A 114,288-nucleotide genomic window follows, 5' to 3' on the forward strand; every position below is an offset into this window, starting at 1 on the left:
AAATCGCTTACGAGAGCTCGAGTTTGGCCGGCGTGTACGACGGTCAGTGCATCCTCAATGCCCGCGCGCTCTCGTTCGCCCAGCCCCACATCCGCGAGCAGGTGCTCCCTGCCCTCATCAGCGGTGACGCCGTCTTCGCCTTCGCGACAACCGAACCCGACGCATCGAGCGATCTGACACCGACTGCACTCAAGACTGTCGCCACCCGAAGCCCAAATGGATTCACAGTCAACGGACGCAAACGCTGGATCACGAATTCCACGGTGGCCGACTGGGTTTGCGTCCTATGCCGTGACGGCGACACCGGCGACGCGACCATGCTGCTGGTCGACATGCACAGCCCGGGCATCCAGGTAGGTGAACCCGATCTGAAAATGGGCCATCGTGGCCAGATCACCGCCGACATCGTTTTCGACGACGTCGCGGTACCGGCAGACCACGCACTCGGAGCAGCCGGCCGGGGCCTGGCCACAGCCTTGGGGTCGCTGGCCGCCGGACGGCTCGGCATCGCGGCGGCCGGTGTCGGTGTCGCGCAGATCGCCCTCGACCTGGCGGTGGCCCGGCTTCGGAGCCGAGAACTGTTCGGCCGCAAGCTCGGTGAGATGCAGTACTGGCAATACAAACTGGCCGAACGCGCCACCGAACTCGAAGCCGCCCGCGCGATGTACCAGAAAGCCGCGGTCCGGCTGGACCGCGGTGATCGGTCTGGCGAGCCCGAAGCGTCAATGGCCAAGTCCTACGCCACTCGCCTCGCCAACGACCTTGCCCGCGACGCTCTCCAAATCCATGGCGGCTACGGGTTCGCCCGACGGGTCTCGGCGACCGGCGAAAGCTTCCGACTCGAAGAGATCTACCGGGACGCCAAGATCCTGGAGATCTTCGAGGGCGCGAACGAAGTTCTGCAATGGGTCATTGCCCGACACCTGATCGGCCGCGACATCACGGGGTAGCCGGAGGTAACTCAGGCCTGGTCCGGCGCCCAGTAGGCCAGCATTTCGGCAAAAGTCTCGAACGCCGGCTTGGACACCCCGTACGCGGCCTCCAGGTGGATGCTCAGCGGGAAGCCGAGTTCGCCGACTCCGTCGATGACGCGCTTGTACAGATCGAGCATCAGCGCCCGCTTGACCGCAGGCTCCTCGCCGGCCAGCCGTGCCACGAACTCCTGCTCAGCGGCGACCAATGGATTTCCGGCGTCCTGGATCAGCCAGTTGATCAGGCCGACCTTTGATTCCATTTTCGGCACGAAGCCGAACGACAGCAGAATCTCGGGGCGATGCTCGGTGGTCTCGGCGAACTTCTTCAGGAAGCCCACGATCGCGTCGGAGTAGAGCAGCTGGGTCATGCCGTACGTGGCGCCCTGGTCGCACTTGAAGTTGAAGCGGCCGTGCTCGCCGTCGCGGGTCGGGATCAGGATGACACCGCGGTTGGTGACCTGGTCGCGGTAGATCGTCAACGCGTCGGTCGGGGCGACGCCGGCGCCCTCGCCATCGCTCATGGTGCGCGGGACGCCGACGAAGGCGATGCCTTCGAATTCCGCATCCTGCAGAATCCTGAGCCGCTTCGAGAGGGCGTCCTCGTCCAGGAACGACGTCACCTGGGTGCACAGTCCGCGCATGCCCGGCAGCTCGGGCTTCATCAACTGCCAGAAGTCGAGGACATCCATCTTCGGCTTCATCTCGATGGGACGGTCGCCGTCTTCCTCGATCATCCCGGGGATCATGACGTGCCGAATGCGACCCTCGAGGCCGACCGCGGCGGCATTGAGCAGCACCTTGTGCGCCTCGTCGACCGCAAACTGGGGACCGCGCTCGATATTGGGCGGGACCAGTTCGAAGGCGATGGTGTTCAGGGTCACGACTCTGCTCCGGATCTCAGGACTACATACGGGGTGCAGGCGTCACTGACCGCTACGACCCGCAGGTCGTGTTTCCCGTGAAACCTCCACCTTACCGATGGCCGCCAGCAAAGAATCGGCCACGTCCGGCTTGCCACACGTGGTAAACCCTTCGCGTGGCTGAACGCGTCAAGTTCCAGAGTTCCACCGGCCCCATGCTCGCCGGCATCATCGACCTCCCCGAAGGCACCCCGCGCGGGTGGGGCGTGTTCTCGCACGGCTTCACGCTCGGCAAGGATTCCCCGGCCGCGGCACGCATCTGCAAGCAGCTGGCCTCCGACGGCATCGGGATGCTCCGCTTCGACGCCATCGGGCTCGGCGACTCGGAGGGCCACTGGGGCGACGGCTCGTTCACTCACAAGACCAATGACGTCATCGAGGCGTGCAAGTTCATGACCGAACGCGGCACGCCCCCGGCGTTGTTGGTGGGCCACTCGTTCGGCGGGGCGTCGGTCCTGGCCGGCGCACGGCAGGCGCCCGGCGTTCGGGCGGTCGTCACCGTCGGTGCACCCATCGATCCGTCGCACGTGGAAAAGCAGTACGACGACATCCTCGACTGCGTGCTGGCGAACGGCAGCGCGCAGTGGATGGTCGGCGGGCGCGAGCTGACCCTCAAGCGCGACTTCGTGGAGGACGTCCGCGCGGCCAAGCTGCACACCAAGATCAAAGAGCTGCACCTGCCGCTGCTCATCCTGCACTCCCCCACCGACAACACGGTGGGCATCGAGAATGCGAGCGAGATCTTCCGGACCGCCCGCCACCCGCGCAGCTTCGTGTCGCTGGAGGGCACCGAACACCTGCTCACCGGGCCTGGGCAGGCCAAGCGGGCGGGACGGATCATCGGCGCCTGGGCCGACGCCTACCTGGGCCCTAAGTAGTTTCGTTAGCCTTGGCGATCGCCGCGGCGAGTTCCTCCAGCAGCGGCGGCACATCCAGTGCGGTCACCACGGCTTCGATGAAGACGAGATCGTCGGGATGCGCTGCAGCGTCGGCCAACGCGGCGTCCAGCTCGCCGCAGGTTGTCACCCGGTGGGACAATGGGTTTCGCACACCGAACGCCGCCGGGATATCGCGCCAGCGCCAGCTCACGATGTCGTTGTAGGTCGCGGTGGGACCGTGGATCGCCCGTTCGACGGTGTAGCCGTCGTTGTTCACCAGGATCACCACCGCGGGCACCCCCTCGCGGCCGAAGTGGCCGAGTTCCTGGATGGTCAACTGCGCGGCACCGTCGCCGATCAGCAATACGGGACGACGGTCTCGCGCCGCCAGGCCCGCGCCGAGCGCAGCCGGCAGCGTATAGCCGATGGACGCCCACAGCGGCTGACCGATGAACGCCACACCGCTGGGCAGCCGGTGCCGGGCCATGCCGTAGTACGACGTGCCCTGCTCGGCCAGGACGACGTTGCCGGGGGTGAGCGCGCCGCAGACCTTGTCCCACAAGCCTTTCTGGGTGAGGAGCTGGTCCGGCGCGAGCTCTGGGTCACGTGCGTCGGGCACGGGCTGGGACACTGCCGGCGACCGGGTGGGCCGGGACTGCAGGATGCCGGTGATCGCCTCGAGTGCCGCCGACATATCCAGTGGCGCAAAGACTTCGCCGGCGACGGTGCTCTGGTTGGGCCCGATGTCGATGGTCCGGGCGGGATCGATCTGTTGCGTGAACGAGGCGCTGACCATGTCGGTGAACTGCACGCCCGCGGTGACGAGTACCGGGGCGTCTTCGATGGCCCGGCGGACCGACTCCTGACTGGAGGTGCCGGCGTAGATCCCGAGGAATTCCGGTGCGGACTCGTCGACCAGGCTCTTGCCCCACATCAGTGTGGCGTGCGGGACGACGTCGGCCGCCAGCAGCGCCTCGAGCTGCGGGACGGCTTCGAGCCGATGCACCAGCAGGTCGGCCAGCACGGTCAGTTGGTGGTCACCGATGAGGCGGGCAGCGGCCGCGGTGAACAGCGACAGGGCTCGCGGGCTGGTGCCGCTGGTGTATCGCGGCAGGGGCCCGGTCGGGGGTTCGACCGGGAACCGGGCGACGTCCGTGGCCAGCATCAGATAGCCGGGCAACTTGCGCTCGTGCACCTCGGACAGGACCCGGTCGATCTCCCGGGTGGCGGTGGCCGGCAGGAGTTTGGCTTGCGCGCACGTGATTTCGCGGGCGATCCGCAGGAAGTGGTCGAAGTCGCCGTCACCGAGCGAGTGGTGGATCACCCGTCGGGAACCTTGGACGTCGATCGAGGGCGTGCCGACGATGTGCACCACCGGCACATGCTCGGCGTAGCTGCCCGCGATCGCGTTGGCCGCCGACAGCTCGCCGACGCCGAACGTGGTGATGAGAGCCGCCATACCCCGCAACCGGCCGTAGCCGTCGGCGGCGTAGCCGGCGTTGAGTTCGTTGGCACTGCCCACCCACCGGATATCCCGGTGCGCGATCACATGATCGAGCAACTCCAGGTTGAAATCGCCTGGTACACCGAAAATCTCGGTGACACCGAGTTCAGCAAGCCGGTCCAGCAGGTAGTCACCGACGGTGTATTCGGGCATGCCGGCCTCCTCGTGTCGCTGGTATGGCGATGGTATCGGCGTTGGCCGCCGATGTCGGCCCGACAAGGCCTCGAGAGATCACTGACACAGTGGACAACGCGCTACAGTTGCGGAACCAGCTGGTTCCACTCATGCGAGGAGCACCCATGCCGGCCAGTCGAACGCCCAAGCGTGCCGCCGGGCGCTGGAATCCGACACTCGAGGGCACCATCCTCGACGCGACGCTGGCAGCCGTCACCGAACTGGGCTACGACCGGATGACGATGGATGATGTCGCCGCCCGTGCCGGCGTCGGCAAGGCGGCCATCTACCGGCGCTGGTCATCGAAAGGCGAGGTGGTCGCGCAGGCCATCGCGCACTGGCGCCGCTCACTCGGCCCGGCGCCGGCGCCCGATACCGGCACGTTGCGCGGCGACCTGGACGCACTGGTAGCAGCAGTTCCGGACTACAACGTCGAGGAAATCAACATGTTTCGCGTGGTGATCGGGGTGGCGACGGCGGCGATGCACGACCCTGGACTGTCGGCCGCTCTCGACGATCTGGTGCTGAGCGTGCCACGCCAAGTGCTGCGCTCAATCCTGGATCGCGCAGTAGCCCGCGGCGAGATCCCAACCACCAATGATCTGACGCTGCTGCCTGATGCGGTCCTCGGCCTCAACATTCTGCGAATGATCTCCGGGCGTCCCATCGATCGCATCTACGTGCGCCGCGTGTTGGACGACGTGGTGTTACCCCTGGCCGCCGCTTCACCGGCCCGACATTCAGGGCTTGCACACGATAGGTAACCGTGCCACTGTTGAATAGAACTGACTAGTTCCATTCAACAGTGGGAGGTCGGATGACACCCCGACACACGCCCGTACTGATCGTCGGCGCCGGGGCGGCCGGACTGGCCACCGCCGCATTACTGGCCAAACACGGCGTCGAATCCCTGGTCGTCGAGAAACGCCGGGAAGTCTTCCGCTATCCGAAAGCGCGGAACCTGAGTTTCCGCACGTTGGAGGTATTGCGTGGGATGGGCCTGGCCGAAGAGGTCCACGCCGTCGGCGCCGCCACCCCCGACATGGTGGTCAAGCCGGCCCTCAACAGTTCCGAGGAACTGCCCGCCATCGACATCAGCGCCATCTTCGCCGGACTCGACGGGCTGAGCCCCGAACCCGTCATCCAGTACTGCCCACAGAGTCGGCTGGAACCAATCCTTGTGCGCCACATCAGAAATTTCGGCAACCAGGTGAGGTACGGAACCGAGTTGGTGGCTTTCTCCCAGCGCGCATCAGGCGTGGATGCGACGTTGCGCGACATCGATACCGGCACCACGACCGCGATCCGTAGCGACTACCTGGTCGCCGCCGACGGGGTGCACAGCCACGTTCGCGACATCCTCGGCATCAGTACATCCGGCCGCGATGCGCTACCCATCTACGTGGTGTTCGTCTACTTCCGAGGCCCCTGGCAACGATTCGTCCCACACCTCGGTGACGGTGCCAGCGTTCAGGTGAAAAACGCTGAAGTGGACGGCATCTTCGTGCCCGCGGACGGCGACCTGTGCGTCTTCATCACCACCTACTTCCCCCACCGCGGGCAGTCGGCCGGCGAGTTCACCGAACAACGCTGCCGGGACCTGATTCTGGCCGCGGCCGGGGAGCCGATCGAGATCGAGATCGTCGACATCGCGCCCTGGCAGCCATACCAACGCGTGGCCGACTCGTTCGCGCGTGGGCGCACTTTCTTCGTCGGCGATGCCGCCCACGCGATGCCACCATTCCGGGCCGGTGGGGCCAACGTCGCGGTCCAGAGCGCCGACAACCTGGCTTGGAAACTGGCTGCGGTGCTACACGGTCAGGCCGGTCCCGAACTGCTCGCCACGTATCACGACGAGCGTCATCCCGTCGGGGCCTTCAGCAGCCGACAATCCTTGACCGGACCCGTACTCGATCTTCTCGACATCGGCTCCTATCCGCGCCTCGAAACCGATGACGAGCAACCGATGTTCGCCCTACTGGTGGGCTACCGGTACCAGTCCGCGGCCGTCGTCTCCGACACCGCCCCGGCCGGCGCATCCCCGGCCCTCGTCACCGAGTTGCGCGGGCAGGCGGGCACCCGGATTCCGCACGTCTGGCTGCAGCGTGGACGTATCTCCACGCTGGATCTCGTCGGCACCGGGTTCACGCTGTTGACCGCCGACAGCAGTGGCACGTGGGCCGCGACGTCCTCGGACACTGTTGTAGTACAAACCATTTCAGCTGATGACCGGACCGCGTGGCTCGCCGCGACCGGCCTGCAACCCTCGGGTGCTCTACTCGTCAGGCCAGACGCCTTCATCGCATGGCGCACCGAGGCCCTGCCTTCTGATCCGGCTGCCGAGCTGTCCCGGGTGTTGCAGACCGTACTGGCCGGCCGGGCAGGGTGATCGCGCCGGCGGCAGCTGATCCTGGGGTGGCAATCACGTTGAACATCAAGGTGATTGCCACCCGGAGCATTATCATGACCACCATGACCGTTCGCCCACATCGGCTCGTGTGGCAGGTCGCGGCAATGTCGCTGCTCGCGGCCTGTAGTTCGAACACGTCAGCGACACCGTCGTCGAGCACACCCACCGCCGCGCCTGTGGAGACCACCACCGCGCTGCCTTCGCCGGTGCCCATTGTGCCGATGAAACCGCATGCGCGGCAGGCCAAGTGGGTCGACCTGCAGGTCGGCGATTGCCTGAACACGCCCCCGCCCACCGACCCGAGCATCGTCGAGGTGACGCTGGTGGACTGCACCGCACCTCACCTCGCCGAGGTCTTCCTCCGGGCCAACGTCGCAGTGAACGACGCGATTGCCGGTGTCGCCGACCAGCGGTGCGCGGCAGGCCTCGCGCAGTACGCCGGCCAGAGCAAGCAGTACACCTCCACCTATCTGATCGACTCGAACATGGACCGCACGGGACACACGCCGCTGCCGAGCACGGTCATCTGCCTGCTGCAGTCGGCGACCGGCCGATCGCTGAACGGATCGGCTAAGGCTTAGCCGTCAACAGGATGTACTGGGCGGCAACCTGTTCGTGGGCGTCCTTCAATTCGGTACCGCGTGCCTCGATGACGTAATTGCCGGCGGGCGCGACACAATAGAACTGCTTGGGGTTGGCCAACAAGATGCAGCGACTGAGTGCCAGCCCGGGCACCGGATCGGCGGTCTCGGTGCCGTCGACCGACACCTCTTTGCCGAAGGCGTTCGCCACGTTCACAGCTGACGCGGGGTCCTTTGCCTGGTACACGCCGGTCTTCCCGCGCGCGAACCCCGTCACGCCGTTGTCCTGGAACACTCTGGCCGAGGAGATCGGGTTGCTCTGGAAGTGCAAGGCCCCGGTACCGGAGTAGACGGCGTTCTGGGAGTTGCGTGGCGAATCGGTCAGCAACGTCAACGCCAGGAGTCCCGTCGGATCGACCGGCACCGACGCCAGCTCGGCCGCCGGTTTGAACGGATCGATCGCACCGATCTGCGCGCCTATGGCCTTGGCCACCAACGCGATGGCGGGATCGGGACCGGCTGTCGATTGGGCCAACTGGATCAGGACGTAGGGGCCGTGCGCGGTGAACGACCGCGCGGTGGTCAACTTCGCACCGTGGGAATCGATGTCGTATGTCGACGCCAGTGCATCCGGATGGTCGGGAATGGCAACGGTTTTCGGCTCCGCGCCGCGAATCTTGAGCTGGAGGGCCGCCGCATTCATCTCACCTGCGGCGGCGCCGGCATCGGCCGGGGAGGCAAAACGCAGTACGCCATTGATCAGTACGGACTTTGTCTCAGACTCCCGCGCAGAAGCGAACCCATCGATGAAGTTGTGCCTGCCGGCGGCGGTCGCGATGCTTTCGGGTCCGAACTGGGCCAGGACGCCGGGCTCGTCGATCACGAAATACGTTGACAGATAAGGATCGGTGAGCGTGCTGTCGACCGCCCACGGTCCCACCACATAACCGGCCAGCTGCTGCGACTCGACTTTCGCGCCGATCGCCGGGGTACCCGCGGCGCCGTAGGGTTCATGCGCCTTGGTCGGGTAAACGCCCGGTTTCAACTGCGCCGGAGCGACGATCGCCGGCGGCGGCGGTGCCGTGGAGGTCGTCGGCTTCGACGACGACGTCGCCGGGCTGGACTGCGTTGACCCGCCGCCGCAGCCGACGGCCAGCACCGCCACCACGACTGCCGCTCCGCAGTTGACCAGACCCCGCATGCGTTCCTCCCGTGCCGACTACAGACCAACCTACCCACAGTCAGGTGCGCGTGGCGCTGAACCGCATCAGATGACCAAACATCTTGGTACCGGTATCGATACGGAGCCCGTTGCGTCGCCCCTCGGCAACCAGTTCATCAGGATTCACCAGGCGGAACGGCGACCGGTCCACCCGGTGGACCGCCGTGGCCACCGGTGTCCTGGTCAGGTCGTAGCCGACGAATACGCCACCGGGTCTCAGCACCCGGGCGATCTCGGCGACCGCAGCTTCCCATTCGATGACGTGGTGCAGCATCAGGCAACTGACCACCGAATCGAACGCTCCGTCGCCGAACGGCAGGCGGGTCGCGTCGGCGCTCTGCACCGTGACCTGCGGTCGGTCCTTCAACCGCTGCGTGGCAGCATCGACCATCACCGGGTCCAGGTCGGTCGCGGTGATCGACAGCCCGGGACGCGCGTTCGAGAGCCCTTCAGCGATTGCGCCACTGCCGGAGCCGATTTCGAGAAGCTGATCCCCCAGCTGATCAGTGGGCAGCATGTCGAGTACGGCGCGGGTGGTGGTTCGCCACATGGCGCCGCAGCAGAAGGCGCGCTCGACTCTGGACATCACCGGCATTGCGGTCTCCTCCTCGTGGTGTCCTTCGAGTATGGAGTCGCTCGTGACGTCACGACTTGGACGGATCCGTCGAATTCCGCAAAGCTCGGGCGATCTCCGATGGCGGGGCTCCGGTCATCTCGCGGCACACCCGGTTGGCATGCGAGCCGTCGGCGAATCCGGCCAGGTGCGCGGCATCGGTGACGTGTTCACCGTCGGCGAGATGCTTCAACCCGGAGAGCAGCCGGACCCAGCGAGTGGCGGCTGAGAAGGACACCCCGGTCTGCTGCCGGCACAGGCGGCCGAGATAGTCGGGAGACACCGCCACCTCGCGCGCGACTGCTGCCAGACCCACGGAATCGGTTGTGCCACTGTAGATCAGCTCCATCGCCTGCCTGAGTTGCGGGTGCAGCTCCGGTTGCTGCTCGGGGTCAGCGCAGAGGCGGTCGATCAGTGCCGCGGCGGCCACTTCGGGGTCCGCGGCGAAAGCGTCCGCCACCGCCCGCGCCAGTACCTGCCCCTCGGCCGGCATCCAGATGCCGTCATCAGACTCGCTCAGGCTCAGGGCGTGCAGCGCCACCCCGGGCCAGGTGTGGGGCGCCAGATAGAGCGCCAGCGTCACATCGTCCGGATCGGCCCGGACGGCGTGGCCGGCACCGCTGGCGATGACCACGACGTGCCCGCTGCGGGGCGCAGCGCCGGCCGTTCGGACCGTCAGCGGACCCGTCATCCCGACACCGACCTGCACCGCGGGATGATGATGAATCTCCAGGTCACCGAAGGTGCCGACGACCATGACCTGCGCCTGACCTATCTCCCAGACGGGCATGCCTCATGCTAGCGCCGGGACTGCCGCCGCTCGATCGCCTCCAGCGCCTCTTGCGCCCACCGCAGGTTCTCCTGTTCGAATGAGATACCGCGCATCAACGTCAGGTAGGGTCCCACCCGGTCCGCGTCGGCCAGGAACGCCGTCTCGCTGCGGCCACCCAGGATTCGGTTGCGGATGCGCTCATAGAGTTCGAGCTGATTGGTGGACCACTGGATTCGGTCCCGCAGGCCCGCACACACCGCTGCGGCGTTACCGCTGTCGACGGTCGACACCTGGACCAGCAAGTCGTCACGCATGGCCAACGGCTTCGGCGTCGCCTCGGTGAAGGCGTGCACCGCGGCCCGCCCGGCGTCGGTCAGCGTGAACATCCGTTTGTTGGGCCGGCGCTCCTGTTCGACGACACGTGCCTCGATCAGCCCGTCGGCCGCGAGTCGGTCCAGTTCCCGGTACAACTGCTGCGGAGTGGCCATCCAGAAGTTGGCGACGGACGCGTCGAAGCCCTTGGCCAGGTCATATCCCGAGGCCTCGCTGTCGAGCAGGGCCGCCAAGACGGCGTCACGCAGAGCCATGCCGGAAAGTGTAGTAGTCAACAAAGTGATTAGTCACATATGGACACGGCGAGCTTGTCCGGCTAGCGTCACCGATACCTAATCAACAAATTGACTATGCGAGGTATGCGATGCAGGCATTCCGCAAGGCCGTCGAGGCTGCCGACAGCGAGGCCATGGCCGCCTGTTTGGCCGATGACGTGGTGTTCACCAGCCCCGTCGCCTTCAAGCCGTACCCCGGCAAGCCCATCACCGCCGCCATCCTGCGCGGCGTAATGCGGGTCTTCGAGGACTTCCGCTACATCCGTGAGATCAACGATCTCGAAACGGGCAGCCACGCACTGGTTTTCGAGACCACGGTCGGCGGCAAGAAGATCACCGGCTGCGACTTCATCCACGTCAACGACGAGGGCCTGATCGACGATTTCATGGTGATGATCCGGCCGCTGTCCGGCGCCATGGCGCTGTCCGAGGCGATGGGCGCCCAGTTCCCCCAGATCCAAGCGGAGGCCGCTGAGGAGATCGCGGCCCTCGCAACGAAGGAGCAGTGAGCATGAAGATCGGTCTGGGCATCAACTACGCCGGCGGCTTCAAGGAGGTCGTGGCGGAGGTCGCTGACCTCGAAAAGGCCGGACTGGACGTCGTTTTCGTCCCGGAGGCGTACTCCTTCGACGCCATCAGCGCGCTTGGCTACCTGGCCGCCGCGACCGAGCGGGTCGAGCTGGCCTCGGGCATCCTGCAGCTCTACACGCGCACCCCGACCCTGACGGCCATGACCGCCGCGGGTCTGGATTACGTGTCCGACGGCCGGTACATCCTGGGTCTCGGCGCCTCCGGCCCGCAGGTGATCGAAGGCTTCCACGGCGTCCCCTATGACAACCCGATCGGGCGTACGCGCGAGGTCGTCGAGATCTGCCGTCAGGTGTGGCGCCGTGAGCGACTCCAGTACCAAGGCAAGCACTACACCATTCCGCTGCCCGAGGGCCAGGGCACCGGGCTGGGCAAGTCGCTCAAGCTCATCAACCACCCTGTGCGCGAACGCATTCCGGTGCTGCTGGCGGCGCTCGGGCCGAAGAATGTCGAGCTGGCCGCAGAGATCGCCGAGGGCTGGCAGCCCATCTTCTACCTGCCGGAGAAGGCCAAGGACGTGTGGGGCGATGCTCTGGAGGCCGGGTACGCCAAGCGCGACGCCGCGCTGCCGCCCATGGACATCTACGCCGGCCCGGCACTCGCCATCGGCGACAACGTCGAGGGCATGCGCGAGTTCATCAAGCCCCATATCGCGCTGTACATCGGTGGCATGGGCGCCAAGGGCAAGAACTTCTACCACAACGTGGCCACCAAATACGGATACGGCGCCGAAGCCGACCGGATCCAGGAGCTGTACCTGGCCGGCGACAAGGATGGTGCGGCGAAAGTTGTTCCCGACGAACTGGTTCGGGACATTTCGCTGATCGGTAGCCGGGAGTTCGTGAAGGAGCGGGTGGCCGCGTTCCGCGAGTCCGGGGTGACCGTACTCAACGTGGTGCCCATGGGCGCGACGACCGCCGACCGCATCAAGCTCATCGAGGAACTGCGCGACCTGGTGTAAATCCGGTGCGAGGTGATGAGACCGCGTGTCGTCTCTCCCTGCGACCTGTGCGGCCTGGACGCGTCAACGCATGCTGACAATGTCAACGCACGCTGACAATGTCAGCCTCGGCTGACAGCTCCGGGCGCGACATGATGAGCAGAGAGTTCCGGCCGGCTGATCAGGTGGACGCAGCCGACCGCGCCCCAACCGGACCTAACCGCGCCTCGCCAGATCGAGGACAAACCACGGGCCACCACGGGAAGATGGGCGAACACTCCTGAGCCGGAGGACGCCTTGACCACCTTTGACCCGCCCGACCGTCTGGTACTGCTGCGCCTCCTGGCGCGGCCATATCAGCTCGGTGGGATCAGGATGCTCCGGCGTACCATCCTGCTCGTCTTCATCGCTGCCTCGCTGGTGTGGGCGGCAGCCGGACCGCAGTTCGTCCGGTTGTTCGCCCCTGGCCTCACCCGCACCGACTTGTTGATTCTCACCTGCCTCGGCGCGACCATCTACCTGATCGACGACGTGGTGACCTTTGCGGCCATCGCACCGCATCTGCGTACACTCCAGCACTGGTTCGACGAGCCGGACTCCGCTGAGGCAACCGATATGTGGCGGACGGCCGCGGAGATTCCGTTGGCGCCTATGCTGCGACCGTTGTCATTGGCCTTCCTCGCGGGTCTCAACCTGGTGTGGATCGTCGTACTGATCCGGCTGCTGCACCTACCAGCCGTCGCATTTCTGCTGTTCATCCCCGGCGCCATGCTGTTCCGGTTCTACTGGCTGGTCTTGCGGTCCATGCTCACCGAGCAGATGATGCGTCCGGTGCTGGCCGACATCAGCCGGCACGTCACGGACTTCGGCGGTCCGGTCCGGGTTCGAATCGGGCTGGCGTACCGGCTCCTCGGCACCATCCCATTGATCGCGGTGCTAGCAGGTACTGGCGTCGCCGGGCTTGTCGGCCCGCACACCATCCGCACCCTGGCCATCGGCGTCGCCCTGTCCGCTGCCATTTCGGTAACCGTCGCTTTCCCGCTCCTCCTGCTGGTCACTCGATCGGTGACCGAACCGCTGCGTGACCTGCGCCGGGCCGCTGACCGGGTCGGCGACGGTGACTTCACCGTCAGGGTGCCCATCACCAGCACCGACGAAATCGGCCTGCTGGCCACGGGATTCAATGCGATGACCGAAGGCCTGGCGGAACGAGAACGCCTTCGGACTGCGTTCGTCACCTACCACGACGCCGCCATCGTCGACCACATTCTGACCGGCGGCGGCCGGCTGGCTGACGGTGAGGAAGCCGAGATCACCGCGCTGTTCATGGACGTCCGCGGATTCACCGGCTACGCGGAACAACACCCCGCCAGGGACGTGGTCGCCATGCTGAACCGGTTGTTCGCAGCGGTGGTACCGATCGTCGGCAAGCACGGCGGCTACGTGGACAAGTTCATCGGCGACGGCCTACTTGCCGTATTCGGTGTGCCACAACGCTGTTCGGACCATGCCGACCGGGCCTTGGCAGCAGCTCGCGACATCGCCGCCGCACTGCATGACCGCGACGGTGATCCCGACGTTGGCATCGGCCTGAACTCCGGCACGGTCGTCGCCGGGAATCTCGGTGGCGCCGGACGGTTCGACTTCACCGTCATCGGTGATCCGGTCAATGTCGCCGCACGCGTGGAATCAGCGACGCGGCAGACCGGAGACACGATCCTGCTGAGCCAGCACACCTGGGAGCTGCTGAGCCCGGCGGCGCGCGCGGATACCGTGGCCAGACCGGCAGTCCCGCTCAAGGGCAAGACGCAGACGGTCAGCCTCTACGCACCCGGCTGACCGTACAACGCCACGACGACCGAGCGGTCCGGGCTGTTCTCTGACCACACCCCCATGACGCTGTTGGCGCAGTTGGACATGATGGCCAAATCGGCGGGGTCGTAGTACCACTGATTGAGCACATCAAGATTGTTGATCGCGATCGACCGGTTGATCGCCACCGTCTGAAACACCTTGCCCCGGAAGCCCGCTGCCTGGGCCCGCGCTTGGGGCGTCGACCCATCGGAACCGAGGTCGCCGTCCAGCTCGCGGTTGTTCAGCACGTCATTCGCGTGCCACTCCGCGGCGAGCCTCAGCTGCGGACTGACCGCGACGTCGTTGGTGCACCCGGCCTGATGTTGAATGGTGAAGACATTGGCGACCACGCTGTTGTTGAGGCGCGAATTGTCGGCCTGCGCAACGGCGGGCAGCACGGCACCACCGCCGAAGACAGCCAGTGTCGCCCAAACGATTCGAGTACTCATCGTGTCCCCAGGCGGCTGTTGCCCGCGGAATTGCGCAGCTGCGAGATGAGTTCAGGGCATAGTTCGTTCAGGGCTTGCCCCACAAGATAGTTGGCTTCATTCAGGTCGCCGCCGGTCACCTCGGCCCCGATGTCACCGATGAGCTGCGCATAGCTTCGTCCCGCAGAGACCTTGTCGCACACACCGCGCCCGTAGGCGATGGCGGCATCGGCACTCGGGAAGTTGAAGCCGGGCCGCGCGTTGACGCTGTTGACGTACGTCACCGGATCGGCCAGTGCCGTTGCCGCACATCCGAACCCGGTAGACAAGACGAGCAGCACCGCGAGTCCGCGAATCACACCGGGTCGAATTGCGAGATCAGCCATCGATCGTGCACCTTGTCGAGAGTCACCCGCACGGTCGACGTCGAGCCCGTGGGCGCGTCCGTGCCGATTGTGGTGGTCTGGTTCACGAAAACCAGTACCACGGCGTGATTTTCGGTCGCCGAGACAGACGCGGCATCAGGCACCATTGCCACGGCCGTGATGTGTTTCTGCTTGGCCCCGGGCGCCACCACGGTGTCGACCAACTTGGTGTAGTCGCCGCGGAACCCTCCGGTCAGCCGGTCGGCGGCAGATTTGAGTTCCGTATCAACGGTTTCCGCGTGATAGGAGAGCATGGCGACAGTGCCGTCGCTGGCTGCCCGCACCGAGTCGTTGGCCGCGCGTTGGGCCAGCCGCACCGAGCCATCCTGCCATTTGAAGTATCCCGCGGCAACGGCAAGGAGCATGGCCGCGACCGCCAGCGTCGCTGTGATCCACTGCACCCGTGACTTGCGCGAATCACTCTGCGCTGGCGCGGGTTCGGTCTCAACGTCCGCTGTCTCGTCGAGCGAGACAATGCGTTCTTCGACATCCACTGTCATGATCTGTCCTTCATGTGGTCCTGGCCGTCCGGTCTGCTCACGACACGAACTGGACGTTGGAAATCCTGGCGGTCGCACCGTCTTTCGCGACGCTGATCCGCATGCGCCAGTTTCGCGGCGGGCCGGCCGGCGCCTCCGCCAGCGACGTCCGCACCGACACCGCGAGAAGCACCTGTGCGACATCGCCGTTCACCGATTCCAGGCCGGCCTCGGTGACCGTGCCCTCGGATTTCGACCGGGCCTGCTTCACCACGGCGACGAACGGCTCCGACCGGCGCTGGAAGTCGTCGCGGAACGCGCCGGTTGTCGAGTCGAGTATCCGCCGGATGTCGGTGTCCGCCTCGGCGTAGCTGATCGTGGTCAGATTCAGCGCTGCCTGGCGGGCGGTCTGGACGTACAGGTTCCTCAGCGCCCGATCCTGCTGAGCCTGATGAGCTCGGAAGCCGAGCCAGCCCACCAGGGCACCGACGGCGACCACCAGCGCCAGCCCCGCCGCAACCACCGGCGCGATGCGTGGCAACCGCTGCCGTAGGGATGGTTTCGGCGCTGGGCCCGCCGTGTCGACGGCGTCAGTGTCGGTGTCAGTGTCAGTGTCGGCGAGATCGGCAATCGCGTCTAGTTGTTCGGGGTCAGCATGCTCTGCCATGTCTTGCCTTTCGTCGTGGCGGCCAGGTCGGAGTCGGTGTACGGCTTGCCGTCCGGCCCTATGTACCCGCCGGTCGCCGGGTCATAGGGCACCACGGCCACCGGGGGTGCCGGTCCGGGCGGAGCACCGGGGCGTTGTCGTGGATCGGTGCCCGGCGCGTATTGGGGCACGCCCTGGCCCGTCAGGGTGGCGTTCGGGTCGCCCTTCCAGACGTACCCGTCGTTGAGAGGTACGTACTGCTCATTGCTCTCGCAGAGTTCAACGGTCGGTGCGCGCTTGGCGGGATTGTTCTCGCACGGAATGTTCCGCACGCCGCGAACATTCAGGTCGGAATCCTGCGGCACGCGGCAGTACAGCTCGCCGGCCGGCCGTTCCGGATAGTCCACCTCCGCGGGTATCCGCTGCTGCTTGATCGGCAGGAAGCCGGTATTGCACGGTGGCGGCAGATTCATGTTGAGTTTGAAGTCCAGATAGATACCCCGATAGGGAGTCTTGAGGTCCGAATCGGCCACCGCGATGGCCGACATCAACGCGGTGCCCTGCGGGAACAGCACCAGCAATTGCTCGATGTCGTGTCGATAGACGACTGCGATTTCGCCAAGGCTCACCATGTTGGCCAGCAGCACCGGTAGAGCGGGGGCGAACCGGTCGAACAGGGCCCGGCCCTCGTCCAGGGCCGGCCCTCCGAGCTGGAGCAACTCGGCGAATGCCGCATTCTGGGCCTTGAACTGACCGGTGATGGAGGCGAGCCGCTGCGCCCACGCCGCGATCGAATCCGCGGTCTGCACTTGGGAGTTCAACACCGCGGGGCTCTGGCCGATCAACTGCGTGATCGGGTCGACGTTCTTGCCGGCCTCGATGGCCAATGACGTGGACCCGTTGACGAGGCGAGACAGCTCGGGTCCGAGTCCACCCACCGCTTTGTCGGCTTCGTCGACGACGGTGCGCAGATTCTCTTGCGGGATGGCTTCCAGCGCCCGGTTGGTGGCATCGAGCAGGTTGCCGATATCGGCCGGAATCTGCACCTTGGACACCGGGATGGTCGCGTCACCGCGCAGGGCCGGACTGGCATCGGATTGTGCTGCCGCCGGGATCAATTCGATGAACTGTTCACCGACGGCCGAACGGCTGTGGACTGCGGCCGACACGTCCGCGGGCACCTTGACCGAGGAGTCGAGGTTCAGCTCCGCCCGTACCCCACTCGGGGTGACGTCGACCGCGCTGACCCTACCGATCTCTGTGCCGCGGTAGGTGACCACCGAGGTCGGGTACAGCCCACCGGACTCGGGCAGTTCGACCGTCACCGTGTAGCGGCCGAACCCGAGCAGGGTCGGCACATGTACGAAGCCGAATGCCATGACGCTGCAGGCGATCACGGTGACGGCACCGAGAATCGCCAGCTGGATCCAGACGGTTCGGGACAAGCGCAGACGCAGCATGTCAGTACCCCCCGAAGTGGTAGGGCGCGATCAGTGGATTGCCCGCGGTGTACGGGCTGGGCATCTGACCGATCGTGCGGCCCCACTGCATCTCCAGTTCGGTGAGGTTGCCCTCCCACCGGGTTCCGGTGAACAGACTGCTGTCGAGCCTGCTCAGCGTCAGGTCGATGACCATCGTGATGTTGGCGAAGTCGCCGCGAAACCAATTGCCGAGATTGCTCTTCACCCACGGATACGTCGACAGAAAGTCGAGGCCCTTGGTCAGTGCGGGCCCCGAATCGGCCAGCGACCGTAGTACGGGCACCATGTTCCGGAGGTTCGCGACGAGGCTCTCCTTGGTCTGGTCCACCGTCGACGACGCGACGGCACTGAATCGTCCGACGGCGTCGATCGCGTCGGCCAGTTTCGTGCGCTGCTCGGCGAGCACAGCCAGCGCCTGCGGGATGGTCGTCAGTGCCTTGTCCACGGTGCGCTGATTCGCGGCGACCTGGCCCGCCAAGGAGTTCAAATGCTCGGTAGCGGAGATGATGTCGTCGGTCTGGGCATTGAGCCGGGAGATGAACGTGTCGAGCTGCGTCAGCAGACTGCGCATGTCGTTCTCGCGGCCGGCAAGTGCCTTCGCGAACGTCTGGTTGATCTCCTGGAGCTGGGCCAACCCACCGCCGTTGAGCAGGATCGACGCCGATGCAAGAGCCTGCTCGGTGGTCGGATACGTGGCAGCGCGCGACAGTGGGATCACCGAGCCATTGGCGAGTTCACCTTGCGGCGCTTCGTTCGTCGGCGGGCTCAGCTCGATGTGCATCGATCCCAGCAGGCTGGTCTGCCCTACCTTGGCGGTGCTGTTGGCGGGCAGGTGGACATCGCCGTTGATCCGCATGGTCACCAGTGCGTGCCAGTCCTGCACCTCGATCTTGGTGACGTTGCCGACGTTGACGTCGCCGACCCGCACCCGGGTGTTCTGCTGGATCACCACCACGTCGGGCAGTTGCGCTTGGATCACATACGAGCCCGGTCCGTCGCCGACCGTGCCGGGCAGGGTCAGCGAATTCAGGCCCCGCCATTGGCATCCCGGTAGCGTCAGGATGCTGACGACGATGAGCGTCGCGGTCACGAGGTGCTTCATGGCTGCGTCCCCTGCGGCGGGACCATGAGGCCGGCCAGGCCCTGGCTCGGGTCGGTCGGCGCGGCCGCCGGTGCCTCTGCCGGCAGCGGATCCGGGTTCGGGGACTCCTGCGCCGGCGCCCCACCCGGCCGAAGTCGCGGCTCACTGTAGGTGACCTCATTGGGCCGCGCGGTCGCGCCGACGAATGGGTTCCCGCCGATCGGCAGGAAGTTGTATTGCCGGTTCTTGATGATCGGTGCGAGGTACTGCACGCACAGCTTGGCGGACTGTGCGAAGTTCTCGCGCGCCGCGGACTGGATTGCACCGCAGAGGAATTGCACGGTATCGGCGAAGTTGACCGGCGCCAGGATGCCCGTGATCGCGCTCTGCGCGGGGTCGTAGATGTTGGTGAAGTTCTGGAACACCGTCGGTGCGATGTGCAGGACCTGTTTGAGGTCCGTGCGGCTGTCGTTGAGTGCCGTCGTGATCGCGTTGAGGTGGTCGAAGGTGACCCCCAGCCCTTCGCGGTTCTCCGCGATGAACCCCCGCAGATCCTTGACCGCGGTATCCAGATTGCGGGTCGCGTCGGCGATGTTGTTCGGTGTGCTCGACAGCGCGGTCGTGATGGCTGCCATGTTGGTGTTGAAGGCGGCAAGCAGGTCGCTGCTCGATGACAACGCCGACACCAGCAGCTGCAGATTCCGGACGGTACTGAAGATGTCGGTGCTGTGGTCGCCGAGAGCCGACATCGCCCGGGACAGCTTGATCACGGTGTCGCGTGCGGTATCGCCCTGGCCGCGCAGGTTGTCCGCGGCGCTGTTGATGAATTCGCCTACCGCACTGGGTCCGCCGGGGCTGCTCGGCTGCAGCGAGTCGGTGAGCTTCTCCAGTTGTTGGCGGAAGTCGTCCCACTCCACCGGCACCACGGTGCGGTCGAGTGCGATGGTGGAGCCGGCCGCGAGCTTCGGACCGGTGGTGTAAGCGGGCACCAACTGAATTGCCCGCGCACTGACCAGCGACGGCGACAGGATCGCGGCGCGGACGTCGGCGGGCAGCGCATACTGCGAGTCCACCGAGAAGGTGACCTTGGCCGCATGCGGTTGCGGCTCGATCTTCTCGACCGTGCCGACGGTGACGCCCAGGATCCGGATGTCGTCGCCGGTGTACAGGCCGTTGGTGTTCGCAAAGTACGCGACGTAGGTGCTGCGCGCGGCGGTGACCCACCAGGAGCGGGTCAGCCCGGTGACCGCGACAACCAGGGTGACCACGAGACTGAGCGCGATGACGATCTGCCAGATGCGGCGGTTGCCGACGCGTTGAGAGGCTGCGGGGGTAGGCATGGTCACCGCCCTCCCACCGGCGAAACCGGATCCGAAACCACGCCCGGTGAACCGCTGGGCGAATTGTTCGACGGCGGTAGCGGCGTCACCGGCGGGACCGTCGGAGCGGGCACCTCACCGGGCGCCGGGCCCAGGGCCGGCGGCCCGGGCGCCGGACCACCCGGCGCAGGTGCGGGCAGCGGCTCCCGATAGGGGTAGCGCGGATCTCCCGGATTTCCGGTAATGGCATCGGGCAGAAACAGATTCGGTGGCCCACCTTGGCCGGTACGGGGATACGGCGTCGGCAGCGGCGGGGTACCGGGCTGACCGGCTCCTGGTTCGGTCAGTTGCGACGGCAGCAGCACGTTCGGGTCCAATCCCAGGTCGGAGAACGCCGCATCGACGAACGGCTGATCGAACTGTCCCGGGAACAGGTTGACGAGTGACGCTTTGAAGAACGGTCCGGCGCCGAGGACTTCACCGAATGACATCGCGTACCGACGCAGCAGGTACAGCGTGCGCTGCAGTTCCTTCTTGCGGTTGTCGAGGATGCCCAGTACTCCGTTGAGCTTGTCGAGGGCGGGTCTGAGCTGGGTCCGGTTGTCGTTGACCAGACCCGACAGCTGCGCAGTGGCGGCGCCGACATTGTCCATCAACGTCTGGACCGAATTATGCTGCGCCAAAATCTCACTCAGCAGCGCATCGGTGTTCACCACCAACCGCGCGATCTGGTCGCTGCGCTTGGCCAGCACTGAGGTCACCTTGTTGGCGTCGGCGAGCAGCTGCCGTAGCTTCGCGTCGCGGGTGCCGAGAGTATCGGAGAACCGCGCCACGCCCTCCAACGCCAACTTCAGATCAGGCGGCGTGTTCTGGAATGTCTGCGCCAGCGTCTTGAGCGCCGAGGACAGCTGGGTGGTGTCGAGGCCGCTGATGGTGGTCGTCAGATCGCCCAAGGCCGCCGGCAGATCGTAGGGCGAGGTGGTGCGCTCAATCGGGATGGGACCGTTCAGATTTCGGTCACCACGCGGCGTCAGCTCCAGCACTTTCGTACCGAGCACCGTTTCGGTCTTGATCGCGGCCTCGGTGCGGTCGCCCAGCTCGACACCGTCGCGCACCGTGAAATCCACCAGAACCTTGGCGCCCTCCAGGTGAATTCCCGACACCCGGCCGACGCCCAGCCCCGAGACCCGCACGTCACTGCCCGTCTTGATGCCGCCGGCGTCGGCGAAATACGCCTGATAGTCCGATGTCCCCTTGATGAACGGGATCTTGTCGTAGCTGAACGCGGCGGCGACGATGGCGACGATCAGCACGATGCCGGTCGCACCCACTGCCACGCGGTTGCGTTCGGCAAGTGGCTTGATGCTCAATCTCTTTCGTGTCATTTCGGCGTGCACCGCCCCGAATCCTGGCCGGCGACCTTGACGTACACGGGTTGGCCACCTTTGCCGTTGAGCTTGAGCAGCGCGTCGCAGAGGTAGAACCCGAAGTAGTCGCCGTACAAACCGTTGCGCGAGAGGATCTGGTACGCATCGGGCAAGGTCTTCACCAGGTCGTCGACATAGTCGTGATCCGCCATGATCTGCCCTGACACCCGATCCGTCTGCTGCACAGCCTGTTTGATCGGCTCGCGGGCTACCGCCAGCAGGTCGGCGACCGACCGCGCCGCGGTATTGATGTTCGCCACCCCGATCGCGATATCGGACTTGCGCTCGGCCAGCCCCTGGACGAGTTGTGACAGCTTGTCCAAGCCGTCGGCGAACTGAGTGTCCCGAGCCGCGAAAGTCCCCAGCACCGTGTTCAGGTTGGTGATGACGTCACCGATGAGCTGGTCCCGACCGGCCAACGTCGTCGTGAGTGCAGAGGTCTGCGCCAGCACCGACGAGATGGTGCTGCCCTGGCCCTGGAACACTCGGAGCAGCTCACCGCTCAGCGCATTGACCTGGTCCGGGTCGAGCGCGCGGAACAACGGACGGAAGCCGCCGATCAGCGCGTCGACATCGAGGGCGGGTGACGTCCTGGACAGCGGGATCGTCTGGCCCGGAAGCAATTTCCGCACTGAGCCGGGGCCTTCGTCGAGCGCCAGATAGCGGTCGCCGATCAGGTTCTCGTAACGGATCGTCGCCGTGGTGCCTTCTGTGAGCGTCAGCTGCCTGTCGATCGCGAAGTCGACGGTAACGGTGCCGTCCTTGTGCAGGTTGAGGCTCTTGACCTTCCCGACCTCCACGCCGGCGATGCGGACGAAGTTCCCGCCCTTCAGCCCCGATACGTTGCTGAACACCGCTTGATAGGAGGCCCGCGAATCGAACCGGAACTGCCCGAACACCGTCAGCAGCCCGAACATGAAGAGCAGGCTGACCACGGTGAAGATCACGACGCGCGTTGCGGTCCCGCGGATCCGGCTTCTCATGGTGTCCCCGGAGCAGGCTGGGGTTCACCCATTTCGACGCCGGGTAGCCCCGGCGCCGGACCACCCGGGTAGCGAATCCGCGGCGGTTCCGGCTGCGGCTTGGTCACCGGGAAATAGTTGGCGAAGCCGGGGAAACCGATGCCCGGGTTGGGCCGCATGTCCAGTCCGTCACCGAAACCGGTGTCGGTCACCAGATACTTGACCGGAAAGTTCTTACTGACATCGGGCAATGAACCACAGCTCGGCTTGCCGCCGGGCCCGCCACTGGCATTGACGACGGGCAGGTTGTCGGGGAACCGGTAGGGGTCGGCACCGGCCAGCAGCGCGGCATCCATGATCACGGATTTGCCGTTGCCGCCCATGGCATATCGACCACCGTGCTCCAAGAACCATTGGGCCCCCTGGAACAGGCAGGTGTACGTCGGCGAATACTTGTCGAGCAGCGCGGTGGTCGGTCTGAGCAGTTCCATCGACCGCACCAGGGCGGTCTGGTTGGCGCCGACGGCATCGATGCCCGCCTGGGAAAAGCCGACGGCAGACAACAGCAGACCGTCGAGTTCTTTCGACTGGCCGGCGATGGTGGTGGCGGTGGTCGAGAACGAATCAAGGGTGGACACGATGTCCTGCGCCGCAGTCGAATACGCCTGAGCGGTCTGGCCGAACAACTGCCAGTCCTTGCGCACCGTGTCCATGCGCGGATTCACCGCGAGCAGCACCTGGTTCGCATCGGTGATGGCCTGCCCGATGACTTCGCCCTTGCCCCGTAGTGATTCGGCCACCGCCGAGAGCACTGAGTTGAGCTTCGTCGGGTCGATGACCTGCACCACCGACTGCAGATTCTCGAACACCGTGTTGACCTCGACCGTCACGTTCCGCGACTGCAGCACCGCACCTGACCGGAGATGGCCTGCGCTGGGGCCGCTCGCAGGCACGTTGAGCTCGACATACTTGGCGCCGAATGCGGTACTGGACCTGATCTGCGCTTCGACATTGCCGGGCAGTTGTGCGAAGGGTCTCGGATACATTCGCAGTTTCAGCGTCGAAAGTACGTGTCCCGCAGTGTCTGTCCGGCTGCCGATCGATTCTACTTCGCCGATCTGTACACCCCGGAGTTTCACCTTCGCGCCATCTTCCATCACCAGGCCGGCACGGTCGGACACCAGAGTCAGTGGCACGAATCCCTTGAGTGATCCGGAGAAGAACAGCCACGTCATCGTGGTCATGGCGACGACCGCCAGCACCAGCACCGGCGCCCACCAGATCGGGTCGATCTGCTCACGCCGAGTTCCGTTGTTTCCCTTTGCCATCGGAGTTCAGCCCGCCAAGTGGAAGTTGCCGGACTGCCCGTAGACGGACAGCGTGATGGTGAGCAGGATGAACACGCCGGCGGTGATCGAGGTACGCACCGCGCGGCCGACGGCCTCACCGACACCGGCCGGCCCGCCCGTCGCGGTGAAGCCGTAGTAGGTGTGCACTGCCATCACCGCGGCGGCCATGGCGAGTGCCTCGAAGAAGGACCAGGCGAGATCGTTCGGGTGCAGAAATGTCGTGAAGTAGTGGTCGTAGACGCCCCGCGACTGGCCGTAGATGATCGTCGTCCCGAACCGGGTGGCCAGGAACGACATCAGCACCGCGACGGTGTAAATCGGGACGACGGCCACCACACCGGCGACGATCCGGGTCGCCGCGAGGTAGGTGACGACGCGGATGCCCATCACTTCCAGGGCGTCGATCTCCTCGTTGATGCGCATGGCGCCGAGTTGCGCTGTCGCACCGGCGCCGATGGTGGCGGCAAGTGCCACGCCCGCTGTCGCCGGTGCGATGAAGCGCACGTTGAGGAAGGCTCCCAGGAAACCCGTCAGGGCTTCGATTCCGACGTTGGACAAGGTGTTGTAGCCCTGCACGGCGATCAATGCGCCGGTGGACAGGGTGAGGAATCCGACGATCACCACCGTCCCGCCGATGACGGCGAGCGCGCCCGTGCCCATACCCATGACGGCGATCAGCCGCAGCACCTCACCCGGATACCGTCGGACGGCGTCCGCCGTGGCAGCCAAAGCGCTGCCGTAGAAGGCCGTCTGCTCCCCCAGGCGGCGGGTCGCCGCCACCGCCTGGTCTGCCAGTTCGCTGAGCAGGGACGGGCGGTCGACATCGACATCTGTTGTCATGGCGCCACTTTCACGCCGAATGCCGTTGCCAGGATGTTGATGAGGAACAGCGCCATGAAGGAGAAGACCACGGTCTCGTTGACGGCGTTGCCGACGGCCGTCGGTCCGCCACCGACCGAAAGTCCCTTGTAGCAAGCGATCAGTCCGGCCGACAGACCGAACAGCAACGCCTTGACCAGAGAGACGATCACCTGCGGCAGACCCGTCAGCAGGGTCATCCCGGCGATGAACGCGCCGGGGGTCACGTGCTGGATGTAGACGACGAAGAAGTAGCTGCCGGCCAGACCAACGACGGCCACCATCGAATAGAGCATCGCGGCGACGAAGGTTGCGGCAAGCACGCGCGGCACGACGAGCGCCGGAATCGGGTTGACGCCAATGACTTTCATGGCGTCGATTTCTTCGCGGATGGTCCGCGCGCCGAGGTCGGCACACATCGCGGTCGAACCGGCACCGGCCACGACGATCGCGGTGACCACCGGACCCACCTGCGTCACCGACGCCAGAGCGGCACCGGCACCGGACAGATCGCCGGCACCGACCTCGATCAACACGATGTTGAGTGTGAAGACGATCAGCACCGTGTAGGGAATCGACAGCACGACAGTGGGTACGACGGAGACCCGGGCGACGAACCAGATCTGCTCGATCAGTTCACGCCAGGCGTACGGCGGACGCAGCATCGCGGCGAACGTCTCGCCGGTGAGGACGATGAAATCGCCGACCGCCACAGCGGGTCGCGCCCACGGCGCGGAGGTGCGCGAAGGCGACTGAAGCGGTTGCGCCACAAGCTGCCTCCCAGTGTCTTCCGTCATCGAGCTTGACCCGGACGTTAGGAAGGCGCCAGTTTGCTGTCAACGCAACAGGATTGGGATACGGCAACGTCAATTATTGAAGATGCAGGTCGACTCAACGCAATTGATTCGGTTCACCCGGATTGAATCGCGTTGAGCCAAACCCACCTGTACGTGCGTGGTTACCGCGTGACGATGTTTGCCGAAACGGGCCGGCCGGACTCAGTTCTGGCCGGACTTGGTTCCCAAGGCGGACGAGCTGTCCGCGGTCGCGCTCGCCGCCGTGTTGGGCTTCGGCTTCGGCTTCGGCTTCGGCTCGGACTTCGGCTTGGGCGCCTTGCCCTGCGCGGTGTCGTCCGAAGTCGTGTTGTTCGATGCCTTGACGTCGTCGGTCTTGTGCTGCCCGGGCTTGGTGCCCTTGTCAGCCTTCGGCGTGTCGGACGCCGAAGGACCCTTCGTCGGCTCGGTCGAATCCTTTTGATTTGCGGGCTTTTTGCCTTCAGACACCACCTTCACAGGGTCCTTGGTGTCCGGCGTCTTCGCCTCAGGCGCAGTGTTCGCCGGGTTCTTCGCGTCCGTGAACTTCACCTCGGGCTCTGTCGCAGTTTCCTTCGACTGCTCCTTGGCCGGTTCCTTCGTCGCCTGCGTCACGTCCTGAGCGGCCGTGTCCTTGACGTCGGCCCCCTTGCCGGGCGCCGCCTTCAGACCGGCCACACTGACCGGGTTTTCCGACTTGGCCACCGCCGCCGTCTTCGGCGAGTCCACCCCCGCCGCAACCTCTTTCATCGCGGCTACCGCCTTCAGTGCAGCCGTCGGGCTCACCGCCGCGGCCCCTGCCGGCGGCCGGATGATGTCGCCGATCTTCTGAATCACATTCGAGATACCGGCGACCACGGCCTTCGTGATGTCGACCGCCGTGTTGGCCACCCATTTCACGCCTTGCACCACGGCGTTGGTCACCCATTTGACCGTTTTGACCACGGCTTGCGTCACCGCCTTCGTGATGTCGACGAACGCATTCCAGGCAGCGGTCGCGACTTTCACGACGGCCTGCCCGACCTTGGCAATGACATCCACGACGGCCCCCACCGCGAGCCGCACGGCAGCGAGTATTCGCTCTGCGATGCCCTCGACACCCCCGACACCGTTGAGCCGCAGGATTTCCTCAGCGAGGACGAAAGCGGCTTCCTTGGGAATCCAGTCCGCGTAGAAGACGCCGAACTTGCCGCTGCCCGGCTGGTCGTCGCGCGTCGTGTAGATGAAGAGCGGCCCGCCGAACGGCATGGTCTGCCAGGTGTCGATGAGGTTCTTGATGAAGTCGGCTTGTGTCTGCTCGCTGACGTTGTTGGTCGGCACCCCGTACTCGGTGATCCAGATCTTCTTGGCGGCGTCACCGTTGGCCACCATGATGTCGTAGATCTTCTGAACCTGGGTGAACGGCGAGAGCGGCACGCCCTCACCGTCGGAGAACTTCAGCGTCTCCTGGTACGGATGGAACGCCAGCGCGTCGAAGTAGCCCTGCGCGCCCGCAGCGTACATCGCATTCACGTAGTCCACCGGATTCATCGTGATTCCGTTGACGGTGAAGACACTGCCGAGCCCCGCCGCGATAACCGTCGCCGACGGGTCCGCCGCCTTGATGGCCGGATAGGCAGCCTTCAGCAAGTCGGCGTAGCTCGACGGCGAGATCGGGTCATAGAAACAGACACAGTTGACTTCGTTCCACACCTCATAGGCCGAGATGGTCTTGCCGTAGCGGGTCGCGACCTGAGTCATGAAGTTCGCGTAGGCAGTCGGGTCGGGTGTCTTTGCGCCCGGGAAGTTTCCGGCGGTACCGGCCCACACCGGCGTGCTGTTGACCATGGCGAGCACGCCCATGTTGCGGGCCTTCGCGGCGTTCATGATCGCGTCGATCGGTGCCCAGTTGTACTGGTTCGGCAGCGGCTGCGTGTAGATCCAGGGGATGTAGACGCGGATGTCCTGAACGCCCATGGACTGCAACACATCCAGGGTGGTGTCGATGTCTTGCTGCGACATTCCGTACAGACTTGAGTCGGCGATGCCGATGGTCGACGGCGCTGAGACGATCTCCGCGGTGGGCGTGACCGCCGTGTGGGTGACCGGCTGCACCAACTGCGCCGCATACGCGCAGACCACCACCAGCGGGATCAACGCGGTCAACGCTCGAAGAGCCACCCGGCGTCCCGGTTTGCCGAAGAGCCCAACCACGACTGCCCCCCTTTGATGCGTCTCCCAGGCAGCGACCAAAGTGTCGTAATCCCAAATTTACGTCCAGGGATGTCAGTCCGTAGTGGATTTGCCGGAACCACCTCACCCGCCGAGCGCTCCGAGGCGAGGAGACGGCCCCTACCGGCGTCGCGTCCCGCCGCAGACCCGCCTCACCGTATTGACGATCATGGCAAAATCCTTTGCCAGGGTGCGTTACCGCGCCCGGCCCGGGCTGATAATTTGCTGTACGCGCAGCGGTTCGACAGCGGCCATCGACCTGCTGACCGACGCCGGCGGTGTCACCGGCACCCCTGCGGTCGCCAATCGCGAGCACCAGCGTCCCGGGATGTACATCAACCAACGGATCGACGGTTTTCGACCTCTAAAGTCGCCCCGCCACCAACTCGTCACTGTTAATTTCCTACCAGTACTGCGCTTCTACCTCGAGCCGACAGGCTCCCGTGCGCTAATTCGGCAACAGTGGTTTGATTTGCCGAGGTCGAACGACCGTGCGGCAAGACGTTGGAGGAACCGAAATGGCTGGCAAACACCGTCGTCCGGAGCGTCGGACATTGGCAGTATCGACTTGGCTGGGCAGCGGAGTAGCGGTCTTCGGAGTGAGCGCGGCACTGCTCGGTGGAGCGGCCGTGGCGAGCGCTGCACCGTCGGCCGATTCGGACTCCTCGACGCACGCCAATGCCTCGCCCACGCACAAGGATTCGAGCAGCAACAAGAACACGAACAGCGCCGCGGCCGGCTCGGACGCGAAAGGGTCATCGACCACCGGTAATGCAGACAAGAAGTCGGCCGACACCGATATCACGGCGAGCGACACCGACACCAAGCCGAAGACGAAGTCCTCCGGCACAGCACAATCGGTGACCAACAAGCAGAAGCATCAAGACACAGCGGCCAAGGACGATGCCGGCTCGGCCAAGCCGGCGGCAGCCATCAAGCCGGTGGCCGCCTCGGTTCCTGCGACCTCGTCACCTGCCGGGAAGGCCGCACCGGTCGCGGCGTCGACTCCCGCGCCGACAACGTCGACGCCATCAACGTCATCAGCGACATCGACTTCCTCTTCGTCACCGACCGCTCCGGCCACCGCTACAGCCGCCCGGACAGTAACCACCGCGGCCTCCGAATCGCCCACATCGTCTACCACCAGCACGACGACGCAGGCCACAAGTCTTGTTGCATCGACGCCCACCAAGACCACCAGTGTGTCGGGAATCCTGTCCGTGTTCGCGGCCATCGGTCAGGCTCTGGGCGCCGCCGCCCAGGGCACCGAACAGACCCTCGCCGCCGCGGCCGTCGGTACCAGCCAGACCCTCAAGGGGTTGCTCGCAACGCCCGGAACTCCAACTCCTGCAACAGCTCTCACGCCGGCTCCCACCACCATCTGGCAGCCGGGCCAGACCGAGACGACGACGCAGTACGTGCAGACCGCGCTGCAGGAAATCTCGGCCGCGCAGGCGCAGCTGAACGCGGACACCTGGGGCAAAGGCAACTGGTGGGCGGGCTTCGCCGCCGCCGGCACGCAGTTCCAGCTGTCCATCGCCAGCTGGGAGCTGAGCTCGTACCTCAACGGCAATCCCGGCGCGATGTCGTTCTACCAGAGCAACGCCAACGGCTGGCTGGGCGGCTTCGCCCTCGCTGCCCTGAACTGGAATGAGGCGCTGCCCGGCTATGCCGTGGGGGCGCTCAACGCCGCGAACTCCGGGACCAGCGATACGGCCGTCAAATCCCTGATTTCCCAGGCCGCCGTCAACGGCCGGGTCTACGGGTCGGTTCCGCTCACCATGTACGCGGGCACCGAGCCCATCGTCTACATCTCGGTGAACGGCGGCCAGAAGGTGCCGGTCTTGGTCGACACCGGCTCGTCGGGCCTGGTCATCGGCGGCAACAACGTCGGGTCGACAGGCCTCGGCAACGCGGTCGGCAGCGGCACCGGCGCCTACAGCGGCGGCCTGACCTACAACTACAGCGAGTACAACACCCCGGTCGACTTCGGGAACGGCATTGTCACCGCGCCCACCACCGTCGACATCATCACCGACCCGACGCAGCAGACGGCCTTCAACGACTTCCTGTCGGCCGACGGCGTCGTGGGTGTCCTCGGTATCGGCACCAACGCGGTCGGTCCGGGGCCGAGCCTGGTGACCACCGCGCTGCCGGGCGACCTGAAGAACGGCATCTACATCGACGAACGCGCCGGAACACTACAGTTCGGCCCCAACCCGCTGCCTGCCCGGGTCACGACGTCGGGCTCGCCGAACGTCATCGGTTCGGTCACCGTGAACGGGACAAACACCCCGATCAACCTGCTCATCGACTCGGGCGGTGTCACCGGCACCCTGCCGTCGACGATCGCGGGTTCCGGGCTGTCCGACGGCACCGTCATCTCGGTGTACGACAGCAGCGGCAACCTGCTCTACACCTACAAGACGACGTCGACGAACACCCCGGTGGCCACCACCGACGCCTACGACGCATCACTGATGAACACCGGAGCACAGCCGTTCCAGACAAACTCGATCTACATCGGGTACGACACAGCAAACGGCACGACGGTCTTCGACTAGTAGCGCCATCGCTCAGTAGCCCACTCGCGGCCGTTGTCATGCGCGAATAACGGTCGCATTGTGGACGATTCTCACGCCGGCATGGCCGGCGTGAGCAAAATACGCGATCGATCGTTGCGAATCTGACGTCCCCGTTAGTCTTCTCGCACGTGTCGCCGGTTAAGGTACTGCCGGCAATCCGTCGAACGCGACTGAGGGGAGAGAGTCCATGAACGATTTCATGGCACATGCGTTCGCCTACCCGTGGTGGGTGTACGTCACCATCCCGTTGGGCGCCGCGTTCGTCGGCTGGATCACCAAGATCATGGCCCTGAAGATGATGTTCTACCCCGTTGAATTCAAGGGCATCCCGCCGTACCTCGGCTGGCAGGGCCAGATTCCCAAGCGCGCACCGAAAATGGCTGCGGTAGCCGTGGATTCGCTGACCTCGGAGATTCTCAAACCCGAGGAGATGTTCGACAAGATCGACCCGAACGAACTGGTCAAAGAGCTCGCCGAACCGCTACGTCAGACCTCCGCGGAAATGGTCGACACCATCATGATGTCGTTCCAGCCGCAGATCTGGCGCGCCACGCCTGACCAGATCAAGGACGTCGTCGTCAAGAACGTCGAGAAGCGCATCCCGGTGGCGATGGCCGCGATGTTCGACAAGCTCCGCGGCCAGGTCGACCAGATCTTCGACATCAAGCACATGGTCGTCACCAACCTGGTGCGCGACAAAGTCACGCTCAACACGGTCTTCCAGGACATCGGCAAGCCGGCGTTCAAGTTCCTCATCATGTCCGGTCTGCTGTTCGGCTTCCTGATCGGTCTGGTCCAGGCCGTCGTGTTCGGCATCACCAACTGGCACTGGTCGCTGCCGCTGTTCGGTCTGCTGACCGGTGGTCTCACGGACTACGTTGCGCTGCAGATGATCTTCCGGCCGCTCGAGCGGAAGAACGTCTTCCTCGGCATCACGTGGCAGGGCGTCTTCCAGCGCGAGCGCGCCCAGGTCGTGGAGGGCTATGCGGCGCTGATGGCCCGGGAGATTTTCACGCCCCAGGCCATCATGGAGAGCATGCTGAACGGTCCGTCGTCGGACCGGTTCTTCGACATGATCTCCACCGAGATCAGCCAGACCATCGACACACAGATGGGCTTCACGGGCAAGATCATCAAGTCCGTCGGTGGCCGCCAGTACGTGGACATGAAGAAGCAGATCACCGATTCGATCATCGCGAAGCTGCCCGAAACGTCGACCTACATCGAGGGGTACATGCGGGACCGCCTCGATCTGGAGAACGTCATGGTCACCAAGATGATGCTGCTGGATTCACTCTCGTTCGAGAATCTGCTGCGCCCGGCGTTCAAGGACGACGAGTGGATCGTCGTCGTGCTCGGCGCCACCCTCGGTTTTCTCTTCGGTGAGCTGCAGGCGCAACTGATCCTCCTGCTGGCGCACTGATCGCACTAGGTCTGGCCGGAGACGCCGGCCAGCTTGCGGACGGTGAGTACCTCGCTGTCCCGGAACGCCCGCCCGTTGGGGTAAAGCAGGTCACTGAACCAGGCCTTCGGTTCCGACGGGTACGGGTGATCCCACGAATCCCAGGGGAAGTAAGTCTGGGTCTTGCCCGCCACGAGTCCCCAGCTGTACGCACCGACGTTGCGCTGCTTGGCAATTGGCAAAATGCCCTCGACGGTGCTGCCCTGGTTCCGGGCCAGGTACTCGGTGCACAGGATGGGCCGGCCCAGCGGAGCCAGCTCGTCGATGCGGGCCGAGAAGTCGGCGGGCTTGGCGTAGCTGTGGAACGAGATGATGTCCGAGTTGTCCAGCTGAATCGACGCGATGGCGCTGCGCTGCGCGGGATTGGCCCAACCGCCTTGCCACACACCACTTGTCAGTGGTTGCACAGGGTCGACGGCCCGGGCCCAGGCGAACACCTGCGGCAGCAGATCCGCGACGAGCTTGATCTTGTCGCTGCGCTCGACCTTGCGATAGACACTGGCCGGGTTATCCGGCTCGTTCCACAGGTCCCAGCCGAGCACGCGGTTGTCGGTGCGGAACAGGTTCAGCACACCGGTGACGTAATTCTGGAGCACGGCGCGATAATTCGCGTCGCCGAGGCGGTCCGCACCCGGGCTCTGCACCCACCCCGAGTTGTGGACGCCCGGCGTCGGGGCCCGCTGCACACCGAGCCGGGGATGCGGATCCCAGCACGAGTCGAAGAAGACGAACAGCGGCTTGATGCCGTGGCCTGACGCGATGCCGACGAACTGCGACAGCCGCTGCGAGAAGCCTTGTGGGTCCTGCGCCCACAGCAGATCGTGCAGGAAGACACGGACGGTGTTGAAGCCGAACCAGCGCGCGGCCCCGAGTTCGGCGTCGATGCGACCGGGGTCGTAGGTACCCGACTGGAACATCTCCAGCTGATTGACCGCGGTGGACGTGATGTAGTTTCCGCCGACCAGCCAGCCCTGCCCCTGGTACCAACTATTGGCTCGTTCGGGCGTCCAGCGCGCGCCGGCGGCAGCCGCCGGGGTCGATCCGGAAAATCCGGCCATGGCAGAACCCGCTGCCAGCAGCAGCGGCACCTTGAGAGCGGTTCTGCGGTCCACCGCACGAGGCTACTGATCTTGATACGGCTATTGGGGCGTGCTTATCGAGTTGCAACAAACACGATGTCGGGTGGTGACGTCAGGCGAATGGGTCAGGCATTGATGCCCGCCGTGAGAATCGCCGCGAGCTCGCGATATGCACTCGCGTCGTCGAGTCCGGTACTCTCGCGCACCCTACGCTGCTGGATCCGCACCATCATGGTCGACGCCACATCGGCGGCGAATGCTGCATGGACATCACGGAATTCGCCACTTTCGACGCCTTCGGCGATCATCTCCTGCACCCGACGAGCCGCGATCTGGGTGTTCTTCTCGTAGACGCTGCGGGCCGGAGTGAAGGCGTCCAGGTCCGCCATGAACTGGTCCGACGCCGCGTCCAGCACCGTCCCCACTGCCGACAGATAGGCAGTGATCCGGGCCCGGGCGCCACCGACTCCGGCGACGAGCTGCTCGACCTCGTCGGTGGCCTGGCGAAAGAAGTGCACGGTCACGGCGCCTACCAGCTGCTCCTTGCTGCCGGCGAGGGTGTACAGCGTCGACTTCGAGCACCGCAGTCGCCCGGCGATGTCATCGAGCGTGAGGTGCGCGAACCCCTCGTCGAGGAACAACGCGATCAGGGCATCGAACAGCTCGGTGCGTCGGCGGGTGCCGAATGCCGGGGACGGGCGCGCGCTCACATCGACATAGTACTGCGGGCCTTTACTCAGTACTACTCAATCAGTACTGTGTTAGATAATTCAGTACTGTCCGACGTATTAGTGGAGTGCCCGGTGCCTGTTGATCGCCTCTTGCCCAACGACGAAGCCCACGCGCTCATCGAACTGACCCGCGACATCGCGGACAAGGTGCTGGACCCGATCGTCGACAAGCACGAGAAGGACGAGACGTACCCGGGCGGGGTGTTCCCCACCCTGGGCGAGGCCGGGCTGCTGAGCCTGCCGTACCCCGAGGAGTGGGGTGGCGGCGGCCAACCCTACGAGGTGTATCTCCAGGTCCTTGAGGAACTCGCCGCCCGGTGGGCTTCGGTCGCCATCGCCGTCAGCGTGCACAGCTTGTCGTGCCACCCGCTGATGACGTTCGGCAGCGACGAGCAGCGGGAGCGTTGGCTGCCAGAGATGCTGAGCGGCAACGTGGTCGGCGCCTACAGCTTGTCCGAACCGCAGGCCGGCTCCGACGCCGCCGCACTGGCGTGCAAAGCCGTGCCGTCCGACGACGGGTACCGCATCACCGGCTCGAAAGCGTGGATCACCCACGGCGGACTTGCCGACTTCTACACTCTGTTCGCCCGCACCGGCGAAGGGTCGCAAGGCATTTCGTGCTTCTTGGTACCCAAGGGCATCGAGGGACTCAGCTTCGGCCGCCCCGAAGAGAAAATGGGCCTGCACGCGGTGCCCACCACCTCGGCGCACTACGACGATGTTTACTTGCCCACCGAGCGTCGCATCGGCGCCGAAGGACAGGGCCTGCCGATCGCCTTCAGCGCGCTCGACGCCGGCCGGCTCGGTGTCGCCGCCGTCGCGGTCGGCCTGGCCCAATCCGCACTGGACCAGGCGGTGGCCTACGCCCAGGAGCGAACGACGTTCGGCCGCAAGATCATCGACCACCAAGGGCTGGGCTTCCTCCTCGCCGACATGGCCGCCGCCGTCGACTCGGCACGGGCCACGTACCTGGATGCCGCGCGCCGGCGCGATGCCGGCCTGCCGTACTCGCGCAACGCCTCGGTGGCCAAACTGGTCGCCACCGACGCCGCCATGAAGGTGACCACCGATGCGGTCCAGGTGTTGGGCGGCGCCGGCTACACCCGCGACTACCGCGTGGAGCGCTTCATGCGGGAAGCCAAGATCATGCAGATCTTCGAGGGCACCAACCAGATTCAGCGCTTGGTGATCAGCCGGAGCCTGGCGGGCCGGTAGCCGTCAGCGTTCAGCCACTGCGGACTTGCGCTTGACCTTGCCGACCGAACGAATCATCAAGGCCGCCAAGACGATGAGCGATCGTCGACCGTTGACATCGGTAATGTCACCTTTCGTCAGGGTAGGTCGTTGCACAATCTGTTCCGCGGCGATCAGCGGGACGCCATGCGACTCACATCACCTACTGCGGCAGCGAATTGTGCGGGTGCCTCCTGCGGCACGTTGTGGCCGATTCCATCGAGAACGCGGTGCTCATATGCCCCGGTGTACATCGAGCGATATCCGGCGCCGTCTTTTGCCGCGCCGTCGAAGTCGCTACCGATCGTGATGGTGGGCACGTGGATCGATGGTTTGGCCTGCAGGCGTTGTTCGTCTGCCTCGTAACGGCTTTCGCCCTCCGCGAGGCTCAGTCGCCACCGGTAGTTGTGGATCACGATGGCGACGTGGTCGGGGTTGTCGAACGAGCCGGCGCTCAGTCCGTAGGTCGCGTCGGTGAACTGCCACAGCGGCGACGCCTTCGACCAGATGAGCCGATTGAATGCCTTGGTGTTCTGGCGATAGCCGAGCTCACCGCGCGGCGTCGCGAAGTAGTACTGGTACCACCACCCCAGCTCGGCCTGCGGGTCCAACGGCTGCAGGTTGACGGCACGATTCACGACGATGTAGCCGCTGACCGCGACCAGACCGGCGACGCGTTGCGGCCATAGTGCCGCAACGGCATTCGCCGAACGACCACCCCAGTCGTAACCGCCGAGGATTGCCTGGGGGATGCTGAGGGCGTCCATCAAGGCCACGACGTCCGCGGCCAGCGCGGCTTGCTGGCCGTTGCGGACCGTCGTGTCGGCCAGGAACCGGGTCGAGCCGAAGCCGCGGAGATACGGCACGATCACCCGGAAGCCCTGACCGGCCAGCAGCGCGGAAACGTCTGCGTAGCTGTGGATGTCGTACGGCCAGCCGTGCAACAGGATGACGGGCTGACCGTCTGCTGGTCCGGCTTCGACGTATCCCACGTTGAGATCTCCGGCACGAACCTGTTTCACCGCATTCAGGTTGTGTTCCGGAGCGGGCGGAGGTGTCGTCTTGGCAACCGGTGGCGGCTCGGACGACGATCCGCACGCCGCCAGCGACGCGGCACCGACCGCTGCTGTCGCCATCAAGCCGAACTGCCTTCTGCTGAAGCCGTTCACGGTTCGTCGTTCCTCTCATGGCGTCTCGGTAGGGTGCCCACGATTCACCACCGCAGCGCACGGCACCTATTTCACCGACTGATCCACATCATGTCCAACGATAGATTTCGATAGGTGGCATCTGTTTTGCAGATGATCCGGCAGCGCTACTCATTGGAGCGGAATGTCGTGCCCCGGGCCGCGTTCCGCCTCGGGACGCACGCCGAACCAGCGCCGCTCCGATTCGACGATCTGCAGATCGTTGATGCTGGCCTCGCGGCGCCGCATGAGCCCGTTGTCATCGAACTCCCACAGCTCGTTGCCGTAGCTGCGCCACCACTGCCCGCCGTGGTCGTGCCACTCGTACTGGAACCGGACGGCCATCCGGTTCCCGCGGAAGCCCCACAAGCTCTTGCGGAGCACGTAGTCGAGCTCGCGTTCCCACTTGGCCGTCAGGAACTCCACGATGGCATCGCGGCCTGTCACGAAGGTGTCGCGGTTACGCCATACCGAGTCCGGGGTGTACGCCGCGGCCACCAGCTCGGGATTGCGGGTGTTCCACGCATCCTCGGCCGCTTGCACCTTCACCAGTGCCGTCACTTCATCAAACGGCGGGAACGGCGGTCGGGACTCTGGGGTGCCGGACATGGGCGAACCTCTCGTCAATGGGATACGGCCGGACAGAACTGCCCGGCCCGGCCGTCCTTCACAACCCTAGGAGGCCCTCTGACATTTCCGCGGGCTCACACAGCGCCGGTAATTGTTAGTTCGCCTACACGTCACCCCAGCTGCGTTGACAGTCGTCAGCGGCGCCGAGAAGGATCGACAATATGTCCGCCAAGACCGAAGAGCAGGTATTCACCGAAATCGAGAGCCGCCTCACGGCCAAGTTTGCGGACCTGCCCCCGGCTCGAGTGACAACCGTCATCGCAGGCGCACGCGACCAGTTCGCCGACAGCACGATTCGGGACTTCGTCCCGCTCCTGGTGGAACGTCGCGCCGAGGAGGAGTTGGCCAGGCTGCTGGCCGGTGAGGCCACCCGCTAGCCCGGCCCACGCGCCTCGTCGCTGAGTTTGCTAGCCTCGCAACGGGTTCCAGCACCACCCGATTGCCCCTCGAGACCTTTCTGTGAGGACTTTGAGGCGATTGACGGCGATTGAAACGGTGCGGTCACGGTCGCGGCTCAGTCCCATGTCGAGCGCGCATCCGATTGAGAACATGTCTTGAACCGGCCTCCCGCGGTGCCCTACGGTTCAGCTGCGCAAATTTTCGGCGCTGTAATTTAAGGGCACATTCAAGGAGACGCCGGTGATGATCAGCTTTGGTCGAATCGCTGTGAAAGTAGTTGCCAGCGCTGGGGTGTGCGCGACCGCCGTGGCCGTGAGCCCGAGCGCCGCGGCAGTCCCACTGAAGACTGGCGGATATTCATGCGACGCGGGAGCCGTGGCACCTGCAGCTGGGGCACCCGCCGCCGCTGCAGCTGCGGCTGCCGCACCCTGCGCAGCACCAGCCGTCGAGTCCTCGGGCATCATCGGCCCCCTGGCGGCCGCCCCGGTCGTCCCGGCCGCGGTCCCGCCGGTTCCCGCCGTCGTCCCACCCGTCCCGGCTGCGGTGCCTCCGGTCGTGCCTCCCATCCCGGCGGGCCTGCCCATCGGTGCACCCATCCCGATTGCCGCGGCGCCCGCAGCGATCCCGATGGACATGGGTGGCATCACGGAAGGCAAGGAAGCCCGGACCCTGCGGCCCGTCGACGCCGGCGGCCCGACCCCCAACCAACCGACCCAGCCGGGCCCACAGAACTGAGTCATCCAGCTGCACAACCGCTTTCACTGAAGCACCCGAGCCCACACGGCTCGGGTGCTTCATGCGTCTGATCGCGTTGAACAGTTTGACCCTGCACTGAAGGTCCGCCGCCCGTTGACCCTGCACTGAGGGCGCAGTCGTGCGAGTGGCGACCACCATGGACTCAGACTCAACCGAACCGCACGGCCACTACCCCATCGACCCTGTACTCACGGCGCAGTCGTGCGAGTGGCAACCACCGAAGGCGCGCAGCGTCCCAAGCGGGAAGCCGAATTAGCCTGCGGTGCAGCCTAAGGCTCGACGATGACGGGGTCGCCGACGTTGACGGTATTGAAGTACCACTCGGCTTCGGCCGGCAGCAGGCTGATACAGCCATGGCTGACATTCTCGAAGCCCATCGACTCCACGGCCCAGGGCGCCGAGTGCACGTACAGGCCGCGGCTCGAGATGCGGACCGCGTACTCGACCTCGGTCAGGTAGCCGTCGGGGTCATTGACAGGAATGCCCACGCTGCTCGAATCCATGGTCACCGTGCGGTCTTTCGCCAACACGGTGTAACGACCGAGAGGGGTTTCGTACGGCGGCCGGCCCATCGAAGCGAGCATCACACCGGGCTCCCCCAGATGCGGAAGATGATGTGGCGCCGGCATATCCGGCGGAGTCTGACCGTCGATTGTCACGGTGAACGTGTGGTCCGCCACGTGGGCGGTCCCGATAACGGCCGGCCCTGTGGTGAAGGCCATCGGCTGACCCCCGACGGTCAGCTTGATGGTGCTGTGTGCGGGCCAGAATCCCTCCGGAACCCATTGCACCACTTTGTTATCCAGCCATTCGAACTTGCCGGACATCGCAGGTGTCGACGTCACGTCAAGAGCCATTTCGGCAGCAGCCCGGTTGGTGATCGGGCGCTTGAATGTCACCACGACGGGATGCGCGACGCCGACCGGAAGCCCCTGCGTCGGCTGCGTCGACTCGATGATCGAGCCCAACGGCAATCGGATGCCTGCCGTCTCGATACCGAGCGCGCCGCCAGTGGTGGTCGTGGCGACCACGACCACGGCAAGGACCCCGTGTACTAACACCCGCATATATCCGACCCCTTTGTCGCTGGCCGCATGGTTGAACACCGTCATGGTATGGGCCTGCGAGCGCCGAAATCCTTACGGCGCGTCAATATTTCGGTCAAAGATTCGTCACGGATTGGACAACCAACATCACGGCGTGTCGCCGGTCGCTGATCCCCGCGATCCGGAGACCGGGGTCGACATCCACGGTTTCGCGACGTCGTCACTTGACGTGCGCGACAATTACACACACCGGGGGCAATAGAAGGGCTGGACGAGCCATGACGACAGACCGCATTGCGCTCCCAACATCGGCCGACGAGGAATGTATCGACTGCGGCTATACCCCGGAACTGAAGCGGACCCTCAGCGGCTTCCAGGTCTTCGCCATTTCGTTCGCCTTCATCTCGGTAGCCGTGGGTATTTTCGGGACCTACGACGACCTTCTGCAGACCTCCGGCCCCGTCGGCATTTGGCTCTGGGTCGTGGCGGCGGTGGGGCAGACGCTCGTCGCGCTCGTGGTCGCGCAGTTCGCGTCGCGCATCGCGCTGAGCGGCTCGTCGTACCAATGGGCGTCGCGGCTGGCCAACCCGAAAGTCGGCTGGCTATTCGGCTGGCTGACGTTCTGGTACCTCGCCATCGCCGTGGTCGCCGTCGACAACGCACTGGCGAGTCAAGCACTTATGCCGTTGCTGGGCCTGTCGAACAGCGAGGACACAGCACGCCTGATCACCGTCGCGGTACTGATCGTCCAGGCGGTGCTCGTCATTGCCTCTACCCGCCTGCTCGGACTGGTCACGTCCGGTGCGGTGGGCTTGGAGATCGGCATCATCGTGCTGCTGGTACTCGGGCTGGGGATCGTCATGGCGGTCACGGGTAGCGGCGACGTCGCCAACCTGACGACCCGCGGAGTCGCTGCGGGCTCCGGCGACTACTACGCGATCGGCGGCGGGCTGATGGCCGGGATGATCATGGGACTCACCACGCTCGTCGGTTTCGACTCTGCCGCCAACCTGGCCGAGGAGGCCGAGGATCCGTTCAAGAGTGTGCCGCGCGCCATCGTGGCGTCGGTGGTCGCCGCCGGCGTTGCCGGGTTGGTGTTTCTGATCGCCCTCACGATGGGAATCAAGGACATCACTGCGGTAAGCCGCAGCGGTTCACCGGTAGCCCTCATCATCCGCGAACAGCTAGGCCCGGTAGCAGAGCGAATTCTGCTGGCCGGCATCGCCTTTGCCATGTTCGGCGCCGGGATGGTGGTGATGGCGGCGTGCTCACGACAAGTGTTCGCCATGTCGCGCGACGGTCGCTTTCCGCTACACCAGATGATGCGGCGCGTCAATTCCCGCACCCAGACGCCGGTACCGGCCACCATTTTGATCCTGGTCGTAGGTGTCGTGCTGATGGCGACCTTGCGCGGGTCCGCGCTCATCCAGCTGATCATCGCATCGACCATTCTGCCGGCATTGATCTACGGCGCCATCGTCGTGCTGTACCTGACGGTCCGGAAACGTTTGGAACACAAGGAAGGTGGCTTCAGCTTGCGCCGCTTTGAAGTCCCGGTCGCGGCCGTGGCACTGGTCTGGGTCGCGTTGGCACTCTTCGTACTCGTGACACCCCAATCCGCGCGGGTGCCGAGCGTCATCGTGCTCGGCCTCATCGCCGCCGGCATCGGATACTTCGTCAAAATGTTGGCCTTCAACCGTGAAGTACTGGACACGGAACCAGGCATCGACGAATTCGCGGCCGACCGATGAGTTCGCTTTCGAGCTGGCCCGGAACCATCACCGGACCGGTCGTGTGCCCGGATGACGCCGACTACCCCGCGGCCTGCGCCGGATTCAACCTGCTCTACACACACCGGCCAGCCGCCATCGTATTTGCCCGGGATACAACGGATGTCGTCAATGCGTTGAGCTGGGCCCGGCAACACGACCTACCGGTGCGGGCTCGCAGCGGACGGCACTGCCTCGAAGGCTGGTCCACCGTCGACGACGGAGTCGTCATCGACGTGAGTCACTTGAAGTCGGCGGCGATCGACACCGAATCACGAACCGCGACAGTCGGCGCTGGCCTCAACCAATCCGAAGCGGTGGCGGCACTCGGCCGAGCGGGCTTCGCGGCGCCGACGGGGACCGAGGGCACCGTCGGGTTAGTCGGCGCGACGCTCGGCGGTGGGTTCGGGCTCCTCACGCGTGCCTTCGGCATGGCGTGCGATAACCTCCTCGCGGCCGAGATAGTCGTTGCACCTGCCGGCGGCGGCGCCGAGGTGCTGGTCGCCGACGCGAAAACCAACACCGACTTGTTGTGGGCATTGCGCGGCGCCGGCAACGGCAATCTCGGCATCGTCACGTCCATGGCGTACTCGATTCATCCACTCGCACAGTGCATTTATGCGGTCGCACGATGGTCAGGACTGGACGACCTTCCGGCAGTTTTCGAGGCTTGGCAACGCTGCGCGCCGTTTCTGGACCATCGCCTCACCAGCCAACTCGAGATCCGTCGCGACGAGATTTCGATGGTCAGCGTCCTTGCCTCCGGTTCGGAGCCCGAGGCGCTGCAGATGCTGACGCCGGTGCTGTCCGCGGGCGAACCCGGTGTCGAATGCACTGACGCCAATTGGCCCGACATCTTCGCCGGCTTCCAGATACCGCTGGACGACGAGCCCGCGAACTGGAAGTTCCTTTCGCAGTTCATGTCTGACCCGTTTCCAGACGAAGCGATACAACTCGTCCGCGACCACATGTCGACGGCGCCGACGCCTGCCTGCAATTACTTCACCAACGCATTGCGCGGCGCAGTCCAGGTGCGCGAACCTTCCGGCGGCGCGGCCTTTGCCCACCGAGATTCTCTCTTCTATGCCGAACCGGGCGCGGGCTGGGGCGTCCGCGGTGGCGAGCCCGCTTCGGACGATCCGTTGACCGAACGCTGCCTCAATTGGATCGCCGCGTTCGGAGACGCATTGCAGCCCTTCGTGACCGGCGCGTATACCAACGTCCCGAATGCCGGCATTCCCGACTGGGAATACGCCTACTGGGGCACAAATGTCGACCGATTGCGCGCCGTCAAAGCCAAATACGATCCCGACAATATATTCCGGTTCGAACAAAGCATCGCGCCGCCGAAATTCGAGTCATGACATGTTTTACGCGTTTTCGCCGGCCGCAGAATAACTGCAACAGTTAACGAAGTAGCCGGACTCGGCCGGCTGGGCTGAACCGGCTCCGAAGAAGGCCACAGTCCCACCGGGTGGGAGCTCGTCCGCCGGAGCGGAAATGGATGTGCTTGCCTTCACACGAGGCCGGACCCGATGGCGATCCGCGCCCTGACGACGTCGAAAGGAAGTGCTGCGATGGCAGATTCGGATAGCTTGTCGGACGTGGTGGCGATCGTCACCGGTGGATGCCGCGGTCTCGGCGCGTCGATGGCGCGGCATATCGTGGCCGGCGGCGGCAAGGTCGTCATCGCCGACGTCCTCGACGACGAGGGCCGGCAGCTGGCGACCGAGCTCGGGGACGCGGCGCGCTACACGCACCTCGACGTCACCGATCGCGCCCAGTGGGACGCGGCCGTCGCATTGACGGTCGCAGAGTTCGGCACGATCACCGGCCTGGTCAACAACGCCGGTATCTCCACCGGGCAGTTCATCGAGCACGAGCCGCTGGAGCACTTCCGCACGGTGCTCGACGTCAACCTGGTCGGTGTCTTCAACGGCATTCAGGCCGTCATCGCGCCGATGCGCGCGGCCGGCGGCGGCTCGATTGTCAACATCTCCTCGGCCGCGGGTCTGATGGGCCTGGCCCTGACCGCCGGTTACGGCGCCTCCAAATGGGCGGTACGCGGCCTGAGCAAAATCGCTGCCGTCGAACTGGGCACCGACCGCATCCGGGTCAACTCCGTGCATCCCGGCATGACGTACACGCCGATGACGGCGCAGGTCGGCATCCAGCAGGGCGAGGGCAATTACCCCAATACCCCGATGGGTCGCGTGGGCGAGGCCGACGAGATCGCCGGCGCGGTCACCTACCTGCTGTCGCGGGCGGCCTCGTACGTCACCGGCGCCGAGATCGCGGTCGACGGCGGCTGGACGACCGGCCCCACCGTCAAATACGTGATGGGCCAATAACTCAGGAGGCGACCAGCCACACGGCGAGCGGAATCAGTGCGCCGCGTTGCGAGCCAGGTCGATGGCGAACGACTTCACGAAGGTGCCCGCACCGGGCTCCCCGCGGCCGCACGACCCGTCGGACTCGCCGACTCGCTTGACCCAGAGGTACGCGTCGGCGTGCGCGCCGGCAGTGTCAGTGGTAGGCGCGACACCCAGTGCGCGGCCATCAGGGTTGCACCAGTACATCGGGTCGCCCTCGGCCGGTCCGGCACCGTTGCGCGAGGTGTCGATGACGTAATGCGCGCCGTTGGTGAGGCCGGAGATCGCCTCGCCGTAGCCGATTTCCTCACCGGTGGTGAAGTAATTCGTCGTGTTGAGGCTGAAGCCCCGCGCCTTCGCGACACCGACGTCGTTCAGACGCGACGCCATGGTCTCGGCACTGACCCAGCGCGAGTGCCCGGCGTCGATGTAGACCGCCGCGGCCGGGTCGCGGGTCAGCGTGTCCACGGCGTAGCGGATCAGGTCGAAGCGCTCCTGGCGCTGACCGCCGGAAAGGCAGTCGGCCATGGCGAGGGCGTCGGGCTCGACGATGATCGCCGCCGGCGAGCCACCCAGGCCCGCCGCGACGCTGTCGATCCACGCCCGGTAGCTGTCGGCCGACCCGAATCCGCCCGCGGCGTAGCTGCCGCAGTCGCGGTGCGGGATGCCATACAGGACCAGCACGGGAGTGGCGCCCGCGGCGTTCGCGGCGCCGGTCAACCCGGCGACCGTGCCGCCGACCGTGGAGGCGGGGAACGCCTGGTCCAGCCAGTAGGCCTGCGGCGTGTTGGCGATCGCGGTGAGCTCGGGGCTGGGCGGGTCGGACTGGGCGGCGGCAGCCTTGGCCTTCGAGATCGGATCGGCGTAGAAGGGCCGGCCGGCCAGCGGGTTGCTGTCGTCGACCAGGCGGATCGCCGGCGCGTCTTCGCGCGGCGCGCGGTCGGTGGACAGGCCCAGACTCGCGACGGCGGCAACAGCCAGAAACGGAGCAGTCCAGCGGGCAACAACGCCAACAGCTGAGGAGATCACCTCAGGAAAATAGTTCGACTTGGTCAATAAGCGCCAATCGGGAGCCAAAGTTGGTGTGCGAGTGATCAATGTGACGATTTGCGAACGCGCCTCACCTGTGAACCGACCTGCACCCTGTCCCCGCGAATACCAGGACCATCTCGGCCTTCTCACCGGCGTCCGACAGTCGCAGTGTGTATGGAGAGCCGCTCGACCGGCGGCTGACTACCACGGCAAACCAGCAGGGGATACAGCATGACACTGCTCGACGAAGTGGTCTCGGCCTACGGAGGCCGCGATCGCTGGGATCAACTCACTTCCATCACCATCCACCAGAACATCGGCGGCACCCTCTGGACGCGCAAAGGCGTCGACGGGATCCTCGACGGCGCGACCGTCGAGATCGAACCGAGGCACCAACGCACGTGGCACCGCCCATTGCCCACGGCGGGCTTTCGATCGTCCTACAGTCCCGAACTCATCAGGCTCGAGACCGACGACGAAACGGCGGCTGTCATCGAGGAGCTGCGCTCGCCGCGAGAATCGTTCGTCGGCCATACCGCTGAGACACCGTGGACCACATTGCAGCTCGCGTACTTCGCAGGCTTTGCGATGTGGACATATCTGTCCGAGCCCTATTCGCTGACGCTGCCGGGCGTGCACACCGAAGAACTCGGACCCTGGCGTGAAGACGGACACACCTGGCGCCGGCTAGGCATCCATTTTCCCGACTACATCGCCACCCAGAGCTCCGAGCAGACCGTCTACATCGACGCCGACGGGCTCATCCAGCGCCGCGATTACACCGCGGAACTGCTCGGAAGTTCCTTGACCGCACACTATTCGACCGGTCACCAGGAGTTCGACGGCATCGTCATCGCCACCAAACGCGCCGCCTATCGCCGCGGCTGTGACAACGCGACCGTCAGCGGTTCCGAACCGATCGTGACCATCGATATCGACAACGTCGTCGTGAAATAACGAGGCAGACCATCTTTTTCAACACCACATCTTTGAAAGGAGCAGCACTGTGACTTCCGTTAAAGCAGCGGCCGTACAAATCAGCCCCGTGCTCTACAGCCGCGAGCGCACCGTCGAGCGCATTGTCGCGAAGATCGACGAATTGGCCACTCTTGGCGTCCAATTCGCCGTCTTCCCGGAAACCGTGATCCCCTACTACCCCTACTTCTCCTTCGTGCAACGGCCGTTCGAAATGAGCGCCGAACAATTGCGGCTGATGGAGGAAGCCGTCACGGTACCGTCACCGGCCACGGACGCCATCGGCGACGCCGCGCGACGCGCCGGCATGGTGGTGTCCATCGGAGTCAACGAGCGCGACGGCGGCTCGATCTACAACACGCAGTTGCTTTTCGACGCCGACGGAGAACTGATCCAGCGCCGCCGCAAGATCACACCGACCTACCACGAACGCATCGTGTGGGGCCAGGGCGACGGCAGCGGCCTTCGAGCCACCGACAGCGCCGTCGGGCGAATCGGCCAGCTGGCGTGTTGGGAGCACTACAACCCGCTCTACCGATACGCACTGATCGCCGACCACGAGCAGATCCACGCGGCCATGTTCCCGGGCTCGATCTTCGGTGAGCAGTTCGCGCAGCAGACTGAGATCCAAGTCCGCAACCACGCGCTGGAATCGGGTGCGTTCGTCGTGGTTTCCACGGCATGGCTGAACCCCGAACAGCAGCAACAGATCATGGCGGACACCGGCACTCCGGTCGGACCGATCTCAGGCGGCTGCTTCACCGCAATCATCAACCCCCAGGGCGAGATCATCGGTGAACCGCTGCGTTCCGGTGAGGGCCACGTGATCGCCGACCTCGATTTTGCGCAGATCGACCGACGCAAAGCATTCATGGACGCCAGCGGACACTACAGCCGGCCTGAACTCCTCAGCTTGAACGTTGATCACACGCCCCGGCCACACCTCCACCGGACCGACGTCGCGGAGGTCGATCGTGTCGACGATTGACGCCCAGGAGATTCCGTTCAGCGGGGTGCGGGTGCGGTTCGGCAGCGACAAGACGTTCGACGAACTGAGTGATTCCCTGTTTTCCGATATCGGCGCAGAGCCCGCACATATAACGGATCTACCTGCGTTGGCAGATCGTGACTGGGCCGCGTTCGCCGCAGACGTCCAGCGCCAAGCCGGGCCGAGCGATTTCATGTTGATGCACCTGATCGACCACACCGTGTGGCTCAGCACCGCGGGAGTAGAGCGCAAGGCCCTGCGCGTCATCCTGGGCAATCCGCTCATCGCGATCACCATGATTCGTCACGACCTCACAGCGGGGCTGTTCGCTCCCGTTGAGATCCTGCTCATGGAAGAGGACGATGACCGCAGCAGCCTGACCTACGTCAAGCCATCGTCGCTCATGGTGATCGAGGACAACGAGGCGCTACGTGCCGCAGCACTGATCCTCGATGACAAACTTGCTGCGCTGGCCACCAAAGTCGTATCGACCGAATAGGGCCCCACACCACCTACGGTCGGGCACTTTTCCGGACGATTTCTAGATCTCCGGGATGCGCTCCGGATGCAGCATCTCGGCGTACCGCAGCTGCTCGGGGATCCCGAACCCGTCGACCAGCACCTCGGCGTACGGCCGGAGCTTGCGGCAGCGGTCATTGATCCCGGCGGTGACGGCCTTGGCCCGGTCCATGGACAGGAAGCGGTGCTCGATGTACCACGCCTTGTCCTCTTCGATCGCCGACAGCGCATACAGATCGCACATGAGGCCGAAGATCTCGCGGGCCTCCGGATCGGCGCACGCGTCGATCCCGGCGGCAAAGGACTCGAACACGATGCGGTCGATGTGCGCCGACGCCGCGTGCAGCACATGGTCCTGCACGGAGTTGAACGCCTCGAACGGGCTCATCTCCTTGGAGTTGGCCTGCAAGCGGCGGGCCACCGTCGACAGCAGGTAGTCGGCCCGGTCCTCGAACATCTTGGCCTGAGTGCCGCGGTTGAAGAGGCTGCCCGCTTCCTCGTTGTCCTGCCGGGTGTCAAGCAGGTTCTGCAGGATGGTCTCGGTGCCGGTGCTCCGGCGAACGCGCTCTCGAGCCGTGCTGGTCGCGAACCGCACCCACTCGAACGGGCTCATGCCCTTGATGTCGTCGGCGTACTCGGTGAGCAGGTGCTTGGCCACCAACTGCGTCAGGACGTGGTTGTCACCTTCGAAGGTGGTGAACACATCGGTGTCGGCCTTCAGCGAAATCAGCCGGTTCTCCGCCAGATACCCGGCACCACCGCAGGCTTCGCGACACTCCTGGATGGCCTTGGTGGCATGCCACGTCGCGGCGGCTTTCAGGCCCGCGGCCCGCGCCTCCAGTTCACGCTGCACCTCACCGTCGGGTTCGGCGATTGCAGTCAGATCGTGCAGGTCCGAGACCAGCTCGTTCTGGGCGAACTGCAGCGCATAGGACTTCGCGATCAACGGCAGCAGCCGACGCTGATGCACCAGGTAGTCCATGATGAGGACTTCTTCGTCGGTCTGTGTCGTACCCCCCGGTCGCTTCGCTCCTGCCCCTGACGGCGCCTCGAACTGCCTGCGCTGCAGCGCGTACCGGGTCGCGATGTCCAATGCGACGCGGGCGGCCGCCGCGGCGCTCCCGCCGACCGTCACCCGGCCGCGGATCAGCGTGCCCAGCATGGTGAAGAACCGCCGGTTGGGGCTCTCGATCGGGGACGAGTACGTTCCGTCCTCGGCGACGTCGCCGTACCGGTTGAGCAGGCTCTCCCGCGGAATCCGCACCTGGTCGAACTGGATGCGGCCGTTGTCCACGCCGGGCAGTCCACCCTTGTAGTGGCAGTCCGACGTCCGGATGCCTGGTAGGTCATTGCCGTATTCGTCACGCAGCGGCACCACGAAGCAGTGCACGCCGTGGTTCTCCCCTTTGGTGATCAGTTGTGCGAAAACCGCTGCCACCTGCGCTGATTCAGCCGCGCCGCCGATGTAGTCCTTACGTGCGGTGGGTGTTGGTGAATCGATGACGAATTCGCCGGTGGCCTGGTCGTAGGTGGCGGTCGTCTCCAGGGACTGCACGTCGCTGCCGTGCCCGGTTTCCGTCATCGCGAAGCAACCGACCAGATCCAGGTCGATCGCCTTGCGCACATACGCCTTGTGGTGTCGCTCGGTACCAAGATTATCGATCGCACCGCCGAACAGGCCCCACTGCACACCGGCCTTGACCATCAACGAAAGGTCGCTCATGGCCAGCATCTCGATGCGGGCGATCGTGGCGCCCGCATCTCCGTTACCGCCGTGGCCCTTCGCGAAGGCGTCCTCGGCGGCACCCCGCGAAGCCATGTACTTCATCTGTTCGGTGACCTTGGCCCGGGCGATCGCGGTGCTCGGGGTGTAGTGCGGCTTGAACAGTTCGGCGGAAAGCTCTTCGCGGATGCGGTCTTTCACCTCGCGCCACCGTCCGTCGAGGACGTAGCGGAGATGTTCGGCGGTCGACGTCACAAGAATCCCCTCCATCGCACGGTCGCGTTGACGACCGAGTGGTCCATCTAGCGTTCGATGCTGATGCCGTACAAATCGATACTGTGCGGCAGTGACTTCTGCGGATTCAGCGTAGCTCCGCGCAGCACCGGAGTGGATCCGGTCAACACGTGCGCCAGGAAGGCCTGCCCCAGGAACACCGACAACCCGGCCCCCGGACAACCCTGCGGGCCGTGGCTGAAAAAGTTGTACGACCAGTCGCTTCCGGCATCCCCGCTGACCCATTCTCCTGGTGAGAAGCGGTCGGCGTACTGGATCCGGTCCCGGTTTCGGTGGTTGAACACGTTGTAGATGAGGACCTGTTTGCCTTCGGGCAGCACTGCACCACTGGGGAATTCGATGTCCCGTGTTGCGACGCGGCCGAACAATCCCGTCGTCGGCCACAGCCGCATGGTGTCGAGCAGGCACCCGCCGAGGTACTTCAGCGAGGCGATGCCCTGCCCCGAATTGATGTCGGCGGAGGCCATCTCCGCCCGGACCTCGTTCAGGTTCTCCGAGTGCGTGGACAGCACCGCGAGCGTCCGGAATGCGTTGGCCGCCAGGGTGTCCCCCATCGCGAACAGCCAGTGGATGACCTGGCTCGCCGGGGACGCATCCGCAGGCGGCGGGGTGTCGGCGATCAGCGCGGCCAGGCTCCCCGGCTCCGGGTTCTGCAGGTAGGACTCGATGTGCGCCAAGAACTCCGGATATCCCGGCGCGGGCTCGCCGGGCATTCCATTGCCGGCGGACATCAGTTCGCTGAGCTGTGAGGTGAGCCGGGTATCGTCGGCGGCTTTGTCACCGAAGACCACACACCGCGTCAGCCGCTGGAATGCGGCGTTCCAGTCCGACCACCGCAGGGCCCCGGCACCCAGACTCTCCACCGTCCGTGCAACCTTCTCGACGAACGCCTGCGCCAGCCGGTGTACCGGGTGTCCGGTGTCCAGCACTGCTTCGGCGAACCGGCGGCGATCCTCCCACGGCTGACCGCGGGAGATGGTCAGTGCGTCCGGCTGGAACGCTGCCATGCCATCCCGCTTGGGCTTCGGGTCGGAGGCGAACGGGTCCGGCGATCCACTCAACACGAACTCCAGGTCGTCGGGGTGATGCACCAGCAATGCCTCGTCGGCGACGACCCGGACATAGAACGGACTGGGGCCGTAACTGCGGACCATGCCTTCGACAAGCTGGTACCCCAAGTAGTCCGAACTCAAACCGGATGCGATGCGCGTGGGAAGTTCTCTCTTGTTGAACAGTCCCAGAAGGACATTCGGCACCCCGATCTGAGCGGTGAACCGAACACCTTCGATGATGGACGCGTGCGGGAAATCCTCGGCCATTGTTCATCAGCCCCAGGGCAGGTAGGCGCGGACGGAGTCGGCCAGTTGCACCACCGGGTTCTTCTTCCCCGGCACCGGCGCACCCAACTTCGGCCATGGCGCGAACACCCGCTCGACGTCGCCGATCACCGGCTCCAGTTCCGGGTAGTGCCGCAGCATGACGTCCTTCATGGTGTTGTTGTTCACCCAGTCGAATCCGACCTGTGTGTACACCTCCGGCTTGAAGTCGTTGGTGAAGAAGCGGTCGCTCTTGAGCCGGCGTGAGGCCATCAGGATGAAGATACGGAAAGCGGTGTCCGAGAAGCCGAATCCCTTCGGCGGCTGCTCGGCCTGCATACCGATCTGGAGGTCGACGGCGTCGACGTCGCCGTTGTAGACCTCGTTGATCTCCCGGGCCCACTGCTTGTTCGGGGTGATGTCGTCGATGGTCTTGCGGCGCGGCATCCGGAGCGCTTCCCGGAAGTCGTTGTAGCGCGGTACACCTCGTTCCCGGTCGCGCACGATGTCGAGGGTGGCGAGGTCGGTGACCTGGCCGTCGACGCGGGTGAGGTTGCGCAGCGCGTTCGGGTAGTTATGCAGGCACACCGCGCCGGCACTGGCCAGACCGAACGAGTACCACATATCGCCCATCTGGATCTTGTCCATGAAGCCCCGGGTATAGCTGCCCTGCAGCTGGGTGAAGTCCGCCTTGACCAGGTGCTCACCGGACTCCAGCGAGAAGAAGTTCCAGTCGTCGGGGATCAGCGGGTGCATCCGGTAAACCGAGACGAACTCCTCGGTCAGCGAGAACGGTGCGCCATGGTGGTCGGTCGATGATCCGACGACGCCCGAGAGGGCCTCGCTGTCTCCGATCCGGCCGATCTTGTCGCGGAACGTTTCACCAAGCGCGCCATACCAGTTCGCGTTCATGCCGATCTGCAGCGCCGGGTGACGCAGCACGCAGGGCGTCCACTCGACGGTATGGATCTTGGCGATCAGCGCCGACACCACAAGCACGCCCAGTTCGAAGAGGCGCTGGTCGTCGAAGCTCGGGTAGGCCTTCTTCAGTGCCTCGCAGACGGCGTTGTGCTCGCGCGCGAACATGGTGTGCAGCAGGCCGGTGCCGACCCAATAGTTCTCTTTCATCCCGGTGAGGTCGATGCCCGGGATGTCGCTCTCGGGCAGTCGGCCGCTCGCATCGACCTTGACCTTGCCGTCGACGAAGGTGCGGATCTCGGCCTGGCGTTCCTTGCCGCTGCCGTACACCTGGGAGCCGTCCCACCAATGGGTCTCCGCGTTGGCGAAAACCGGTGCGGGACAGCCATCGGCGATCTCGCCGCGCAACGGGATGGTGCAGCGGATCTTCATCGGATTCTCGGGGAACTGGTCGTCGGCGCTCAGCGGGATATCGATGGTTTTGTCCGGGACGCCGTCGCCGTGGAAGAACCAGTTGTGGTTCTCGAACTGCAGCCACGCGGCGGCGAGCGCGTTGATGATGCCGGCGGGCTTGAAGTCGTCGCGGGCCATCAGCTTGCGACTGATCACGCGTGGGTCCGGTTTGAGAAGGCGCTTGACGTCGGTGACGGTCATGGACAGTGGCACGTTGCGCCCGAAGCCGGTGCCCTTGGCGCCCATGTGCGGATCTTCCAGATCGTTCCAAGTGCCGTCGGGCTGGCGAGCGCGGCGCACCTCATCGGTGGGTTGGCCCAGATCGTTGGACGGCCGCATGCCGTACGCCTCGTACAGGTTGTGCTCGCGCAGCTCGTCGCGGGTCTTCGACAGCGCGTTCAGTTGCAGCAGGAGCGAGGGGTATTCGTGCCACTGGGACGGAATCATTGTGTCGCCGTTTCTTTTTCGAGGTTGTCAGGTGGTCATCGAGTGATCTGAGGTCCGTCAGCGAGGCGTGCGCAGCGCGAAATATCCAATCTTGCTGTACCGGTCAGAGCCGGTGTTGAACAGAATCTTGCCGAGGTAGACACCGGGTACCAGCTCCACCAACTCGTCGCGGATGCTGCGGATCACCAGCCGCGGATTGGATTCCACGTTGGCGTAATCGATGACCATCACCTGGCGGTCGGCATCGTCCTTGCCGGCTTCGACGTACGTGGCGAAATCGAAGGCGAGTTTGCCGGATTCAGCGTCACGCATGGAGTACAGCGGCCACAACAATTTGCCGACGAGGCCGGTGCTCCGGGTCAGCCGGTTGTCGCCAGTGCCAGTGTCGGCGTCGAAACGTTTGCCCTGCCACGGCATCCACAACGCCGTGACCGCTCGGGTCACCGTGTCGAGGGCGGGATTGGTCGTCGTCATGACCAAGATGCCCTCAGTCGGGCCGTCGAGGTCGACCGGTGGGGTACCCAGCCGAAACAGTTCGTTGAGCTGCGCCTCGGCCGAATCGGCGTCGTTGTCGGCGAGCGTGGACAGCTCGACGATCCAGCTCCACGCCGAGCGGGCCGCCCCTGATTGCCCCTCCGATACCGATTTTCGCAACCACTCCAACCTGTCGCCCGCGGCAGAATCCGCGGTGGTTCCCTGTTCGCTCATCGGCACCATCCCCGTTGAATTTCGAGCACCCGCGGAGCATGATAGTGATCTGCGCCACTCTTTGTGGGCAATTCAAGACGATCGTCCAAACTTTGCCACCGAAGGCAGAAGTGCCTGATCAGAGGAATATATTCTGACTTTCCCGCCAGTTCACTGACACCTCATCCGCCACTGGAGCCCTGTGGATACCGCTTCGAGCCGCGTTGCAGGCCGACTGACGGGTGCGCGCGCGCAAAAGTTCGCTGCGCGTCGTCAGGCGTTGGCCGTCCAAGCCACCGGGGGGCTTGCTGAATTGGGCTTCGCCCGAGCCAGCATGCGCGAGCTTGCCCAACATTGCGAGATATCACTCGGCATTCTGCACTACTACTTCGACGACAAAGACGACCTCGTCGTGTGCTGCGTGCGGCAGTACAAGGACCAGTTCATCGACCGCTACAACTCGATCGTCATCGAGGGTGGTTCCGGACCGGAACTCAAGACCCGCATCAGTGGTGCGCTGAGCAACTCGCTGCGCGAGTCGGCTGTGATGCACCGACTCTGGTACGACCTGCGCACTCAAGCGCTCTTCGACGATCGTTTCGCCTTGAGCATCGACGAAATCGACGACAGCCTTGCGGCGCTCACCTGGAAGGCCGTCACCGCCTATGCGCGGCTGACAGGCAAGTCCGTCATCGTGGCGCCCGCCATCGTCTATGCGACGGCCGACGGCCTGTTCCACCGCGCGCTACGCGACCTGATCACCGGCGACACTGAGGCACCGGAGCGGCTGGCGCGCGAAATCGATTCGGCGCTGGACGATTTCGTCGGGCTGACCTCCTAGCAGCAGGATGGCCGGCGCGTCGCGGTCCGATTGCGGCTGAGCGTGCGTCCTCGCTGAGGTCCACTCGCACAACTACGCCCAGGATCCAGCGTCAACTCGACTTCAGCATCCAGAACCATTGATCCTGACGTGGCGGCGCACCTCACTCGAACAAGTACACCGTGGATACAGGGTCAACCGGGGAAGCCCCGCGATCCACCCGCAGTCGCTCGTGACCCCCTACCATGGTCGGACATCAAGATCAGCCCCTGGCGCGATGCCGGCCGGCTGGCTGATTCGTAGCGTCGGTCCTATGACACACGCACACGTTCCGACCCCCGCGGAGATGATGCGGGGTTGGCTGCGCCACAGCGCACAGCAGATCGCCGAAGCGATGGTCGCGGCCGGCGCCCGGATTCAGAAGCGGACGCATTGGGCTCAGCATCCGGCCGACTACTACCCACCGCGACGCGAAGAGTCCTTCGAAGAAGCAGCCATGGCACGCGAAATGTACCGACTCTGAGGCGCTTTCACGGCCGCCTCGGATCAACGGGCCGTTGGCGGGGAGCCCTGCTCGATTTCAGACGCCGACAGACCCGTCGATGCGTTCACGGATCAGGTCCGCGTGTCCGCAATGCCGGGCATATTCCGCAATCATGTGGGTGTAGATCCACCGCAGGCTGACTTCACTGCCCATGAACGGGCTCGTGTCATCGAGCGCACGACTGGCGCAGTTGGCGCGTGCCTGGTCGATCTCGTTCTGCCAGACGTCCATTGCGGCTCGGTGCGACGACAGCGGAGATAATTCGAATCCCCCGTCGTGGCCCTCGGGATGGTCTCGCGGCCCGTAGATCGGCAACGCCTGTTCGCCGGCCATCACTCGCCGAAACCAACTCCGTTCCACCTCTGCCACGTGCTGGAGCAAGCCGAGCAAGGTCAGCTCGGATGGTGGCACCGACGCGGTGCGCAACTGCTCATCACTGAGCCGGTCGCATTTGGCGGCCAGCGTGGCGCGATAGAAGTCGAGCCAACTCTCCAGGGTCGTTCGTTCGTCTGCATTCATCGGCGGCACTGGCCGGTCCATCGACGTCACACTTATCGATGGTGCCATCTTCCCCGCCCCGTTCCCGTGGAATCAGGGCGACGGTAAGTCTTCACGCCCCCCGGACGGCCTCCTACCTTCGGTGTCACGGCGTACGCGCCAGACCGATTGCCGTCGACGTAAGGAGCGTGATGACCACCCGCGAGGCCCCGGTGGCCGCGGTAACGCCGGTGGCCCCCGACACCGAACCTGCTGTGCCGCACTGGCGCAGCAGGGTTCACGCGCGGCGCTGGGAAATGGTCCGTTGGCTGTCCCCGCTGGTGGTCCTGCTGGTCTGGCAGGCCGGCAGCGCCTGGGGCCTCATCGATCCCGAGATCCTGCCGGCACCGCAGACCATCGCGGAGGCCGGGATCGAACTGATCGGGAACGGTCAGCTCGCCGAAGCACTGCGCATTTCCGGAATCCGTGCGGCCGAGGGCCTGCTCCTCGGCGGAATCATCGGCGCCGCGCTGGGCGCCCTCGTGGGCTTCTCGAAATGGGCGGACGCTGCCGTGGATCCGACGATGCAGATGATCCGCGCCCTACCCCACCTCGGGCTGATTCCGCTCTTCATCGTCTGGTTCGGTATCGGTGAATTACCCAAGGTGCTCATGGTGGCATTGGGGGCGGCATTCCCGCTCTACCTCAATACCTCGTCGGCGATCCGCCAGGTCGATCCGAAGTTGTTCGAAACAGCTGCGGTACTCGGGTTCTCGCCATTGCAGCGGCTGCGCACCGTCGTCATCCCGAGCGCGGCTCCGCAGATTCTCGTCGGGCTGCGGCAATCCTTGGCCATCTCGTGGCTCACGCTGATCGTGGCCGAGCAGATCAACGCCGACTCCGGTATCGGTTACCTCATCAACAACGCGCGCGACTTCTTGCGTATCGACGTGATCATCTTCGGGCTCGTCGTCTATGCGCTGCTCGGCATCATCACCGACGCGCTGGTGCGGATCCTGGAGCGCCGTGCCTTGCGCTACCGAGTCTGAAAGGCACTCCATGACAGCACTTTACGAAGTACCCGTGGAAAGGCACGCGACATCAGGACCGCCCACAGCGGAGTTGCGTTCGGTATCCAAGTGGTACGGCGCCAATCGGGTGCTCGATGACGTCACCCTTCGGGTGAAGCGTGGCGAGATCGTCGCGCTCGTCGGGCGCAGCGGTTCGGGCAAATCGACGATACTGCGCGTGCTTTCGGGCTTGGCCGGTGATTTCCAGGGTGAGCGCGAGGTACAGGGCGCGCCGGCCGTCGCCTTCCAGGAGCCCCGGCTGTTCCCGTGGCGATCCGTTCGCGACAACGTCCGCTACGGCCTGACTCGCGCCAAATTGTCCCGCGCCGAATCGCTTTCCCGCGCGGATCAGGCCTTGGCTGAGGTAGGCCTGGCCGACAAGGCGCAGTCCTGGCCGCTGACCCTGTCAGGCGGTCAGGCGCAACGGGTCTCACTGGCCCGCGCGCTGGTGGCGGAGCCGCAACTGCTGCTGCTCGACGAGCCGTTCGGGGCGCTCGACGCGCTGACCCGGCTCTCCATGCACCGCCTCCTGCTGAACCTCTGGCGCCAGCACAGTTTCGGCGTACTGCTGGTAACGCACGACGTCGACGAGGCCATCGCGCTGGCCGACACCATCGTCGTACTCGAGCACGGGCGGGTGGCGCACACCCTGTCGATCGAAAACCCCCGCCAACCGCATGGTCTGCGCGACCGACACACCGACGACTACCGCACCGAGCTGCTGACGCGACTCGGGGTCTGACAGGAGAACACTGTGACGCACTCACGGGTAGCCCGGCTGCTATCCATTCTCGCCGCCGGCGCACTGCTCACCGCCTGTGTATCCAACCGAGACGCCAAGAACGAAGTGGCTGTGCCCCAAACGGTTCCGGCATCGGATCTGACCGGCCTGACGCTCCAGGTCGGCGACCAGAAGGGCGGCACCGAGTCCTTGCTCCGGGCGGCCGGGGAACTCGACAACGTGCCCTACAAGGTGCAGTTCTCGACCTTCACCTCCGGACCGCCGCAGGTCGAAGCGGCCACCGCAGGCAAGATCGACTTCGCCGTCACTGGCAACACGCCGCCGGTCTTTGGAGCCGCGGCCGGTGCGAAAATCCGTGTCGTATCCGCATATTCGAACGAGGCGGGCGGCGACCAGATCCTCATCCCCGCCGATTCGCCCGCCCATTCGGTGGCCGACCTCCGCGGCAAGAAGGTCGTCGTCGGTAAGGGCAGCTCGGCGCACGGCCATCTGCTGCTCCAGCTACAGAAGGCCGGGCTGACGATCAAGGACGTTCAGCTGGTGTTCCTCCAGCCGGCCGACGCCTTCACCGCGCTGAGTCAGGGGCAGGCCGATGCGTGGGCTATCTGGGATCCGTACACGGCCCTCGCGCAGAACCAGCTCAAGGTGCGCACGCTGGTCACCGCCCAAGGCGTCACCAACGGCTACGGATTCGGCATCGCCTCGGTCACCGCCCTCCAGGACGCCAAGCGCAACACCGCGCTGGCCGACCTCGTTCAGCGCATTGCCCGTGCTTCCCGCTGGGCCAAGGACCATCCTGACGAGTGGTACCAGAAGTACGCTGCCGCAATCGGAATCGATCCGCAGGTTGCCCGGGTGGCCCAGTCACGAAGCCTGCGATTGGCCATTCCCATCACCGACGAGGTGGTCGCCTCCGAGCAGCAACTCGCCGATGCGTTCGCACAATCCGGACAGCTCGGGCACAAACCCAGCTTCTCGCAATTAGTAGACAACCGGTTCAACGACGTGTTGTCGCCGTTCTGGAACACCGCCAAATAGGAGGCCATCCCCTTGTCCGCCAAGTTCTTCTGGTTCCTGCCCACCAATGGCGACAGTCGCTCGATCGTCGGCGCGTCGCACGCATCGTCGCACCACACGGTTCCGGCGGGATACCGCAAGCCCAGCCTCCGCTATCTGGCGGAAATCGCCCGAGCGGCTGACCGTCTCGGCTTCGAGGGAGTACTGACGCCGACCGGGACGTGGTGTGAGGACGCCTGGCTGACGTCAGCAGCGCTGCTCGAACAGACCGAACGCCTCAAGTTCTTGGTCGCGTTCCGGCCCGGCTTGGTCCCGCCCACGCTGGCCGCGCAGCAGGCGGCGACGTTCCAGCGATTCTCGGAGGGACGCCTGCTGCTCAACATCGTCAGCGGCGGCGACGACGCCGAGCAGCGCCGGTTCGGCGACTGGCTCAGCCACGACCAGCGCTACGAACGCACCGGTGAGTTCCTCGAGATCGTGCGCGAGGTCTGGCGCGGCGAGCCCGTGGACTACCGGGGCAGGCACTACTCCGTCACCGACGCCCGCGTGTCCGAGCCGCCGAATCCGTTGCCGCAGCTGTATTTCGGCGGCTCGTCGCCCGCCGCGCTGCCCATCGCCGCCGAGCACGTCGACGTCTATTTGACGTGGGGCGAGCCACCGGCTGCGGCAGCGGCCAAGATCGCGCAGGTGCGCGAACTCGCCAAAGCCCGCGGTCGCACCCTGCGATTCGGCATCCGGCTGCACACCATCACCCGCGACACCTCGGCAGCCGCCTGGGCGGTGGCCAATTCCCTCCTCGCGGAGTTGACGCCGGAACAGATCGCGAAAGCCACTGCCCTGCACGCCAACTCGGAGTCAGAAGGACAGCGACGCATGACGGCGCTGCACGGCGGACGGCTCGACCACCTCGAGGTCTACCCGAACCTCTGGGCGGGCGTCGGTCTGGTACGCGGCGGCGCCGGCACCGCGCTGGTCGGTAGCCATGAAGAGGTGGCCGCCTTGATCTCCGAGTACCACGATCTCGGATTCGACGAGTTCATCCTCTCGGGCTACCCGCACCTCGAGGAGGCCTACTGGTTCGCCGAAGGGGTGCTGCCGCTGCTGCGCAAGCGCGGCGCCCTGGCTGCTTAGCCGAGGTTCGCGCCGGCAGTGTCGAGATCGCTGTGCTGCAGCGCCATCGGGGTGATCGCCGGTAGGTCGCCACCGGCGACCACCATCCGGGCGAGCGGCGTGAGCGCCTGGAACAGGGTCTCGACCTCGGCGTCGCTGAGCACATCGAGCGTGGGGAGGGCGGCGGCATCGGTGCGGAACTCGATGTCGTCCTTGAGGGCGCGGCCTTCCGCGCTGAGCGAGCCATCCGCGGTCAGCAACCCGCGATCAGCCAACTGCGCGGTGACCGCCGCCCACTCGCCCTCGTCGTAATCGCGGGTGGCGACGACCTTCTCCTTGGTGGTCCGGCCCGCCGCAACATGCAGCACATTCGATTCGCGACCGGTGATGCCGGCCGCCACGAGAGCGGCAACATGGGCGTCGCCGCGTTGTTCCCGCAGCAGGGTTGCCGCGTGCCACAGCGCAGCCACCGGCTCGTCGGGCCAGGGCACCGCCGACAGGGCGGCGAATAGCGGCCGGCCGTCGACGGCCGCGCAGCGTGCGACCCGTCCCAGCAAGTCAGCGGCGGAGCGCAGGTTTTCATCGGCGGTGAGGCCGTACCGGTTCAAGGCGGCGACAGCGCCGGCTTGCCGGGCCGCGAGCGCCTGTTCCGGGGTGGCGATGTCCCATACGCCGGCCAGTGACTTGGCCACCCGGTGTGAGGCGAAGTTGTAGAAGATCGCCTCGACGACTCGTGGAGATACCGGTCCCAGGGGCGCTGACCGGGTGACGAAGTAGCCGTTCCAGAAGCTGCGGTAACCCAGCTCCTGCGCGGCGGCGCGTGATTCGGGCGAGAAGTAGGTGATCGCGTGCACGGGTTCGAATCGCTCGAAAAACCGGCGGGCCAAGGTAGGTGTGCGGGCCATGCTGCCAGTCAAGCACGGTCCGGTTTCCGCCCGCGAACGGCCACAGGCGTTCGCGGAATCGGGTGGTTTTGGGCACATTTCTGCGCGCTCGGCGCAGGTAGAACGCGGATCGACGTGTGTTGCCACCGCCTCTCCGCGTAGGGTGCTTTGGTCGGCCTCAGCGAACATGCCGATAGAAAAGTTGGGCACAGTAATGACGACAGCAGCAGAAGCGTCGCCGCTCGAAGCACGGATCGGCCACCACTACCAGATGGAGGGCACCTATCTGGTCGGCCGCGAGAAGCTGCGCGAGTACGCGCGCGCCGTGCAGGACTACCACCCTGCGCACTGGGACGTCGCTGCCGCCAACGCGCTCGGCTACGCGGATGTCATCGCGCCGATCACCTTCACCTCGACCCCCGGCATGAAGTGCAACCGCCGGATGTTCGAGTCGATCGTCGTCGGTTATGACACCTACCTGCAGACCGAAGAGGTCTTCGAGCAGCACCGGCCGATCGTCGCGGGCGACGAGCTCGTGATCGACGTCGAGCTGACATCGGTGCGCCGGACCGCCGGCCGCGACTTCATCACCGTGACCAACACCTTCACCGACACCAAGGGCGAGCGGGTCCACACCCTGCACACCACCGTCGTCGGCGTGACCGCCGAAGACATCGACGGCGACGTCAAGGAGGAAGTGCAGAAGGCCATGATGCACGATATGAACATCCTCGACATTGGGGAAGAGGAGTACCACAAGACGGTGCGCCCCGACGGTGCGATCCGGATCGCCACCGATACAGCCCGCACACCCGGAACGCCGTCGTTCGACGACGTGGCGGTCGGTGACGAGCTGCCGGTGCGTCCCATGCACCTGTCCATCGGCGACCTGGTGAACTACGCCGGCGTCGCGGGCGACGCGAACCCAATTCACTGGGACAAGCGTCTCGCACAGCTGGCAGGCCTGCCCGATGTCATCGCTCACGGCATGCTCACCATGGGCCTCGGCGCCGGATACGCCTCCACGTGGTCCGGCGATCCCGGTGCCGTCAGCCGCTACACGGTGCGACTGTCCGCGCCCGCCGTCGTCCCGGCGGCCGAGGGCTGCGCCATCGAGTTCAGCGGCAAGGTCAAATCACTGAACCCGGAAACCCGGACCGGTGTGGTCATCGTCGGCGCCAAGTCGGAGGGCAAGAAGATCTTCGGCCTCGCGACCATGGACGTCCGCTTCCGCTAGGCCGGCTTGCCGTCGGCCAACGCGTCGAACCACAACCGCAAGTTGGCCACCATCAGGGCGGCGCCGCGCTCAGCGTCGATGGTCCCCAGCGCCTGCGCCATGGCGATGCCGGCACCGGTCGCCACGGCGATCTCGATGGCATCGTCCATCAGCGGGTGATCCGCGGGAACCCCTTCCGGCACTGCATCTTCCAGCAAGACGCGCGTCGATTCCTTGAATCGCTCCAGCGCCTCTCGGGCCTTGGCGAGCTGCGCGGGGTCATGGAAGGTACTGGTCACATACTCCGCAGTGAGCACGACCAGGTTGGGTTCGGCGCCGATGCGTGCCCACCAACTCGCGAGGGCCGCGAGGCGGTCTTCGGCGGAAACACCGGCAGCCACGAGCGGCCCGAGCAGTTGATTGAGTTCGGCCATGGAGCGATTGCGGATGACCTCGAGGCACAGCGCTTCTTTGCCGTCGAAGTTGCTGTACACCGCACCGATGGTGCGGCCCGCCTCTGCCGCGATGGCCGCCAGGGACGTGGCGTGGTACCCGTTGGCATAGAACAGCGTCTCCGCGGCGTCCAGCAATTCCTGCCGCGTCTGCGCCTGGCTCTCCGCGCGAGTCAGCACCTTCCGAGCAGCCACCGCGTCCTCCGCATCGTCCATGCAACGGGTCTCGATACTATCGCTATCCAGATAACGAGCCAGCTGAGGGGCACTTTTTCAGCTCGAAGCAGGTCTTCAGATAGCATTACAATCCCAATGTGCTAGTTATTTAGGATGGACATGGCCACTGCAGGTGCCGACAATCCGCTGCTCGTCGAACTGAAGGAACCGCGGGATGTGCTGGACAAGCTGACGCCCGAGGAGTCGGCCCTGCTGCTCGGCCTACTCCGGAAAGCTCGGGTGGCCCATCAGCACAGCCTGGACCGCTCGCTTGACGATGGCCTGAAGGTCTTGCCCCGGCTGATCCGGCCGGCGGCCCGCAAGATCCTGTTCGGGAAGTGATGCGCTGATGTCCGATATCCTGACCCGCGCACAACTGTCGCTCCTCGCCGATCTGTTGCAGACCGACACCGCGCGCCTGTCCAGCCTGGCACACCTCGGCGCCGACGATCTGAAAGCGCTCCGCGGCGCCCTCTCCGACGCGCTGTTCGATGAACAGGCCGAAGCGTTCGCGCGGGTGAGCAAGCTGGCGCCGCTGGTTCCCAACGCCTTGGTGGTCACTGTCGCGCAGCGGGCGGTACCTCCCGAAGTCGCGGGACGCGTCGGTGGCGCGGTCGGCCTGGCCCACACCGATCGCGCCATCGGCGTGTTGTCGGGCCTGAAGCCCGCCTACCTCGCCGACGCGGCACCGTACGTCGATCCGCGGGTGATCCCGCACTTCGCCCCGCGACTGCCGGCCAAGCTGCTGATCCCGGCCGCGAAGGAACTGCTGCGGCGCCGCGACTATCTGACCGCATCACGTTTCGTCGAATTCGCCACCGACGAGCACATCGTGGCATTCGAGAAGGCCATCGATGACGACGAAGGCATCATCCTGACCGGCGTCCTGGTGTCCGACACCAAGGTCATGAACGACATCATGCGGGCAGCCGGACCGGATCGCTCGCTGCGCATGGCGAGGACGGCCACCGCCCGCGCCAAGCCCGAGGTGCTGGCCGCGCTGCTGTCTCTGCTGAACCGGATCGACCCTGCACTCGCGAGGCCCGCCGTTACCGAGTTACTCGGCCATCCCGACGCCGAGAGGGTCACCTACGTCCTCGATGTCGCCGCGGCGGAAGGCGTTGTTGTTGAGACACTTGCGGTTTCAGCGGCGCTGGACGACGACGCCCTTGCCCGCCTGACGAGCTTGGAGGCCTGGCACCGGCTGGCCGGCGCCGCTGAATCCTGGGCAAACGAGACTCCTGCGTGACAGCATCGACGACATGGTGAACGAGCGGTTGCACCAACTCAGGGGCGGGCAGCGTGGCACGCCGACTGCCTGAAGGGCGGCTGGCCCGGGGCGGAAAGCTGGGTGCCCTGGCCGCCAAACAGGCTGTGCGCGGCGGCCGCACCCGACTGTCGATGGTCGGCCGGTCGGAACGCGCCAAAGAACTGCTCGCCGAGCGCGCCACCATCGAGATGGCCGAGAATCTTGTGACGGTGCTGGGTGCCATGAAGGGCGCAGCGATGAAGCTCGGTCAGATGCTGTCGGTGATCGAACTCGACCTGGTGCCCGAGTCACATCGCGAGCAGTTCCGGCAGAAGCTTGCCACGCTACGCGACCAGGCACCCCAGGCGCCGTTCAGCGCCATGCGCGAAGTAATGGAAGCCGACCTCGGGCCGATGTCTGCCGTCTTCTCCGATTTTGACGAAAGCCCCACGGCGGCAGCGTCAATCGGCCAGGTGTACCGGGCCCAGCTGCGTGACGGCCGGGATGTTGCGGTCAAGGTCCAGTACCCCGGCGTGGACCGCGCGATCCAGGCCGACATGCGCAATCTGGCGCTGCTGATGAAGCTCTGGCGGGTATGGTCGGCGGCGAATACCGCGATGCTCGACGAGATAACCAGGAATTTCGAAAGCGAACTGGATTACCTGCGGGAGGCAACGACTCAACACCTCGTGGCCGAGCAGTACCGGGGACACCCGTTCATCGTCGTCCCCGACAGCGTCACCCAGTTCTGTACGCCGCGGGTGCTGATCACCGAATACCTTGACGCCACCGGATTCGACCACATGCGGACGCTGCCGGCCGCCGACCGTAATCACATCGGTGAACTGATCTACCGGTTCTACATCGGGTCACTGTTCATCAACCACGAGTTCTGCGGCGATCCGCACCCCGGCAATATCATGCTGGCACCCGATGGCCGGGTCGGATTCGTCGACTTCGGGCTGTACAACCACATGGATCCGGCCAACGTGGCGTTCGAGCTGGACTGCTTTCACGCAGCCGTCGAAGACCGCGCCGACGACCTCTACCGGCTGATGCTCGGCCGCGGAATCATCGACGCGGAATCCGATGTGACAGCCCAGGATTGTCTCGAATACACCTGGGCTGCCAGCGAGTGGCACATGGTCGATGAGGACATCACCATCACCCCCGAGCTGGCCACGGGCGCCGTCGTCTCGGCCATCGACCCGCGCCAGACAGAATTCGCGGGCATGAAACAGCAGATGCTGCCGCCCGAACACGTCTTCTCCCGGCGTGCCGACTTCCTTACTTTCGGCACCCTGGGGCATCTGCAGAGCACCAACAACTGGTACCGGATCGGCCAGGAGTGGTTCTTCGGCCGCCCCGCTGCCACCGAGGTCGGCCGCGAGATAGCACGCTGGCGAGCCGCACGCTGAAACTCAGACTGCGACAACGCTTTCCGCGGCAATGACTTCGGCCGCGGCGCGTTCGCCCGAGCGCACCGCGCCGTCGATCCAGCCGCACATGATGGCCGAACTCTCCGTGCCGGCCCAGTGGATCCGTCCGCAAGGGGTCCGTAGCGCGTGGCCGAACTCGGTCAACACACCGGGCGGCGCATGGCTGATCATGCCGCCGCCGGAGTAGCGCTCGACCGTCCAGTCCTGCTCGTGATAGCTGATCGGGGACGCCGCCTTCGCACCGAACCGGTCGACCAGCTCGTCGATGACCACAGCTTTGCGGGCATCCGGATCGAGCAGTCCGAGCTTCCGCGCGGCCGGCCCCTCGGTGATGACGCACATGATCCCGGGCGTGCCCGTATCCGTGCACGCGTCGATGGTCAGGGTGGCCGGGCTGCCGGGTGCGGCCGACTGCCCGCATAGGCCGTCGGCCCGCCAGAACGCGGTGTCGTAGACGACCGAGATCTTGTAGACGGCCCCGCTGGGCATGCGGCGGTGCAAGAACATCCGGTCGACGGGAAGCATTGGCTCGTAATCGATTTGCGCGGCGACGGCCAGTGGGACGGCGACGATGGCGTGCCGTGCGCGGACGGTCAGCCGCTCGGAACGCACGGTGACGCCGTCGTCGTCCTGCGCGATGCGGTCAACCGGCCGCGAAAGGTGCAGTGCGTCACCGACTTCGGCCGCCATAGGTCCGTAGATGGCGCCCATCCCACCATGCACCCGGGCGTCCTGAGCACCGCCGGAGTTGGAGATGACGAAGACCGGTCCGCCGCCAGACCCCATCTGGTGCAGCGCCCACAGCAGTGACACCTCGGAGGCGGCCGATGTGTAGATGCCGGCGAGTGCCATGTCGAGCATCTCTCGCGCCTGCTGCGAGTGGATATTTCGATTCAGCCACTCCCCCAGCGTGATTCGATCCCATTCGGCGGCCTTCTTCGCTTCCCACGGCGCGTCGAACGGGATCGATGTGCACATCTGCCCGACCTCGAGGAGACCGGCGCCGAGGTTGGCGATGGCCCAGGGGCTCATCGCCCAGGGAATGGTCCCGGAGTACCGATGCTTCTTGCCATCGACGATCATCAGGGCATCGCCGTCGACGTACTCCTTGTATTCGGCCACGCCGTATTCGGCCATCAGCGCCTTGATCCGGTCCTGCCCCGGACCCACCCATGCCCCGCCCCGGTCGATCCACGTTCCGTCGGGCAGCATCTCGGTGAAGGTGCGCCCGCCCACCCGGTCCCGCGCCTCCAGCAAGGCCACCGTGTGGCCCGCCTGCTTGAGTCGCAACGCTGCGGTCAGCCCCGCAAAACCTGCCCCCACAACACAAAAGTCGACATCGGCGGCCATGAGTCACCCCTTCGTTCGGCGTCGCAACTGCCCACATCCGGGTACCGCTGAAATTACGCCGCCCAGAGCACGTCAGAGCCAGGAACTGACGAATAGGTCAAATATCTGGGTCCACGTGCGCCTGATTGTGCGCGTGGCCGGCGGGCTGTGCGACGAGGTGACGTCATGGCTGCACGTGAGAACCCCTAGGCGGGACCTCTCTGCGCTGGTCCACGGGCAATCGATCGATGACGCCCAGGGCGAGCTCCCTGGCGCACTCCAGCTCGCCGTCGTCAGCGAACAGTTCCCGACGGGTGTTGCCCGCGGTGAGAAATGCGTCGATTGCGAAGGCGTCCGCCGCCGGGTTCGGCGAGCCCGCGGCGCTCAGCTCGGTTTCCAGCAGCACCAACCAGCCACGCTTGAGCTTGCGAACCTCGTCGGCGACCGGACCGTCTCGCCGGCCGTATTCGGCCGTCGTCGCGGCCATGAAGCAACCGCCGCGAAATACGCCGGCCCGCAGATTGTCGACCCACGAATCGATGAGCACGCGTAGTCGCGGTGCACCCGCAGCTGCGTCGTACACGTTCGCGAGCAGCGTGTCGCGGTAGATGTTCCGCGCCTCGGCCACCGCCGCGACCTGTATCGCCTCACGATTTCCGAACACCGTGAGGATGCCGCTCTTGCTCACCCCGGTGGCCGTTGCCAACGTACCCACCGTGATCGAGTCGAGGCCGTGCGTTGTCGCGATCATGGCCGCCTCGTGAGCGACCTTGCGACGCGTCGCGTCCCCACGGACGCGGCGTCCATCCGTCTGATCGTCGGTTGCCATCTCGATACTTTATACGTCCGACTGGACGCATAGGAGCATGATCGCTATGGTCCAGATACACGACCGTTCGAACGTTTATCTCTGGGATTGGGGTGCCACATGACTGCGAATCCACAACCGGTGCTCGAGGACAGCATCGACATCGCCGCGACGCCGACCACGGTTTGGTCGTTGGTCAGCGACGTCCGCCGCATGGCCGAGTGGAGCCCACAGGTCGAATCGACGCGACTTCGACATGGCGCGGATGAGGTGGTCCAGGGTGTGGAATTCACCAACCTGAACAGCAACGGCACATTCCAGTGGAAGACGCACGGAACGGTGGTGCGGTTGGACAGTGACCGCGAGATCGCGTTCCGGATCACGGAGAACTGGGCCATCTGGTCCCTGCGCCTAGAGCCCACGCCGGGCGGAACCAAGCTCACCCAGCGGCGCGAGAGCCCCGACGGCAGCCCTGACGGGACAGTCAAGGTCATCGACGCCTACCTGGGCGGGCAGGCTGTCTTCACCGAATCCATGCGCGACGGGATGCGTCATACCCTGCAGGCGATCAAGGCAGCTGCGGAACAGCAGTCGGCTGCAACCGGGGCGGCGTCGCCTGGCCTACGTTGACATCCGCACCAATCCCCTTGGACAGCAATCGCATAACGGCGATCAACCGTCGTCATTACCCTCGCGGTGTGACGTCGTACGCGTGGTGGACGATGTCGTGCAAGTGGTAGACAGAGATGGTCGCGATGGTGAATTCGCTTCCATTACTGCGTAATCCGCGTCGACTCCACGCGTCCGCCGGCACAGTGGCATACGTGGCGGCAACAGCGTTCGCGGCGTCGAAGAGCTCGGTGGCGACCACGGCGGGGTCTTGCGACGCGTAGTCGTCGGCGATCGCGGTTTCGTCCTGGTCCCAGTTCGGGAACTGCGGATCGTCCTCGGTCAGCATCAATCGGACGCGGTGATCGAAGATCCGGTGCACGTCACGGATATGGCACCCGTATTCGAGGGTCGACCACACACCGGGCTCGGGCCGGGCACGGACACCGGACCCCGCCAACCGGTGCACCCAATCAGCGGCATCGTCACGAATCCGGTCCGCGACGTCGGTGGGCTGGACAGACGACGCATCAAAGCCGCATGCCGGGCACGCGCGGGACAGTACCCACGTCCAGTCCTTGGTGTCGGGCTCGATCGGGTCAGGAGTCGTCACGGGACCAGTGTGGCACGTGGTCCGAGTGAGGTGATTCGGATCGGTCCCCCGAGCAGCACGGGATAGCCTCGACGCACCAACGTGACCGCGGCCGAGCTCCACACACCACGCGATCACCAACAGACGGAAGGCGACCCGATGACTCCGAGCACCCGTCGCGCGGAAGGACCCCCGGCCCAGACCGCGGACGGCACACTCGATTCGGGGATGCACCGCAAGCTGAAGAACCGGCACCTGCAGATGATCTCGCTGGGATCTGCAATCGGTACCGGCCTGTTCCTGGTCTCCGGTACCTCGGTCCAAACCGCCGGGCCGATCGTTCTCGTCGGATACGCGATCGCCGGCATCGTGCTGTATGGGGTGATGCGGATGCTCGGTGAGATGGCCGTGGCTCATCCGGTCCCTGGGTCGTGGTCGGCGTACGCGCGCGAATACCTCGGCAAGCCAGCGGGATTCATCGCCGGCTGGAACTGGTGGTACGTGTGCATCGTCGTGTGCATGGTGGAGCTGACGGCCGCCTCGGAGTTCATGGCCTTCTGGTTCCCGCAGCTGCCGCACTGGATCACCACCGCGGGCTGCCTGGCGCTGATCACCGCGGCAAACATGATCAACGTCAAGGCCTTTGGCGAATTCGAATTCTACTTCACGCTGATCAAGGTGACGGCCGTCCTCGCCATGATCGGGCTCGGTATCGCCATCATCTTCGGCGCCGGTGACTACAACGTGCACGGCATGGAGAACCTCTGGGCGCATGGCGGTTTCGCGCCGAAGGGGCTCGGCGCGTTCATGATCTCGCTGGTCGCGATCACCTTCTCGTTCGGCGGCATCGAATCACTGGGCACCGCCGCCGGCGAGGTCGAAGAACCCGCCCGCAACATCCCCCGCGCCATCAATCAGGTCCTGCTGCGCATCCTGGTCTTCTACGTGGGCGCCATCGGCGTCATGCTGATCATCTGGCCCTGGGACAAAGTGGGCACGGACGGCAGTCCCTTCGTGCTGATGCTCGTCGGCCTCGGAATCGGTGGCGCCGCAACACTGCTCAATATCGTCGTGCTGACCGCGGCACTGTCCGTGGCAAACGTCATGACCTACAGCAACGCGCGTGTCCTGTCCGACCTCGCCGCCAGCGGTCAGGCACCACGGTTTCTCGCCCACACCAACGAGCGCGGCGTACCGGTGCGTGCCCTCCTCATCAATTCCGGATTCGTTGCCGTTGCGGTGATCCTGAATGTCGCGCTGCCCGGCAAGGCGCTCGCGATCCTCATTCCCGTCGTGGTGGGTGCCGAGCTCATCACCTGGAGCATCATCGCGCTGAGCCACCTGCGCTTCCGTGCCCGCGAGGGAGCCGGTGTCTTCAAGACACCGCTGTCTCCGATCACGAACTACCTGTGCCTGGCGTACTTCGCCTTGATCTACCTGTTGATGACACAAGACCCGTCTTCGCACTCGGGGGCCATTGCGCTGCCCGTGTGGTTCTGCGGGCTCCTCGCCGTCGGGTTCCTGCTCAACAGGGTCACCCGCTAACGTCGAGACCGTGGAGGTGTCAGGGTCACGGGTCGCACGGCTATCCGTCGTTCTGCTCACGCTCGCGGTGACGTCGTGTGGCCGTACGCCCCCACCCATCAGTGCTCCATCGCCGGCCGTGACACCACCGCGGGCCGCGATCCCGGCCACGACCCCGCCCGCCAATCCGGTGCCACGCGTCGTACCGAGCGGTCCGTTCGCAGCCGTCTCACAACTGGTCAACGACGCAATCGCGGCACATCGCCTGCCCGGCGCGGTAATTCAGATCGGCCATGGCGGCGAGGTGGTCTTCCGGCAGGCCTACGGTGTTCGCCGACTCGGGGATGAACCCGGGCTCGACGGTTCGTCGTCGCCGGCCGAGCCGATGACCGACGACACCATCTTCGATCTCGCGTCGTTGTCGAAGAGCGTCGCGACGACGGTGGCTTTCCTACAGTTGTACGAAAAAGGACTGGTGCGGGTCGACGAGCCGATCCAGACCTACTTTCCGGAATTCAATCCCACCAATGACCCCCGGCGCGCCGAGGTCACCGTGCGGATGATGCTGACGCACACATCCGGTACCGGCGGCGACCTCAGTCACCAGGGTCCGTGGGGACTGACCGCGGCCGACAAGGCAGAAGGCATTCACCGAGCCCTCACCGCGCCGCTGGAATTCAACCCCGGCGACGGGTTCCACTACTCCGACCTCAACTTCATCATTCTCGGCGCACTGATCGAGAAGATCACGGGCCAAGAGTTGGACAACTACGTGCAGGACAACGTCTTTGGGCCATTGGGGCTTGCCGACACCCGGTATCTCCCCGCCACCAAAGCCTGCGGTCCGCACCAGATTCGGGGCACGGCAATCGTTTTCGAGGGCGTACCGTCCGGACCGTGCCCTCCAGGAACCTGGAGCACCGGGCTGCTGACGCGGGTGGCACCGACCGCGCACGACGACGACACCCCGGGCATCAATCCCGACTTCGACCACCTGATCCGCGGGACGGTCCACGACCCCACGGCGCGACGCATGGGCGGGACCGGCGGAAGCGCCGGGGTGTTCTCGACGGTCGAGGACATCGGCCGCTACGCGCAGGCCCTGCTCGACCGGCTCGCCGGCCGACCGAGCCCGTTCCCGCTTGCGCAGGCCACCGCAGAACTGATGGCGACTCCGCAGCAGCCGGGGCATACGGCTTCGCAAGTTGACGCGGCGAATGCGGCGAGCCGCGCGGCCATCCACACGCACCCCAACACCGTAGATCCGCTGCTGGCCCCGAACTATCCCGCCATCGCGGGACAGTCGCTGCGGAGTTTTGGCTGGGACATCGACACCGAGCATTCGCGACCCCGCGGCATGGTCTTCCCCGTCGGCAGCTTCGGCCATACCGGGTTCACGGGAGTCTCGCTGTGGATAGACCCCGCCTCCGACACCTACGTGGCGGTGTTGGCCAACGTGATCCATCAGCGCGGCGGTCCGCCCATCGCGAAGCTGAGCGGCGATATTGCCACCGAAGCGGCGCGGGCGCTGCGGCTGTATGGGAACTGACGGAGTTCTGCGCGCACGTCGGCGTGTCGGCTCCCTGTGCGGCACTTGCGATCTGAAGCTGTCAGCATCAGCTGACGTTGTCCGCTCTTGTTGACAATGTCCCTTTTTGTGACAACTCGGAACCGGAACTGCCGTCACGGAAGGAGAATGCACCGGGTGACGACTCTCTCCGGCGCCAACAGATTCTGGATCAGCTTGACCGCCGGGCTCATTGTCGGCGCCGCGATCGGCGTACTGACAGATCGCTGGCCGGTGGGACTCCTCGCGGTCGTGATCACCACCGCGGCCGGCTACGTGATCTGGGCGCTCGCCGTGTTGTGGCGCATGAATCCCGAACGAACGAGGGCACACGCAGGCGAGGCCGATGTCGACGATGAGGTCGGCGACATCGTGCTGCTCCTCATCCTGACCGCGAGCCTGACCGCCATCGGAATACTCCTGTGGTCCGCCAACGATGCCGACAAGGCCTCGTACGCGGGTCTGTCGCTGGCGGCGATACTCGCTGCCTGGGCCTCGCTCCACACCATGTACACGGCGCGCTACGCCCGGCTGTACTACGACGGCGACCCCGGTGGGATCGACTTCAACAACCCCGGGGTCGATCCGCAGTACAGCGACTTCTACTACTTCTCGTTCAACCTCGGGATGACCTACCAGGTGTCCGATACCAACGTGACGACCTCGCAGATCCGGGCAGAAGTACTCCGGCATTGCCTGTTCAGTTACATCTACGGCACCGTCATCATCGCGTGCACGATCAATCTCGTCATCAACCTGGTCGGGTGATTGTCATGCTGCTGCTTTGGCCAGCGGCGGCCGAATCAGTTGAGTAGTCTGCCGCCTGTGCCCAGTCGGCCGTATCTGACCATCGATCTCGAGACAGTACGCAAGAACGTGCTCGGCCTCCGAGCCGCGCTGCCCACGGCCGAGATTCGGTACGCGGTGAAGGCCAACCCCGCTGAGCCGATTCTGCGACTGCTCGTGAACCTCGGCTGCACCTTCGATGTCGCGTCGGTCGGTGAAGTCGACCTGTGCGCCGCGGCAGGCATCGACGGCGCCCTCATGACGTTCGGGAACCCGCTCAGGAAGCCCGCCGAGACCGCGTACGCGTTTGCGCGGGGTGTCCGGCGGTTCACCTTCGACACCGCGGCCGGGCTGCAGGCCATCGCCGAGAATGCGCCTGGGTCGGGCGTCGAGTGCCGCATCGCACCGGCGTTCCCATCGTCGGTGACACCGTTCGGGCACAAGTTCGGGTGCGCGCCCGAGGATGCGATCGAATTGTTGACGCAGGCCCCACGGCTCGAGTTGCACGCGGACGGCGTGGCGTTCCACGTCGGCTCGCAGCAGCTCGACCCGAAGGCATGGGAGATCGGTATCCGTTGCGCACGTGACATTTTCGAGGCCGTGCCCGGCCTGACGACACTCAACCTGGGCGGCGGCATCCCGGTCTCGTACGATGCGCGCGTACCCGGCGTCGGGGTCGTCGGCGACGCCATCGCCGACGCACTCGGGCAGCACTTCCCGGCGCTCCCCCACATCGTCATCGAACCGGGACGCGCGGTCGTCGGCTCGGCCGGGACGCTCTCCTGCGAAGTCGTGTCGGTGCGGACCGGCACCGACGGCAGCCGCTGGGTGTACCTGGACATCGGCCGCTACGGCGGGCTGGCCGAAACCGAGAACGAATACATCCGGTACCGGCTGCGCACCAAGCGCGATGGCGATCCCGTCGACGACGCAGTCGTCGCCGGCCCCACGTGCGATGGTGACGACGTGCTGTATCGGCGGTATCCGCTGCCGGTGACGCTGCGCGCGGGCGATCTGGTCGAGATCGATTCGGCCGGTGCCTATACGACGAGCTACTCATCGTCGTTCAATGGATTTGCATGCTTGACAACGGAGTTCGTGGAGGTCACTGATGCAGTCACAACCGGGTAGCAGCTTCGCGGGCTGTCACGTACTGGCCGAGTTCACGGGTGTCGATCCCGAGCTGGCCAACGACCGCGTGCGGTTGCGCCACCTGTTGCGTAACGCCGTCGAGCGCGCCGGAGCCACCGTGTGCGACATGGTGGACAAGCGCTTCGAGCCGTACGGCGTGACGGTGCTGGCGTTGCTGGCCGAGTCGCACGCGTCGATTCACAGCTACCCCGAGCGCGGCGCGATGTTCGTCGACGTCTTCACCTGCGGTGAGTCTGCCGATGCCGAGGAGGCCGTCCGGCTACTGCGGCAGGCCGTGGGCGCGGCAGATGCCCACGTCCACACCGTGTTTCGCGGAGCAGGCAAACAGATCGTCGAGCCGATGGCACCGGGCATCACGCGCACCTGGCAGCTGACCGACGTGCTGTGCGACGTCCATACCGAGTTTCAGCATCTGGTGATCGGCCGCACAGAGCAGGGCATCTCGCTGTTCAGCGACTCGGACCGCCAGAGCACCGAATTCAGTCAGCTCGTCTATCACGAGGCGCTGATGGTGCCCGCGATGCTGCTGACCGAGACGATCGATCGGGTGCTGATCATCGGCTCCGGCGAGGGCGTGGCCAGCCAGCTGGCCGTAGCCGCCGGGGCCACCCACGTCGACCACGTCGACATCGACCGAGGGGCCGTCCGGCTCTGCGCCGAACATCTGCCCTACGGCTACACGCCCCATGAATTGGCAAAGGCCGAAGCCGGACTCGGCCCCGTCAGGGTGCACTACACCGACGGATACGAGTTCGTCGCCAACCACACCGGCCCGAGGTACGACGTCGTCGTCATCGATCTACCGGATGAGCGCACCGAGCCCGCCCAGCACAACCGCCTCTACGGCGCGGACTTCATGAAGCTATGCGGCGACATCGGCGTCATCGTCGTCGGCCAGGCGGGCTGCCCCACGCTCTGGCGCAACGAGACGCTGATCCGGTCGTGGGAGCGCTTCGGCGAAACCTTCAGCACCGTGGTCTATTTCGGCAGCGATGAGCACGAGTGGGCGTTCCTGTCAGGTACCGCCGAGGCGCTCGAGGACCCGCTGACCACGATGACGGCGCGGCTGGAGACGCTGCCGTACCGGTGTCAGACGATCGATGCGGCAGCGCTCGCAGCGGCGACGACTCCGCCGATGTCATTGCGGCCGAATCGGATCGGCCTGGGAGCCGGCGCACCGGAGTACGCCGACTAGAGTCGGCGCCATGCGACTCGTCGGTACAGCCATCGCCATGGCAGGTGCGCTCACGTTACTCGGACCGATATCAACCGCGTCCGCCGACGCGGCGAGCCCTTTCGACGTATCTGACCCCACCGTCGGCCGGCTTGACCCGGCCTTATTGGCAGCCATCCAGCACGCGGCCACCGCGGCAGCCGCCGAGGGGATCCCCATGACGATCACCTCGGGCTGGCGCACTCCCGAGTTCCAGCAGCAACTACTCGATGACGCGATCCAGACCTACGGCAGTTACAGCGCTGCGCGGCAATACGTTCAGACGCCACAGCAGTCCAAGCACGTCAGCGGCCAGGCCGTCGATATCGGCGGCAAGAGCGCCGACACGTGGCTGATCGCCAACGGTGCACGGTTCGGTCTGTGTCAGATCTACGCCAACGAACTCTGGCACTTCGAGTTGGCCACCGACGCCCATGGGGACTGCCCTCCGTTGCTTCCCAACGCTGCCAGCTGATCAGCCGGCAGGTGCCGGCGCCGTGGTGGCGACTGGCGCCGACGAGCGGGTAAGGCCAAGTGCGACAGTGATTTCCAATACCGCCTCGGGATCGTCCAGGCGGTCGCCGTAGAAGTCGCGCAACTGGGTCATCCGGTAACGCACTGTCTGCGGGTGCACGAACAGCGACTCGGCGACGGCGTCCCGGCGGCCGAGGTGCAAGACCCAAGCCCGCAGCGTTTCCTCGAGCCGTTCGGCCGTACTGGGACGCAACCCGGCGAGCGGCGCCAGCACGCGCCGTCGCAGATCGCCGACGGCGTCGTGGTCGGCACTGAGCACCAGGTCGACGAGGTGCTCTTCGGTGTCGACGACACCGGAGCCACCTGCTGCCAGGGCACGGGTGCGCATCGCGCGCAGGTAGGAGGATTTCACCTGCCACCATTGACGCGAGGGTCCGACAATCACGCGGCTGCCGGTCATGGCGTCGAGGACCCGCTGACGCTGCTGACCGTCGGCGTCGGGTACGAGCACCACGGCCAGCGATTCACCGGCATCCACCTCCGACACGTCAACACTCGTGTGGAGGGTTTCCTGGGCGAAAAGGACTGACAGCTTCCGGGTTTCAACCTCGGGCAGCAGCACGGCGCTCAGAGTCTTCGGCGGCTTCCAGTCGGCCTGCTCGGCACTGGCGAGCAACTGGTTCAATGGCGCGCCCGCCAACAATTCCGCGGCGAGCCGGTCGAGGTGGCGTTGTCGGACCCGGCCGGCGGCGGCGAGCTCATCGGCGTGGCCCGACACGCTGGCCGCCGACAGTTCATCGATGAACGCGAACACCATTTCGGCGAACCGCGCAGTGGTCGCCGCCGACAGTCCTGCTGCGACCGCGGTGGCCGACAGCTCTCGCCATGCCACTCGAGCGCCGACCCGGTAGGCCGAGAGCAGTGCATCGATCGAACGGCCGGTGCGGGCCTCTCCCCGACCCAGGTCGTAGGCACCGTCGAGCGCCGGAGACAGTCTGGGTCCCGCGTCGGTGCCGTGGGACCGGGTGGTCAGGCGCAAGAAGGCACCCAGCGCCAGCTGCACCGCGTTCTCGATGGTCTGCCCCATCGGACCACTGAACGCGTCGGTGTAGCTCGGCACCTCGGCCGTGACTGCCGCGACGGTCCGCTCAGCCATGTGTGGCAACACCCGTTCCAGGGCCCCGACTATCTCCTCGTCGAGGTCCAGACCACTGAACCGGGCAGCGGGATCCGTCACAACTGTTCTTTACGAACAAAACACTGCGGATATCTCACCCCCACAGCATAGGACTTTGTTTCCCTCATTCAGGGAGGCTAAGAGCATGACCACGACATCAGTTCGCCCGACCGCTGCGGGGTTGCGCCGGCGTGTGCTCGAGCTGGCCGAGCGGATCACCACCCCACTGCTGCCCGGCGACTACCTCGACCTCGTCGCACCACTGCGTTCCGGAGCCCCCCTGCGTGGACGCATCATCGCGGTACTTCCCGAGACACGCGACTGCGTCACCGTGACGATCAAGCCCGGCAACGGCTGGCAGTCACACATCCCCGGCCAGTACGTCCGCATCGGCATCGACGTCGACGGGGTACGCCAATGGCGCACCTACTCGCTGACCTCACATACCGATCGCCCGGACGGGCACATCGCGATCACCGTGAAAGCCATCGCAGACGGGACGGTCAGCAACTATCTGGTGCATCGTGCAACCGTCGGCACGCTGGTGCACCTCGACCAGGCCGCCGGCGACTTCGTCCTTCCGGCCTCGGTACCCGACAGGCTGCTGTTCGTCTCCGCCGGCAGCGGCATCACGCCGATCATGGGCATCCTGCGCAACCTCGCCGACGACGCGGACACCGATGCCGTGGTCGTGCACAGCGCGCCCACTGCCGACGACATGATCTTCGCCGGTGAGCTGCGCCAACTGGCCGCGCACGGCCGGATCCGGCTCATCGAGATCCACACCGCCACCGACGGACGGCTCGACATGACGCGCCTGCAGGAACTGGTCGGCGACCTCGCCGGCCGCCACACCTGGGCGTGCGGACCTGCCGGACTACTCGATGCGCTGCAACAACATTGGACCGAGCACGGCGTGGCCGACCGGTTGCACACCGAGCGCTTCCGCGCCGAAGTTCTCACCACCGGCGACGGCGGCACCGTGACATTCACCAAGAGCGGCACGACCACCGAGGCTGCCGGCGATCAGACGCTGCTCGACACCGGAGAAGCCGCCGGCGTCCTGATGCCCTCGGGCTGCCGGATGGGCGTGTGCTTCGGCTGCGTCGTCCCCCTCCGCCGAGGGACCGTGCGCGACGTGCGCACGGGCGACGTCACCACCGCCGTCGAAGGAGACGGCGTCGTGATCCAAACCTGCATCAGCGCAGCCGCGGGCGCCTGTGCCCTAGACATATGAGTCATCTGACCAATCCGCTCTTCGCACAAGGAGTTACGCCATGACTGCCCTGCAACGCAAACTCAACAACCCCGTCGCGCACCTCACCGAGGCCGACATCGAGAACATCGGCATCGAACTCGACGCGATCCGCGCCGACGTCATCGCCAGCCGCGGCGAACAAGACGCCGCCTACATCCGCAAAGTCATCGCCGGCCAGCGCAAGCTCGAATTGACCAGCCGCGCCGTACTGCTGTTCTCGCTGTTCCCACCGGCATGGATCGCCGGCACCGCCGGACTCGCCGTGTCGAAAATCATCGACAACATGGAGATCGGCCACAACGTGATGCACGGCCAGTGGGACTGGATGCGCGACCCGAAGATCCACTCGACGACCTGGGAATGGGACAGCGCCTCGCCCGCCGAGATGTGGAAGCACTCCCACAACGAGCTGCACCACACGTACACCAACGTGCTCGGCAAGGACCAGGACCTCGGCTACGGCATCATGCGCGTCGACGAAGACCAGCGGTGGACCCCCTTCTACCTGATGCAACCGCTCACCAACTTCGTCAATGCCTGCTTCTTCCAATACGGCATCGCTGCCTACGACCTGCAGATCGGCCGCTATCTGAAAGGCAAGACCGACAAGGAAGTGTTCCGCCGTCAGGGCAAGGAAGTGCTTGCCAAGACCGGCCGACAGGCACTGAAAGACTATGTCCTGCACCCACTTCTGTCCGGTCCGTCGGCACTCACCACCCTCACCGCGAATCTGACCGCCAACCTCATCCGCAATTTGTGGACCCACTCGGTCATCATGTGCGGGCACTTCCCCGAAGGGGTCCAGACGTACGAGAAGACGTCGATCGACGGCGAGACCCGCGGTCAGTGGTACCTGCGGCAGATGCTCGGCTCGGCCAACATCTCCGGTGGACGCTGGATGCATTTCATGACCGGCAACCTGTCCTTCCAGATCGAGCATCATCTGTTTCCCGATCTGCCCAGCAATCGCTATCAGGAAATCGCACCGCAGGTCGAGGCACTGTTCGAGCGCTACGACCTGACTTATGTCAGTGGCTCGCTGCCGAAACAGGTTGGGTCAGCGTGGAAAAAGGTGTTCCGGCTCTCCCTGCCCAACCGATTCGCGACGATGCGCCTGCCGCGCCTCGGGCTGACCCGGGCACCGAAGGCCACGCCGGAATTGTCGACGGCAGCCGCGTAGCAGTTCACTGCGAATCCTGTTGTCACCGTCAGATGTTCATGTGATCGATGAGTGCCTGGGCTTCGTCATAGGACATTGCCGCGGGAGTCGGGGCACCGGTGGCGTACGCCGTCACGGCTGAAGCGGCCGCTGTGATGGCGATGCGGAACGGCAGTGACCCGGTGCTGACCCGTCGGACACCCAGTTCGCGGAGCCGCTGAAATGAGAGTTCGGCCAGAAGGTTGAGCGGGGTTTGTCCGAGGGTGGTGACGAGTTGCTCGATCAGGTGCTCGTCGCGAAGACCCGGCACGAAGACGCCGTCCGCGCCGGCGTCCACGTAGGCCAGCGCTCGTTGCGTGGTGTCCTCCGTCGCGAGATGGAGCCAGTACGTATCCACTCGAGCGTTGACGAACACGTTCGGCGCAGCGCCCTTGAACGCTGAGATCAGCGCGCACTGCCCGTCGAGCGCCGCGAGGTGGTCGCCGCGGCCATCCTCGATGTTGACGCCCGCAATCCCGATGGCGGTCAGCTCAACGGCCAATTCTGCCGGGTCCATGCCGAAGCCGGCCTCGATGTCGACGGTCACCGGAATTGGCAGGCGCGCCAAGGACTTTGCGAGGGCAAGAGTTTGCGACCCGGTGACACCCGTAGCGTCAGAGAGCCCGTGGGATGCGGCGACGCCGAGGCTTGTGGTGCCGACGGCAGAGAAACCCGCGCGGACGAACGCCGCTGCCGACGCGAAGTCCCACGCGTTCGGCAACAGCAGCGGTTCGTCGGTGTGATGCAAGTTTGCGAACTGGCGAGCTTTCTCAGCTTGCGCTTGGGCGTCCATCGCTCCATTCTGGCGGGAGTAGTCATGCCGGGCACGCCGCGGGCCGGCTACCGCACCTCAACCGATGTGCCCGCCCAGCGAAGCGGTGATCAGCGCGGGTGGCGAGTAGGAAACGAACACATTCGCCCGTTCTTGGGCCGTCAAGTTTCGTCGGGCCCATAGCCGCCGATATCCCTGGCGAGACAACGCAATCCACGAAGTCACGCGCGAACTCGTCGCCACCCGCTGGTTGTGTACAACCATGACCGTTGCAAATCCTCTCGATATGAACTGAAACTGCCGTCTATCAGATGCAGCCAAAACTGTTCAGGGACAGTGATGTTCGTTGGTGGCTCGGGTCGCGCCGAGTCGGTCGTAGACCTGCCACCAGATGGCTTCGTGAGCGCTTACCGACAATCGGCCCTGATCACGCCAGCGGTCTGCGGACAGAAGCATGCCCACCAGTACTTTCAGCTCGGCGTATTCCGCTTCGAGTTGTTCGTCTGGTCGGCCCGCGAACCGCGTGACGCAGCATGTCCGGATCTGAGCGTGCGATCGTGCGACTCGGACGAAGAGCGCGGCCCCGACTCCCAGCCACACCATGGTCGTGATGGCGAACTGCACCCAGGATGCCTCGGCGCCCAGCAGAATCAGGCAAAACAGCCACAGGACGGCACCCCATGTCGGCCATGCCCGCCACGCGCGCAACCATCGGCGCTCGACACTGTCGATGCCAGGTGGGTACAGCACCAACAAATAGCGTGTGACGCCGTAGCGGCTGGGTGAGACGCTCAACGAACCCCACACAAAATCACCGTCCACCAGGCGTGTCCACCATCCCCTGGCGGCGGGCGCCCAACCAGGCAGCGGCTGGGGCCAGCGATCACCACCGTCCCCGCAGTGCGGGTTCTCCATGAGTATCCGGTTTACTCGCTCGCCGGAGTCGCGGACGCGTTGCTTACGGAATCCGTACACATCCTGGCGGTCGCCACTGTCACAAATCACGTCGCGTCAACGTTCGGACCAGTCCAGCAACTGGCCGTCAGGACACGGTATTGACGTCTCAAAGCGGCCTCGTGGTCGAAGCCGCGGAATCTTTACGATTCGTTGACGCCGACAAGCCTCGCGCCGAGCGGGCCAACGGTGTTGGATCGCAGCCATGGTGCTCAGGCGACGGCCCTGATGCCGGGTTATGCATACCTGGCATCAGATTGGCGAAAGGAGGCACTGCGCACCAACTTATGGGTGGCACCGGTTGCGCTGACCGCCGCCGTTCTGGCGTTGTTCATCGGCACCTACGGAATCGACCGCGCCGCCTATGACGGTCGGCTGACGCTGCCCTCCTGGGTGCTCAGCGGTACCGCCGATGCAGCGCGCCTGGTATTGACCACCGTCGCAGCCGCCGTGATCACCGTGGTGGGCATCGTCTTCTCGATCACCATCGTGGTGCTGACCTTGGCCTCTACCCAATTCGGTCCACGGATGCTCCGAAACTTCGTGCGGGACTTGGGCACTCAGGTGACACTGGGCGCCTTTGTCGCTACGTTCTGCTATGCCGTGATTACGTTGGTATCGATCGGCGGTGGATCGCGCGGCGACTTCGTCCCCCACTTGTCCGTCACCGTCGCGCTGGTGCTGACCCTGCTTGACGTCGGCGTGCTGATCTACTTCCTGAACCACATCGCCTCGATGATCCAGTTGCCTATCGTGATCGCCAAGATCGCCGGCACGCTTGCCGACGAGATTTCGGCACAGGAAAACGGCCGAATGTTCGGGATCGGCGCGGCACGCGGGCCGTCCTGCGACGAACTCCTCGAGCAGTTGCTGACCTCAGGTGCCGACATCCACACCACCCACAGCGGGTATCTGCAGGTGATTCGGCATGAGACCTTGCTGAAGGTGGCGACCTCGGCCGACGCGGTGATCCAATTACCTTATCGCCCGGGCCATTTCATGGTTGCTGGTCAGGTGGTGGCCCGCGTGTGGCCGGCCGAGGCGGCGCATTTCGTTGAGCAGAATCTGTCGCGCGGCCACGTCACCGGCCCGTACCGCACCTTGACCCAGGACGTCTCGTTTGGATTCGACCAGTTGGTCGAGATCGCGCTCAGGGCGTTGTCACCAGCGGTCAATGACACGTTCACCGCGCTGACGTGCGTTGACTGGATCGGCGACTGCCTATGCCGGATCTCGACCTCGTGGCGTCCACAACGGATCCGCCGCGATGCCTCCGGACATATCCGGGTGATCGCCTATCAAGCTGATTTCGAACGACTGGTGGAGCGAGCCTACGAGAAGATCCGCCAGGCCGCCGACGGTATGCCGGCCGTGATGATCCGGCAACTGGACTCGCTGGTGAAGGTCGCCGAGCAGACCCCAGACCGAAGCCGGCGCACGATCTTGATACGTGAGGCCGAGCGGATTCAGCGGGCCAGTGCGAGGTCAGTGGTCGATGCCGATGATCGGGCCGACGTGACGCGCGCCTATCACGCCGTCATCGCACTGGTCGGCACACCGTCGGCGTAACAAACGCCACAGCGGGTGTTCAGATCGCGTCAAGACCGGGTCGCATTCCTCTCATTCGGGTCTAACGTCGGCCCCCGCGGCGGATGGCACGCCGCAGGCTGACGCAGGAGGGGCAGTAACGATGCATTGGGGCATGACGGCGTGGCTGCAACTCGCCACCATCGTTGCGATCCTGGCAGTGCTGCACGTGCCGTTGGGCAACTACATGGCATCCGTCTACTCCGGCGAAAAGCATTGGCGTGCTGAGCGATTGATCTATCGAATAGCCGGCGTAGAGCCGGATCGCGAGCAGCATTGGGTCTGGTATGCGGCTTCGGTGCTCGCGTTTTCGGTGGTCAGCGTGGCCGTGCTGTTCGGTCTACTGATGCTGCAGGCCCAGCTGCCCGCACCCTGGGGTGCACAGGGAATGACCCCACTGCTCGCGCTGAACACGGCAGTCAGCTTCGTCACCAACACCAGTTGGCAGAACTACGCGGGCGAGTCGAGTCTCGGTCACGTCGGCCTCACCGTTGGCCTGGGTGTGCAGGCGTTCGCCAGCTCCGCGGTCGGCATGGCGGTGGCCATCGCGCTGATTCGCGGCATCGTGCGCCGTCAGACCGTCGAACTCGGCAACTTCTGGGTGGACTTGGTCCGCGGCATCATCCGAATCCTCATCCCGATGGCGGTTCTCATCGCGGTCCTGCTCACCGCGCTCGGCGTGCTGGAGACTTTCGGCGCCGCGCAGTCGATCGGCACCCTGGCCGGCGGATCACAGACCTTGCCGACAGCACCGGTCGCGTCGTGGGAGTCCATCAAACTGATGTCCGGCGACGGCGGTGGTGCCTTCAACGCCAACAGTGCGCACCCGTTCGAGAACCCGACACCGCTGACCAACGTCATCGAGATCGTGACCATGGCCGTCATCCCGGTATCGCTGGTCCGCACCTATGGCGTCATGATCGGCGACCGGCGTCAAGGCTGGGCGTTGCTGGCCGTGGTCGTCGTCCTGTTCGGCTTGGGCACGGCCGCCGTCGGGATGTCGGAAGCGATGCCGCACGGCACCGTCACGAGCGCGGTCGGTGCGGCGTTGGAAGGCAAAGAGGTTCGGTTCGGGATACCCGGAAGCGCGCAGTTCGGCCAGGTTGCCACCGCTACCGCAGACGGCGCGGCGAACTCGTCGTACGACAGTTTCACCAGTGTCGGCGGTGGGGTACTGATGGCCAATATGATGCTGGGCGAGATCAGCCCTGGCGGTACCGGCAGCGGACTATACGGTTTGGTTGTCATCGCGCTGCTCGCCGTGTTCCTCGGTGGTCTGATGATCGGCCGGACACCGGAATATCTGGGCAAGCGGGTCAGCGCCCGCGAGATGAAGTTGGTCAGCCTGGCGGTGCTCACCCCGCCGGTGGCGGTATTGACCGGCGTCGCGATCGCCATGGCGCTGCCGGCCGGTGCCAGGGCCGCGACCAACTCCGGCCCGCACGGGCTATCCGAAGTGTTGTACGCGTTCACCAGTTGCGTCGCGGGTAACGGCAGCGCGTTCGGCGGATTCAGCGGTAACACAACAGGATTCAACATCGGACTGGCCGTGGCGATGATCATCGGCCGGTACGTGCCGATGATCCTGGTGATCTCCCTGGCTGCCAGCTTCGCCGGTCAGCGTTCCGGGGTGGTCACCGACGGCACTCTGCGCACTCACGAACCGTCGTTCGTCGGGCTGATGATCGGTGCCGCCCTGATCGTGGTCGGGCTGGAGTACCTACCGGCACTCGCGTTGGGCCCCATCGCCGAACGACTGTCTTAGCTGGCTGTCGGTGCGCGGAGGTCGGGCATTGCAGTCGCATCGATCGACCGTGCCAATGCCACAAAAGGCGCCCGCTGAACCGCCTCCGTGGTGCCCGGCGCCTCCGGATGCCATTGCACCGCAAGCACCCAGCCATCGACGGCCTCGAACGACTCGATCAGTCCGTCAGGCGCATGCCCCGTCGCCTTCAGCCCAACGCCGAGCGATGCGATGCCCTGGTGGTGAGCCGATGCGACGACGATCTGCTCAGAGTTGTGTGCGGCACGAACGCGACTACCGGCCGCAAGGTCGACCGAATGCCATCCGAACGTCTCGTCGGCAGTCGCGCTCTGGTGCGGGACTTCGCCTGGAACCAGGTCGATCTGGAGATCACCGCCCCGCGACACGTTCAGTACCTGCGCGCCGCGACAGATACCGAGCACCGGCAGGCCGGCGTCCTGTGCCCGCGCCGCCAAGATGAAGTCGAGGTCGTCTTGCGCGTCGTTGACGTCGTACACCGCCCCGGTAGCGCCCTGCCCATAGCGCTGCGGGTTGATGTCGCCGCCGCCGGGCAGCACGAGTCCGCCGACGTCGGACAGCGCGACGAACGGGTCGTCGACCAGCAGCGGCGTCAGGCCGGCCTCGACGACCAATTCGACAATCCGGTCGAAGAGTTCATTCGCCGCGATGACTCGTGGGTCGTCGCCGACCGAAAATCGCCGCGGCACGACGACAGCAGGTGCGGCCACTATCAGGCCCTTCCTCTCCACGCAGGTCTAGAAGTATCCGGAGTTGGGCGGAAGGGCGCCGTTGACCACGAAGTCCCCAGTCGCCCAGGCTTTGTACGCTAGCGGATTGTGACTGGCGATGGTTCGCGCGTTACGCCAATGCCGATCGAGATTCAGTGTTCGCGCGGTCGCCGACGCGCCACCGGTGTCGAACAACCGCTGTGTGGCGTCGAGGGTGAGTCGCTCGGCGACGAGTTGGGCCTTCGCCACCTCGATCGCGGCGGCACCGATGGCCTGCTGGTCGTCGATCTGGCCGGAATTCACCACATGATCCAGTGCCGCTGCGGCGCCGAGGGTGACCGCGGTGGCGGTCGACGTCCAGGCGGCGATCTCCCCCACCGCCTGCAGAATGAACGGATCCTGGGTAGCGGAGGGGGTCAACGCGTGTGCCGCGGGACGCGCCTTGTTCTGGACGAACCAGATGGCATCCCGCAAGGCGCCCTTGGCAATTCCCACTGCCACGGCGGTGAGATAGAGCTGCAGGAACGTCTGGCTGTGCGCGAGCCGGTGGTCCACAGGGACCAGCGACACCTCGTCTTCGTGGACCGGCACCGCATCGAAAGTCGTTGCACCGCTTGCGGTCAGTCGCTGCCCGAAGCCGTCCCAGTCGTCGAACAACGTCACACCCTGCCGGTCGGCAGGAATGATGACGTGTACTTCGCGGCCATCTTCCCGTTCCGCCGAGACGGCGATCAAGTCGGCGTAGAGGGTTCCGGTCGAGTAGAACTTCTTGCCGTCCAGCCGGTATCGGCCGTCGCCGATGGAACGCAATGTAGTGCCGATGGCCGCCGGGGATGCACCCACGGCTTCGGTGATCGCGTTTCCCACGATCTTTCCGCTGAGGACATCGGGGAACCAGCGGGCCCGCAGAGCGTCGTCGCCCCGGTTGCCCAGAAGCCGTTCCACGAACCCGAAGTGGGCGCGGAGCGCCTGGGCCACGTTGGAGCTGGCCTGCGCGATGTCGATCACGGTCTCGATGACATCGACGATGGAACCGCCTGGGCCGCCGTGTTCCCGGGGGATCCGCAGGGCGAGCACACCGGTGTCGGAGATCGCGCGAATCGCCTCGTGGTGCAACGTGCGGGTCAGTTCATATTGGGCATCGTGCTCGCCGAGAGTTTCGACGACCGACTGCAACAGCGCCCGCCGGTCGGCGACGGACCCTACCGGCAACGTCGTAATGGTCATAGGATTTCCTTTCTCAGCTCATCGGAACAGGGGCATGATGTGCGTCGCGAACCGTTCCATCTCGGTTTCCAGCGGCTGGAACTGCAACATGAACAGGTCGATGCCGAGGTCGGCGAATGTCGTGATCCGTTCGGCCACCTGCTCATAACTTCCGATGAGACCGGCGAGAGTGCCGCCGTTGGTGCCCACGCGCGCGACACCCTCGTGCACCTTGAACATCGCGGTTGCGGGATCGGCTCCCACCGTGCGGTCCCGTTGTCCCGAACCGTCGACCAGGCCCTGCAGGTATTCGAATTCGCGCTGCGCTTCTTCCGGTGACTCACGGGCGATGACGAACGCTGACAACCCGAACTGCAAGGGCTCCAGCTTGTTCCGCTCCCGGCGCCGCATGTCGTCGATGATGTCCGCGGCATCCTGCGGCGGCCGTCCATTCAAGAAGAACACGTCGGCCTGCGCTGCAGCCAGGGCGCGCGCCGCTTCCGATTCACCGCCGAGGTACACGCGCGGTGTGCGGTCGAGAGCCGGCCGCAGCTGAGCGCCGGCCGCGACGGCCCCGTCCAGCCCGGACTCGATGGCATCGCCACGCCACAGCCGACCGACGACGTCAAGCCACTCCCGGGAGTACTCGTATCGATCACCATGGGTGACGTCTCCGAGGCCGATCGCCTCCAGCTCGGGCAGAAACCAACCGCTGACGAGGTTGATCGCCACCCGGTCGGCAGCGATCTGTTCAATGTTGGCAACCGTTTTCGCGAAGACCAGCGGATTGAACAGCAACGGCTTGATCGCGCCGATCAACTCGACGCGGCTGGTGGCCTCCGCCAATCCGGCCAGCGTCGACCAGGTTTCCAGTACGTCGTGTTCGGCGCCGCCAGGATGTAGGACATGTTGAGCCACCAACGTCGAATCGAAGCCCAGCTCCTCCGCACGAACGATGAGATCGCGCGTCCGGCGGTAGCTGGCGTCCGGAATCTCCACGGGATGCGTTCTGGCGCCCCATGTTCCGTAGACGGGTGCCCATACCCCGAATCGGGGCGCGGTCACAGTGACAGTCATGAGTTCTCCAGGTAGCGCCGAAATTCCCAGTCGGTGACCGCACTGGAGTATTCATCCCACTCGCTCTGTGCGATCTCGGCGAAGTCATGCACGGAGTCCGCGCCCAAGATGTCGACGATGGCGTCGTCGCTGCGCGCCAGCGCAATCGCGACACTGAGCGATTCCGGCAGCCGTACCCCGACGTCGTAGAGGTTACCGGTCTGCGGCTCTGTTGGGTTGCGTCTGGCTTCCAGACCGGCCACGACGGCGGCCAGCGCAGATGCGATGAGCCAGTAGGGGTTTGCGTCGGATGCGCCGGTGCGCAGCTCGATTCGCGTTGCCGCGGGTTTCGGCTCCAAGAGCGACCGGACGGCAGACGTCCGGTTGTCACGGCTCCATGTCAACGTTGCCGGGGCGAACGAACCGGGGACGTACCTGCGGTACGCGTTGACCGAATGCGCCCCGAACAGCGTGATCGACGGCAGGTGCTCGAGGAGGCCGGCGATGGCATGGAGTCCGACCTGACTCTCGGTGCCGTCGGCGCCCGCAAGGACCGGCTCGCCGTCACGCCACAGCGAAATGTGCAGGTGCGCAGAACTTCCAGAGTGCTCCGAGAACGGCTTGGGCATGAACGTCGCCAACTTGCCGTTGCGTCGGGCGATCTCCTTGACCGCGTACTTCAGCCGAGCACTGTCGTCGGCGGCATCGAGTGCCTCGCTGTAGACCAGGTTCGCTTCCACCTGCCCGGGACCGTATTCGGTGAGCAGGCCCTCCAGGGAGGTGAACTCACGCAACACCGAGTAGAGCTCGCTGAGCACCGGTTCAAGAGTGTTGGCGTTCTGCAGCGAGTAGGCGTGGACGTCGTCCTGGAAGATCGACCCGTCAGCATTGAGCAGGTAGAACTCGAACTCGGCGCCGACTTTGGCGGTGTACCCCAGGGCTTCCAGTCGCTCGATGACGCGCCTCAAGACGCCGCGGGGATCGAGCGGAGACGGTGTCCGGTCGTGATCGACGATGTCGGATATGACGTGTCCCACGCCGGGCCGCCACGGCAGCTCTCGGAACGTGCTCAGGTCGGGTACCGCGAAAGCGTCCGGATAGCCCGTGTTCCAGTTGGTCGACCGCAAACTTTCGATGACGCGCGCGTTGGAGTTCCACGCGAGCGCTCCATTGCAGAAGCCGAAGCCAGACGCTTCGGCGCGACTGCGGAATTGATCGGCGGGCACCCGCTTGCCCAGGGCATGTCCGAACTGATCACTCCACGCCACCTCGACCTCGGTGATGGCTCCGGAGTCGAGCAGATCCCCAACACTCCTGTGCCGCTGGTCCGTCACGGCTTCAGTGGTCACCGACATTTCAGCGCTCCTCTCCTGCCGATGTGAACGACTCTGTTCGGGCACGGCGGTAGCCCAGCACGGCACCGCCCACGAAACCCATTACCAGCACCAGGATTACGGCCAACGCCAGGCCTGACGATCCGCCGACCAGATCCTTGAGGTTCACCAGGATCAGGCCCAGGAATGCCACCAGCCCGGCCAGGCCGAGCGCCGGAGCCACCCGGACGCGCCACAACGAGTAGTGCCGCCGGTCCCGTGCGAAGAACGTCAGCACCGCCGCGCTCGTCAGCACCATCAGGGCGAGCACTCCGACCGTGGTGATCCCCGACAGCCAGGTGTAGAACTCCGTGCTCGGGTCGAGCCGCGCAACCGTGGCGACACCGACGACCGCGAGGATCAGTGCCGACAGCGCCAGCGATGCGATGTGCGGCGAGCCGTGGCGGGTGTGTGGCCGTCCGAAGGCGGCGGGCAGCACACCCCGGCCGGACAGCGCGAACAGGTACCGGGACACCACGTTGTGGAATGACAGGATGCACGCGAAGAGGCTGGTGACGAAAAGGACTTGAATGATGTCGGCTCCCACCACACCCAGGTAGCGCTGTGCGGTGTCGACCAGCATGGTCCCGCCCGAGTTCGTCGCGCGTTCAACGGCTTCGCGATCACCCCACGCCGAGATCAGTGCCCAGCTCGAGACCGTGTAGAAGACGCCGATCACGGCCAGTGCGAGGTACGTCGCGTACGGGATGGTGCGGTCCGGATCGCGTGCCTCGTCGCGGAAGATGGCCGTCGCCTCGAAACCGAGGAACGAGATGATCGCGAACAGCAACCCGATTCCTGGTGCCCCCGAAGTGATCTGGGTCGGGTTCACCAGCCCCGTCGACAATCCATGGTCGCCACCGCGCCCGACGATAACCGCATCGAGGACGACGACGATGGCGATCTCGGCGACGAGCAGAACCGCGAGTACTCGACTGGACAGCTCGATGTTGCGGTAACCGAGGTAGGCGATCACCGCGAGCCCTGCCAGCGCCCACACCGGCCACGGCAACTGGGGTACGCCGACCAAGGCCAACAGGCCACCGAGCTGCGGACCGAGCAGGCCATACACCGCGGCCTCCATCGAGGCGTACGTCAGGACCGCCACGAACGCGGCACCGATGGCCGCGCTGACCCCAAATCCTTGCTGCACATAAGAAAAGAAGGCCCCGGCCTCGCGGACGAAAGGCGTCATGGCGGTGAAGCCGATGGCGAACAGCAGGAGCACGACGGTGGCAATGACGAACGTCGCGGGGAACCCTGATCCATTGCCGGTGGCGATGCCCAATGGCACCGGTCCGCCGATGACGCCCAACGGCGCCGCCGCGGCCAACACCATGAAGACGATGGCCGGGATCCCCAAATTGCCGCGGAGGCGCTGCGCGCCGGCCGGCGGCCCACCATCGGTGCGCGCCGCCGCATGTTCGACTGTCATGACGCCCCTTGTTGTTCGGTGAATGTTGTTGGATACAAAAACTATTGGGTGCGGTCGACGTGCTCCAGCGGGCAGGACACCGGCGCTGACAATGCGTCACATGCCGTAACACTCGGCGGAATTCAGTGCCCCAGATTCGGCATCCGGTCGGTAGTCTGGGTGGCATGGCGCCGTGGGCGCATCAGCCAAAGGGGTTGTCAGTGGGGACCATTCGATCGATCCGCGGTACCGGCCGCGTCCTGCGCGTGGGTGCGACTCCGGTGCCGCACGCCGAGATCCTGGACCACGTCCGACCGGCGCTCGCGCGCGCCGGAATCGATCTGCATGTGGAGGTGTTCGACACGTTCGACGAACCGAACCACCAGCTGGTCGCCGGGACGATCGATGCGAACTTCTTTCAGTACCTGCCATTTCTCGAGGAGTTCAACAGCTCGTCGGCTCAGCATCTGGTCCCCGTCGCGCCGGTCCACATCGAGCCGTTCGCGCTCTACTCGGAATCGGTCGCCACTCTTGGTGCGGTACCGCATTACGCACAGGTGGCGCTGCCCGGCGATCCGGCGAATGTCGGGCGCGCAATGCGCATCCTTCATGACCTGGGTCTGCTCACGCTGCGTGCGGGTGAGCTGTCCGCGCCCGGCGTCGACGCGGTCATCGACAACCCTAAACAGTTGCTGTTCAAGGAAATCGCCAGCGCACACCTGGCCGATGTCCTCGCGGACTTCGATCTGGTGTTCCTCTTCGGCAACTACGCCATGGATCGTCAGATCGACTTGCGCTCGGCGCTCTACTGCGATCACGCAAACCGCGACTATGCCGAGTATCTCGTCGCGCGTCAGGACAACCATCAGAGCGAACCAATCAGGCTGTTGGCCACGGCCTTACAGTCAGAATCCGTGCGCTCGTTCATCGCACGGTCGTACGGTGGTCTGGTGGTGCCCGCGTTCTGACAGTCAGGCGGACCGGATCGGTCGCTGGTCCCGGAACCGCGTCGAGGGCTGCGGATCGAAGCGATAGCCCTTCCCACGGACCGTCGTCAGCGTCAGCGCATGGACGCCCAGCTTCACCCGGAGCCGTCGAACGTGGGTATCGATGGTCCGCGTCGAAGCGAAACCGGCGTCCCACACGTTTTCGATCAGCTCGTCTCGCGAAATGATCCGCCGCGGATGCTGCGCCAGGTACGCCAGCAATTCGAACTCTTTGTACGCCATCGCGATCGGGCGGCCATCGGCGATGACCTGCCGGGTGGACCGGTCGATGACGAGTCCACCGATCGGCGTCGGCGGCGAGGTGCGTACCGGGCCGGGGGCGACCGCCGACTTATCCACCCTGGCGCCCGGCACCCGGTACGCCAGATACGCGCTGAACTCGTCCATCAGGGTCGTCACCTGAGCCAGCGCATCGCGGGAGGCGGCGGGCAGCTCCACCGTCAGCACCACCTGCGATGCGCGGACACTGCGGCCCTGATACATCCACTCTCCCTTGTCGATCCGCAGTCCAGTGTTCGCGAGGAGGACGGCCGTGGACATCGTTAGCGTCACTCTGAATCGAACGAGCCTTCACACCGAGGATGGATACAGTCCGGTTACGATCTGAATTCAGCCGGCAACGGCCACAGCTTTCACATCTGTTGCATTGTTAACATCTCGCAATGCAGGACTTCCCGGAGCCCAGCGGCCTTCGGCGCCCGCTGTCGCGGCGTGACGCGCTGCGCTACGTCGGCGCCGCGTCGGCGCTGGCCGGGCTGGGCGCGGCAGGTCTTGCCATGCCGACTGCGTCGGCCGCCGCCCCCACGCTGATCGACTTCGCCATGAAGCAGATTCCGGCAGAGGACATCCGGGCCGCCGGCCACGCCGGCGTCGTCAACTACGTCTCGATGTCACGCCCCGGCTCCACCATGGGCGCCAAGCCGATCACCCTGCCCTACGCCAAGTCGCTGGCCGCGGCGGGGTTGGCGATCGTCAGCAACTACCAATACGGCAAGCCCGGTGGGACCGTGCCGTCGGACTTCACCCGCGGATACGCGGGCGGTGTCGCCGACGCCAAGACTGCCTGGCAGCTGCACAGCGCCGCAGGTGGCGGCCAGAGCGCGCCGATCTTCTTCTCCGTCGACGACGACATCAATCGTGAAACGTGGAACAACGTTGCGCTGCCGTGGTTTCAGGGCATCAACTCGGTGCTGGGCGCGCAACGCACCGGCGTCTACGGCGGCATCAACACCTGCCAGTGGGCCGCGACCGACGGCGTCATCGGGCGCTCGACCACGCCGGGGCACGTGTGGGCCTGGCAGACCCGGTCCTGGTCCGGCGGCAAGATCTATCCAGCCGCCGTGATGTACCAGCGGATAGTCAGCACCGCGTCGAACCCCGGCCCGGTGGTCGGCGGGCTCGAAGTCGACGTCAGCGATGCGCTGGCCTCAGACGTCGGGCAGTGGAGCCTGCACCCGTGAGGTCGCAGGCCACGCGACACCGCCGGTGATCGCGAATCTCTTTGTCACCCGATGAGCTTCACGCAATCGCGGAGTGCGTGGATTTCGGCGTAGGACGCTGCGGATGGCGATCGGCGTGCGGCGGCGGACAGTCGCGCTGAGCGTTCCGCACGTCAAGAGAACGTCAATAACGACGACCGCTCCGTCAAGAATTCGTGAGATGTGTTGTCCGACTGGCCTGTCGCACGCTGTCATGGACCGTATGGCTCACCACGCGGCAACTTGTCGTGCCGTGCCTTCGACGATTGAGCGCTACGGTGTCGGGTTCGACGACGAACCGCCGTCGCGCACGCCCCTCGGCACCTGAATGAAATCCGTCGCCCTCTGCGATTCACTCCGAGCGCGCAGTCGCTCGTCATCTCGCTTCCATTCCATCGGCAATCCGTCTGCAGTTTCTCGATGTTGCCGGTGAGCACTCCATCTCGCGAAAGTGATCATGTCCGAACTCCTTTCAACCTGCCCCACCGTTCTCGTCACCGGCGCCACCGACGGCATCGGTTATGCGACGGCCCGCCAGTTCGCCGACGACGGCGCTACGGTGTACCTGCACGCACCTGACCGCAACAGTGGTGAGGAAGCAATGACGCGCCTCGTCAATGATGGCGCCGAAGCACAGCGCCTCAACCTGGTCGTCGCCGACTTCACTCGCCTAGGCGAGGTCGCCGACCTCGCCGACACGCTCGCCGCGGCCTTGCCGAAGCTGGACGTGCTGGTCAACAACGCCGCCGTTGCCGGACCCGAACAACGCACGTACACCCCAGACGGCCACGAAATCGCCTTCCAGGTCAACTATCTCGCGCCCTACCTGTTGACAACCAAACTGGCATCGAAACTCGTCTGCTCGCGCGGGCGCGTCGTCAACCTCTCGTCGGTGATGCACCGCGGCGGGAACATCAGCTGGAACAACCTCTCTCGGGTGCATCAGTACTCGCCGCTGGCGGTGTACGCACAATCGAAGCTCGCACTCACGATGCACACCAAGTCAATTGCCGAAGCCAGCGGCGATTCGTTCGCCGCGTTCAGCGTGCATCCCGGCATGTTCGCAACCCGAATGCTCCCCGTCTATGGCGATTCTGGTCAGCCCGTCGAAGAGGCTGCGACGATACTGACCACCCTCAGTTCACCCACCCATCCGGTGATCGACGGTGCGTTCTACGACGGTGTTGAGCCAGCGCGGGCGGCCGCGATGGTTGCGAACCCGCGCGCCCGCATTCGCCTACAAAAACTAACCAGCCGGCTTCTTGAGCCAGTGCTGAACTGAATATCCGAAAGACACCCTCAGATGTCCAAACGAGCCGATCAGAAGCGCGGCCGCAGGAAGAAGAAGGCCAATCACGGGAATCGACCAGCGGTCGGGAAGCGGCGCCGGCGGTGACCCGTGCGGCGACCGCAGACGAAGGGGACGTTTCGGCTGCGTAAGCAGAATGGTGGTGGGGCGTCGGATGCCCGGGGCTGGCGCAGTTCGAGCTATAGCTCCGTAACGCGCCCGCGCTCGACCAGCCATGAGCGATCCAACCAAACGTTCTGCAACATCCGGCGGTCATGGGTCACCAGCAAGAGTGCTCCGTCGTAGGTCTTGAGCGCCTCTTCGAGCTGCTCGATGGCCGGGAGGTCCAGATGGTTGGTCGGCTCATCGAGAACCAATACGTTCGTGCCGCGGGCCTGCAGCAGCGCGAGGCCAGCGCGGGTGCGCTCACCGGGCGACAGCTCCTCGACCGTACGTTCCACATGGTCGGCCCGTAGCCCAAACTTCGCGAGCAGGGTGCGCACATCCGCGGTGGTCCACGACGGCACGTGTTGTTCGAAGCGATCGACGAGTCGGGCGGTACCGGTGAAATCAGCACGCGCCTGGTCGATTTCACCGATGGCGACATTGGTGCCCAGACTCGCCCGGCCCTGATCAGGCTGCTGCCGGCCGAGCAGCAGCCGCAACAGGGTCGACTTGCCTGCCCCGTTTGGTCCGGTGATACCGATGCGCTCGCCGGCGTCAACCTGCAGCGACACCGGCCCGAGAACGAAATCCCCGTGCCGCACAACGGCATTGTCCAGTGTCGCGACGACCGAACTCGACCGTGGCGCGGACCCGATGGTGAACTGGAGCGTCCATTCCTTGCGCGGCTCCTCGACTTCCTCGAGGCGGGCGATCCGGCTCTCCATCTGCCGGACCTTCTGCGCTTGCTTCTCGCTGGACTCGGTTTGTGCGCTACGCCGGTTCTTGTCGTTGTCGGGGGCCTTGCGCATCGCGTTGCGCACACCCTGGCTCGACCACTCCCGCTGTGTACGTGCGCGCGCCACCAGATCGGCCTTCTTCTCGGCGAACTCGTCGTACTGTTCGCGCCGGTGTCGACGCGCGACCTCACGCTCTTCCAGATAACTCTCGTAGCCGCCGCCGTAGACGGTGGTCCTGTTCTGCGCCAGATCGAGTTCGAGCACGCGGGTTACCGTGCGAGCCAGGAACTCTCGATCGTGGCTGACCAGCACCACACCACCGCGGAGGTTACCGACGATCTCTTCCAGCCGAGCCAGCCCGTCCAGGTCCAGATCGTTGGTCGGCTCGTCGAGCAGGACGATGTCGAAGCGGGACAGCATCAGTGCGGCCAGCCCCACGCGCGCTGCCTGGCCACCGGACAACGCCGTCATCAGAGTCGATTCCGGCCGCACCGCATCGGAATCGAGCCCCAGGTCGGCCAGCACTGCCGGCAGCCGTTCGTCGAGGTCCGCCGCGCCGGTCGCGAGCCAGTGATCCAGCGCCGCGGAGTAGCCATCGGCGTCCGCCGCCGGATCTGCCAGGGCCTCCGCCGCGGCGTCCATCGCCTGTGTCGCGGCGGCGCATCCGGTCCGGCGCGCGACGTACGCGGCTACGGTCTCTCCCGGCACCCGCTCGTGCTCCTGTGGCAACCACCCGACGAATGCGTCGGCCGGCGCGAGGCTGACTGTTCCTTCGAGCGGCGTGAGTTCTCCCGCCAGGATCCGCAGCAGCGTGCTCTTGCCGGCACCGTTGGACCCGACCACGCCGATCACATCGCCGGGCGCCACCGTCACATCGAGCCGTTCGAAGAGCGTGCGGTGGGCGAAGCCCCCGGCCAGATTGGTCGTGACAAGCGTTGCGGTCATGGCGTCAATCGTCGCATTGCCGCGACGCTCCGCTACGACTTGTGGAAACAGGACTCCGGCGGCGAGGTGGTCATGGCGATCGCGGCCTGGTCAGCATCGAGGGCGTCGACCGGCAGGGCGTGCTGCCCATCGCGATCGCGCAGACCGTCAAGAAAGATCGCCACGTACCGTCGCCACAGGTCGGCGTCGACGTGCCCGGCGAACTCGCTGACGGTGCCCGCCAAGAGACCCAGGATCGGCATGTCGCTGTCGGAGACACCAGGTCGCAGATAACCATCTTTTTGGGCGCGCTCAACAAGTTTCGCGAGCTTCGGGACCAGGCGGGTACGTGCCGCATCCACCCGATTGCCCCCACCACCCTTGCCGTACAGGATTTCTCGCAGGCCACGATCAGTGGCCGTCTGCTGGCACATCTGTTCCACGAACCAGGCAAATCCTCGCCAAGAATCGTCGAACTCCAATGCCGCATCGGCCACCGCGGCGATCTCGTCGATCGCATCCTCGAAGATGGCCTCGAACAGCTCTTCTTTCGTGGGGAACCTGCGATATACCGTGCCGACGCCGATCCCGCCGTGGTGCGCTACCTCATTGAGCGTCGCGCTCAGGCCTCGGGTCGCGAACAGATCGCGGGCCGCGTCGATCACTCGCTGACGATTGCGCACGGCATCCTTGCGCAACGGTCGATCCGAGGTCGGGCGGGTCATCACCCCCGCAGTGTAATCCGAGACACTATTCCGGTAAGTGGATTGACTTCATCCATTTACCTGAATAGTTTCATGCCGAACACTGCGATCGGCTGACGATTGCGGTGATCCGCAACCAGGAGGGCGCGCTGCATGACGCGACATCACCGGGCCGTACATGCGCTGGCGGCCGCCGGTATCGGAATCGCTGTGGCAGTGTCGAATTCGGCGACAGCGTATGCCGATCCCGATACAGACTTCGCCAACCAGCTGCACACCTACGGGATCTATGGCCCGAAGGACTACAACGCTTGGCTGGGCAAGATCGCCTGCCAGCGGTTGGACAACAACATCGACCACGACGCCTATCAGTCGGCCACGTTCGTCGCCACCAACTTGTCGCGACAGAACGCCACCCAGCAGAACTGGCAGTTCCTCAGTGCCGCAATAGATTTCTATTGCCCCGACAAGCGCTCGGTACTGGAAGAGGCCGCTCATCAGTCGCAAACGGGAGTCCGCGCATGACGCTTCGATCGCTCCGCACCGGACTGGCCGCCATGGCGTTTGGCCTTGCGGCGACCTCTCTGCCGCTGGCCGGGCCGGCTGCCGCTGACGCGACCGACGACTACCCGATCCCGCACCGGATCATCACCACCACCTGCGATGCCGAGCAGTACCTGCAGGCAGTACGCGACACCAGTCCGGTGTACTACCAGCGCTACATGATCGACCGGAACAACCGTCCCGCCGACATCCAGCAGATGGCCCAGGACCGCATCCACTGGTTCTTCTCGCTCGATCCCGTGGGCCGCCGCCAGTACTCCGAAGACACCGCCACCAACGTCTACTACGAGCAGGTGGCCACCCACTGGGGCAACTGGGCCAAAATCTTCTTCAACAACAAGGGCGTCGTCGCCAAGGCCACCGACGTCTGCATGAACTATCCGGCCGGCAACATGCAGGTCTGGGACTTCGCCTCCAATAGCTGAGTGGCGTGGGCCTGGGTTTTCCGGCCACGTGTTTTCCGGCGCAATTCACGCCAACTCGCCAGCGGCAGGAATGCGGCAGGCCGGCGTCGGGTTGTAACGAAGACGACACTTAAATGGATGGACTCTATCCACTTTTTCCGTTAGGTTACCTAGCTAGATGTACGGGGCCCGCCAATGGTGGTGCGTCTCCGCATGCCCGACGACCGCGCGGTCGGCAACTTCTGAAGAAGGCAGCGATGACAAGAGTGTTTCGGCGGGCATGGCTACCGCTATTGGTGGTTGTCGCGGTCGCCGCCGGTGTGGTGATCGTGTCGAACGTGCGCCAGGTATTCGGCGCGAATCCTGTTGTGATTACCGAGAAGAGCTCGGACAACGCCGAGGATTTCAACCCGAAATTCGTGAAATACGAGATCTTCGGCACGGGTAGCACCGCCGTCGTCAACTACATGGACCTCGAAGGCAAGCCCCAGCGCGCTGCAGGGGTTTCGTTGCCGTGGACGTTGACGCTGTCGACCACGCTGCCCTCGGTGCAGCCCAACATTCTGGCCCAGAGCGACGGCAACAGCATCAGCTGCCGGGTCAGTGTCGATGACGTGGTCAAAGAGGAGAGGACCGCCACCGGTATGAACGCCGAAACCTTCTGCTTTGTGAAGGCCGCATGAGCGCGCCGGCCGACGAGGCCCAGACCGACGCCATCCCGGTGGTAGAGAACAAGGGGCACAAGGGGATACCGCGGTTCCTCCGCCGGTTCGCGGTGCTGATCATCCTGGCCTGGATCGGGGTCATCGCCGCACTGAACACCGTCGTCCCACAGCTCGAGGAAGTCGGCAAGCTGCGCGCGGTGTCCATGAGCCCGAACGATGCGCCGTCGATGATCGCCACCAAACGCGTCGGCAAGGTGTTCGACGAATACAGCACCAGCAGTTCGGTGATGATCGTGCTCGAAGGCGACAATCCGCTGGGAGCCGACGCGCACGCCTTCTACGACAAGATGGTCGCTGACCTCCGCGCCGATACCACCCACGTCCAGCATGTCCAGGACTTCTGGGGTGACACCCTGACCGCAAAGGGCGCGCAGAGCCGCGACGGCAAGGCGGCCTACGTTCAGGTCTACATCGCCGGTGATCAGGGGGAGACGCTGGCCAACGACTCGGTCGCCGCAGTGCGCCACATCGCCACCGAAAGCCCCGCTCCGCCAGGGGTGAAGGCTTATGTGACCGGTCCCGCAGCGACGAGCACCGACCAGAACGTCGTCGGCGACAAGAGCATGGAGCTGATCGAACTCGTCACCTTCGGCGTCATCGCGGTCATGCTCTTGCTGGTCTACCGATCCGTCATCGCGACCTTGATCGTGTTGGTGATGGTCGTGCTCGAACTCTCCGGGGCGCGCGGTCTGGTGGCATTCCTGGGCTACCACAACGTTTTCGGGCTGACCACCTTCGCCACCAACCTGCTGGTGACGCTGGCGATCGCCGCGGCGACGGATTACGTCATCTTCCTGATCGGGCGTTATCAAGAGGCGCGACGAGCCGGAGAAGACCGAGAATCGGCCTACTACACCATGTTTCACGGCACCGCGCACGTGGTGCTGGCCTCCGGCCTGACCATTGCCGGCGCCACCCTGTGCCTGCACTTCACCCGGTTGCCGTACTTCCAAACCATGGGCTTCCCGCTGGCCATCGGCATGGTGATGGTGGTCGCGATGGCGCTGACCCTCGGGCCCTCGGTGATCGCGGTCGCAACCCGCTTCGGCCGGGTCCTCGAACCCCGGATGAACACGAGAACCGCCGGCTGGCATCGGGTCGGTACCGCGACGGTGCGCTGGCCCGGCGCCATTCTGGTCGGCGCCGTGGTGGCGGCACTTGTCGGCCTCATTGCACTGCCGGGCTATCACACCATCTACGACGACCGGATCTACCTGCCGAAGGACATCCCCGCCAACGTCGGCTATGACGCTGCATTCCGGCACTTTTCGCAGGCCAAGATGAACCCGGACCTGATGATGGTCGAGTCCGATCGCGATCTGCGGAACCCGGCGGACTTCCTGGTGATCGACAAGATCGCCAAGGCGCTGAAGAACGTGCACGGAATTGCCCAGGTGCAGACCATCACCCGACCTGACGGTGACCCGATCAAGCACTCGACGATCCCGTACACCGTCGGACAGAGCGGCTCCACGCAGCTCATGAACAACGACTACACGCAGACGAATCTGGACAATCTGCTCTCTCAGGCCGACGATCTGCAGACCAGCATCGACGCAATGACCGAGATGATGAGCGTCCAGAAAGATCTGGCAGCGGTATCGCAACGCATGGCCGACAAAATGAAGACGACCTCGAATGACATGGCTGACACTCGGGATCACCTGTCGGACTTCGATGATTTCTTCCGGCCCATGCGTAACTATTTCTATTGGGAGCCGCACTGCTTCGACATCCCGGTGTGCTGGTCCATGCGGTCGGTCTTCGAGAGCATCGACGGCATCAGCACGATGTCCGACGACTTTCAGGATCTGGTTCCCGACATGCAGCGCATGGCCGACCTGATGCCCAAGATGGTCGCGACGATGCCCAGGCAGATCGCGTCGATGAAACACCAGAAGCAGGTGCTGCTGAACCAGTACCAGATGCAGAAGGCGCAGCAGGATCAGACCATCGCGATGCAGAAGACCGGCACCGCGATGAGCGAGGCGTTCGACGCGGCCAAGAACGACGATTCGTTCTACCTGCCGCCGGAAGCCTTCGAGACTGCAGATTTCCAGCGGGGTCTCAAGCTGTTCATGTCGCCCGACGGACATGCGGTGCGGTTCACCATCATTCACCAAGGTAACCCGCTGACACAGGAGGGCACCTCGCGTATCGAACCGCTCAAGGTCGCCGCGGCCGACGCGATCAAGGGCACGCCGCTGGAAGGCTCCTCGATCTATCTCGGTGGCAGCGCTGCCATGTACAACGACATGCAGATCGGCGCCGACTACGACCTGATGATCGTCGCGGCCGCGGCGCTGATCCTGATCTTCATCATCATGTTGGTCCTCACCCGTGCGGTCGTCGCATCGGCAGTGATCGTCGGCACCGTGGTCCTCAGTCTGGCATCGGCCTTCGGTCTCTCGGTGCTGCTCTGGCAGCACATCGTGGGTATTCCGTTGCACTGGATGGTGTTACCGATGTCGGTCATCGTGCTGCTGGCCGTGGGCGCGGACTACAACCTGCTGTTGGTCTCCCGGATCAAGGAGGAGATCCACGCCGGCCTGAACACGGGCATCATCCGCGCCATGGTGGGCACCGGCTCGGTGGTCACCTCGGCGGGCCTGGTGTTCGCCTTCACCATGATGTCCATGTCGGTGAGCAAGCTGATCATCATCGGCCAGGTCGGTACGACCATTGGTCTGGGTCTGTTGTTCGACACCCTGGTGGTGCGGTCCCTGATGACGCCGTCGATCGCCAGCCTGCTCGGACGCTGGTTCTGGTGGCCACAGCGCGTGCGTCAGCGCCCGATTCCGCAGCCCTGGCCGAAGCCGGTCCAACGCGAATCCGAGCTGACGTCAGTCTGAGGCCGGTGCTTCATCGCTGACACCGTCAACCGCCGCCGCCGGCCGTAGCCACACAGCTACGGTCGGCGGCGGTGTCGGCTCATCGGATAACGCGGCGGCCCGGGCGCACCACAGACCCGTCGGGCATATCTTGCGCGGACAGAGCGTTATCAATGTTTGTCTCAATTGTCACATGGGTACCGTTGATAACAGCACCCCAGTACGGGTGCCACTGTCGACAGAGAGTCCATACGAAGAAAGAGCCGAATGGGTTATCGCTATGAACACTGTCTTGCACTTCAGCGCCGGCGGCGCTGTTTACGAAACCCGCGCCTACACGCCGGCGGACATCACTCAACTAATTCAGAACCAACGGCTTCAATGCCTGACCAGCACTGATCGCCAATTCGATTTCTGGTTCGCCCCCACATCACGCCGGTGCCAGCGGCGGGTAAACCGGACCGCTACCGAATTGCTGCTGGCAACAACGACCTTCACCGCGCGAACCGTGCCGATGCTGCGTGGCTCTATCGTTCTGGCCAGTCACGACGCCGACGGCGACCTGGACGGACTGAGCTGGCTGCAGTTGGACTTGCTGACGCGGCTGAATCGCACGGTCACTGATCGCGACCGACGGATTCTCAACCGGCGCATCGCCCGGGACGAGCGCCGACTACGGCGGGAGGCGGCCGCCGGCACGCGCCAAGCTTCTCCGTCGAAGACGACAGCCGCCGCGAGGCTGAAACGGACTCACGCGGAGCCGGTTTCGCGGCCTCGACACGGTGATGAGCGCACGGTGCGCCCGCTGCCGGCGCCGGTGCAATCAGTGTCCGTGAGCTAACCGTGCAAGCCCCGGAATACGCCCGCGGCTTGCCGTGTTGGCTGAAACCATGAGGCCCTTCACGGTAGAGCAGCGGCAGAATTTCCTCGCGGACAAGCACGTTGGCGTGTTATCCGTCTCGGCAGATCAGGGCCGGCCACCGGCGAGCGTGCCGATTTGGTACGACTACACCGCCGACGGACTCATCCGGATCAATACGGGGGCGGCCTCACGCAAGGCTCGGTTGATCGAGCAAGCCGGCGCGGTGTCCCTGGTGGTCCAGCGCGAAGAACCGCCGTATCAGTACGTGATCGTCGAGGGCACGGTCGTGGACACGACAAGCCCGACGCCGCTGGAGGTTCGCGAAGCCATCGCTATTCGCTACCTCGGCGAAGAGGGCGGGCGGGCGTTCGTCGAAGGCATGCGCGACATGGCGACCGTACTGTTCACCGTGCGTCCGGACCGCTGGATCACGGCCGACTACTCCGACGGCGAATAGTAGGCGCGTAGCCACTGACAACGCGGGCGCGCGACCAGGATCCGACCAGCGGCACGACCGCAATCCGACCCCGGCACGCATGAACTACTGCTGGCCCGAGGCGTGGTGCGTCAGCTGTGCCGCGATGGCCTCGATGGCTTGCGTGAGGTCGAGGTACGGGACGTCGGGGTCACGCTCGTGATAGATCGCGGTGACGATGATCGGAAGTGTCGCAGCAGCTTCCGGATAATTTGGGATATCCATTCGGGCGACCGCCTCCGCCACTGGCACCCCTTGGTCGTAGAGACGCGTCGCGTCGGTGTGCAGGTTGGACCAGAATCGGATTCCGCGGTCGATGGCCGCGTTGATCTCGGGGCCGATGAGGACGGGGCCGTGGCCGGCGACGACTTTCTGAGCTCCGAAGGCACGAATGCGCTCGAGCGCTTTGATCCAGTTCGGGATCGAACCCGACCACGTGACCGCAACGGGGTTGTGGGTCAACAGATCTCCGGCATACAGCACACTCAACTCGGGGAGGTAGGCGATGGCGTCGCCCACGGTATGTGCCGGACCAAGTTCGTGGAGCTCGACGTCGATTTTGCCGACTCGTAGCGCCTTTTCGCCGTTGAAGGTGGTGTCGGCGGCTCGAACCCGCACTTCGGAGAAATCGAAGGGCCGCCCAAGCGGTTCGAGGGCCTGCAGGGTGCCGCCCGGTTTGGTTTCCGCGTTCAGCAGCTTCGCGGTGAGGTCGGCATGTTCTTGGGTCATCAACGCACTGGCGGCTTCGGTGGTGATGATCTCGGTATCAGCGGAGAACACCTGGTTGCCAAAGAAGTGATCACCATCGGTATGGGTGTTGAACACGTACCGGACTGGTGCGGTCGCCGTCAGTTCGTCCATCTGCGCGCACATGGCCCGCGCATGTCGGACGTCATAGAGCGTGTCGATGACCAGAGCCTCGCCGCCACTGACCACCAGACCGGCATTGGCGAGTCCGAGGGCTTCAGTGCCGGAAAGAAATACGTGCGCTCCCCCGCCGAGGTCGAATACGCCTTCCTCAAAAGGAATTTCGTCAGTCATCGCCTGTCCTTCACTTCTTCTCGTGCAGCTTGGTGGTGGCTTCGGCCAGAATGCTCGGGCCATCAGCGGCTTGCGTTTCGGGGACGACGCCGAGCGTCTTGATCAACAGCGCGGTCATCACGTAGTGGCCGACCAGCAGGGCGATTTCGGCAATTTCGTTGTCGGGGTACAACTCCTGCATGGCTGCCGTGCCCGCCGCTCCGTCCTTGATCCGCGCCAGCAGGTCATCGACGAACGCGATGAGCACATCGACGCGCCGGTCACCGAACGACGTGGCTCCGGCCAGCACGTCGTCGATCATTGAGTCCGATATCCCGGCGGCGCGTGCTTCGGGCAGGTGGTGATGGATTTCGTACGGAGCGTTTGTCACCGCACCGACTCGCAGGATCACCAACTCCCGCGTTTGGGCCGACAGCGCTCCCGTCCGAAACGAAAGTCCAAGTGCCAGATATGGCTTCGCACTAGCCCTGGTCATGACCAAACCCCGCGAGAGGTTGGCCGGAAACAGGTCATAGACCTCGCGTTGCGCGGGATCGAGGTCCTCCACGTTTGGCAATTGAACAGCCACTGATCCCAACCTTCGCTTCACGGGAGTCTCTGCCGGCTCCGCCCGTAAGATACGGTGCGTTTCCTATTGTCAGGCTAGCGCGGCCGGTTAAGATACGCAACGTGCCTAGTCGAGAAGTGGCCGTGCCATCCGAGCCTGTTTCACGGCGCCGGGACGACGCACTTCTGTCCGCAATCCGCGACGCCACCTGGGCTGAGCTGACGGATAACGGATACTCCGGTGTCACGTTCGAAGGCGTCGCCCGCCGGGCAAAGACTGGAAAGCCAGTCCTATACCGCCGCTACCGTTCTCGCGCGCAGATGGTCACCGACGCGCTACCAACGCTTCGCACCCCACTCTTCGAAGTGTCGTCGTCTCAGAACCTTCGCGACGACATCCTCACCATGGCCAAATCCCTGGTCAATCAGTGGCAACAGATCGGCCTCGATACCTACCGCAGCATCATCGCCGACGCCGACGACGCCACCCTGGAGACTTTCCGGACCAAGGTGGCCGCACACACGGACCACACGATTCGCCGCGCGTTGGACGCCGCGCGTGATCGAGGCGAGATCGGGCCGGCCGAGATACCCGACCTGGTGGCCGTGAGCATTCTGGCACTCCTGCGCAACGAATTACTGCTTGCGCGCAACACAATTGAATCGAGCACCCTCGCCGAGCTGGTCGACCTTGTCTACCTGCCGGCAGTCGAGGCCGCCTCCCGCAAACCCTCGTAGGGCCGGCCGTGCCGGACGCGGTGTGATCTGTCCCGACCAGGCGTCTGGCTATCGTGGGGGCCGTGGCTACTTGGCAAGGCGACCAACTCGATCTTGATGCTTACCTCGCGCGCATCGGTTTCCACGGCGAGCGAGTCCCGACAGTCCAGACCTTGGCCGCCCTGCACCGGGCCCACACCACCTCGATTCCGTTCGAGAATCTCGACATCATGCTCGGCCGGGCCATCGTTCTCGATCTGGATACCCTGCAGAACAAGCTGATTCGGCACATGCGTGGTGGCTACTGCTTCGAACATGTGACGGTGTTCGCGGCGGCACTGGAGCGACTGGGTTTCCGGTTCACCGCGCTCGCCGGACGCGTCACCCTGGGCGCAGAGACCGTGCGGCCACGGACGCACGCGTTGATCGTGGTCGAATTCGACGACAATCGACGCTGGCTGTGCGATGTCGGATTCGGCCGCGGACCACTCGAACCCATCGAACTCATCGCCGGTAACGAGGTCGACCAAGACGGGTGGCAGTTGCGGCTGTCCCGTGCACCGCTCGGCGCCGACACCGAGGTACTGCACCCGGACCAGTGGACGTTGTGGCAACGGTCGAGTGTGGATGGCGAGGTGGCATGGCTCGACCGGCACGTCTTCACACTCGATCCGCAGTATCCGATCGACTACACCGTCGCCAACCACTATGTGTCGACCTCGCCAAGGTCGCCGTTCACCGCACGGCCCTTCGTCCAGCGATTTACCGCAGATGCCCAGCATGTTCTCGATGGAACCGCCTGGACTACAACGAAGCCCGACGGATCGTGCTTCACACGTGATGTCGAGATCGGCGATGTGCCTGAATTACTGTCCGCCTCCTTCGGCACCGAGCTGTCCGACGACGACAGTGCGGCCCTGATCGAATGGATGCACACCCGCCGCCAGGGATAGGTACCTCCGGCTCCTTCGGGCTGCGGCGCCGTCAGTGCCGTTCGAGGCACGCCACCAAGTCGCCGACCGTGGAGGTTGACCTATCCGCTCGGGTCGTGGCAACGAACCCTCTCTTGAGGTCATTCGTGGTCGAGGGAGGTGCCGAGTGTGTTAGACAGCGCGAAGACGGAATCGTTGTTGGCTACTCCTATGCCGCAGCATTCCCTACCGGTAGGGCGAAGATGCGACTTCTGACTTGGCCTGCGGCAGTGATGATCATGGGTGCCGCCCTCGGTGTTTTCGCGCCGGGGGCTGCGTGCGCCGACTCGGGGCCGTCGGGCACGACTGGGGCACACGAGTCCGAGCACGCCGCGATCGGTACGCAAGCTCAACCCAGTCGGTATGCGCCCACCAGCGTGAACGACAAACACGAACGCCGCGCGCACAACTCGGCCGTCCTATCCGCCACGAAGTCAGAATCGAAGCCCGCGGACCCGACGGACCGGGATGAGCGATCAACAGCTCCCGTCGCTGTTGACGCGATGTCGACACCCGCCGAGGTATCCCGGTCCGGCAGGAAGACCGTCCCGCGCCCGCCCAGCACCGTGCCGCCACCTCCTCTCGAGGAAACGCCTCGCACCACGACGCTTGCTGAACGGCACTCCCCCGAGCCCCCCACCAAAGACGCGCCGGCCTCCATGTCCGCGAAGATCGCCAGTGCTGTCGTGCCGGTAGCGCAGCCGGAGTCGAAACTCGCGGCGGTCTCAGCGATCTCCAGCCCCACGACGACCGCGAAGGCCGACCCCGCGGCGGCGATCACCCCCGCCCCTGCACCGACGTTGCTCGGTGTCGTCACCGGACTCATTTTCGGTGTGCTCACCGATCTGGAACGACTTCTGACCGGGCCCCCTACCGTTCCGGCCGGAAGCACAGTGACGGTACGCAGCTCCACACTGCAGGTTGCGACAGGAGTAGTCGTACCGGCCGACTGGTACTACCCGGCTGGTAAGCCGCCCGAGCGGATGATCTTGCTGCAGCACGGCTTCTTCGCGATCGGTGCCATGTACAGCGAAACCGCCGCGACGCTGGCCACAGCCACAGACAGCGTCGTGGTGGTTCCGACGCTGACCTCCAATCCGTTCGCCGACGGTGGGCTGTGGGTCAACGGCGTGGGTATGCAGCAAGCGATCGCCCGGTTGTTCGTCGGCGACCGAGCCGCCCTGACTGCCAGCGCACTAGCCGCCGACTACGCCCAGCAGTACGGCCTGTCCGCTGGTGACGCGGTGCTGCCGACACAGTTTGCACTGGCCGGCCATTCCGCCGGCGGCGCATTGGTATCTGGCGCCGCGGGCTATCTGGTGGACTACGGCGCCGCAAACGACCTCGCAGGCGTGCTGTTGTTGGACGCGGTCACTACCGGCGACCAGCTGTCGGGCGCACTGGCCAAGCTCGACGCGTATCAGCAGCAGACCGGCCGTTTCATCCCGGTCCAGGAAATCGGGTCACCGCCCAATCTGTGGAACTTCATCAGCAATGTCAACGCGACGCTGTCCCAGGTTCGGCCTGACCATTTCGCCGGTCTCGTACTGTCCGGTGGCGTCCATACCGATTCGATGGGTGGTGGCAGTGCGATCAGTGAGTTCCTCGTGCACCTGGTCGCTGGTGCCCCGATCAAGCAGAACTCACTGGCCCTGACGCAATTGTCCGGGCAATGGCTCAATGATTGGTTCTCTGGGAATACCGTCGCCGACGACAATCTGGTACCCGGAACCACCCTCACCATTGCCACCGCAAACGGGACGGCCGTCGGCACCGTGATCGGAACCCCTGCGTCAGAACCTGCGTCGGCAGCGCCGAACGGAATCGTCCTGACGGCGTCATGACGGACTCCGCCCGATGCCTCGTGTTCCTGGCGGGCGCCGCCACCCAGGATTCGCCCGGCCCGTGCAGCAAGCACCACACAAGTCGCCGTCTGTTATCGCAACAACGGCTAATGTGCACTCGCACAGGTGACCAGCCATCCTCGTCGGCGAATCACCTTTGCTCGACGAAAGGCGGTGAGGACGACGCTCAGCGAATTCTGGAGTTGGCTGGTCAATCGAGACTGGACGTTGAGCCAGATCAACACCCCGATGGAGTGGTTCGCTTTCCTGAGCATTCCGTTGTTCACCGCAGTGATCGGCTGGCTCATCAACTGGACCGGCCTGATCATGCTGTTCTACCCGGTCAACTTTCACGGATTCAGAATCCCGGGGATGGCGGAGCTGGCACGGCTGGCGCCGCACAAACTGCAGGAGATCCCCGGTGTACTGCAGGGCGGAGTCGGCTGGCAGGGCATCGTCCCGGCGCGCGCGGCCAAGATGGGCTCGATCGCGTCCGACAAGGCCATTGCCAAGCTCGGCACACCCGCTGAGTTTTATCAACAGCTCGAACCCGAAAAGATCGCCGAGCACATCGTCAGGCTTTTCCGGGCCGAGATTCCACAACTCGTCGATGAAGTGATGACCACCAACGACCCGAAGTTCTGGCGCAACCTCCCCACCGTCGGCAAACGCGCGATAGTCTCCCGCGTCCAGTCGCAATTGCCGGAGGTCGTGCAGTCGATCACCACCGAGATCGGCATCCACATCGACCAGCTACTCGACCCCAAGATCATGGTGATCGAGCACTTCCGCAAGAACCCCGAGCTTGTCATCCGCGTGTTCAAGGACATCGGCCAGCGCGAGCTCAACCTGATGGTCAACTTCGGCTTCATCTTCGGCTTCCTGCTGGGCATTCCGGTCGCGTTCATCGACCACTGGTTTCACACGTGGTGGATGCTGCCGGCGCTCGGCGTGATCGTCGGCTGGATAACCAACGCGCTCGGCATGTGGCTCATCTTCGAACCGACCGAGCCGACCCGCTACTTCGGCATCAAGTTCCAGGGCTTGTTCCTGCGGCGGCAAGAGCAGGCCGCCGAGGTGTACGCCGGGATCATCGCCGACGACGTCATCACGTTGGAACGCATCGGCGACTACCTGATCGACGGCCCGAGCGGCGACCGCACCCGCCAGATGATGGCCACCGCTCTAGGCCCGGCCATCGACCGGGCCGCCGGGCCGATCAGGGGTGCCGCGCGGGTCGCACTCGGAGCCCAGGCTTACGACTCCATAAAGGCCGGCTTTGCCGCCGAGGCTGTCGACCGGACGCTGACACCCTTCCGAGACGAAGAGTTCTCGCGGGCACAGTCAGGAAAAATCCGCGCACTGATTGCCCAACGCACCAAAGAACTGCCCCCATCGGACTTCGTCGAGATGCTGCGCTCTGCCATCAAGGAAGATGAGTGGATGCTCTACGCACACGGCGCCATCATGGGCGCGGCCGGTGGCTTCCTTCACTACGGGATCTTCTTGGGACTTGGTGTCGCATGAGTACTGACAATCGTCGGAGTTCCGGACGGCGCCACGCCCAGTGGGGACCGTTCAGCGCCACGTTCTCTCCGCCGCCGGAGCAGTCCTCGTCGCTTTTACCCGCGGGCACCGACATCGGCGAAGCACTGCCCGGCCTCGTCCGCCTGGCCGCGACGGCCTGGGTGCGTACCGCGGAATGGACCCTGGTTGCCGGACTCAAAACAGGTCGTCGCGCACTTGAGATAGCCGCTGACCCGGCATCGGCAGCCGACTCCGCACGCGAGCTGATATCCGGCGTCGCCCAAGCAGGCGCCGTTTTCGGCGATCTGGCCAAGGCGGTCTCCAATGGAGTCTCGTTGTCGCAGGCCGTCGTCGAGGTCAGTGCCTCGCTCACCGAGACCGTGACGACGCACGAAGTTTCGTATCGGCAAGAGGCGGAAGAAGAGCGCCAACAGCAGATGGAGCAATCGCTGCGCGCTCAGGGCCAGGCACTGCTCTCACGCTCACGCGACGTGTGGAACACCGAGCGCAGCCACCCCGCGTATTCGCGCATCCTGGAAGAGATGGCACCCGACGAGGCCCGCATCCTGCTGTTGCTGCTGCGCGGCGGACCGCAACCGGCGGTCGACATCCGTACGGGTGGCCCCATCGGCATGGTGTCCTCGAGATTGGTGGCTCCTGGCCTCAATATGATCGGCCCGCGCGCGGGGCTGCGGTATCTGGACCAGGTCCCCGCCTACCTCAACAATCTGTTCCGGCTGGGACTGATCTGGTTTTCGCAGGAACAACTGCGTGACCCGCTCGAATACCAGGTGGTCGAGGCGCAGCCGGATGTGCTGGCCGCGATGCACTCGGTGCGCGCGCACAAGGTCGTCCGCCGCTCGATCCACCTCACGCCGTTCGGCATCGACTTCTGCCGTGCCTGCCTGGTGGCAGCGGACGAAGACGTCGCGGTCCTGCCCGAACATCAGGCGCCGAACGTCATCGACTGAGCGCCGTCAGCAGTGTGCTTTGCCGTGGTTGAGCTTTCAGCCCGGCAACAGCCGGAGTTGGCGGGCCCTCTCCAGAATGATCTTGGCGCGGTTCAATCGAGGTAAGTCGCTGCCGTCCTTGGGCTTTCCGCCTCGGCTGTTGAATTGATCGACGAACTCCTGCGCCCAGCTGATGTCAGAATCAGACGGGCTCAGCCCAATGTTGATGGTGTCGGCGTCGGACGAGCGCAGCGCGAGCTTGCCCGTCATACCCATGCGTCTGGTCAATGCCACCCCGTCGGCAAGCTCGTCCGGATCGCGCGTCGGCCCGTCGATCGGACCTGGGATGTGCGCCGCCCGCGAGGCCACAACCAGTTGCGAACGGCTATAGGCGAGCGCCAACGGGTCCTGCTCCACCCCGATGTCCAGCGTGTAGTCGTTGACGCCGAATGCAATACGAAAGCACGGTCGGGCCGCAGCGATGTCATGGACGCGGGACAGCCCACGCGCGGTTTCGATCAGCGCGATGACCGGCAACTCGCCGCCGAGCCGGTTCGCGGTGTCCCACATGTGGTTTCCGCCTTCGGTCTTGGCCAGCACGACGCCCTTCATGCCGCGGCAATCGGCCAGGGCGCGGCAGTCCGACGACCAGAAATCACTCGACGCGTCGTTGATCCGGACCCAGGCCTGCGCACCCGAGTTCAGGAATTCGATGACTCGGTCCCGTGCCGCCTCTTTCTCATTGGGCGCGACGGCGTCCTCGAGATCGAGTATCACCTCGTCGGATCTGGTGGTCGTCACTACTGCCCCGAGATCCGGCTCGCGCGACGGATTGACGAGGAGCCAAGAGCGCGAGACCTTCGAGTTCACGGCCATTGCGTCAGGTTAGACGCCGGTCGAGGTGCAGCCAACATGGAAGCCGCCCATCGGGTCCGAATCGACTGGTGCCTGCAGGCTGCCGCTTCGCTCGCTGAACTGCAGGGACGCACACCGATCTCAGAACGCGGGCTCGGCCGAATTCATGCTGACCAGCGCACCTAACCGACGATCGGTCCAGCGTCTCAGGCCAAAACCGATTACTGCCCAGTCCCATGACTGGGCAGGATGAACTGGAAGTTGTCCAGAATGGCCTGCTTGTCGGCGATGTACGCCGGGTTATCCGGTTCGCTGGTCTGCACGGTCAGTGTTGCGGCCCATACTTTGTGCCCGTCTGCCGCGGCAGTGACCAGCGCCGTCACCGCGTGGCCTCGAAGCGTGTAGGTGATCGTTGCACTCGGGTGCCCACACACGGTTCCCGGTGTCCGACTCGCAACAGCGATGCCGTTCTGCGCAGCGCCGGCGATCTCGGCATCGATGCCTTGCTGGGCATTGGCGACCTTGCCGGTCAGATCTTCCAGGGTCACTACCGCGTTCGGCGTGAAGTCGTTGGCCCGCAGCGCCTCGTTGGCAACGAGCCCACGGATGACCGGTGAATCCATCGAAGCCGAATTGGCCCACCCCGACGGAGTGGGAAGTGCCAACGTCGGCTCGCCGGGTGCCTTCGGATCCAAGGTGGTCAGCGGGACATTTCCAGTCGTGCATCCGACCGCGCTGGCCCCAGCCGACGACGACACTGCAGTTGTCGAGGCCGCCGAGCTTGACGCCCCGGTCGCCGGCTGTTGCGACGAGCATCCCGCGGCCACAACAACCACGCCACACAACACCCCGAAAATTCGCTCATGACTACTCACCGGCCACCTCTTTCCATCGCGCTATCCCAATCTTCAGTACTTGTCATGCTTATTACGACTCTTGCGCAGTCGCCTCAACGGTCAGGTGATTTTTGCCAACGATTCACTGCCTAACGGTGTATAGCGAAGAACAAACAGGAATCGGGCAAACAAGAACACAAAAATGTAGCCGAAGGCAACGGCGAAGTTGGGGGACACGAATAGGAACAGTGCTGCAGCACCAACAGGAGCCAACCACGAGCGCGCGGTCGGCATCTGTTTATATGCGTCGTTATTCGAGTTGAATACCGGCGAGACCATGACTACATAATTCAGGACCAATACCAGGTAAAACAAGGCCTTGAGTACTCCCGCGGCCGTCATGACGGGCCAGCGGTGAATAAGCTGGTGTACCGGCGCTTTACCAGCTGAGCGATATTTAGAAGAATGATAAATGCACCGCATAGTGTGCCGATTCTCAATGGTTGCGACTGCATTAATTCGTACATTCCAACAGCGCTCAGCAAAAGGAAAGCAACACCGCCAGCAGCCAGGGCAACCAAGTGCGCCAGCGATATATTAGCACTTACCTGCAGAAGAGTAAGCGTGACGAGCAGCCCGATACATCCGACTACCACCGACGTTATCGTTAACATAGGCCAATTCCCGTTCCCATCAACCGATTAAATTCCGCGGACACCATGCGGGCAGGTGAAGCACCTTCAACGGTTCGCCTCGTCGCCGCTGTCCTTCATCCGTTTTTCATATCGATTCACCCTCTTTGGCGCATATCCCACCCGGCGCGCTATCCAACTGCATAGTCTATTTTGAACATCAGTAGTGAAGAAAATGGCGATCGCCCTGAATCCAAGTACGATAACGACACTTCCTGCCGCTATTGCAGGGTTCGGCGCCACCAGGAAGAACAGCAGGGATACACAAAGTGGCAGTATCCATGACGTCTTCGAAGGCACGGTTTTATGAAAGTCGCCCTTGAAGGTAAAAGCTATCGCGACAATGAAGTTGACGATTGCAACAAGCGCGAACGCACCCGTCATACCGTGGCCACTGTGCTCCATGACATCCCTCTACCTAGGTGTTGAATCAATCCTCTCACCAACTAAAGAAGTCTCCGACAGCGCTCGCTGCCGACGACAGTGCCGACCCGACCGACCGGGCCCCCTTGCCGAGCGCTTCTCCCGCTACAGAACCAAAACCACTGCCGAGGAACCCGCCGACGACGCCGCCCACCACGCCGCCAATAACGGTGCCCGGCCCGGGAAGAAAGGACCCGATCGCAGCTCCGGCCAGCGCACCGGCTTCGGCCCCACCCCAAGCGCCAAGCAGGGACCCCGCAGTCTTACCGACCGTTTCAGGTATCGGGGCACCATTGGCCAACTCGTAAACGGCCTGTCCTGCCTCCAGGACGCGGCCGATATTCGTAAATCTCTTTCCTGCTTTTTCGAGCGTTTCCGCAGTTTCCCGGGTCAGCGCCCCCACACTCTTTGCGTTATCACCCCAGTGAGCACCGGTGGGGCTGTATTCAGCACGGGCAGTCAAACCGTCACCAAGTTGGCCCATATGGAAATCGGCGGGTAACGGATCAAGGCTTTCCCCGCCCTTCTCCGCCAGCTTTTCTGCGCCTTGTTCCCGGGCCTTAGTCGACTGCTGCGTCGCTTGTTGCGCAGCTTGTGTGCTGCGTTGGGTGGTCTGCTGCGTCGCTTGCTGAGTTGCCTGTTGACCTGCTTGTTGACCCGCTTGCTGTGATCCTCGTCGGGTGGCCGCGGCAGCTAGGTCAGTGGGGTCTATGGGGTTGTTGGGCTCCTTTTTCGGAGTGGTGGGTTTCTGATTGGGCGGCTGCTGCTGGAGGGTTTGCCCCTGCTGTGCGGGTTGGTTCTGCTGAGCGGATTGCGGCTGCCCTTGGGGTTGCTGAGCCGGTTGTTGGGCGGGTTGTTGCGGCCCCTGTTGGACCGGGGCTTCCTGCGCCGGCTGTTGTGGTGCTTGCGCGGGCTGCTGGGCCGGGGCTTGCTGGGACCCAGCGGGTGCCTGCTGAGGTGCGGGCGCCTGCGCCGACGGTGGGGCGTCGTAGTTCGGCGGCTGGACACCGTTGGCCGGCGGGCCGGGTTGACCTTGAGCGGGGTATTGGGGATAGCCGCCCTGCGCCGGGCTTTGACCGGTGGCCGGGTTGTACAGCGAGATGCCGTTGCTCTGGTCCAGGCCCGGGTAGGAGTTGGCTCCGCCTTGGTATTGCCCTGGAGGGTCGGGCATTTGGGGCGGCTGAAACTGTGATCCATTGGGCCCGAACGAGTTTGTCCCGCCGTTGCCGCCGCCGCAGTCCGGTGGGCAATCCGCGCGGGCACGGGGCACCGCGCCGGGCCCGGTGTAAGCATCGGGGACGGCCAAACCGAACGCGGTGGCCGAGAACCATAGCAGTGCAACGACTCCGGCTCCGGCGGAGATCTGGCCCATCGGGGTGGCTCCGCCACCAGGGGTGTGCGGCCGGTGCGCCCACGTCCACCACCCGGACAGGGCACCCCACCACCAGGTGTTCGCCAACAACCCGGCGGTCAGGATGCCCACGATCGCGGTGAGCGCGGCCCATAGGTCATCGCCGGCCAGCCACCCCGTCACGTGGGGCACGATGTACCCGGACAAGGCAATCACGGCGGCGACGCCGGCCAGCAGCATCAAACCCAGGCCCGGGCGTGAGGACCACCAGGACGCCCACCGATCACGAACAGAACCGCCGGTGGTATCGGCGCCACGCGGGCGGGCACCCGAACTCGACCACACCAGCCCGACAAGGCTTTTGGCGCCGCCGAACAAGAGTGCTCCGGCGACGGCGATCAGCGCGATCTGGACCAGCGCCGAAATCAACGTCCAGCTCTCGGCGGCGCCGGTGGTGTGGGCCCACCAGGCGGCGGCATTTCCGCGCAGTACCCACCACACCCCGACGGCGCCAAGGACTATCGCGGCGAGCGCGCGCACGAGGGCCGGCACCCCGGACGCCGCCATGGCTGCGGCCGCGATGATGGGGGCCAGCGCCCTCTGCAGCAGGGTGATGCCTTTACCCAGAGCGGTGAACGCCGCCAGCAGCAGCACCACAGAACCCACAGACACGCCGCCCGAGGAGAGCACGTGCAGCCCCCAGACCCCGGCGACAAGAAGAGCTGCCCCCGTGGTCCCGGCAGCGAAGCCCGTCAGCGCCGGCGGAGCAGCAGCGTTCGCCGCCGCAGGCTCGGTGACTGGCTCGACGATATCGTGGCCGCCACCCGTGGTTGTCGCGCTCATGCTCTGGCCTTTCGTCCCGGCAGGAGACCTGCGAAAGCTACAGTGCTGGAGCCTGTTTTGGTCATTCGGGTCCGCCTGCCATGTTGGCTTTGGCCCAGGCGACTTCGTCAGACGCGGTCCGTATGCAAGCGTTGTAGTCCTCACCGGTGGTTCCGAAGACGGCGACGCATTGGGCGGACATATTGGCCAACAGACGGTCGTTGCACGAGTCGACGCTGGTGTGTGCAGGAGTGCCTGCCAGACAAAGCTGTTGGGTTTGGCACGACGCGACGAAGTCGGCGGCCCGGCCGTCGCCGGCGGCGTATTGGTTGGGTCCGCCCTGGCAGTTCCCGGAGTGCCGCTGCGCATACAGTGCCGGGTCAACACCGTCGGGGCGATGGGCCCCGGTGGGGTCAATGACGTAGTTGGCCGGTTTGGTGATCACGTCAATCGGCGCCCGAGTCCCCGGTGGCAGACCGGCCCAGTCCGGCGATAGTGCGCCGGTGGTGGGAATGTCCGAGGCCCGATACGACAGCGCGATGGTCACCGGGAAGGCGAAGACGTTGGCCGGGCCGAGGTCGATGGTCAGGTTGGATTGCCCGGGCGGGAACCCCGGTCCCAGCGTCGGCGTGACCGATAACTCCGCGTGGTTGGCGTCGAAGGCCGTGGGGATGCTGAACGTACCGATCACCCGAGCCGGATTCCCTGGTGCCGCATCCGTTTCCACCAAGACGGTGTTGATACCTTGGCGTAGATGGGTCGCGCCGGGGAGTTTCACCCCGATCGGGTAGGTGCTGCCCGAGAACACGGTCTTGCGCGTGATGGTGATGTCTGTGCCGCCGCCGGCGAACGGGATGACTTGGTAGTCAACGTCATTGGACCCGTAGATCGCACCACCATCGGCGGTCCAAGCGGCTGGACCCAGGCCGAGCTCGCCGGGTAGGTGGATCGCCAGCTGCCGATTCGGGTGCGCGGTCGGGACGAAGATGCCGTCTTTGGCCCACATCGGCACGGTCACTGCACTGCGCTCCCCCTGGGCGGCCAGCGGCCGTTCCATGCCAGCGGTTTCCCCCTGTGGGGTAGTGGAGGAAACCCGGGCGCCACCAATCGGATTCACCCGTCCCGGATCGGCTGGCATAGGCCGCGGCACCGGCACCGGTATCGGGGGTGTCGGCGCCGGTGCCGCGGGGTCTGCGGCGGCGGTGTCGACATTGACGACTCCACCGCTGCTCATCATCAGGAACACCGCGGCGACGACCGCCATCCGTCGGCGAGTTGGACGGAACGACTGTCCCGAACGTTGGTGTCCTGAACGCAATGCGTGTGCCACGATCACAAGTCCTTCGGCTCGCCATAGAGGGTCTGAGTGTCATTGCCGTTGTCGGTGCGCACCCGGATCGTGGTGTACGACTGAATCTTCACCTGCCCGCCGCAGCCGTCGGCTTCGATGTTCTGCTCGCGCAGATTCGATACCGCGTGCATGGTGCGCAGACTGATGCGATCCATCGGAACCTGCGCCAGCCCACCGGGTTTGAGCAACACTCGGATATGCCCTCCCAGATGCTCCTGCACGCCGAGGGTGGCCCCTGCCGAAGCGCCGGCGAAACCACCGCCACCGCCGCCACCCCCACCGGCGCCGCCCTGGCCCTGCCCA

At 64.9% G+C, this 114,288-nt stretch carries 110 protein-coding genes and 2 pseudogenes (2 of these 112 cut by a window edge); 57 read left to right on the plus strand and 55 right to left on the minus strand.

Features of this window, described 5'->3' with window-relative positions:
* Positions 1-950: the 3' portion of an acyl-CoA dehydrogenase family protein gene (locus G6N59_RS15855; RefSeq protein ID WP_138233182.1), read on the plus strand. The gene continues 280 nt to the left of window position 1, outside the view; 950 of the gene's 1,230 nt are visible here — the last part of the coding sequence; its start codon lies beyond the left edge, outside the window; it ends in the stop codon at positions 948-950.
* 11 nt (positions 951-961) lie between these two features.
* On the opposite strand, the gene G6N59_RS15860 is transcribed toward G6N59_RS15855, so the two are convergent.
* On the minus strand, positions 962-1,855 hold the full coding sequence (locus G6N59_RS15860; protein WP_163911362.1) for a mycobacterial-type methylenetetrahydrofolate reductase: 894 nt from the start codon (positions 1,853-1,855) through the stop codon (positions 962-964).
* 155 nt (positions 1,856-2,010) lie between these two features.
* Between G6N59_RS15860 and G6N59_RS15865 the strand changes: the two genes are divergently transcribed.
* Positions 2,011-2,772, plus strand: a complete 762-nt coding sequence (locus G6N59_RS15865; protein ID WP_138233184.1) for an alpha/beta hydrolase family protein — start codon at positions 2,011-2,013, stop codon at positions 2,770-2,772.
* On the opposite strand, the gene G6N59_RS15870 is transcribed toward G6N59_RS15865, so the two are convergent.
* Positions 2,765-4,429: an alpha-keto acid decarboxylase family protein gene (locus tag G6N59_RS15870; protein ID WP_138233185.1), complete on the minus strand. Its 1,665-nt coding sequence runs from the start codon at positions 4,427-4,429 to the stop codon at positions 2,765-2,767. The genes G6N59_RS15865 and G6N59_RS15870 overlap by 8 nt on opposite strands.
* A 146-nt stretch (positions 4,430-4,575) precedes the next feature.
* On the opposite strand from G6N59_RS15870, the gene G6N59_RS15875 reads away from it, so the two are divergent.
* From G6N59_RS15875 to G6N59_RS15885, 3 genes are all read left to right on the plus strand, one after another.
* Entirely contained in the window at positions 4,576-5,214 is a 639-nt protein-coding gene (locus G6N59_RS15875) for a TetR/AcrR family transcriptional regulator (protein WP_234884444.1), read from the plus strand.
* A gap of 53 nt (positions 5,215-5,267) precedes the next feature.
* Positions 5,268-6,839, plus strand: coding sequence for an FAD-dependent monooxygenase (locus G6N59_RS15880; RefSeq protein ID WP_138233187.1), 1,572 nt, complete (start codon positions 5,268-5,270; stop codon positions 6,837-6,839).
* Positions 6,840-6,922: 83 nt separating this feature from the next.
* Positions 6,923-7,441 carry a hypothetical protein gene (locus G6N59_RS15885; RefSeq protein ID WP_170212465.1) on the plus strand — a complete coding sequence of 173 codons (519 nt, stop codon included), beginning with the start codon at positions 6,923-6,925 and terminating at the stop codon, positions 7,439-7,441.
* On the opposite strand, the gene G6N59_RS15890 is transcribed toward G6N59_RS15885, so the two are convergent.
* From G6N59_RS15890 to G6N59_RS15905, 4 genes are read right to left on the minus strand one after another with little or no spacing between them, the layout of a single operon-like run.
* Positions 7,431-8,642 carry a DUF7373 family lipoprotein gene (locus G6N59_RS15890; RefSeq protein WP_138233188.1) on the minus strand — a complete coding sequence of 404 codons (1,212 nt, stop codon included), beginning with the start codon at positions 8,640-8,642 and terminating at the stop codon, positions 7,431-7,433. The genes G6N59_RS15885 and G6N59_RS15890 overlap by 11 nt on opposite strands.
* 40 nt (positions 8,643-8,682) lie before the next feature.
* Positions 8,683-9,258 (minus strand): class I SAM-dependent methyltransferase, encoded by a 576-nt coding sequence (locus G6N59_RS15895; protein ID WP_138233189.1) that lies wholly within the window; start codon positions 9,256-9,258, stop codon positions 8,683-8,685.
* Between the two features lie 49 nt (positions 9,259-9,307).
* Positions 9,308-10,066 carry a helix-turn-helix domain-containing protein gene (locus tag G6N59_RS15900; protein WP_138233190.1) on the minus strand — a complete coding sequence of 253 codons (759 nt, stop codon included), beginning with the start codon at positions 10,064-10,066 and terminating at the stop codon, positions 9,308-9,310.
* A gap of 8 nt (positions 10,067-10,074) precedes the next feature.
* The gene (locus G6N59_RS15905; protein WP_138233191.1) at positions 10,075-10,635 is read right to left on the minus strand and encodes a PadR family transcriptional regulator; all 561 of its coding nucleotides are present in this window, start codon (positions 10,633-10,635) and stop codon (positions 10,075-10,077) included.
* Between the two features lie 110 nt (positions 10,636-10,745).
* Here G6N59_RS15905 and G6N59_RS15910 point away from each other — a divergent pair, with 110 nt between their 5' ends.
* From G6N59_RS15910 to G6N59_RS15920, 3 genes are all read left to right on the plus strand, one after another.
* Positions 10,746-11,165, plus strand: coding sequence for a nuclear transport factor 2 family protein (locus tag G6N59_RS15910; RefSeq protein WP_138233192.1), 420 nt, complete (start codon positions 10,746-10,748; stop codon positions 11,163-11,165).
* Between the two features lie 2 nt (positions 11,166-11,167).
* Positions 11,168-12,205: an LLM class F420-dependent oxidoreductase gene (locus tag G6N59_RS15915; RefSeq protein ID WP_138233193.1), complete on the plus strand. Its 1,038-nt coding sequence runs from the start codon at positions 11,168-11,170 to the stop codon at positions 12,203-12,205.
* Positions 12,206-13,006: 801 nt separating this feature from the next.
* Entirely contained in the window at positions 13,007-14,023 is a 1,017-nt protein-coding gene (locus G6N59_RS15920) for an adenylate/guanylate cyclase domain-containing protein (protein ID WP_306789642.1), read from the plus strand.
* Here the strand turns inward: G6N59_RS15920 and G6N59_RS15925 are convergent.
* From G6N59_RS15925 to G6N59_RS15985, 13 genes and pseudogenes are all read right to left on the minus strand, one after another.
* Positions 14,017-14,487: pseudogene (locus G6N59_RS15925) on the minus strand (CAP domain-containing protein); the annotation flags it as partial. The gene G6N59_RS15920 and the pseudogene G6N59_RS15925 sit on opposite strands and share 7 nt — an antisense overlap.
* Positions 14,484-14,852 (minus strand): DUF732 domain-containing protein, encoded by a 369-nt coding sequence (locus G6N59_RS15930; protein WP_138233196.1) that lies wholly within the window; start codon positions 14,850-14,852, stop codon positions 14,484-14,486. The gene G6N59_RS15930 and the pseudogene G6N59_RS15925, both read right to left, overlap by 4 nt.
* Complete coding sequence (locus G6N59_RS15935) at positions 14,822-15,391, minus strand: Rv1363c family protein (RefSeq protein ID WP_138233197.1); 570 nt, start codon at positions 15,389-15,391, stop codon at positions 14,822-14,824. The genes G6N59_RS15930 and G6N59_RS15935 overlap by 31 nt, the downstream gene beginning before the upstream one ends.
* Positions 15,392-15,428: 37 nt before the next feature.
* Positions 15,429-16,037: an Rv1363c family protein gene (locus G6N59_RS15940; RefSeq protein WP_138233198.1), complete on the minus strand. Its 609-nt coding sequence runs from the start codon at positions 16,035-16,037 to the stop codon at positions 15,429-15,431.
* Positions 16,007-17,476 carry an MCE family protein gene (locus tag G6N59_RS15945; protein WP_138233199.1) on the minus strand — a complete coding sequence of 490 codons (1,470 nt, stop codon included), beginning with the start codon at positions 17,474-17,476 and terminating at the stop codon, positions 16,007-16,009. The genes G6N59_RS15940 and G6N59_RS15945 overlap by 31 nt, the downstream gene beginning before the upstream one ends.
* A 1-nt stretch (position 17,477) precedes the next feature.
* Positions 17,478-18,599 (minus strand): virulence factor Mce family protein, encoded by a 1,122-nt coding sequence (locus tag G6N59_RS15950; RefSeq protein ID WP_138233200.1) that lies wholly within the window; start codon positions 18,597-18,599, stop codon positions 17,478-17,480.
* Positions 18,596-19,918 (minus strand): MCE family protein, encoded by a 1,323-nt coding sequence (locus G6N59_RS15955; protein ID WP_170212466.1) that lies wholly within the window; start codon positions 19,916-19,918, stop codon positions 18,596-18,598. The genes G6N59_RS15950 and G6N59_RS15955 overlap by 4 nt, the downstream gene beginning before the upstream one ends.
* 2 nt (positions 19,919-19,920) lie before the next feature.
* Entirely contained in the window at positions 19,921-21,261 is a 1,341-nt protein-coding gene (locus G6N59_RS15960; RefSeq protein ID WP_235678752.1) for an MCE family protein, read from the minus strand.
* Positions 21,262-21,278: 17 nt separating this feature from the next.
* On the minus strand, positions 21,279-22,307 hold the full coding sequence (locus G6N59_RS15965; protein WP_138233203.1) for an MCE family protein: 1,029 nt from the start codon (positions 22,305-22,307) through the stop codon (positions 21,279-21,281).
* Positions 22,304-23,614: an MCE family protein gene (locus G6N59_RS15970; RefSeq protein WP_138233204.1), complete on the minus strand. Its 1,311-nt coding sequence runs from the start codon at positions 23,612-23,614 to the stop codon at positions 22,304-22,306. Before G6N59_RS15970 ends, G6N59_RS15965 begins: the two co-directional genes overlap by 4 nt.
* 6 nt (positions 23,615-23,620) lie before the next feature.
* The gene (locus G6N59_RS15975) at positions 23,621-24,475 is read right to left on the minus strand and encodes an ABC transporter permease (protein ID WP_234884445.1); all 855 of its coding nucleotides are present in this window, start codon (positions 24,473-24,475) and stop codon (positions 23,621-23,623) included.
* A complete protein-coding gene (locus tag G6N59_RS15980; RefSeq protein WP_234884465.1) occupies positions 24,472-25,158 on the minus strand; it encodes an MlaE family ABC transporter permease in 687 nt (228 codons plus the stop codon). The genes G6N59_RS15975 and G6N59_RS15980 overlap by 4 nt, the downstream gene beginning before the upstream one ends.
* Before the next feature lie 333 nt (positions 25,159-25,491).
* Positions 25,492-27,498, minus strand: a complete 2,007-nt coding sequence (locus tag G6N59_RS15985) for a hypothetical protein (RefSeq protein WP_163911365.1) — start codon at positions 27,496-27,498, stop codon at positions 25,492-25,494.
* Between the two features lie 536 nt (positions 27,499-28,034).
* On the opposite strand from G6N59_RS15985, the gene G6N59_RS15990 reads away from it, so the two are divergent.
* Positions 28,035-30,080 carry a PecA family PE domain-processing aspartic protease gene (locus G6N59_RS15990; protein WP_138233205.1) on the plus strand — a complete coding sequence of 682 codons (2,046 nt, stop codon included), beginning with the start codon at positions 28,035-28,037 and terminating at the stop codon, positions 30,078-30,080.
* A 208-nt stretch (positions 30,081-30,288) separates the two neighbouring features.
* Complete coding sequence (locus G6N59_RS15995) at positions 30,289-31,524, plus strand: DUF445 domain-containing protein (RefSeq protein WP_138233206.1); 1,236 nt, start codon at positions 30,289-30,291, stop codon at positions 31,522-31,524.
* 5 nt (positions 31,525-31,529) lie between these two features.
* Here the strand turns inward: G6N59_RS15995 and G6N59_RS16000 are convergent, their stop codons facing one another.
* Positions 31,530-32,675, minus strand: a complete 1,146-nt coding sequence (locus G6N59_RS16000) for a glycoside hydrolase 5 family protein (protein ID WP_138233207.1) — start codon at positions 32,673-32,675, stop codon at positions 31,530-31,532.
* A gap of 92 nt (positions 32,676-32,767) precedes the next feature.
* Positions 32,768-33,352 carry a TetR/AcrR family transcriptional regulator gene (locus G6N59_RS16005; RefSeq protein ID WP_138233208.1) on the minus strand — a complete coding sequence of 195 codons (585 nt, stop codon included), beginning with the start codon at positions 33,350-33,352 and terminating at the stop codon, positions 32,768-32,770.
* A 93-nt stretch (positions 33,353-33,445) separates the two neighbouring features.
* Here G6N59_RS16005 and G6N59_RS16010 point away from each other — a divergent pair, with 93 nt between their 5' ends.
* Positions 33,446-34,588 (plus strand): acyl-CoA dehydrogenase family protein, encoded by a 1,143-nt coding sequence (locus tag G6N59_RS16010; protein WP_138233209.1) that lies wholly within the window; start codon positions 33,446-33,448, stop codon positions 34,586-34,588.
* Positions 34,589-34,740: 152 nt separating this feature from the next.
* Here the strand turns inward: G6N59_RS16010 and G6N59_RS16015 are convergent, their stop codons facing one another.
* On the minus strand, positions 34,741-35,742 hold the full coding sequence (locus G6N59_RS16015) for an alpha/beta fold hydrolase (RefSeq protein ID WP_163911367.1): 1,002 nt from the start codon (positions 35,740-35,742) through the stop codon (positions 34,741-34,743).
* Here G6N59_RS16015 and G6N59_RS16020 point away from each other — a divergent pair.
* The gene (locus G6N59_RS16020) at positions 35,669-35,857 is read left to right on the plus strand and encodes a hypothetical protein (RefSeq protein ID WP_163910721.1); all 189 of its coding nucleotides are present in this window, start codon (positions 35,669-35,671) and stop codon (positions 35,855-35,857) included. The two genes, G6N59_RS16015 and G6N59_RS16020, sit on opposite strands and share 74 nt — an antisense overlap.
* 68 nt (positions 35,858-35,925) lie before the next feature.
* Here G6N59_RS16020 and G6N59_RS16025 read toward each other — a convergent pair whose 3' ends face one another.
* Entirely contained in the window at positions 35,926-36,402 is a 477-nt protein-coding gene (locus tag G6N59_RS16025) for a nuclear transport factor 2 family protein (protein WP_138233211.1), read from the minus strand.
* Between the two features lie 182 nt (positions 36,403-36,584).
* Here G6N59_RS16025 and G6N59_RS16030 point away from each other — a divergent pair, with 182 nt between their 5' ends.
* Together G6N59_RS16030 and G6N59_RS16035 are read left to right on the plus strand one after the other, a co-directional pair.
* The gene (locus G6N59_RS16030; RefSeq protein WP_138233212.1) at positions 36,585-36,800 is read left to right on the plus strand and encodes a three-helix bundle dimerization domain-containing protein; all 216 of its coding nucleotides are present in this window, start codon (positions 36,585-36,587) and stop codon (positions 36,798-36,800) included.
* Between the two features lie 397 nt (positions 36,801-37,197).
* Entirely contained in the window at positions 37,198-37,557 is a 360-nt protein-coding gene (locus G6N59_RS16035) for a hypothetical protein (protein ID WP_306789587.1), read from the plus strand.
* A 290-nt stretch (positions 37,558-37,847) separates the two neighbouring features.
* Here G6N59_RS16035 and G6N59_RS16040 read toward each other — a convergent pair whose 3' ends face one another.
* Positions 37,848-38,645, minus strand: a complete 798-nt coding sequence (locus G6N59_RS16040; RefSeq protein ID WP_163912036.1) for a L,D-transpeptidase — start codon at positions 38,643-38,645, stop codon at positions 37,848-37,850.
* 257 nt (positions 38,646-38,902) lie between these two features.
* Here G6N59_RS16040 and G6N59_RS16045 point away from each other — a divergent pair, with 257 nt between their 5' ends.
* The 3 genes from G6N59_RS16045 to G6N59_RS16055 all read left to right on the plus strand — a co-directional run bounded on the left by G6N59_RS16045 (position 38,903) and on the right by G6N59_RS16055 (position 42,744).
* Positions 38,903-40,375: an APC family permease gene (locus tag G6N59_RS16045; protein ID WP_138233214.1), complete on the plus strand. Its 1,473-nt coding sequence runs from the start codon at positions 38,903-38,905 to the stop codon at positions 40,373-40,375.
* Complete coding sequence (locus tag G6N59_RS16050) at positions 40,372-41,757, plus strand: FAD-binding oxidoreductase (protein WP_138233215.1); 1,386 nt, start codon at positions 40,372-40,374, stop codon at positions 41,755-41,757. Before G6N59_RS16045 ends, G6N59_RS16050 begins: the two co-directional genes overlap by 4 nt.
* Positions 41,758-41,970: 213 nt before the next feature.
* Positions 41,971-42,744 (plus strand): glucose 1-dehydrogenase, encoded by a 774-nt coding sequence (locus tag G6N59_RS16055; protein ID WP_138233216.1) that lies wholly within the window; start codon positions 41,971-41,973, stop codon positions 42,742-42,744.
* Between the two features lie 33 nt (positions 42,745-42,777).
* On the opposite strand, the gene G6N59_RS16060 is transcribed toward G6N59_RS16055, so the two are convergent.
* Positions 42,778-43,794, minus strand: a complete 1,017-nt coding sequence (locus G6N59_RS16060; protein WP_138233217.1) for a glycoside hydrolase family 6 protein — start codon at positions 43,792-43,794, stop codon at positions 42,778-42,780.
* 234 nt (positions 43,795-44,028) lie between these two features.
* Here G6N59_RS16060 and G6N59_RS16065 point away from each other — a divergent pair, with 234 nt between their 5' ends.
* From G6N59_RS16065 to G6N59_RS16075, 3 genes are read left to right on the plus strand one after another with little or no spacing between them, the layout of a single operon-like run.
* The gene (locus tag G6N59_RS16065) at positions 44,029-44,754 is read left to right on the plus strand and encodes a hypothetical protein (RefSeq protein ID WP_138233218.1); all 726 of its coding nucleotides are present in this window, start codon (positions 44,029-44,031) and stop codon (positions 44,752-44,754) included.
* Positions 44,755-44,803: 49 nt separating this feature from the next.
* Positions 44,804-45,760, plus strand: a complete 957-nt coding sequence (locus G6N59_RS16070) for a nitrilase-related carbon-nitrogen hydrolase (RefSeq protein ID WP_138233219.1) — start codon at positions 44,804-44,806, stop codon at positions 45,758-45,760.
* Positions 45,756-46,259 (plus strand): DUF302 domain-containing protein, encoded by a 504-nt coding sequence (locus G6N59_RS16075; RefSeq protein ID WP_407665893.1) that lies wholly within the window; start codon positions 45,756-45,758, stop codon positions 46,257-46,259. Before G6N59_RS16070 ends, G6N59_RS16075 begins: the two co-directional genes overlap by 5 nt.
* Positions 46,260-46,301: 42 nt before the next feature.
* Here G6N59_RS16075 and G6N59_RS16080 read toward each other — a convergent pair whose 3' ends face one another.
* From G6N59_RS16080 to G6N59_RS16095, 4 genes are read right to left on the minus strand one after another with little or no spacing between them, the layout of a single operon-like run.
* The gene (locus tag G6N59_RS16080; protein WP_138233221.1) at positions 46,302-48,257 is read right to left on the minus strand and encodes an acyl-CoA dehydrogenase family protein; all 1,956 of its coding nucleotides are present in this window, start codon (positions 48,255-48,257) and stop codon (positions 46,302-46,304) included.
* A gap of 47 nt (positions 48,258-48,304) precedes the next feature.
* A complete protein-coding gene (locus G6N59_RS16085; RefSeq protein WP_138233222.1) occupies positions 48,305-49,615 on the minus strand; it encodes a cytochrome P450 in 1,311 nt (436 codons plus the stop codon).
* Positions 49,616-49,621: 6 nt separating this feature from the next.
* A complete protein-coding gene (locus G6N59_RS16090; RefSeq protein WP_138233223.1) occupies positions 49,622-51,430 on the minus strand; it encodes a peroxidase family protein in 1,809 nt (602 codons plus the stop codon).
* 57 nt (positions 51,431-51,487) lie between these two features.
* Positions 51,488-52,138 carry a hypothetical protein gene (locus G6N59_RS16095; protein WP_234884446.1) on the minus strand — a complete coding sequence of 217 codons (651 nt, stop codon included), beginning with the start codon at positions 52,136-52,138 and terminating at the stop codon, positions 51,488-51,490.
* 181 nt (positions 52,139-52,319) lie between these two features.
* Here G6N59_RS16095 and G6N59_RS16100 point away from each other — a divergent pair, with 181 nt between their 5' ends.
* Complete coding sequence (locus G6N59_RS16100; protein ID WP_268815835.1) at positions 52,320-52,958, plus strand: TetR/AcrR family transcriptional regulator; 639 nt, start codon at positions 52,320-52,322, stop codon at positions 52,956-52,958.
* Between the two features lie 292 nt (positions 52,959-53,250).
* Positions 53,251-53,460, plus strand: a complete 210-nt coding sequence (locus G6N59_RS16105; protein ID WP_138233226.1) for a hypothetical protein — start codon at positions 53,251-53,253, stop codon at positions 53,458-53,460.
* A gap of 57 nt (positions 53,461-53,517) precedes the next feature.
* On the opposite strand, the gene G6N59_RS16110 is transcribed toward G6N59_RS16105, so the two are convergent.
* On the minus strand, positions 53,518-54,021 hold the full coding sequence (locus G6N59_RS16110; RefSeq protein ID WP_138233227.1) for a DinB family protein: 504 nt from the start codon (positions 54,019-54,021) through the stop codon (positions 53,518-53,520).
* Positions 54,022-54,170: 149 nt separating this feature from the next.
* Between G6N59_RS16110 and G6N59_RS16115 the strand changes: the two genes are divergently transcribed.
* From G6N59_RS16115 to G6N59_RS16130, 4 genes are read left to right on the plus strand one after another with little or no spacing between them, the layout of a single operon-like run.
* A complete protein-coding gene (locus G6N59_RS16115; RefSeq protein WP_138233228.1) occupies positions 54,171-55,007 on the plus strand; it encodes an ABC transporter permease in 837 nt (278 codons plus the stop codon).
* A gap of 10 nt (positions 55,008-55,017) precedes the next feature.
* Positions 55,018-55,770: an ABC transporter ATP-binding protein gene (locus G6N59_RS16120; RefSeq protein WP_138233229.1), complete on the plus strand. Its 753-nt coding sequence runs from the start codon at positions 55,018-55,020 to the stop codon at positions 55,768-55,770.
* A 12-nt stretch (positions 55,771-55,782) separates the two neighbouring features.
* Complete coding sequence (locus G6N59_RS16125) at positions 55,783-56,808, plus strand: ABC transporter substrate-binding protein (protein ID WP_138233230.1); 1,026 nt, start codon at positions 55,783-55,785, stop codon at positions 56,806-56,808.
* Positions 56,809-56,820: 12 nt separating this feature from the next.
* Entirely contained in the window at positions 56,821-57,918 is a 1,098-nt protein-coding gene (locus G6N59_RS16130; RefSeq protein WP_138233231.1) for an LLM class flavin-dependent oxidoreductase, read from the plus strand.
* Here G6N59_RS16130 and G6N59_RS16135 read toward each other — a convergent pair.
* Positions 57,915-58,802: an SCO6745 family protein gene (locus G6N59_RS16135; RefSeq protein WP_138233232.1), complete on the minus strand. Its 888-nt coding sequence runs from the start codon at positions 58,800-58,802 to the stop codon at positions 57,915-57,917. The genes G6N59_RS16130 and G6N59_RS16135 overlap by 4 nt on opposite strands.
* 193 nt (positions 58,803-58,995) lie before the next feature.
* Here G6N59_RS16135 and G6N59_RS16140 point away from each other — a divergent pair, with 193 nt between their 5' ends.
* The gene (locus G6N59_RS16140; RefSeq protein WP_138233233.1) at positions 58,996-60,018 is read left to right on the plus strand and encodes a fused (3R)-hydroxyacyl-ACP dehydratase subunits HadA/HadB; all 1,023 of its coding nucleotides are present in this window, start codon (positions 58,996-58,998) and stop codon (positions 60,016-60,018) included.
* Here G6N59_RS16140 and G6N59_RS16145 read toward each other — a convergent pair.
* Entirely contained in the window at positions 60,015-60,665 is a 651-nt protein-coding gene (locus tag G6N59_RS16145) for a TetR/AcrR family transcriptional regulator (RefSeq protein ID WP_138233234.1), read from the minus strand. The two genes, G6N59_RS16140 and G6N59_RS16145, sit on opposite strands and share 4 nt — an antisense overlap.
* Positions 60,666-60,785: 120 nt before the next feature.
* Here G6N59_RS16145 and G6N59_RS16150 point away from each other — a divergent pair, with 120 nt between their 5' ends.
* From G6N59_RS16150 to G6N59_RS16160, 3 genes are read left to right on the plus strand one after another with little or no spacing between them, the layout of a single operon-like run.
* Positions 60,786-61,007, plus strand: coding sequence for a hypothetical protein (locus tag G6N59_RS16150; RefSeq protein WP_138233235.1), 222 nt, complete (start codon positions 60,786-60,788; stop codon positions 61,005-61,007).
* Positions 61,008-61,014: 7 nt separating this feature from the next.
* Complete coding sequence (locus G6N59_RS16155; protein WP_138233236.1) at positions 61,015-61,914, plus strand: hypothetical protein; 900 nt, start codon at positions 61,015-61,017, stop codon at positions 61,912-61,914.
* Between the two features lie 53 nt (positions 61,915-61,967).
* Positions 61,968-63,332 (plus strand): ABC1 kinase family protein, encoded by a 1,365-nt coding sequence (locus G6N59_RS16160; RefSeq protein WP_138233237.1) that lies wholly within the window; start codon positions 61,968-61,970, stop codon positions 63,330-63,332.
* 3 nt (positions 63,333-63,335) lie between these two features.
* On the opposite strand, the gene G6N59_RS16165 is transcribed toward G6N59_RS16160, so the two are convergent.
* Together G6N59_RS16165 and G6N59_RS16170 are read right to left on the minus strand one after the other, a co-directional pair.
* Entirely contained in the window at positions 63,336-64,703 is a 1,368-nt protein-coding gene (locus tag G6N59_RS16165; protein WP_138233238.1) for a flavin monoamine oxidase family protein, read from the minus strand.
* 163 nt (positions 64,704-64,866) lie between these two features.
* The gene (locus tag G6N59_RS16170) at positions 64,867-65,511 is read right to left on the minus strand and encodes a TetR/AcrR family transcriptional regulator (protein WP_138233239.1); all 645 of its coding nucleotides are present in this window, start codon (positions 65,509-65,511) and stop codon (positions 64,867-64,869) included.
* A 99-nt stretch (positions 65,512-65,610) separates the two neighbouring features.
* Between G6N59_RS16170 and G6N59_RS16175 the strand changes: the two genes are divergently transcribed.
* The gene (locus G6N59_RS16175; RefSeq protein ID WP_138233240.1) at positions 65,611-66,120 is read left to right on the plus strand and encodes an SRPBCC family protein; all 510 of its coding nucleotides are present in this window, start codon (positions 65,611-65,613) and stop codon (positions 66,118-66,120) included.
* Between the two features lie 55 nt (positions 66,121-66,175).
* Here the strand turns inward: G6N59_RS16175 and G6N59_RS16180 are convergent, their stop codons facing one another.
* Positions 66,176-66,712, minus strand: a complete 537-nt coding sequence (locus G6N59_RS16180; protein WP_138233241.1) for a DinB family protein — start codon at positions 66,710-66,712, stop codon at positions 66,176-66,178.
* A 138-nt stretch (positions 66,713-66,850) separates the two neighbouring features.
* On the opposite strand from G6N59_RS16180, the gene G6N59_RS16185 reads away from it, so the two are divergent.
* The 6 genes from G6N59_RS16185 (at position 66,851) to G6N59_RS16210 (ending at position 73,408) form a co-directional block, all read left to right on the plus strand.
* The gene (locus G6N59_RS16185; protein ID WP_234884447.1) at positions 66,851-68,236 is read left to right on the plus strand and encodes an amino acid permease; all 1,386 of its coding nucleotides are present in this window, start codon (positions 66,851-66,853) and stop codon (positions 68,234-68,236) included.
* Between the two features lie 10 nt (positions 68,237-68,246).
* Complete coding sequence (locus G6N59_RS16190; RefSeq protein WP_138233242.1) at positions 68,247-69,764, plus strand: serine hydrolase domain-containing protein; 1,518 nt, start codon at positions 68,247-68,249, stop codon at positions 69,762-69,764.
* A gap of 147 nt (positions 69,765-69,911) precedes the next feature.
* Complete coding sequence (locus G6N59_RS16195; RefSeq protein ID WP_138233243.1) at positions 69,912-70,550, plus strand: DUF1345 domain-containing protein; 639 nt, start codon at positions 69,912-69,914, stop codon at positions 70,548-70,550.
* Between the two features lie 57 nt (positions 70,551-70,607).
* Positions 70,608-71,699, plus strand: a complete 1,092-nt coding sequence (locus tag G6N59_RS16200) for a type III PLP-dependent enzyme (RefSeq protein WP_138233244.1) — start codon at positions 70,608-70,610, stop codon at positions 71,697-71,699.
* Positions 71,680-72,915 carry an adenosylmethionine decarboxylase gene (gene speD / locus G6N59_RS16205; protein WP_138233245.1) on the plus strand — a complete coding sequence of 412 codons (1,236 nt, stop codon included), beginning with the start codon at positions 71,680-71,682 and terminating at the stop codon, positions 72,913-72,915. Before G6N59_RS16200 ends, speD begins: the two co-directional genes overlap by 20 nt.
* Before the next feature lie 10 nt (positions 72,916-72,925).
* The gene (locus G6N59_RS16210; RefSeq protein ID WP_138233246.1) at positions 72,926-73,408 is read left to right on the plus strand and encodes a M15 family metallopeptidase; all 483 of its coding nucleotides are present in this window, start codon (positions 72,926-72,928) and stop codon (positions 73,406-73,408) included.
* Here G6N59_RS16210 and G6N59_RS16215 read toward each other — a convergent pair whose 3' ends face one another.
* Positions 73,409-74,644, minus strand: a complete 1,236-nt coding sequence (locus G6N59_RS16215; RefSeq protein ID WP_138233247.1) for a PucR family transcriptional regulator — start codon at positions 74,642-74,644, stop codon at positions 73,409-73,411.
* Between the two features lie 85 nt (positions 74,645-74,729).
* On the opposite strand from G6N59_RS16215, the gene G6N59_RS16220 reads away from it, so the two are divergent.
* Both G6N59_RS16220 and G6N59_RS16225 read left to right on the plus strand, forming a co-directional pair.
* Entirely contained in the window at positions 74,730-75,821 is a 1,092-nt protein-coding gene (locus tag G6N59_RS16220; RefSeq protein ID WP_138233248.1) for a ferredoxin reductase, read from the plus strand.
* A 40-nt stretch (positions 75,822-75,861) separates the two neighbouring features.
* Complete coding sequence (locus tag G6N59_RS16225) at positions 75,862-77,022, plus strand: fatty acid desaturase family protein (protein WP_138233249.1); 1,161 nt, start codon at positions 75,862-75,864, stop codon at positions 77,020-77,022.
* Positions 77,023-77,050: 28 nt separating this feature from the next.
* Here G6N59_RS16225 and G6N59_RS16230 read toward each other — a convergent pair whose 3' ends face one another.
* Positions 77,051-77,833 (minus strand): isocitrate lyase/PEP mutase family protein, encoded by a 783-nt coding sequence (locus G6N59_RS16230; RefSeq protein ID WP_138233250.1) that lies wholly within the window; start codon positions 77,831-77,833, stop codon positions 77,051-77,053.
* Between the two features lie 306 nt (positions 77,834-78,139).
* Positions 78,140-78,727 carry a DUF6611 family protein gene (locus G6N59_RS16235; protein ID WP_306789588.1) on the minus strand — a complete coding sequence of 196 codons (588 nt, stop codon included), beginning with the start codon at positions 78,725-78,727 and terminating at the stop codon, positions 78,140-78,142.
* Between the two features lie 267 nt (positions 78,728-78,994).
* Here G6N59_RS16235 and G6N59_RS16240 point away from each other — a divergent pair, with 267 nt between their 5' ends.
* Positions 78,995-80,335, plus strand: a complete 1,341-nt coding sequence (locus G6N59_RS16240) for a DUF2254 domain-containing protein (RefSeq protein WP_138233252.1) — start codon at positions 78,995-78,997, stop codon at positions 80,333-80,335.
* A 121-nt stretch (positions 80,336-80,456) separates the two neighbouring features.
* Positions 80,457-82,118 (plus strand): potassium-transporting ATPase subunit KdpA, encoded by a 1,662-nt coding sequence (gene kdpA, locus G6N59_RS16245; RefSeq protein ID WP_138233253.1) that lies wholly within the window; start codon positions 80,457-80,459, stop codon positions 82,116-82,118.
* Here the strand turns inward: kdpA and G6N59_RS16250 are convergent.
* Genes G6N59_RS16250 through G6N59_RS16270 form a run of 5 tightly spaced genes read right to left on the minus strand, consistent with a single transcriptional unit; the run spans position 82,115 to position 87,916 of the window.
* Positions 82,115-82,846 (minus strand): gamma-glutamyl-gamma-aminobutyrate hydrolase family protein, encoded by a 732-nt coding sequence (locus tag G6N59_RS16250; RefSeq protein WP_163911370.1) that lies wholly within the window; start codon positions 82,844-82,846, stop codon positions 82,115-82,117. The two genes, kdpA and G6N59_RS16250, sit on opposite strands and share 4 nt — an antisense overlap.
* Positions 82,847-82,873: 27 nt before the next feature.
* A complete protein-coding gene (locus G6N59_RS16255) occupies positions 82,874-84,073 on the minus strand; it encodes an acyl-CoA dehydrogenase family protein (protein WP_138233255.1) in 1,200 nt (399 codons plus the stop codon).
* Positions 84,074-84,091: 18 nt separating this feature from the next.
* Positions 84,092-85,129, minus strand: a complete 1,038-nt coding sequence (locus G6N59_RS16260) for an LLM class flavin-dependent oxidoreductase (protein ID WP_138233256.1) — start codon at positions 85,127-85,129, stop codon at positions 84,092-84,094.
* A complete protein-coding gene (locus G6N59_RS16265) occupies positions 85,126-86,463 on the minus strand; it encodes a glutamine synthetase family protein (RefSeq protein WP_138233257.1) in 1,338 nt (445 codons plus the stop codon). The genes G6N59_RS16260 and G6N59_RS16265 overlap by 4 nt, the downstream gene beginning before the upstream one ends.
* Before the next feature lies 1 nt (position 86,464).
* Complete coding sequence (locus G6N59_RS16270) at positions 86,465-87,916, minus strand: APC family permease (RefSeq protein WP_138233258.1); 1,452 nt, start codon at positions 87,914-87,916, stop codon at positions 86,465-86,467.
* A 200-nt stretch (positions 87,917-88,116) separates the two neighbouring features.
* Between G6N59_RS16270 and G6N59_RS16275 the strand changes: the two genes are divergently transcribed.
* Positions 88,117-88,863, plus strand: coding sequence for a MetQ/NlpA family ABC transporter substrate-binding protein (locus G6N59_RS16275; RefSeq protein ID WP_138233259.1), 747 nt, complete (start codon positions 88,117-88,119; stop codon positions 88,861-88,863).
* Between the two features lie 3 nt (positions 88,864-88,866).
* On the opposite strand, the gene G6N59_RS16280 is transcribed toward G6N59_RS16275, so the two are convergent.
* Positions 88,867-89,442 carry a winged helix-turn-helix domain-containing protein gene (locus G6N59_RS16280; RefSeq protein WP_138233260.1) on the minus strand — a complete coding sequence of 192 codons (576 nt, stop codon included), beginning with the start codon at positions 89,440-89,442 and terminating at the stop codon, positions 88,867-88,869.
* Between the two features lie 122 nt (positions 89,443-89,564).
* On the opposite strand from G6N59_RS16280, the gene G6N59_RS16285 reads away from it, so the two are divergent.
* The 3 genes from G6N59_RS16285 to G6N59_RS31880 all read left to right on the plus strand — a co-directional run bounded on the left by G6N59_RS16285 (position 89,565) and on the right by G6N59_RS31880 (position 91,776).
* Positions 89,565-90,362 (plus strand): DUF1906 domain-containing protein, encoded by a 798-nt coding sequence (locus G6N59_RS16285; RefSeq protein WP_138233261.1) that lies wholly within the window; start codon positions 89,565-89,567, stop codon positions 90,360-90,362.
* A gap of 475 nt (positions 90,363-90,837) precedes the next feature.
* Complete coding sequence (locus tag G6N59_RS16290) at positions 90,838-91,662, plus strand: SDR family NAD(P)-dependent oxidoreductase (protein ID WP_138233262.1); 825 nt, start codon at positions 90,838-90,840, stop codon at positions 91,660-91,662.
* Positions 91,663-91,683: 21 nt separating this feature from the next.
* Complete coding sequence (locus tag G6N59_RS31880) at positions 91,684-91,776, plus strand: 50S ribosomal protein bL37 (RefSeq protein ID WP_407665696.1); 93 nt, start codon at positions 91,684-91,686, stop codon at positions 91,774-91,776.
* Positions 91,777-91,868: 92 nt separating this feature from the next.
* Here G6N59_RS31880 and abc-f read toward each other — a convergent pair whose 3' ends face one another.
* Entirely contained in the window at positions 91,869-93,515 is a 1,647-nt protein-coding gene (gene abc-f, locus G6N59_RS16295) for a ribosomal protection-like ABC-F family protein (protein WP_138233263.1), read from the minus strand.
* A 32-nt stretch (positions 93,516-93,547) separates the two neighbouring features.
* Positions 93,548-94,219, minus strand: a complete 672-nt coding sequence (locus G6N59_RS16300; protein ID WP_138233264.1) for a TetR/AcrR family transcriptional regulator — start codon at positions 94,217-94,219, stop codon at positions 93,548-93,550.
* Between the two features lie 132 nt (positions 94,220-94,351).
* Here G6N59_RS16300 and G6N59_RS16305 point away from each other — a divergent pair, with 132 nt between their 5' ends.
* From G6N59_RS16305 to G6N59_RS16330, 6 genes and pseudogenes are all read left to right on the plus strand, one after another.
* A complete protein-coding gene (locus G6N59_RS16305; protein ID WP_138233265.1) occupies positions 94,352-94,723 on the plus strand; it encodes a DUF732 domain-containing protein in 372 nt (123 codons plus the stop codon).
* Complete coding sequence (locus G6N59_RS16310; RefSeq protein ID WP_407665697.1) at positions 94,720-95,187, plus strand: DUF5078 domain-containing protein; 468 nt, start codon at positions 94,720-94,722, stop codon at positions 95,185-95,187. Before G6N59_RS16305 ends, G6N59_RS16310 begins: the two co-directional genes overlap by 4 nt.
* A gap of 236 nt (positions 95,188-95,423) precedes the next feature.
* Entirely contained in the window at positions 95,424-95,849 is a 426-nt protein-coding gene (locus G6N59_RS16315; RefSeq protein WP_163911372.1) for an MmpS family transport accessory protein, read from the plus strand.
* Positions 95,846-98,743: an MMPL/RND family transporter gene (locus G6N59_RS16320; RefSeq protein ID WP_138233266.1), complete on the plus strand. Its 2,898-nt coding sequence runs from the start codon at positions 95,846-95,848 to the stop codon at positions 98,741-98,743. Before G6N59_RS16315 ends, G6N59_RS16320 begins: the two co-directional genes overlap by 4 nt.
* 259 nt (positions 98,744-99,002) lie before the next feature.
* Positions 99,003-99,437, plus strand: a pseudogene (locus G6N59_RS16325) (hypothetical protein); the annotation flags it as partial.
* Between the two features lie 175 nt (positions 99,438-99,612).
* Positions 99,613-100,041, plus strand: coding sequence for a pyridoxamine 5'-phosphate oxidase family protein (locus G6N59_RS16330; RefSeq protein WP_138233267.1), 429 nt, complete (start codon positions 99,613-99,615; stop codon positions 100,039-100,041).
* A gap of 84 nt (positions 100,042-100,125) precedes the next feature.
* Here the strand turns inward: G6N59_RS16330 and G6N59_RS16335 are convergent, their stop codons facing one another.
* Both G6N59_RS16335 and G6N59_RS16340 read right to left on the minus strand, forming a co-directional pair.
* Positions 100,126-101,100, minus strand: a complete 975-nt coding sequence (locus G6N59_RS16335; RefSeq protein WP_138233268.1) for an MBL fold metallo-hydrolase — start codon at positions 101,098-101,100, stop codon at positions 100,126-100,128.
* A 10-nt stretch (positions 101,101-101,110) separates the two neighbouring features.
* Entirely contained in the window at positions 101,111-101,668 is a 558-nt protein-coding gene (locus G6N59_RS16340) for a carboxymuconolactone decarboxylase family protein (protein WP_138233269.1), read from the minus strand.
* 116 nt (positions 101,669-101,784) lie between these two features.
* On the opposite strand from G6N59_RS16340, the gene G6N59_RS16345 reads away from it, so the two are divergent.
* From G6N59_RS16345 to G6N59_RS16365, 5 genes are all read left to right on the plus strand, one after another.
* Entirely contained in the window at positions 101,785-102,384 is a 600-nt protein-coding gene (locus G6N59_RS16345) for a TetR/AcrR family transcriptional regulator (protein ID WP_170212474.1), read from the plus strand.
* 62 nt (positions 102,385-102,446) lie between these two features.
* Positions 102,447-103,316, plus strand: a complete 870-nt coding sequence (locus tag G6N59_RS16350; RefSeq protein WP_138233271.1) for an arylamine N-acetyltransferase family protein — start codon at positions 102,447-102,449, stop codon at positions 103,314-103,316.
* A gap of 677 nt (positions 103,317-103,993) precedes the next feature.
* Complete coding sequence (locus G6N59_RS16355; RefSeq protein WP_138233272.1) at positions 103,994-105,178, plus strand: hypothetical protein; 1,185 nt, start codon at positions 103,994-103,996, stop codon at positions 105,176-105,178.
* 174 nt (positions 105,179-105,352) lie between these two features.
* Positions 105,353-106,705, plus strand: coding sequence for a DUF445 domain-containing protein (locus G6N59_RS16360; protein WP_138233273.1), 1,353 nt, complete (start codon positions 105,353-105,355; stop codon positions 106,703-106,705).
* Positions 106,702-107,676 (plus strand): Abi-alpha family protein, encoded by a 975-nt coding sequence (locus G6N59_RS16365; protein WP_138233274.1) that lies wholly within the window; start codon positions 106,702-106,704, stop codon positions 107,674-107,676. The genes G6N59_RS16360 and G6N59_RS16365 overlap by 4 nt, the downstream gene beginning before the upstream one ends.
* Positions 107,677-107,712: 36 nt before the next feature.
* Here the strand turns inward: G6N59_RS16365 and G6N59_RS16370 are convergent, their stop codons facing one another.
* Together G6N59_RS16370 and G6N59_RS16375 are read right to left on the minus strand one after the other, a co-directional pair.
* Positions 107,713-108,531 carry an HpcH/HpaI aldolase/citrate lyase family protein gene (locus tag G6N59_RS16370; protein WP_163911373.1) on the minus strand — a complete coding sequence of 273 codons (819 nt, stop codon included), beginning with the start codon at positions 108,529-108,531 and terminating at the stop codon, positions 107,713-107,715.
* 200 nt (positions 108,532-108,731) lie between these two features.
* On the minus strand, positions 108,732-109,205 hold the full coding sequence (locus G6N59_RS16375) for an LpqN/LpqT family lipoprotein (RefSeq protein ID WP_234884466.1): 474 nt from the start codon (positions 109,203-109,205) through the stop codon (positions 108,732-108,734).
* On the opposite strand from G6N59_RS16375, the gene G6N59_RS16380 reads away from it, so the two are divergent.
* Positions 109,117-109,377 carry a hypothetical protein gene (locus G6N59_RS16380; protein WP_163910723.1) on the plus strand — a complete coding sequence of 87 codons (261 nt, stop codon included), beginning with the start codon at positions 109,117-109,119 and terminating at the stop codon, positions 109,375-109,377. The genes G6N59_RS16375 and G6N59_RS16380 overlap by 89 nt on opposite strands.
* 89 nt (positions 109,378-109,466) lie before the next feature.
* Here G6N59_RS16380 and G6N59_RS16385 read toward each other — a convergent pair whose 3' ends face one another.
* From G6N59_RS16385 to G6N59_RS16405, 5 genes are all read right to left on the minus strand, one after another.
* Positions 109,467-109,748 (minus strand): hypothetical protein, encoded by a 282-nt coding sequence (locus G6N59_RS16385; protein WP_163911375.1) that lies wholly within the window; start codon positions 109,746-109,748, stop codon positions 109,467-109,469.
* 338 nt (positions 109,749-110,086) lie between these two features.
* A complete protein-coding gene (locus G6N59_RS16390; protein WP_138233277.1) occupies positions 110,087-110,422 on the minus strand; it encodes a hypothetical protein in 336 nt (111 codons plus the stop codon).
* A gap of 55 nt (positions 110,423-110,477) precedes the next feature.
* Positions 110,478-112,655, minus strand: coding sequence for a glycine zipper domain-containing protein (locus G6N59_RS16395; RefSeq protein WP_138233278.1), 2,178 nt, complete (start codon positions 112,653-112,655; stop codon positions 110,478-110,480).
* Between the two features lie 61 nt (positions 112,656-112,716).
* Positions 112,717-113,964, minus strand: a complete 1,248-nt coding sequence (locus G6N59_RS16400; protein WP_234884450.1) for a hypothetical protein — start codon at positions 113,962-113,964, stop codon at positions 112,717-112,719.
* Between the two features lie 2 nt (positions 113,965-113,966).
* Positions 113,967-114,288, minus strand: the 3' end of a protein-coding gene (locus G6N59_RS16405; RefSeq protein WP_138233279.1) for an MspA family porin. The gene runs 374 nt beyond the window's last position; 322 of the gene's 696 nt are visible here — the last part of the coding sequence; its start codon lies off the right edge, out of view — the gene reads right to left on this strand; it ends in the stop codon at positions 113,967-113,969.

Origin of the sequence: Mycolicibacterium aubagnense, from assembly GCF_010730955.1 — a bacterium.
In the GTDB taxonomy this organism is placed as follows: domain Bacteria; phylum Actinomycetota; class Actinomycetes; order Mycobacteriales; family Mycobacteriaceae; genus Mycobacterium; species Mycobacterium aubagnense.

Coding starts and splice junctions, on each gene's coding strand:
- G6N59_RS16240 (WP_138233252.1), top strand. CDS start 78,995: ATGCCGGGTTATGCATACCTGGCATCAGATTGGCGAAAGGAGGCACTG.
- G6N59_RS16265 (WP_138233257.1), bottom strand. CDS start 86,463: ATGTCGGTGACCACTGAAGCCGTGACGGACCAGCGGCACAGGAGTGTT.
- G6N59_RS15915 (WP_138233193.1), top strand. CDS start 11,168: ATGAAGATCGGTCTGGGCATCAACTACGCCGGCGGCTTCAAGGAGGTC.
- G6N59_RS16235 (WP_306789588.1), bottom strand. CDS start 78,727: ATGGAGAACCCGCACTGCGGGGACGGTGGTGATCGCTGGCCCCAGCCG.
- G6N59_RS16290 (WP_138233262.1), top strand. CDS start 90,838: ATGTCCGAACTCCTTTCAACCTGCCCCACCGTTCTCGTCACCGGCGCC.
- G6N59_RS15945 (WP_138233199.1), bottom strand. CDS start 17,476: ATGCTGCGTCTGCGCTTGTCCCGAACCGTCTGGATCCAGCTGGCGATT.
- G6N59_RS16155 (WP_138233236.1), top strand. CDS start 61,015: ATGTCCGATATCCTGACCCGCGCACAACTGTCGCTCCTCGCCGATCTG.
- G6N59_RS16195 (WP_138233243.1), top strand. CDS start 69,912: ATGCACCGGGTGACGACTCTCTCCGGCGCCAACAGATTCTGGATCAGC.
- G6N59_RS16135 (WP_138233232.1), bottom strand. CDS start 58,802: ATGGCCCGCACACCTACCTTGGCCCGCCGGTTTTTCGAGCGATTCGAA.
- G6N59_RS16305 (WP_138233265.1), top strand. CDS start 94,352: ATGACGCGACATCACCGGGCCGTACATGCGCTGGCGGCCGCCGGTATC.
- G6N59_RS16185 (WP_234884447.1), top strand. CDS start 66,851: ATGACTCCGAGCACCCGTCGCGCGGAAGGACCCCCGGCCCAGACCGCG.
- G6N59_RS16365 (WP_138233274.1), top strand. CDS start 106,702: ATGAGTACTGACAATCGTCGGAGTTCCGGACGGCGCCACGCCCAGTGG.
- G6N59_RS16095 (WP_234884446.1), bottom strand. CDS start 52,138: ATGAGCGAACAGGGAACCACCGCGGATTCTGCCGCGGGCGACAGGTTG.
- G6N59_RS16110 (WP_138233227.1), bottom strand. CDS start 54,021: ATGGACCGGCCAGTGCCGCCGATGAATGCAGACGAACGAACGACCCTG.
- G6N59_RS16335 (WP_138233268.1), bottom strand. CDS start 101,100: ATGACTGACGAAATTCCTTTTGAGGAAGGCGTATTCGACCTCGGCGGG.
- G6N59_RS15880 (WP_138233187.1), top strand. CDS start 5,268: ATGACACCCCGACACACGCCCGTACTGATCGTCGGCGCCGGGGCGGCC.
- G6N59_RS16055 (WP_138233216.1), top strand. CDS start 41,971: ATGGCAGATTCGGATAGCTTGTCGGACGTGGTGGCGATCGTCACCGGT.
- G6N59_RS15895 (WP_138233189.1), bottom strand. CDS start 9,258: ATGCCGGTGATGTCCAGAGTCGAGCGCGCCTTCTGCTGCGGCGCCATG.
- G6N59_RS15875 (WP_234884444.1), top strand. CDS start 4,576: ATGCCGGCCAGTCGAACGCCCAAGCGTGCCGCCGGGCGCTGGAATCCG.
- G6N59_RS16255 (WP_138233255.1), bottom strand. CDS start 84,073: ATGACCATTACGACGTTGCCGGTAGGGTCCGTCGCCGACCGGCGGGCG.
- G6N59_RS16065 (WP_138233218.1), top strand. CDS start 44,029: ATGACACTGCTCGACGAAGTGGTCTCGGCCTACGGAGGCCGCGATCGC.
- G6N59_RS15900 (WP_138233190.1), bottom strand. CDS start 10,066: ATGCCCGTCTGGGAGATAGGTCAGGCGCAGGTCATGGTCGTCGGCACC.
- G6N59_RS15955 (WP_170212466.1), bottom strand. CDS start 19,918: ATGCCTACCCCCGCAGCCTCTCAACGCGTCGGCAACCGCCGCATCTGG.
- G6N59_RS16315 (WP_163911372.1), top strand. CDS start 95,424: ATGACAAGAGTGTTTCGGCGGGCATGGCTACCGCTATTGGTGGTTGTC.
- G6N59_RS16165 (WP_138233238.1), bottom strand. CDS start 64,703: ATGGCCGCCGATGTCGACTTTTGTGTTGTGGGGGCAGGTTTTGCGGGG.
- kdpA (WP_138233253.1), top strand. CDS start 80,457: ATGCATTGGGGCATGACGGCGTGGCTGCAACTCGCCACCATCGTTGCG.
- G6N59_RS15905 (WP_138233191.1), bottom strand. CDS start 10,635: ATGGCTCTGCGTGACGCCGTCTTGGCGGCCCTGCTCGACAGCGAGGCC.
- G6N59_RS15940 (WP_138233198.1), bottom strand. CDS start 16,037: ATGGCAGAGCATGCTGACCCCGAACAACTAGACGCGATTGCCGATCTC.
- G6N59_RS15975 (WP_234884445.1), bottom strand. CDS start 24,475: ATGACAACAGATGTCGATGTCGACCGCCCGTCCCTGCTCAGCGAACTG.
- G6N59_RS16310 (WP_407665697.1), top strand. CDS start 94,720: ATGACGCTTCGATCGCTCCGCACCGGACTGGCCGCCATGGCGTTTGGC.
- G6N59_RS16390 (WP_138233277.1), bottom strand. CDS start 110,422: ATGACGGGTGCGTTCGCGCTTGTTGCAATCGTCAACTTCATTGTCGCG.
- G6N59_RS15970 (WP_138233204.1), bottom strand. CDS start 23,614: ATGGCAAAGGGAAACAACGGAACTCGGCGTGAGCAGATCGACCCGATC.
- G6N59_RS16105 (WP_138233226.1), top strand. CDS start 53,251: ATGACACACGCACACGTTCCGACCCCCGCGGAGATGATGCGGGGTTGG.
- G6N59_RS15930 (WP_138233196.1), bottom strand. CDS start 14,852: ATGGCTGATCTCGCAATTCGACCCGGTGTGATTCGCGGACTCGCGGTG.
- G6N59_RS16145 (WP_138233234.1), bottom strand. CDS start 60,665: ATGGACGATGCGGAGGACGCGGTGGCTGCTCGGAAGGTGCTGACTCGC.
- G6N59_RS15885 (WP_170212465.1), top strand. CDS start 6,923: ATGACCGTTCGCCCACATCGGCTCGTGTGGCAGGTCGCGGCAATGTCG.
- G6N59_RS16115 (WP_138233228.1), top strand. CDS start 54,171: ATGACCACCCGCGAGGCCCCGGTGGCCGCGGTAACGCCGGTGGCCCCC.
- G6N59_RS16280 (WP_138233260.1), bottom strand. CDS start 89,442: ATGTCCACGGCCGTCCTCCTCGCGAACACTGGACTGCGGATCGACAAG.
- G6N59_RS16045 (WP_138233214.1), top strand. CDS start 38,903: ATGACGACAGACCGCATTGCGCTCCCAACATCGGCCGACGAGGAATGT.
- G6N59_RS16225 (WP_138233249.1), top strand. CDS start 75,862: ATGACTGCCCTGCAACGCAAACTCAACAACCCCGTCGCGCACCTCACC.
- G6N59_RS15995 (WP_138233206.1), top strand. CDS start 30,289: ATGAACGATTTCATGGCACATGCGTTCGCCTACCCGTGGTGGGTGTAC.
- G6N59_RS15935 (WP_138233197.1), bottom strand. CDS start 15,391: ATGACAGTGGATGTCGAAGAACGCATTGTCTCGCTCGACGAGACAGCG.
- G6N59_RS16050 (WP_138233215.1), top strand. CDS start 40,372: ATGAGTTCGCTTTCGAGCTGGCCCGGAACCATCACCGGACCGGTCGTG.
- G6N59_RS16210 (WP_138233246.1), top strand. CDS start 72,926: ATGCGACTCGTCGGTACAGCCATCGCCATGGCAGGTGCGCTCACGTTA.
- G6N59_RS16260 (WP_138233256.1), bottom strand. CDS start 85,129: ATGACTGTCACTGTGACCGCGCCCCGATTCGGGGTATGGGCACCCGTC.
- G6N59_RS16220 (WP_138233248.1), top strand. CDS start 74,730: ATGACCACGACATCAGTTCGCCCGACCGCTGCGGGGTTGCGCCGGCGT.
- G6N59_RS15965 (WP_138233203.1), bottom strand. CDS start 22,307: ATGAGAAGCCGGATCCGCGGGACCGCAACGCGCGTCGTGATCTTCACC.
- G6N59_RS16085 (WP_138233222.1), bottom strand. CDS start 49,615: ATGGCCGAGGATTTCCCGCACGCGTCCATCATCGAAGGTGTTCGGTTC.
- G6N59_RS15990 (WP_138233205.1), top strand. CDS start 28,035: ATGGCTGGCAAACACCGTCGTCCGGAGCGTCGGACATTGGCAGTATCG.
- G6N59_RS15950 (WP_138233200.1), bottom strand. CDS start 18,599: ATGAAGCACCTCGTGACCGCGACGCTCATCGTCGTCAGCATCCTGACG.
- G6N59_RS15980 (WP_234884465.1), bottom strand. CDS start 25,158: ATGCTGCGTCCGCCGTACGCCTGGCGTGAACTGATCGAGCAGATCTGG.
- G6N59_RS16370 (WP_163911373.1), bottom strand. CDS start 108,531: ATGGCCGTGAACTCGAAGGTCTCGCGCTCTTGGCTCCTCGTCAATCCG.
- G6N59_RS15890 (WP_138233188.1), bottom strand. CDS start 8,642: ATGCGGGGTCTGGTCAACTGCGGAGCGGCAGTCGTGGTGGCGGTGCTG.
- G6N59_RS16030 (WP_138233212.1), top strand. CDS start 36,585: ATGTCCGCCAAGACCGAAGAGCAGGTATTCACCGAAATCGAGAGCCGC.
- G6N59_RS16040 (WP_163912036.1), bottom strand. CDS start 38,645: ATGCGGGTGTTAGTACACGGGGTCCTTGCCGTGGTCGTGGTCGCCACG.
- G6N59_RS16150 (WP_138233235.1), top strand. CDS start 60,786: ATGGCCACTGCAGGTGCCGACAATCCGCTGCTCGTCGAACTGAAGGAA.
- G6N59_RS16025 (WP_138233211.1), bottom strand. CDS start 36,402: ATGTCCGGCACCCCAGAGTCCCGACCGCCGTTCCCGCCGTTTGATGAA.
- G6N59_RS15870 (WP_138233185.1), bottom strand. CDS start 4,429: ATGCCCGAATACACCGTCGGTGACTACCTGCTGGACCGGCTTGCTGAA.
- G6N59_RS16120 (WP_138233229.1), top strand. CDS start 55,018: ATGACAGCACTTTACGAAGTACCCGTGGAAAGGCACGCGACATCAGGA.
- G6N59_RS16320 (WP_138233266.1), top strand. CDS start 95,846: ATGAGCGCGCCGGCCGACGAGGCCCAGACCGACGCCATCCCGGTGGTA.
- G6N59_RS15920 (WP_306789642.1), top strand. CDS start 13,007: ATGCGTCCGGTGCTGGCCGACATCAGCCGGCACGTCACGGACTTCGGC.
- G6N59_RS16300 (WP_138233264.1), bottom strand. CDS start 94,219: ATGACCCGCCCGACCTCGGATCGACCGTTGCGCAAGGATGCCGTGCGC.
- G6N59_RS16270 (WP_138233258.1), bottom strand. CDS start 87,916: ATGACAGTCGAACATGCGGCGGCGCGCACCGATGGTGGGCCGCCGGCC.
- G6N59_RS16380 (WP_163910723.1), top strand. CDS start 109,117: ATGACCGGTGAATCCATCGAAGCCGAATTGGCCCACCCCGACGGAGTG.
- G6N59_RS16285 (WP_138233261.1), top strand. CDS start 89,565: ATGCAGGACTTCCCGGAGCCCAGCGGCCTTCGGCGCCCGCTGTCGCGG.
- G6N59_RS16170 (WP_138233239.1), bottom strand. CDS start 65,511: ATGGCAACCGACGATCAGACGGATGGACGCCGCGTCCGTGGGGACGCG.
- G6N59_RS16015 (WP_163911367.1), bottom strand. CDS start 35,742: ATGGCGACAGCAGCGGTCGGTGCCGCGTCGCTGGCGGCGTGCGGATCG.
- G6N59_RS16395 (WP_138233278.1), bottom strand. CDS start 112,655: ATGAGCGCGACAACCACGGGTGGCGGCCACGATATCGTCGAGCCAGTC.
- G6N59_RS16230 (WP_138233250.1), bottom strand. CDS start 77,833: ATGGACGCCCAAGCGCAAGCTGAGAAAGCTCGCCAGTTCGCAAACTTG.
- G6N59_RS16175 (WP_138233240.1), top strand. CDS start 65,611: ATGACTGCGAATCCACAACCGGTGCTCGAGGACAGCATCGACATCGCC.
- G6N59_RS16385 (WP_163911375.1), bottom strand. CDS start 109,748: ATGACGGCCGCGGGAGTACTCAAGGCCTTGTTTTACCTGGTATTGGTC.
- G6N59_RS16090 (WP_138233223.1), bottom strand. CDS start 51,430: ATGATTCCGTCCCAGTGGCACGAATACCCCTCGCTCCTGCTGCAACTG.
- G6N59_RS16140 (WP_138233233.1), top strand. CDS start 58,996: ATGACGACAGCAGCAGAAGCGTCGCCGCTCGAAGCACGGATCGGCCAC.
- G6N59_RS16355 (WP_138233272.1), top strand. CDS start 103,994: ATGTCCGCGAAGATCGCCAGTGCTGTCGTGCCGGTAGCGCAGCCGGAG.
- abc-f (WP_138233263.1), bottom strand. CDS start 93,515: ATGACCGCAACGCTTGTCACGACCAATCTGGCCGGGGGCTTCGCCCAC.
- G6N59_RS16330 (WP_138233267.1), top strand. CDS start 99,613: ATGAGGCCCTTCACGGTAGAGCAGCGGCAGAATTTCCTCGCGGACAAG.
- speD (WP_138233245.1), top strand. CDS start 71,680: ATGCAGTCACAACCGGGTAGCAGCTTCGCGGGCTGTCACGTACTGGCC.
- G6N59_RS31880 (WP_407665696.1), top strand. CDS start 91,684: ATGTCCAAACGAGCCGATCAGAAGCGCGGCCGCAGGAAGAAGAAGGCC.
- G6N59_RS15910 (WP_138233192.1), top strand. CDS start 10,746: ATGCAGGCATTCCGCAAGGCCGTCGAGGCTGCCGACAGCGAGGCCATG.